Below are 110687 nucleotides of genomic sequence, written 5' to 3' on the forward strand. Positions count from 1 at the left end.
GCCCGCCCTGTTCCCCCTCTCCCCCGGGCTGCCCGACGTCGCGGTGAAGCGGCTGCTGGAGGCGGCGAGACCGCATCACGCGACGGCGGTCCCCTCGAGCTCGACCATCAGGCCGGGGATCGCCAGCCGCGTCACCCCGAGCATCGTGGTGGACGGCGCCGCCCCGGCGGCGCCCAACCGCGACGCCAGCACACCGTAGTGCTCGAAGAGCCGGTCGACGTCGGTGGTGTAGACGTTGAGCCGGACGAGGTTCGCGAGGGACATGCCGGCCTCGCCGAGCACGGCCTCCAGGTTGTCGAGGCTCAGCGCCAACTGCGCCGCCATGTCGTCGGCGTGCCGGGGCTCGCCGTCACCGCCCATCGCGGTCTGCCCGGAGCAGTACAGGGTCCGGGTGTGCCCGGAGACGAGCTCGCCCTGGTTGTATCCCATCTGCACCGACCACGCCCACGGGTTGACCGCCGTTCGCTCCATCGCCATATCGGCTCCATTCGATTCGCGGAAATCAGATACGTCGACCGGCCCGGCAGCCGCCGTCTTTCCGGTCGCGTCGATGAGCCTTCCAACAAATCACGACATCCTGTGTCGTGTATTTCGTTAGAGTTCTCGTATGCGTGCCGACCGGCTGGTCTCGCTGGTGCTGCTGCTGCGTCGGCACGGCCGGCTGTCCGCGACCGCGCTGGCCCGCGAACTCGAGGTGTCCACCCGTACCGTGCTGCGCGACATCGAGGCGCTGTCCGCGGCCGGCGTCCCGGTCTACGCCGAACGCGGCCGGCACGGCGGTTTCGCGTTGCTGCCCGGGTTCCGGACCGAGCTCACCGGGCTGAACCACGATGAGGCGCTCGCCCTGCTGGTCGCCGGATCACGGCGCGGCGCGCAGGCGTTCGGCCTCGGCTCGGCGCTCGCCTCGGCCATGCTCAAGGTGGTCGACGCGCTGCCCGAGAGCCATCGGGACACCGCGGCCGACGTGGCCGAGCGACTGCTCATCGACCCGGAGACCGACCTGCTCTCACGCCGGCTGGTCACCGAGGAGGTGCCCGACGCCGTAGTGGCCGAGGTCCGGCGCGCGGTGTTCGCCGGACGCAGGCTGCGCATCCGCTACGCGGCCGTGGACCAGAGCCCGAAGTGGCGCACGGTGGACCCGATCGGCCTGGTCACCGTACGCGACCAGGGCTACCTGCTGGCCACGAGGTCCGGCGCGGACCGCACCTACCGGCTGTCCCGGATCCTGGCCGCCGAGGAACTCGACGAACCCGCACAACGACCGGACCGGGTCGACCTGGACCGGGCCTGGCAGGAACGCAGCACGCGGTTCCGGACCGGCGGCGACCAGGTCACCGTGCTGGTACGGATGGACCCGGCGCGGAGGGAGGACCTCGCGGGCACCGCGCTGGCCGTCCTGGCCGAAGAAACCGACGCGGACGGCCGGCTGCGGCTGGAGGTGACCTTCCAAGACCCGAGACACGCCGAATGGGCCCTGTGGCAGCTCTCCACCAGCGCGGAAGCCCTGTCCCCGCAGTGGCTGCGCGCCGCCCTGCACGACCGCGCCGCCGCGATCGCCGCCTCCTACGGGCGCCGACCCGAGAGCTGACGGGCGATCCGCCTGCCAGCCCCTCACGAGGCCCGCGGTCGCGCGGTCGCCGACGGCCACGAACGCCCCCTTGGCCTTAGAAGTGCTGGGAAATCCATTCGAGGGAGAGATCGGTGGTCGCGCGGTCGGTGCGGATCTCCAGGGCGTCGCCGACGATGGTCGCCTGGTCGAGGACGGCCACGAGGCCGTCGGCGTCGTAGGTGACGCGTTCGCTGAAGAAGACGGGTCCGCCGGGAGAACGCTCGAGCAGTTCGGCGACCGAGCCGGTGAGCAGGGAGGGGCGGATCCGCTCCGAGGCGCGGTGGACCCTCACCCCCGCCTGTGCCAGGGCCGTGTAGAGGGGGACCTCGCCGAAGTCGACGCCCTTGATCGCCGAGGCGATCGGCTCGGGGATCCAGGACACCTGATGGATGACGGGCTGCCGGGACAGGTGGCGGACACGCGTCAGACGCAGGCCCTTGTGCCCGGCCGGCAGGCCCATGGGCTTGCTCAGGCTCGCCGGAATCGGCCGCAGGGTCGTGGAGACCACTTCGGTGCGGACGGGATAACCCTGCTTGCGCAGTTCGTCGCCGAGGCTCTTCAGCGTGTCGAGGCGGTACTCCGCGTGCGGCGGCGCCACGAAGGTGCCGCGCCCCGGCTGCTGGACGATGAGGCCGTCGTCGTTCAGCACCTGGAGCGCCTGCCGCAACGTCATCAAGGTCACCCCGTAGGACGTGCTGAGTTCGCGTTGCGGCGGCAGCGCGTCGCCCGCGCGGTACCGCCCGGAACGGATCTTCTGGGCCAGGTCCTCGGCGATGGCGCGGTAGCGGGGCACACGCCCACTGTTCATCAGGCTCCCCGGTCGAGTGCGTCGCGGATGCTCGCCACATACTCTCCCAGTTCGGCCGGGGCGGCGCCGTCGAGGAGACGGCGCATGAGCGCCGAGGCGACCACCACCCCGTCCGCGTGCCGGGCGAGCGCCGCGGCCTGGCCGGGGGTCGATATCCCGAAACCCAGCACCACCGGACGGTCGGTGAGGCCCTTCAGTTCCTCGGCCAGCCGTTGCGCGGTCTCGGGAATCGGCTCGTTTTCGCCGGTCGTGCCCATGCGCGTCACCGCGTAGACGAACCCCCTGCTGCGCCGGCCTATCTCGCGCAGCCGGGCGGCGGAGGAGGAGGGAGCCGCGAGGAGGACGAGGTCCAGGCCCTCGCCGGCGGCGGCCTCTTCGAGGTCTCCGACTTCTTCCAGGGGCGAGTCGGGCACGATGAGCCCGCGCAGTCCGCTGTCGCGCAGCGCGGCGCAGAACCGCCGGGGTCCCCGCTGCTCGATCAGGTTCGTGTACGTCATCGCGACGAGCGGCACCTCGGTGCCGAGCCGGGCGAGTTCGGCGAGGACGCCGCGCGGCGTGGCGCCCGCGGACAGCGCCCGGTCGGAGGCCTCCTGGATGGTCGTCCCGTCCAGCATGGGGTCGGAGAAGGGGAAGCCGATCTCAATCGCGTCGGCTCCGGCGTCGGCATAGGCGCGGACGACATCCGGCCAGTCGCGGGTGACGCCCGCGGTGACGTAGGGGAGGAGCAGCGGCCTGCCGCGGTCGCGCCGTCGGCGCAGGTGCGCTTCCAGGGTGGGGGTCATCGTGCCTCCTTGAGGGTGGGGAGGTCCTTGTCCCCGCGTCCGGACAGGGTCATCATCACGGTGGATCCGGGCTTGATCTCGCCGGACCGGGCGGCTCGCAGCACCCACGCCAGGGCGTGCGCGGATTCGAGCGCCGCCAGGATCCCCTCCGTCCGGGCGAGGCGGTGCAGCGCCTCGACGACCTCCTCGTCGTCAACCACCACGTAGCGGGCTCGTGCGGTGTCCCGCAGGTGGGCGTGCTCGGGTCCGATCCCCGGGTAGTCGAGCCCGGCCGCGATCGAGTGGGCCTCGGTGACCTGGCCGTCGTCGTCCTGGAGCACCATCGAACGGAAGCCGTGCAGGACGCCGGCCCGGCCGAACGTCGCCGCCGCTCCGCCCTCGGCCTCGACCCCGACCAGCCGGGCCGTCGTGTCGACGAATCCGGCGAACGTCCCGGCGGCGTTGGAGCCCCCGCCTATGCAGGCGACCACGTAGTCGGGGACCCCGCCCGGCAGTTCGGCCGCGCACTGGCCGCGGGCCTCCTCGCCGATGACGCGCTGGAACTCGCGCACCATCCACGGGTAGGGGTGGGGTCCCATGACCGATCCGATGCAGTAGTAGGAGTCCGCGACCGACGACACCCAGTGCCGCATCGCCTCGTTGCAGGCGTCCTTGAGGGTGCGGCTTCCCGAGGTCACGGGCACGACCCGCGCGCCGAGCACCTCCATGCGCAGAACGTTGAGCGACTGCCGCTCGATGTCCTGCGCGCCCATGAAGACCGTCGCCTCCAGGCCGAGGAGCGCGGCGGCGGTGGCGGTGGCGACGCCGTGCTGTCCCGCCCCGGTCTCGGCCAGCAGCCGCCGCTTGCCCATCCGGCGGGCGAGCAGTGCCTGCCCGATCACATTGTTGATCTTGTGGGATCCGGTGTGGGTCAGGTCCTCGCGCTTGAGCAGCAGCGTGATGCCGAGCTCCTCGGACAGCCGCCAGGCGGGGGTCAGCGGGGTCGGTCGGCCCGCGTACACGGTCAGGAGCGTCTTCAGGCGCCCGCGGAATTCGGGGTCGGCCCACGCGTCGCGGAAGGCGGCTTCGACCTCGGCGCACGCCGGGACGAGCGATTCGGGCACGTACCGGCCGCCGTACTCCCCGAACCGGCCGGTCGCTCCGGGGTCGCCCATCCCGTGTCGGCGAGCCGGACGGGCCTGCCCGTCCGGCAAAGTCATCTCGCCCATGGCACCTGCTCCTACTGTTCTAGAACTATCCTCCACTGTTATAGAACAGTAGCCGAAAATCGATCGTCGCGGGCGAACGGACCGAGAGCACCGGCCGTCCCTCTCCACCCGTCACTCGGCCATCAGGTCGTCCGGAGCGGATCCGGCGAGCTCGGCGAGAGCGCCCAGCGCCCGGGAGAGAATTTCGGTCGGCGGGGAGGCGAGCCCGAGCCGGACGGCGTTCGGGGCGCGGTACCGGCCCACGGCGAAGGCCGCCGCCGGGGTCACGGCGATGCCGCGGCGTGCGGCGGCGGCCACGAACGTGTCGGCCCGCCAAGGGCTCGGAAGCTCCCACCAGCAGTAGTAGGAGTGCGGGGCGCCGCGGATCGAGAACCCTCCCAGAAGCCGGGCGGCGAGCTCCTGCCGGACGGCCGCGTCCCGCTGCTTGGCGCGGCCCACCGACTGCACGGAGCCGTCGCCCAGCCAGCGGGCGGCGGCGTCCAGCGCGAAGCGCATCGGCGCCCATCCGCCCGAGCGCAGGGCCGTCGCCATGCTCGAGGAGATCGCTCGCGGGACGACGGCGCACCCGACCGTCAGCCCGGGGGCGAGCCGCTTCGACAGGCTGTCGACCAGGACGGTCCGTTCGGGCGCCAGGGCGGCGAGCGGCGGGAGGCCGTCGTTCAGGAACGACCAGACGGAGTCCTCGATCGCGTGCAGGCCGAGCCGTTCCAGGACGTCCGCGATCTCGGCTCGGCGGCCCAAGGGCATGGTGATCGACAGCGGATTGTGCAGGGTGGGCTGGAGGTAGACGGCGGTGAGCGCGGCCTTGCGGGCGGCGGCCTCGATCGCCTCGGGCACGAGTCCGGCCTCGTCGACGCTCAACGGCACGAGGGTGATCCCGAGCCGGTTCGCGATCGCCTTCAAGACCGGATAGGTGAGTTCCTCCACGCCCAGCCGGGACCCCGGAGGCGCCAGCGTGGCCATGGCCGCGGCGATCGCCTGCCGCCCGTTGCCGGCGAACAGCACCTGCTCCGGGTCCGGCCGCCAGCCCGCGTGCGCGAGCAGATCGGCGAACAGCTCCCGCGCCGGAGGCGTGCCGGCCACGCCGACCGGCCGCATGGACGACTCCAGGACGTCGGGGCGGAGCAGAGGGCCGATGCCGTGGGCGAGCAGCCCCGCCTGTTCGGGCACGACCGGGTGGTTGAGCTCCAGATCGACCCTGGCGCCGGCGGGTTCGGCGAGCGCGGGCCCCGGCACCTGGCCGGCGGCTCGGACGAACGTGCCGCGGCCGACCTCCCCGACCGTCAGGCCGCGGCGGGCCAGCTCCTTGTAGACCCGGGCGGCGGTGGAATCGGCGATGGAGCGCCGCCGGGCGAACTCCCTTTGCGGCGGCAGCCGGTCTCCCGGCCTCAACCGCCCGGCCGTGATCTCCGCGGCCAGTTCGTCGGCGACCCGCAGGTAGTCGTCCATGGCCTTCCCCTTCTCGGTGAGGTCAGAAAATTGCTCCGAGAGCATTTTGTTCTATTGCATTGAAATGGACTGCGAGGATACCGTCAATACAGACCGGTTAATCGGTGCGAATGAGCTCCCCGGTGCGGATGCCTCGGCGTGACCGTGCGCATTGCCGCCAGTTCCGGCAATGGCGGCGTTCGTGAACCGCCGGCCCGCCGGCCCGCACGGCTTGAATGGAGAAGGGGGCTGCGGTCATGGTCGAGAAGACCGCGCTGCTGGGCGTCGTATCCGTCGCGCTGGGAATGGTCCTGTCCCCGGGCCCGAACATGATGTACCTGGTCTCCAGGAGCATCGGCCAGGGACGACGGGCCGGAATCATCTCCCTCGGCGGGGTCGCGGCGGGGTTCCTGGTCTACCTGCTCGGCGCGAACCTCGGCCTGGCCTTGCTGTTCGCGGCCGTTCCCCAGATGCTCACCGCCATCAGGATCGCCGGCGCCCTTTACCTGTTCTGGCTCGCCTGGAAGACCGTCAAACCCGGCGGCATATCGGTCTTCGCCGTTCAGGACGTGCCGCACGATTCGCCACGCCGCCTTTTCGGCATGGGTTTGATGACGAACCTGCTCAATCCGAAGATAGCCATTCTCTACGTGTCGATCATTCCGCAGTTCATCGACCTCGAAAAAGGAGACGTACTGCTGCAGGGCATCATCCTCGGCGGTTTCCAGATCCTGGTGGCCGTGTCGGTGAACCTGTCGATCGTCCTTGCCGCCGGAACCGTCGCCGGCTTCCTCGAACGGCGCCCCTCCTGGCTGCGGATCCAACGGATCACCATGGGAAGCCTGCTGGGAGTGCTGGCCGTCATGCTGGCCTTCGGCGGCTCGGGAAGCCCGGCCCAGCTCTGACGCCGGACCCGCGGACCGCGCTCACCGCCCTGCCGTCTACCCGGCCCGCTTGAGATGATCAGTAGAAATGAACAGCTTCCCACCCCCCACCGCTGAGGAAAACCCGCACGTGACCGACAGCACCCCTCAGGCGACCCGTCCGCGTAATCCCTTCGTCAGGCTGGCCAGGGCCATGGCGCTCTGGTTCGTCCTGTGGATCCCCGCCGGCGTTGCGAGCCGAGCCATCACCGCACAGGCCGAACGCCTCTTCCCCGGCGACCACCTCGTCAGCGACTCCGTCTCCTTGCTTCCCTACCTGGTGCCCTTCACCGCACTGGCCTTCTTGCTGCGCCTGGTCGCCTACCGGCGCCGCGACATCCTGATCGCGTTGATCCCGTTCTGGGGCATCGGCTTCACGAGTGTCGTGTGCTGGAGACTCGCAGGCCTTCCGCACGTCGACTGGTCCACCGGCGCCCACCGCGAACCGCGATCGTGAACCGGTCCCGTGCGCCCCGGGCACCGGTCTCACCGACACCCCGGTGATCGGGGTGGTCGAGTCCGGGCGGCATCAGATGGTCCCGGCCGGCTCATCGCGCGTCCGGGCGCCGACCCGCAGGATCCGGGCGACCGTGAGCAGCCCCAGCCCGGTCAGCAGATCCGTGAACGGAAGGGTGAACACCCCCTCGGCCACGACGAAACCGCTACCGTGATGCAGCATCCCGTCCGGCACGGCGAAGGTGTTCTCCAGCGCGATCCGGGCGGCGTTCTGGATCGCGTGGACGAGGTAGCCGCCGACGATCAGCGTCCAGCCGATGGTCCGCAGCCGACCGGCGACCAGCGGGCTGAAGGGCCCGTCGGACTCGGCCGCGCGCAGGAGGCGGAAGAACAGGAAGAACACCGCGAAGTACAGCAGGAACTCCGGTGCCTGCGTCAACGAGTCCAGTACGCGCTGGGCCGTGGCCGGCGTGTGGTCGCACACCCGAAGACTCGCGACCGTCACAGTGGCGTCCGGTGCGACCACCTCCCGGTTGAGTATCTCCCGGTACAGCGCCAGGGCCTTGTCGTACTCGCTCCCGCCGAACGTCACCTGGGGTTCCGCGCACACCCACCCCGTACCCGATCCCAGGAAGCTGCTGTGATCGTCGAAGACCGTGGCCGCGGTCCCCGCGACGGTCAAGCCGACCAGCAGCGCGAACACGAGCCGCACGGCGAAAGAGAAGGGCTGCAAGGGGTTGCGCGGCGCGCGGCTCATGCAAGGTCCTGACATATTGAGATTTGATGGGGATCGACATTCGACTCAATGAACCTCGATACGTCAAGCGGTCCTCGGCGGTTGCTCAGGCGGCGAGGCCGAGAGGGCGAGCCATGAGGATGGGCGCGGCCCGTACGTTGAGCGGCGTCCTGGGAGCAGGGGCAGCGTCTGTGGTCGGGCGGGTCATCGAGAACTCCTTGGAGAACGCGGACTCGGGAACCCAGGGGTTATCGCTTAAAAAGCCTCGAAGAAACCGGCTGACGGTCGGCGACGCCGATGTGGACTTCGTTCGGAGTTCTCAGAGACGGATCCTGCTCAAGGCCGGCGTCGGCTCCGCATGACGTCCGGTGGCCTGGATCCGACACCGCAAACCGCCTCGACCTCAGCCGAGGCGGTTCTCCGCGACTGCCGCGCGCTCTCGCTGGGCGGCGGCCTCGGTGCGCGCCTCGTCTCGCTCGCGCTCCAGAGCGGTGACGCGTTCCCGGGCCGCACGCAGTTCGGCTCGCAATCCCGGCAGCGCCTCGGCTTCCCGTGCCGCCCGCTCGAGACCGTCCCGTTCGTCCGCCATGCGGGAGAGCTCCTCTTCCAACCGGTGTGACTGCAGCTGTGCGTGTTCCTTCTCCTGCTCGGCGACGGACGCGCGGGTGAGCGCCGCCTCAGCCTCGCCTCGAGCGCGGTCGGCCTCCGCGATCGCCAGCGTCTTGGCCTTCTCCGCCTCCCGGGCCAGGGACTCGGCACGTTCCCGCGCCTCGTCCGCGGCCTGGCGCATGGCCTCGGCCTTCACCGCCTCCAGAGCGGCGTCTTCCGCCTTCCGGCGTGCCAGGTCTCTGTCCTGGACGGCCTCCTGCGCCTTCTGTCCCGCCCGATCGGTTTCCTTGCGGGCTTTCTTCACCGCCCGAGCCGCCTCATCTCGAGCCTCCCGTGCCTGGGAGACGGCCTCCTTCGCCCGGACTTCGGCCTGCTCAGCCCGTTCCCGTTCCCGCTCGGCCTCTTCCGAGGCCTCCTGCACCAGACGCCGCGCCTCCCGTTCGCGTTCTTCGGCCTCCCGGCGCGCCGCGTCAACGGCCTGCTCGGCCTCAGCCTGCGCGGCCAGCACCCGCAGCCCGGCGTCTTCTTCCGCCAGGCGCGCCCGCTCCAGGGCCGCATCCCGTTCCCGGGTCGCCGTCCGCGCCGACTCCTGCGCCTCGAGCTCCCGCTCACGCGTCTTGCGCGCGTCCTCCTCCATGCGGGCGGCCCGTTCCTCGGCTTCGGCCCGTCCGGCCATCGCCGCGGCGACGGCCGTCTGAGCCTCGGCCCGCTCCGCGCTGATCCGCGCTTCCACCCCCCGGGGGGACAACTCGGATTCCAGCGCCTGGGCCAGGGGAGCGACCGCGGCGGCCAGCCCCTGCTCGATCCGCTCGTACAGGTCCTCGGCCCGGGCCAGCGCGCCCTCGAGCCCCGGCGTGCCCCGCCTCAACTCCCTCTCCCGCTTGGCCCTCGTCTGGCAGTCCGTCCCCTCGCAGTAGGCCCGCGGCCGCCCCCGCCCGCTCCTCTGCTCCACCGGCTTCCCGCAGTAGCCGCACGCCCGCGCCTGCACGCTCTCGTCGTTCACCCTTGGATCCTATCATTTTCTGATTTTCTGTTTCCGGAAAATAATTAATCCAAAAAACCGCGATCCCTGACTTACGGGAATGTCGATTCCCGACACTGAAGAGAGCGAAGGGCGCCCTCGATGACCGAAGACACCTGGAAGGTCCGTGCATGCGTCCAGGATTCTCTGTCCGGGCACGAGAGCCCGCCGCGCGCTCGGCGATCGGACCCGGACGTGGCTCAGGCGTTCTCCAGAACGGCACGTCCCAGGAGCGGAAGACAGGCGACCGTGGACACCGGCTCTCAGGATCCCGGTCTGAGCACGACCGCAGCCGGACCTTCCGCCGACCGGTATGGACTGGAGCGACGCGGGTATGCGTGAAGCAGCCGACCAGCGAAGGGCACCCGCCATGCAGCCAGACGACCTGCCTGCCCCGGTAACCGGGGTGCTCCTCACCCACTTCCTGACCGTGCGGGACGTGCCCCGGTCGCGCGCGTTCTACGCGGACGTCCTGGGCGGCAGCGTGGTGTTGGAAGAAAACCCATGCATCATCAAGCTCGCCAATGGCTGGATCATCATGAATCCCGGCGGCGGTCCGACTCCCGACAAACCCGATGTGACGCTGCAGCCGCCCGATGACCCCCACACCACATCGGCCTTCCTCAACATCCGTGTGGCCGACATCGAGGCGTGCTACAGGGACTGGAGCGACAAGGGGGCGGAATTCCTCACCCCGCCCCTCGACCGGAAAGCCGAGTTGCGCTGCTATCTCCGCGACCCCGACGGATACCTCATTGAGGTCGGCCAAGCCACCGGAATGCTGGAAGGGGTATTCGCCGACCCGCCCGCCGGAACGGAGTAACCGGGCAGGAGCCGACCCGCACTCCGTCCTTCCCCCTCAGGACAGGCCGGGCCGCTCCAGCTTGTCGGCCTGCACGCACGGCTACCGGTCGCCCTGCGGGCTCTGGTGTTCGTGGCGGATCCGGTGGCGGTCCTCGGCGAAGTGGATGGTCTCGAATGCCACCAGGGCGGCCATTGCGGCGGTGAGTACGGCGAGGGTGGCCAGCGCGGGGATGTGCGGCCCGATTCCCAGCAGTGACAACAGCGCAAGGGCCAGCACCGCGTCCCGCATGTTGACGGTGTCCAGGACACGCCAGGTAAACGCGACGTGCCCCAGCAGGTACAGCGTGACGCCGCAGACCAGCGCGGTGAGCCCGACACCCTTCAGCGGGTCGGCGAGGTCGTGGTGCCGGGGATCGCCCACGTACTCCAGGACCTTCTTCAGCCCCAACGCGAGCAGCACCACGCCGGCGACCAGCGGCAGGTGCAGATAGCTGTAGGCGTCGCGCGCCAGCCGGGGCCTGTCAGCGTCCGGCGTGGCGGCGAACGCTCGCTCGGCCGCGAGCGCGGTGACGTCGAAGTAGGACCACCACAGCGCCGCCGACAAGACCAGCCCCAGTACCGCGGCGGCCACGATCGGCATCGAGATCGGCAGCTCGGCCATCCCGGCACCGACGGCCACGATCGACTCGCCCAGCGCGATGATCAGGATCAGGCCATGCCGTTCGGCAAAGTGCCCGGCCGAGCGGAGCCGCCACCCCCGCGCACCGCCCAGGTAGTTGCCCAGGTAGTCCGCCGCCAGCGCCGCCGCCCACAGCGCCGTCTGCGTCGGCCCATCGGTCCCGGCCGCGATCAGCAGCAGAGCGGTCGCCACGAGCATCGACGGCGCGAAACGCAGCAACTGTCCGCGCAGGCCCGGGTCACCGGCGGAAATGATCCAGAACAGCACCAGGTGCAGGGCACGGAACAGGAAGTAGCAGACCGCGACGACGACCGGGCCATACAGCCCGCCGGGGAGGTCGTCGAAGGACTCCGGGATGCTCAGCGCGAGGACGAACATCACGGCCATTGCGGCGAACAAGCCCAGTCGGCTGACGCCCTCGTCCGCGCGTGCCACGTTGCCCACCCACGAGTAGCACACCCAGCTCCACCACAGCAGCCCGAAGATCAGCACCCCGCGCAGCATCCCGTGCCACGTAAAGTCCGCGGCCATGAACGCCGTGACCCCGGTGAGCGCGAACACGAACACCAGGTCGAAGAACAGCTCCAACGGCGTCACCGCGCCGCTTTCGCCCTGCATTTCGGTCCCCAACAGACCCCGGAGCCTATTCATGACGACAGGTTGGCACAACCAGATCCGGTACGCCCGCGTGGCGAATACGCCCCCGCCAACATTGGACGGCACGTCATCCACATCGGCGGCGAACACCCCTCCTACCTGCAACTGCCCGTCCAAACGCGATAGCACCACCCACCACGGGCCCCAAAGCCCGCTTCACCCGCAGCGCGGCTCTGCCTCTCCGTGGCAGCTCGACTTCTTTCCCCATCACTTATGAAACGCCTCGCCACCCCGCACGAGCCTCATGATCACCCCCGTCTGGGGCTCATGACACGTTTCTTACCCAAAAGTCCATAAGGGACCACACCCTGCCTGTTGACATGTGACTAAATAGTCACATATTTTGGCGGGGTGAGCGACGATGACCTTGTTTTCAAGGCGCTCGCCGATCCGACCCGCCGCTTCCTGCTCGACCTGCTGTTCGCCCGCGACGGGCGGACGCTGGGCGCGATGGAAGCCGAGGTGGAGATGACCAGGTTCGGCGTCGCCAAGCATCTGCGGATTCTGGAGGACGCCGGACTGGTGATCACACGCCGATCGGGCCGAGAGAAGCTGCACTTCCTCAACCCCGTGCCGATCCGGTTGATCCACGACCGGTGGATCGACAAGTACACCGAGCGCTCGGCGGCCGCCCTCGCCGACCTTAAGAAGGAACTGGAGCAACAAGCCATGTCATCCGTGACCGACACCGCCGACAGCACGGTCATCCAGGTCTACCAGGTCTATATCAAGGCAACCCCCCAGGCCATCTGGGACGCCATCACCAAGCCCGAGTGGACGGCGAAGTTCGGCTACCAGTCGCCCGTCGACTACGACCTGCGTCCCGGCGGCGCCTTCCGCGCCAGGGCCAGCGAGGCCATGAAGCAGCACGGCGCTCCCGACGTCGTGATCGACGGCGAGGTCATCGAGGCCGACCCGCCTCGCAAGCTGGTGCAGACCTGGCGGGCGCTGTTCACGGGAGAGGACTTCACCCGCCTCACATACGAGATCGAGCAGGACGGCACGGGCGTGTGCAAGCTGACCGTCACCCATGACGTCACCGGCGCGCCGCAGACCGCGGCCCAGGGCGCAGGCCAGATCCCCGAGGCCGGCGGCGGCTGGAACCAGATCCTCAGCGACCTGAAGACCCTGCTGGAAACCGGCCAGCCTCTCTATCACTGACCCACCCCCGGGTCTGCGGCCGTACGGCGCGGGCCCGGCCGTTCACAGGAGCTCACCCCCCATGTCTTCCGACGCCTCCGTCTCCCGGCGCGTGGCCGGGACGGCCGCCCCGGCCCGTGCCCTTCTCGCCTGCGGCGTGCTCGCCGGCCCGCTATTCGTCCTGCTGATCGTGAGCCAGGCGATGACCCGCGATGGATTCGACGCCCGCCGTCATCCCCTCAGCATGCTCAGCCTGGGCGAACACGGCTGGATCCAGACCGCCAACTTCCTGGTCTGCGGGCTGCTGATCCTGGCCTCCGTCATCGGCCTGCGCCGCGTGCTCGAACCCAGGACCTTGGGCCGCGCCTGGGGCGCCGGGCTGCTGGCCGTGTACGGCACCAGCCTGATCTGGGCTGGCCTCTTCCCCACCGATCCGGCCTACGCCTTCCCGCCGGGAACCCCTAACGGTGCCCCCGTCCAGGCGAGCTGGCATGGCATGCTGCACAACCTCGCCCCCGTCGGGATGGGGCTCGCGCTGAGCGTGGCCTGCCTGGTGTTCGCCCGCCGATTCGCGCGCGAGGGCCGACGCGGCTGGACGGTCTACAGCGTCCTGGCCCCCGCCGCGTACCTCGTCCTGGGGTTCGCCGCCTTTCCCGCCGAGGACTACCGGCTGATGCTCGCCGGCGGCGCCGTCATCTGGACCTGGGCCTCCGCCCTGTGCCTCAGCTCGATGACCGCACGCCCCGTTGCCGAAAGGAGAAGCTCATGAGCGAGCCGGCCATCGACGAGTACGTCGTGACCCGGGTCGCGCCCGTCCACCGGCCCACCGTCGCCGCCCTGCGCGAGCTGATGAGACAGCACGCGCCCGAGGCCCGGGAGGTGATCGCGTACGGCTCGCCCGCCTGGCGGGGCAAGAAGATCCTGGCCATCATCAGCGCCAGCAAGACCCACATCACGTTCGCCTTCGACCGCGGCGCCGAGTTCGCCGACGCCCACGGGCTGCTCGAAGGCGTCGGGAAGACAACCCGGCACATCAAGATCAAAAAGCCGGAGGACATCGACTGCGACGCCTTGGGTGACTACATCCGCCAGGCCGCCGAGCTCGACCGGCAATAGGGGGTCCCGGTAGCAATCGCGGAAAATCCAACGGATATACCGCTGGCCTGCGGAAACTCCGGATCGTCGGCGAGTGCTCATGAAGTCGTCACAGGTCAGCGCGCTGCGCTTCAACGGAGTGGTCCGTGGTCGAGCCCCAGGTGCCCGCATCCGATGCGGAGATCCCGCATCGGACGCGAACTCAGGGGTCGGCGGGGTGAAGGTTCTTCAGCAAGGCTGAACCCGAGGATCAGGAGCCAGACCCGACAGAGGTTCAAATTCTGCTCGGTGTCCCCAGGGCTCCAGCCGCAGCTCAGCGCGTTGCGCTGGCGCGGACGCCCTCTCGCCGACGACGACCCGCGGCCGAAACCCCGCTTCGTGCTCGGGCAGCGATCAGCAGTCCAGCCCCTAGTTACCGGCTGGTACCGCCAACCGCTGTTCCGATGTTCCCCGACCCCGAGGTCGTTCAGGACGATGAGCCCTTCCGGGGTGCCACCGGAATACGGCAGAAACAGGCCGCGCTGCCGCGGTCCCGGCCACGTGGCCGAGCACTGTCGGCTCCCTGACCAGCCTCCAGCCGACCCGGGGTGGCCCAGATCCAGAAGCGGCTGGCCTCGGACATGGTCGTGCTGCAGCAACAGACCGACGACCCGGCGATAAACGGCGGCGGGAGCCTTTGCGGCGTCAGATGCGGCCGGTCTCGTGGGCCCACATGGCGACCTCGACGCGGTTTCGGGCGCCGAGCTTTCGCATGAGGCTGGCGAGGTGGGCTTTGACGGTGCTTGGGGTGATGTAGAGCTCGCTGGCGATCTCATTGTTGGTGCGGCCTTGGGCTACAGGCACGAGGACTTCCTCCTCGCGGGCGGTGAGCGGTTCTATCGGCTGCCTCGGTGGTGAGGTCTCTGCGTGGGCGAACGCTGCGAGCAGTCGGACGGTTACGCTGGGTGCGATCAGTGCGTTTCCGTCGGCGGCGGCGTGGATGGCCTGGGTCAACAGGGCGGGTCCGGCGTCCTTGAGCAGGAACCCGCGGGCGCCGGCTTTGAGCGCCCCGTGGACATACTCGTCGAGGTCGAAGGTGGTGATGACCACGATCGGCAGGGGGTCGGTGACGTCGGGGCCGGCGAGGTGTCGGGTGGTTTCAATGCCGTCCATCAGCGGCATCCGGATGTCGAACAGGCCGACGTCGGGGCGCAGCTGGAGCGCCAGGCGGATTGCCTCGCGCCCGTCGGCGGCCGCGCCGACCACTTCGATGTCGGGTTGGGCGTCGAGCAGCATGGTCAGCCCGGTGCGCACGATGGGCTGGTCGTCGGCGATGAGGACCCTGATGCTCATCGTGGTGTCCCGGTTCGGGGCAGGACCGCCTCTACCCGCCAGCCCCGCTCGGCGGCGGGGCCTGCGTGGAAGGTGCCGCCGAGCAGTGAGGCGCGTTCCCGCATGCCCACCAGGCCGTAGCCTGCTGGGGCGCGGCCGCCAGCGGCGGAGCCGTCGTCGTCGATGGTCAGCCGTACCTGGTCGGCGTCGCCTGTGACGGCGACGGTGACCTGGGTCGCGTGGCGGGCGTGCCGTCGAGCGTTGGTGATGGACTCCTGGGCCAGGCGGTAGATCGCGGCCCCGACCGCCGGGCTGAGGTCGTCGAGCTCGCCGAACAGCGTCACCTCGACGCAGGGACGCGTCCGGCCATCGGTGGCGAGCTGCTCGACCTCGGCCACGCCGGGCTGCGGCGCGAACTCGGTGTCCTGTGTGGAGCGGAGCACGCCGACGATGGCGCGCAGCTCGGTGAGGGTGCGGGTCGCGGCGTCCTCGATGATGGCCAGGGCCTCGATGGCACGTTCGGGGTGGGAGGCTGCGATGGCACGTCCTGCTTGGGCCTGGATGGCGATGCCCGAGACGTGGTGGGCGACGGTGTCGTGGAGTTCACGAGCGAGCAGTTCGCGTTCGCGGGCCTTGGCTTGGTCGATGTCGCGGATGCGGATCTTCGTGCGATAGCGGATCGCGGCGCCGAGCGCGGCGGCGAACAGGAAGAACGCGTATCCGGCGACCGTCTCCGCCACGCTGCCCGGTTCGGCGACGTAGGTGATGGCCAGCCAGAGCAGGATGACGCCGAGGCCGCTAGCGGCTTCCCGACCGGAGCCCCACCGGAACAGGGCGTAGGCAATGACCAGGGTGGCCGAGACACTCGAGGGCAGAGTGCCTTGCGATCCGGTGAGGACTCGGACGATGTCGACCACCGTCACCGTGCCGAAAGCCACCGCGGCCGCGACGAGCGGGTGCGTACGTCGCCACGGAAGGGGGGCGACGACCGCGAGCGCAGCGATGAGCAGCAGCGGGAGCGGCGCCATGTCCTCGCGGAGCACCGCTTCCAGCACGGACCAGCAGATCAGTACCGCGACCAGGGCCCAGTCCCGCAGCCTCCGGTCCGGGGGATTCGTGGGTCGAGGTTCGGCCCACAGCGAGCGGAGTGCGTTGGTGGCCATCTTGATCAGCCTAGGCAGCCCGCGTGTTCAGTGCATCCGCCGAAAGTACAAGAGGCGTGTTCGGTGTATCCGCCGAAAGTACAAGAGGTCGGCTGTGCCAACGACCAGGTCGGATCAGGCTCCGGGGCTGATGTGCCCGCCGCCGGCATCCGTGAAGGTGGAAGCACCCACCTGATCAAGCCAAGGAGCATGGTGATGAGAACGCCTCAATCCCACACCGCACCAGAGAATCCGCCGTCCCAGAGCACGCTGGAAGATCTGCGCCTGCCCGTGCAAGCCAAGCTCGCTGCAGCATGGACCAGCTTCATGTTCCTCTACATCTACGTCGACTACCTCGCCCTGTACAAGCCCGGCTTCGTGGACGACCTCCTGGCCGGCATCGTCCACGAGTTCGACCTAGGCCCGACCTTCGTCGCCATTGCGCTCACGCTCATGGCCATCCCGATCCTCATGATCCTGCTCTCCGCGACACTGCCCGCCCGTATCAACCGCACCATCAATCTCGTCGTGGCAACGCTCTACATCCCCGTCTCGGTGTTCAACGCGGCAGGGGAGCCGTGGTCCTACTCCTATTTCTACGGCCTCTCCATCGGACTCGAGGTGCTTCTCCTGGCCTTCATCCTGCGCTCCGCCTGGAACTGGCCACGCCGCGCCGCATCACCGGCGACCCTGGCAGCCGGCCTCGACAGCGAGCCACTCCGCCCGCCGCAGCAGGCGTGACCGCCCGCCCCGCGCCCGACCATCCTTCGCTCGCGCCACCCGAGGGCACGGTCACCGGCCCGTGAGGAGGATCGGACTTTGGCGGTAGCAGGCTGGTCTCGGCGTCGGTTCGGCGACGGCGAGGGCGCGGTAGACGGAGGCGATCGAGGGGTTCTGGCCTGTGTTCTTGCCGGTCTTGATGGTGAGCTTGGCGGCGATGTCGGGAACGGGGACGCCTTTGTTCCGGAGGGCGAGGGCGAAGGTGAGCATGTCGTCGTCGATCACTTTGGGGTGTCCGCCGTGGTGGCCGCGGGCGGCGGCGGTCTGCTGTCCTTCGAGGGTCTTGTCGCGGATGTAGTCGCGGTCGAGTTGGGCGGCGACGGCCAGGACGGCGAAGAGCATGGCGCCGAGCCCGGCGGGGTCGTAGATCCCGGTGAGCGGGCCGGTCAGCAGCTCCAGTTGTATCCCGGCGGCTTGCAGGCCCGCGGCGAGCGTCATGAGCTCGGCGGCGTTGCGGGCGGGCCGCTTGAGCTCGTGCACGGTGAACACGACGGCCTGGCCGGGGGCGGCGGACTTGATGTCGCGGCAGAGCGCGAGCGCGGCCTCGTACTCGGGCCGCACCTTCACCCGGGTGGAGATCTTCTCGGCGAAGATGCGCGTGCAGCCGGCGGCGCGGAGCGCAACGAGCTGGCTTTCCAGCTCCTGGTCCTTGGTGGAACAGCGCGCGTACCCGATCCGGATCGGCGGCGCAGACGGCGCGACCTCGGCCGGCGCGACGGGCGGCAGAGCCTGCCAGGGCGCGCCGGGCCTGCGCCCGCCCGGGACGGGGACGTCGAGGAGGTCGCGGAGCGCGGGCACGAGGACGAACCGGGCCGTGTGGTACTTCGAGGCGACCTTCCCGCCTCTGGTGCGGCACGGCGAGGGCGCCATCGCTTCGCAGTTGGGGCAGTCGTAGCGCTCGACCGCCGCGGCGGCCTCCTCCGGCGTCATCTCCACGTGCCCGAGTCTCGCAGAACCCCCTCGCAGAACCGGGTGGTTCTGCGAGGAGTTCTGCGAATCGCGACCTGCGGGAATGTGCGCGTCAGGCGGGGGTTGCGGGGGCTCGCAGAACTGTCCATTTCTGCGAGACGCACACAGTCACCCCCATCACCCAGAGCCACCTGGCTGGGGCCATGTTCGGGAGTGGAGGCCGAGCGGGGTCGGGCATCGAGGCGCGTGAGGTAGGCGCGAGCGAGACGGCCGGAGGACTCACGGACCTCGGGCAAGGAGCGGCCTCCCACGCTGACCGTGACGATGACGTCCTCGACGAGAACGAGGAGCCGTCCCATGACCACCTCGCCATTCCCGTCGGCAGCTGGCGAAACCGTGCCTGCAACAGCAGGAGGGATCGGGACCCGGAAGTGCGAGAAATACGCCTCCTCGCCGAGGCCGGGGAAGGGACCTCCACGGTGCTTGAGCCCCAGACGGCGGGCGCGCTCGGCCCCTGTCTCCTTCTTCGTCGCCTTGTACCGCTCGGCGGAGAGGTTGACCGACAGGCCCACCGGAGTACTCAAGTACTGGCACTGGGTGACGCGCTCGGATATGTCGTCGTTGCTGCGCGTGGACGGCCCGATCACCTCGGCCGCGAACTCCGCGGTCAGCACCCCGCAAGCACGCGCCAGGACTATGCCCCTGTCGCTCCGACGCAGCCCCGCCATAACACCCAGGCCGACCAGGGCCACGCAGACTCCGCCGATCAGCAAGATCCGTCTCATGGCACCTCATTCAGCCAGAACACACCCCGCCGAGGAAGATCTTCCTCTTTCTGCACTCAGACTCCTCTCTGGGTCAGGGTTCGAGCGTGATGTCCTTGTCGACCGATCCGTTCGTTGATCGGCAGGGCATGTCGTGCAGCTCGACCTGCTGGCCGGGCAGCCGCACGGTCATGGTCAGGCAGAGCCTGAGCCAGGCCTGCGCGTGCTGGCCCAAAAGGTCCTGCTCGGCGTGCACGGTTTCGACGCCGAGTACGCCTTGGTGGTCCGGTTCATGATGCGTACGGGCGCGGGCCTGGCCGACGCCGAGGACGCGATGCAGCACGTGGCCGAGCAGGGCTGGCGCAAGGTGACGAGCGGCCAGTGGGACCAAGTCCACCTTCCGCGAGCATGGGCCCGCACGGTGGCGCTCAACCATCACCGCGCCCAATGCCGCAAACACAACGCGGCCGTTCGGTGCGGTAGTCGGATGTTCTTGCAGGTCAGGGCGTTGCGGTTCTGCTAGGACCGGCCGCCTGCGCGCCAGTCGGCGTCCATGCGGACGAGCGCGCTCTCGATCGCGGCGAGGCCCTCCGGATCCAGGAGCGGGACCGCGTCGGCCAGCCGCGGGCCGCGCGTCTCCCAGAGGTCGCCGAGGGAGTGCAGGCCCGCCCGCTTGAGCAGGTTGTAGGGGCGCACGGGCAGGTTGAGCTCCTCGATGGGGAGCGCCGCGAGTTCGTAGAGCGTTGGAGGACCACCCGCGGTGCAGTGATGCTCCCCGATCAGGTCGTCGTCGCCGGCCATCGCGGCGAGGAGATCGAGGACCGCCTTCACCGCCTGCGCGGCCTGCGGGGTGAGGAGCGGCGCCTGAAGCATCAGGCCGGCGGCGCCGTACCCGTCGGCCGCGGCGGCGCGGCCCAGCCCGGCCCGCTCGAGGGCGTCCTGGACGCGCGCGGGCAGTGGCAGCTCCCGGACCGAGACCTCCCCGGGCGGCGCCCAGGGCGGCTCCGCGTGCTCGGCGAACTCATCCTGCTCCTGCGTCACGGCACCCGCCTTCCGCGCCTCACGAGGCGTCTGTCGGACCTGGCGGCGGGGGAGGAGCCCCAGGCTACCTTGCGGTTGCGGCTCGCCGTCGCTTCAGGATCTCCAGGCCATCCAGGCAGGTCAGAGGTAGATCCGTTGGATTTTCCGCGATTGCTACCGGGACCCCCGGTGAGGATGCGGCGCTGCCGCAGCAGCGACTGCGTCGCGGTGGACGCCCGGGAGTAGACGATCCGCACCGAAGGCTCCTCGAGGAAGGGGGAGAGCCCTTCTACCTGTCGGGAAACCTTCCAATGACGACACCCCTCACGAAAATTCAAGATCAGTCTCAGCGATAACCGCTGTCCGTAGGTTCCTCAACCCCGGACCCACAACCGCAACGCCTCGCGGCGGCTCCCCAGATCCTCGGCGATCTGCGCGATCGGTCGGCCCGACTTCCCGCACCAGGCTCACAGCCCGGTCCCGGAGCTCTTGGGGGTACTTCCGCGGTGCTGCTATCAGCGGTCTGTCCTCCTGCCAGCCACTCACGTGGCTGACTTGAAGGACTTCGCCGAACTCGCGGCAGCTCACTACAGGAGGCTCTCAACGAGGGTTTCGTCAGCAGTCGTTGTGGGTCGTGTGGCATTGCCGTCGGGGTTGGTGCTGACCGTCCGGTCGACGGCCGATGCGTTCCTGAACTCGCCGGGTGACCCGAACACACGGTGCGGGACCGTGCGGTCGGGATCGACAGGACCGTGGAGCAGCTCGGTGAGTCCCGGCCGCTCGGATCGGTGGCCGATAACGAGGTCGGCGAGGCCTTGAAGGTGCTGCGGGGAGCGCGTGCGGTCAACACGTGGAACGCCGGCCGGGCGGCGGTGGGCTCGTGGCCGACCTGGCGCCGCGACCGTGGTCATGATGTCTGGGCGGGTGCCGGTGCGGGCCAGGTGGAGTCCGGGGGTTCCCGGTCAGAGGCGATCTCGTTGTTCTTGTGATCGTTGCTCAGCCGTCGTCACAGACCGGGGATCTGTACTGCGGTGGTCATGATCCGGCCGGTGGGCTTCACGCGGGGGGCGTGCAGATTGGAATCCGTGACGACGCAGATGAAGAGGGTGCGGTTTTCCTCGCCGCCCAGCGCCACGGCGAGCGGCTGGTCGTCACCGAAGTCGATCTGGTCGGTGAGCGCGCCGGCGGAGTCGAGGCGGACGACGCGGTGGCCGGTGGGGTCGGCGGCCCAGATCCCGCCGGCGGAGTCGAGGCAGATCCCGTCGGGGGTGGACACCGGCAGGGGGCTGCCGGCGGCGGGGGCCAGTTCGGCGAAGACCTTTCCGGCGTCCGCGGGATCCGCGGCGGTGCTCAGGGCCTGGATCTTGCCGCCGCCCGACTCGCTGACGTAGAGGGTCCGCTCGTCAGGGGACAGGACGATCCCGTTGGGGGAGGCCATCGGCGGGCCGATCTCCTCGGCCGTCCCGTCGGGCCGCACGCGGATGACTCTGGAGAGCTGGAACTGCCCGCCGCCCCACATGTCGAAGCCGAGCTGGGTCACGTACGCCGTCCCGTCGCTCGCGACGGCGAGGTCGTTGCACAGGACGGGGTTCAGCGGCGTGAGGTCGGCGACCTGGTGGATGCCGTCCTCGGCCACGGTGAGCAGGCGGCAGTCGGGCATCGAGACGGCGAACAGGCGGCCCGCCGCGTCGAAGCCGATGCCGCTCTGGTCCGCGGCGAAGGCCGCGACGGGCACGCGGCGGCCGTCCGGGTCGTAGCGGAAGACCGTCCGGTGCTGGATGTCGGAGACCCACAGGGCGCCGTCGTGCCACCGGGGGGACTCGGGGAAGAAGAGGCGGTCGTCGAAGACCTCGACCGAAGAGGTCGAAATCGAAGAAGTACTCATATGGGGCTCTCCGGGGGGTGGGGCGGGACGTCAGGAGTCGGTGTAGTTCGGGGGTCGGCGTTCCAGGAAGGAGGTGACCTGCTCGGTCATGTCGCGGGAGTAGGAGGTGAGGAGCTGGGTGCGGTTCTCCAGGTCGATGCCGGCCTGGAGGCTGGAGACCTCCAGCTGGCTCCAGGCGACCTCCTTGGTCATCCACACGCCCATGGGACTGTTGGCGCAGATGAGGGCGGCGCTCTCCAGGGCGGCCTCGACGGCCTCGCCCTCGACGACGCGGCTGACCAGGCCGATGCGCAGGGCCTCTTCGGCCTCCACGAAACGGCCGGTGAGCAGCAGTTCGTGGGACAGGCCCGCGCCGATGAGGCGGGGGAGCAACCAGCTGACGCCGATATCGCAGCCGGACAGGCCGATCCGGACAAAGGCGGCGTTGAACTTCGCGGTGGCCGAGGCGACGCGGACGTCGCTGGCCAGCGCGAGGGCGAACCCGCCGCCGGAGGCAGGGCCGTTGACCGCGGAGATGACCGGCTGGCGCAGGTTGCGCAGCTTGGGGACCAGGGAGGCGATGGCCTGCTGGACGTGCATGCCCGCCTGCGGGCTGCGCCGCCAGGCCGCCTCCTCCTCGGAGGCCGGCTCGGAGACGTGGCGGTTGGGCGGGTCGTGCAGGTCCAGGCCCGCACAGAACGCCCGTCCCTCGCCGGTCAGGACGACGACGCGGCAGGAGTCGTCCAGGGCGATGGCGTCGAGCGCGTTGTGCAGGTCCTTGATGAGTTCGCCGGACATCGCGTTGAGCCGCTCGGGCCGGTTGAGGGTGAGCAGCCGCACGCCCGGCACGGGCTCCTCGACCCGTACGGTCCGCCCCGAGGCGGGGGTGTCACGCAGGTAGGCGTCGCCGTTGGTCAGCATGGGGGTTCCTTTCAGCTGGCGAGGGGGTCGCGCGGCAGGCCGAGGATGCGTTCGGCGATCTGGTTGCGGCTGATCTCCGAGGTGCCTCCGGCGATGGTGAGCGCCCGGGTGCCGAGCAGGAACCTGGCGGCGTCGCCGCCGAGCCCCTCACCGAAGGCCAGGTCCTCGCCGGCGAGCTCGGCGAACAGGGCGGCGGTGCGCTGTCCGTGTTCGGCGCCCGCGAGTTTGGTGATGTTGCCTTCGGGGCCGGGTCCGCCGCCGTCCACGGCGCGGGCCGCGCGGCGCAGGTTCAGCAGCCCCAGGACGGTCTCCTCGGCGGCGTGCCCGCCCAGGCGGACCTCCGCCGCGGGGATCCGGTCGGGGAAGTGCCGGTAGACCTCGAAGAGCTGCGCGGCGTCCACTCCTCCGACGCCTCCGCCCAGGCTGACCCGCTCGTTGCCCAGGGTGGCGCGCGCGACCTTCCAGCCCTGGCCGGGCTCGCCCACGACGTCGGCGTCGGGGACGAACAGGTCGGTGAAGAACACCTCGCTGAAGTAGAGCTCCCCGGTGATGTGGCGCAGCGGGCGCACTTCGACGCCCGGGGCCTGCATGTCGATGACCATGGTGGTGATCCCGGCGTGCTTGCCGGCCGAGGAGTCGGTGCGCACGGTGGCCAGGCCGTAGCGGGACTTGTGCGCGTTGCTGGTCCAGATCTTCTGGCCGTTGACCTTCCAGCCGCCCTCGACGCGCTGCCCGCGGGTGCGCACCGCCGCGGCGTCCGAGCCGGCGTCGGGCTCGCTGAACAGCTGGCACCAGATGTGCTCGCCGTGCAGGGCGGGGCGGACCCAGCGGGAGACCTGCTCGTCGGTGCCGTTCTGGATGAGGGTCAGCACCACCCATCCGGTGATCATGAGGTTGGGAACGGTGACGCCGGCGTCGCGGAACTCCTGCTCGATCACCAGCTGGAGCCCGGCGTCGGCGCCGATGCCCCACGGGGCGGGCCAGTGCGGCTGGAGGTAGCCGGTGTCGACGAGCCTCCCGCGCTGCTCCTCGGCCGGAAGGGCCGCCAGCTCCCGGGCGAGCGCGCGGATCTCGGGGCGCGCCTGCTCGGCCTCGGGCGGCAGGTCGAGGGTGGCGGCGCGGGTGACGCCGGCGGTGCGCAGCCGGGTGACGTCGGCGGCGGAGGACGAGGGAGAGAGGACCGCCTTCAGGGTCGCGGCGCGGCGCGACAGCAGGTGGGCGTCGTGTTCCCAGGTGTAGCCGATCCCGCCGTGGACCTGGATGCCGAGGTCGGCGTTGTCGGTGAAGGCGGGCATCGCGATGGTCGCGGCGACCGCGGCGGCCAGCGCGAACTCCTCTTCGGGTCCTTCGGCGGCGCGTGCCGCGTCCCACACCGCCGCGGTGGCGGTCTCGGCGGACACCAGCATGTTCGCCAGGTGGTGCTTGACCGCCTGGAACGTCCCGATGGTGCGGCCGAACTGCTCGCGGACCTTGGCGTAGCCGGTCGCGACCTCCAGGCACTCCTGCGCGCCGCCGGTCGCCTCGGCCGCCGCCAGCGTCCGGAGCACCGCCTCGGCGTAGGGGCGGGCGCCGGTCAGCACCGCGTCGTCGGCCACGGTGACGCCGTCGAAGCGGAACCGGGCCGAGCGGCGCGACCAGTCCAGCGGCGCCGGGACCTCGACACTCACCCCGGCCGCATCCACCGGGACCACCACCATGTCGTCGCCGACCGGGACGAGGACGTGCCGGGCCGCGGCGCCGCCCAGCACGATCCCGGACCGGCCGGTGAGGGTCAGGGCGCCTGCCGTGTCCCGTTCGAGCGCCAGGTCCGCGCCGCTGAGGCCGACGGCTCCGACGGTCGTTCCCTCGGCCAGCTGCGGCAGCAGCCGGGCGTGGAGCTCCCGGCCGCCCTTGGCGGCGATCACCGCGGAGGCCGCGGCGGTCGGGAGCACCGGGCCGGGGGCGACCGCACGGCCGATCTCTTCGAGTACCACCACCAGTTCCGGCAGCCCGAAACCTCCGCCGCCGAACTCCTCGGGCAGGTGCACGCCGAGCAGTCCGAGTTCCGCGAACGCCTTCCAGAAGCCCGGAAGCGTCTCCTCCTCGGCCTCCAGCAGCGCCCGGCATGCCTCGCGTGCGCCCTGCGCGTTCAGGAAGGCGCGCGTGGTGGCGGCCAGTTCCCGGTGTTCTTCACTGAGGGCGATACCCATCGCTTGCTTCACATCGCTTTCTGTGTCCGCACCGGCGGTTCGGCCGGCGGTGGTGTCGTCGCTGGTGCCCGCGGTCAGCGGGCGACGAGGCCGCCGTCGGCGATCAGTGCCTGTCCGGTGACGAAGCTGGAGGCATCGGAGGCCAGGAAGAGGGCCGGGCCGACCATCTCGTCCGGGTGCGCCATGCGCTTCTGCAGGCTGGCCGCTGCCATGTGCTCCTGCGCCTCGGGCGAGTTGTTGCGGACCATGTCGGTGTCCACGGTGCCCGGCGCCAGCGCGTTGACGCGGATGCCCAGGTGGGCGAACTCGGCGGCCATCGAACGCGTGTAGGACATCATCGCCGCCTTGGCCGAGGCGTACATCGACAGGTACGGGGAGAAGATGAACGCGCCTGCGGAGATGACGTTGATGACCGAGGCGTGCTGGCTGGCGGTGAGGTCCTCCAGTGCGCGCTGCACGAGGAAGACGGGGCCGCGGACGTTGACGTCCTGGGACTTGGCGAACGCCTCGGGGGTGAACGACCCGATCGGCAGCGCCAGGGGGTTGGCGGCGTTGTTGACGAGGATGTCGAGCCCGCCGAAGGTCTCGGTGGTGCGCGTCACGAGGGCGTCGAGGGAGTCGAGGTCGCCCAGGTGGGTGGGGACTCCCAGGGCGGAGCCGCCCATCGCCTTCAGGTGGGCCTCGGTCTCGGCGCAGGCCTCGGGCTTGCGGCTGGCGACGACGACGCTCGCCCCGGCCGCGGCGAAGCCTTCGGCGATCGCCCGTCCGATGCCGCGGGTCCCGCCGGTGACGAGCGCGACCCGTCCCGTCAGGTCGAAAAGCGACTTCAAGCGTTCAGCGTCCATTGCTGTCTCCTCGGCAGGTGTAGCTGGCTGATCGGAGCGTCGCTCCCTTGTCGGGCGCGCCGGCGATCAGGGCAGCGGACGCCGTTCCCTGCGGCCTCCGTGGCCGCCCAGGTGGTGCGTCCCGCGTGTGCTTCCCGATCGCGCCCAGGAGAGACTTTGCACCAATTGCGACATAGTGTCAATATATGCATTGTGGGTGAGGCGGTGGGCTCCATGCGGGAGCGCAAGAAACAGGCCATGTACACGGCGGCGGCGCAGGCCGCGGTGAGGCTCGTCGCCGAGCACGGCATGCAGGCCGTGCGGGTGGAGGCGCGCATCCGGGCGGAGGCCCCGGCCGTGCGGATCCACGCCAACGCCGCGCAGGTCTCCTGGGAGAGCACCCTCGCCGCCGCCCTCGAGCAGCGCTGCGCCGCCGCCGGCGAGAGCGCCCTCGCCCCGCGCGTCGTGGCGGGGATCGTCCTGTGCGCCGTCCGCCTGGCCACCGAACGCCGGCTGGCGGAGGGCGCCACCCGGTCCCCGGCGGAGAAGTACGCCGAGTCCTTCAACGCGGTCCTCGCCGTGACCGACGGACACCCCGCCATGAGCCCTCCGGACGATCTCTCCGCCTGACGGCGGAGGCGCGGCCCCTACCGGTCGATCGGCTCCGCGCTCATCTCGCCACCAGGTCTATGTAGGCGTGGAGGTGCCGGAGAAAACGCTCCCTGCTCTGCGGGTCGTCCGCCCTGTGAACCTCTCCGTCCTCCTCGACGACGCCGCCGTGCAGAAAACTCTCGACCGACCAGATCACCATCCAGAAGGCGAGCACCGGGTCCACTCCCGGCTTGAAGGAGGTGGCCACCAGGCGATTGACCTCGACGACGATCGGAGTCCTGAAGAGGCGTTCCATCTCGACCAGATCGGCGGCGTCCGACATCCACCGCTGTATCCAGAGCATCGAGTACTCGGGATGATCGATGACGTACTGGAGATAGCGGTCGGCGATCCGCTTGATCCCCGCCGCGTCCGGGGTATGGGTCCGAGCCAGGTCCTCCAGAGCCTCGAACTGCCTCTTCTGGTTGCCCTCCGCGACCCGGACGTACAGTTCCCTCTTGCCGCCCACCATCTTCTGGATTCTCTCCGGGGACATTCCCGCGGCGTCCGCGATCATCTGGATGCTCGTCCCGTCATAACCGAGATCGGAGAAGAGCCGGGACGCGATCACGATGATCCGCTCTGCGGTGTCCTCGTGTGACCTGTCCATACGGCCCCCTCACGAGCTGCGCAAAAACCCCGGGTCAGGCATATTGCCCTCGCATTGAGGCATGTCCCCGCAGCTCACCCGCCTGAGCGGCTCCCACCCCCATCTTGATCGAATATTGGACGATTCCTGAAGTGTTCTCGGCGAAGCAGCGAACACCCCGGTCAGGCGAGGGAGGCCAGCAGCGGCCAGGGGGCGGCCCGCTCGACCTGCGCGGCCAGCGACAGGAGCACGTCCTCGCGGCCCAGCGGTGCCGCGACCTGGAATCCGATGGGCAGGCCGCGGGAGTCCGTGCCGTGGGGAACCGCCATGGCCGGCATGCCGGAGAGGTTGAACACGGTCGTGAACGCCGAGGACAGCACGCCCCTCTCGTACATGGTCTCGGGCCGCTGGGTGTCCCAGAAACCGGTCTCGGGGGTCGGCACGCACATCACCGGCGAGAGCAGCACGTCGACGCCGTCGAAGACGGAGCCGACCTCCCAGGCGATCAGCTGGACCGCCTCGAGAGCCTCGTGCAGTCGGGGCCCGGTGGTCGCGCGGTAGTGGTCGAGCAGCACCCGGGTGAACGGCTCGAGATCGTCCTCGCGCAGATCCCGCCCGAGCCGGGCGAGCCGGTCGTCGACCGCGCCGACGAGCGAGACGCCCATCAGCAGGCCGGACGTGGCCGCGACGTGCGCGCTGTCCTACGGCGCCGCCATCGGCGTCACCTCGTGGCCGAGCGACTCCAGCAGACCGGCGGCGCCGCGCACGGCGGCGACGCACTCGGGGTCGACGTCAGGGCCGTTGCGGAGGCTCTCGATCAGCCCGATCCGCAGCCGCCCCGGCTCACGCCGTACGGCCTCGCTGAACGGCCCGCCCGCACCCGGACCGGTGCGCGGCGCGTCGTCGCCGGCCAGCGAACCCGCGGTCACGTCGAGGAGCAGGGCGCTGTCGCGGACCGTGCGCGTGAGGGCGTGGTGAACGCCGTTGGGGGCGGCGAAGGACGAGGGATAGGGCGCGGGCGAGACCCGGCCGCGGGACGGTTTGAGGCCGAAGAGCCCGTTGACGACCGCGGGGATCCTGATGGAACCGCCGCCGTCGTTGGCGTGGGCGACCGGCACCATGCCGGCCGCCACCGCCACCGCCGCCGCCGACCCGCCGCTGGAGCCGCCGACGGTGTGTGGCGAGATCGAGTCCCATGAGCAGCTGACTTTCTCTGGGGATGGGGCCGGTCGGGGTCAGGAGGACGCCTTCTCGGCGAGGTCGGGGAAGAACGGCGCCATCAGCTGGTCGCGCATCTCCGGCTGGAGGTAGTTGAAGTAGGTGCGGTGCTTGCTCGTGGTGAGCCCCAGCGACCTGTGGAGGTCGCCCATCATCTCGGCCTGCTTGATGCCGACGGCGACGCTCTCCAGCACCGGCACCTCGGTGCCGGAGACCTTGTTGTAGCCCGCGAGGGTGAAGGCGGAGTAGAGGGCGCAGGAGGTCACGATCACCTCGGCGCCGTCCGCGATCGCGCCCCTGGCGCACTCCTCGAACGCCGGCACGACCTTGTCGAAGACGTAGTCGGTGTCAGTGAACCAGCGCGGCGTACGCCTTGTTGTCGAAGGCGAGCTGGATAGCCTGGCGGACCCGCTTGTCGGTGCCCGGCCGGTCCTTGCGCATGTTGACGGTGATCTGGCTGCCCGCGCCGACCACGAACATCATGCCGCCGGAGCCGTCCTTGATCGCCTGCTCGGTGGTCTGGGCGCTGCGGATGTAGGCCGCGTCGACCCCGCCGGACTTCAGCGACTCGAGCTTGGCGTCGTCGGCGCCCAGCCACACGAAGCGCAGCTTCTCCAGGTGGGGCTTGCCGTCCCAGTAGTCCGCCCGGCTCTTGAGCACGAGCTCCTCGCCGTGCTTGTAGGCCTCGAGCTCGAAGGGGCCGTCGCCGACGGGCTTGAACGCCTTGGGGTCCTTGTACGACGAGGGCGCCATGATCATGCCGGGGCCACCGGCGAGCATCGCCGGGAAGGTCGCCCACGGGCCGGCGTTGGTGAACTCGACGGTGCGGTCGTCGATCTTCTTCATCTTCGTCTGGTTGGCCAGCATCGTGGTCGACTGGTAGCCGTACTTCTTCATGTAGTGGTTCAGGCTGCCGATCACGGCGTCGGCGTCGTAGGGCGTACCGTCGGCGAACTTCACGCCCTCGCGCAGCTTGAGCGTCCAGGTGACGTTGTCGTCGCTGGTGAGGGACTCCGCGAGCTTGGGCTTCCAGCTGCGGTCCTTGAAGTCGTAGCGCATGAGGGCGTCGTAGACGGCCGCGAGGCGCTGCCGCCGACGGAGCCGTTGGCGTAGCCCTGGGACGGGTCGAGAGTCCGCGCCTCGCTGTACTCGGCCACGGTGAGGACGCCGCCCTGGACGGGCGTGCCGGAGGAGGCCGGTCAGCCGGGTCCAGTGCGTGAGGTGCTTCATGCGTTCCTGCTCCATCTCGGAGGGGGTGAACGGACGATCACGGGCGGGGTGGTCACCACGGTGGCCGGAGCTGCCAGTGACGCCCGTCTCATTGGGCTGGGACTTTGCACCAATTGGAACTTAGTGTCAATGCTTACAATCTCAAGCGTGGACACGACCAGAGGCTCACTGCGCGAGCGGAAGAAACAGCACATGTACCTGGCGGCGGCCCAGGCGGCCGTGAAACTCGTCGCCGAGCAAGGCATGCGCGCAGTACGCGTGGAGGACATCTGCGAGCACGCCGACATCAGCCGCTCGACGTTCTTCCGCTACTTCGACTCCAAGGAGGCCTGCTTCATCGCCGGCCTGCACCACGGATGGATCGATGCCGTGCTGGCCTCGCTGGAGGCACGCCCCGCGGAGGAGGATCCGTTCACCGCGCTGTGCAACGCGTTCGTCGACATCACCACCGACTGGCGCCGCTACCGCGAGGTCACCCAGCTCGAGGCGCGCATCCGGGCCGAGGCCCCGGCCGTGCAGATCCACGCCAACGCCGAACAGCTCACCTGGGAGCGGGCGCTGGCCACCGCCCTCGAAGGCCGCTGCTTCGGAGCCGACGACAGGATCCTCACAGCGAGGCTCACCGCCGGAACCGTGCTGTGCGCGACGAGGCTGGCCACCGAGCGCTGGCTGGAGGAGGGCGCCGTCCGGTCGCCGGCGGAGCACTACACCGAGGCGTTCAACGCGCTCAGCACCCTGTTCGAGCGCGGGTGACCGGCGCCGCAGCACGGATCCGCGAAAAGAAGCAGGCGACCCGGCCGCTTCGTCCCGCAGTCCGCCGTGCCCGAAGGTCAGGGGCGGGTCGCGGTGAGGATCAGGACGAGCATGCCGGCGACGGCGTGCTCACTGAGAATGACCGTCTTCCTTCCTCCTCAGAGCTTGACGCGCTGTTCGAAACCGACCCACCCGGGAAGCGTCAGCCGAGGAAGTCGGGTTCCTCCTCGAGGACGATCTGGTACAGCGCCTCGAACGACCGGCGCGCCAAGGCCTCGCCGCCGACCTGGCCGGCGGTCAGCCTGGCCGTGTCGTGGTCGATGTGCTTCAGCTTGCCGGCGGCGGCCGCGATGAGCTGGGTCTTCGCCGCGCGCTCGGCCGCGATGTACCAGTACGCGGCCGACTCGACCGACCTCCCGACCGACAGCAGCCCGTGGTTGGCCAGCAGGGCCAGCTTGCACCGGCCGAGCGCGGCGGCGATCCGGTCGCCCTCGTCGGTGCTCAGCACGACGCCGGCGTAGTCATCGAAGATCACGTGGTCCTCGTAGAAGGCGCACGCGTCCTGGTTGACGGGGTGCAGGGGCTCGCCGACGGCCGACAGCGCCTTGCCGTAGACCGAGTGGCTGTGCGCCGCGGCGACGACGTCCGGGCGCGCCTGGTGGATGCGGGAGTGGATGGCGAACGCCGCCGTGTTCAGCGGGCCCCGGCCCTCGACGATCTCGCCGTCCGCGTCCACCAGCAGCAGGTTCGAAACGGTGATCCGGCTGAAGTCGACGCCGAACCGGTTGACCCAGAAATGGCCGGGCCGCTCGGGATCGCGAGCCGTGATGTGACCGGCCAGCCCCTCGTGCAGGCCGAGCCGGGCGAAGATCCGGTATGCGCCCGCCAGCCGCTGCCTGCGGTGCAGGCGCTCCTGCTCGACGGTCCTGTCGGTTCCGGTGCGTGTCATGCGCCCGTGCCGCCGTCCACCGCGATCGCCTGGCCGGTGAGGTAACCGGGGGCCTCATCGCACAGCCACAACGCGACGTCCGCGATCTCGCTCGCCTCGGCCAGGCGCCCCACCGGATTGCCCGACACGAGGCGTTCGATGACCTCGGGCGGCATCGACCGCCGGAACATCGGCGTGTCCACGGTCCCGGGGCAGATGACGTTCACCCGCACGCCGGAGCCGGCGTACTCGCGCGCCGCGACCCTGGTCAGGCCGACCACGCCGTGCTTGGCGGCGGTGTAGGCCGGCACCGTGGGCGCGGCCCGGAGCCCTGCCACCGACGCGCAGTTCACGATGGAGCCGCCGCCCGCCTTGACGATCTCGGGCAGCTCGTAGCGCATGCAGGACCAGGTGCCGGTCAGGTCGACGGCGATCACCCGGTTCCAGTTCTCCATGGTGCACTCGGCGGTGGGCCTGCCGTGCTCGCCGTCGATACCGGCGGCGTTGAACGCGGCGTCGAGGCGGCCGTAGGTCGCGACGGTCCGGGACACCGCCTCACGGACGGTGTCGTCGTCGGTCACGTCGCAGCGGAAGAAGCTGCATTCGCCCAGCCGGCCCAGTTCGGCCTCCACTCCGAGTCCTGCCTCCTCGTTCATGTCGGCGAGCACCGTCGCGTAGCCGCGGCGGACGAAGGACTCCGCCGCGGCGCGACCGATGCCCGAAGCGGCACCCGTCACGAAGACGACCCTGCGTTGTTCGGTTCTTCCCATTGCTCCTCAGCTCCAGGTCGTCCGGCTCGCCGGTCCCGGTGACCGGACGTCGAGGTCAGGCCACGGCATGGTTCTTGCGCGAAGCGAGTCGGTCGATCACGAAGGCGCCGTCCCGGATGACCGCCTTGAGCGCCTCGTCGGGCCGGGAGAGCAGCGACAGGTCGGCGAGCGGGTCGCCGTCGACGACGATGAGGTCGGCCATGGCGTCCGGCTCGATCACGCCGACCCTCGTCGGCGGGTCCACCAGCAGCTGGCCGGCGTTAGCGGTGCCCCAGCTGAGGATCTCGGCCGGCGACAGCCCGTCGACCTGGCCGTAGAAGGCGAACTCACGGCCGTAGTTGCCGACCTGGTGGTCGAGCGGGTCGTCCTTCAGCATGGTGCGGAACACGCCGCTGTAGTCGTCCCCGATCAGGATCCGGACGCCCGCCTTCTGGGCGACCGGAAGCATCGCCCGCACGTGGTCGTACTGCGCCCGCGTCACGCCGAACTGCTCGGCGTAGCCGACCTCGAACAGACTCCAGAGGTAGACGAGGCTGGGAACCCAGAAGGTCCCGGCCTCCACCATGGCCTGGACGCACTCCTCGTCGACCTCGTCGCCGTGGTCGACGATGTCGACTCCGAGCTCGACGCACTCGAGGATCATCTGCTTGTCGGCGACGTGGGCGCGCACCTTGGCGCCGCGTTCGTGGGCGGTGTTCACGACCGAGGCGATCTCGTCGCGTGACATGTTGCGCGTCGTGCGGTTGGGGATGCCGTGTCCGGAGCCGGCGAAGATCTTGATCGTCTCGACGCCGCGGCTGATCTCTTCTCGGACCAGTTTCCGCAGGGCGTCGGGACCGTCGGCGAGGAGGTCGAGGCCGGGAGTCTCGTAGCGCTTCCACCACCGCGACTTGTTGTTCATGTCGCCGGTGGTGCCGAGGTGGTGGCCGCAGGCGCGGATGCGGGGGCCGGGGATGATGTCCTGGTCGATGGCCATCTTGAGCTGGGCGTCGATGTCGTGCGCGCAGGCCGCGCCGGCGTAGCCGGTGAAGCCGCTCTCCAGCAGGACCCGGCAGGTGCGGACGCCGATCGCCATCATGACGCCGGGCGGGAGCTCCTTGCCGGGCTTCTCGCCGGAGAAGACGTCGAACTTGTAGAAGTCCGGGTGCAGGTGGCAGGTGATGAGGCCGGGCATCAGCGTCATGCCGCCCACGTCGACGACCTCGCCGGACGCCGTGCCGGGCGCGTCGATCGCCTTGATCCGGTCTCCGTCGAGGACCACGTCGTGCTTGCCGGGGAGCATCTCCTTGCCGTCGAAGACTCTCGCGTTCGTCAGGACCGGCATCCTCATCCCTCCTCGGGGTTTCGGTCGGGCTGCTCGGCGGCCCGGCCCCGCTGGCTGAGGCGCCAGTCGGGGGGAAAACGCTCGTCGTTGTCCCGGACGGAGTTCGTCAGGCCGCGGTCGAGCATCTCTCGGTCGAGCTCCAGCGACGTGCCGTCGGGCCGGAGCAGCCGTCCGGTCGACTCGAGCAGGCCGGCGAGGATGCTGCCCATGTACTCGCCCTGGTGCTGCTTGTAGATCTCGAAGAACGTCTTCTGGACGAAGACCGTGTCCGTCGGCCGGGAGCGGGAGCAGGCGAGCGCGTACTTCTCCGTCATCGCTTCGAGTTCGTCGAAGGGGACGACCGCGTTGACGAAGTCGCAGTCGTACATCTCCTTGGCGGTGAACGGACGGCCGGTGAACACCATCTCCATGAACTTGCGGAGGCCCATCATCGTGCACCACTGCCATTGGCGCGCCGCGTAGCCGGCGTAGCGGAACGCGGCATGCCCGAACAGAGCGTCGTCGGAGGAGATGACGATGTCGGCGTCGGCCGCCTGGTAGAAGTGCCAGCCGTAGCAGTAGCCCCGCACCTCGAGGATGCTGATCTTCTTGAAGTCCTGCAGGCTCCGCATCCCGGCGCTCGGGTCGGTGTAGGACTGGACGTTCGACGCTCCGTAGCGATAGGAGCCCTTCGGGGGGTACACGACGTCCGCGTCGTCGGGGACCCTGACGATGTGCTTCATGGAGACGTCGCCCCGGCCGGCCATGATGTCCAGCAGCTCGGGGAGGTCGGCGCCGCTGCCGAGGTGCGGGCCGTTCGCCCGGATCACCAGCACCTTGACGTCGTCGTCGATGCCGGCCAGCCGGACGAGGTCGGCGTAGCGGTGCTGGGCGTCGATCGTCATGGCGTTGAGGTCGTCGGCGCGGTCCAGCGTGATCGTCGCGATCCTGGTCTCGGGGTCCTTCTCGTACAGGACGATCTCCTCCGCCGTGGGGCGGCTGTCCTTCTCCGTCATACGTGCTCTCCTGCCGGTGTCGGTGTGCCGGATGCGATCAGTTCGGCCAGGTCGAAGAGCCTCACCTTTCCCGTCGCCGTTCTCGGGACGTCGTCATGCGAGACGAACACGATGCGGCGGGGGATCTTGAAGCTCGACAGGCGGTCGCGGAGAGCCGCCCTCAGACCGTCCTCTGTCGGGGCGGCGTCCGGCGCCGGGACCACCGCCGCCGCGACGATCTCCCCGGACTCCGGATGGGGCAGCGCGGTGACGAGCGACAGCGCCACCTCCGGCAGCGAGTTCAAGGCGGCCTCGACCTCCAGCCGGGACACGTTGGCGGAGCTGGTCTTGATCATGTCGCCCGTCCGGCCGACGAAGAAGGCATAGCCGTCGGCGTCGATGCGCACCAGATCGTTCGTGGGGTAGAAGCCGTCCGGCGTGAACACCCTGCGCCGGTCGACCTTGTAGAGGCCGGTCATCAGCGCGCCGCCGCGGAGCTGGAGCTCGCCGATCTCGCCGGCCGGCACCTCCGCGCCGGTCTCCGGGTCCACCGCGCGCCGTTCGATGCCGTTCACGGCCCGGCCCGAGGCGCCCGCCTTGTCCTCCGGCATGCGCCGGTCGACCGGCTCGGCGCTGTGTGCGGAGAAGCTCTCCGACATTCCGAGCAGGTTGGCCCGGAGCGGTGGCGGGACGGTCTCGCCCCGTTCGTCGCGCGACGGACCGCCCATGCCGCGGATGCCGTCGACGTCGATGCCCCGCGCGATCGCCGCTGCCCGGAGCTTCGCCAGGACATGCCAGACGACCACGTAGGTGACGTCGTGCCGCTCGATCATGTCGAGTGCGTCCTGGAGGTCCGGGGAGGGCGGGTACACCAGGGTCCCGCCCGTGCTCAGCACCTGCAGAGCGGCGGCGATGCCGCCCATCCAGAACGCGGGCAGCAACGGCATGGTGCGGTCGCCGCCGGTCAGGAGGAAGTACGCGGCGAGCGCCGGCGGCTGGCGGGCGACCGCCCACTGCCCGTGCACCACCGCTTTCGGGGTCGCGGTGCTCCCCGAGGTGTAGACGACGAACGCGTCGTCGCCCGGTGACACCTCCCGCTCCACGGCGGCGAGCAGTACGGCGTCGGGCGCGTCGGCGGCATCGGCCAGGGCCAGGAGGTCGTCGACCGGCCGCGCCCACGACAGGCCGTCGGCGTCGTCGAGCCAGACGGACCGCAGATGGGGGGCGGCGGGGAGCCGGAGCGCCTCCGACCTGCCCTCGCCCAGGCCGGGCAGGGCCGCGGCGAGCTTCTCGGCGTAGTCGTGGCGGAGGAAGCGGCGCGCCCCGATGAGGATCTGGACGTCGCTCGTGCGGATGATGTGCGCCAGCTCGGGGGGCGTCGCCAGTGTGCTGATGGGCGTGATGAGGGCGCCGATCCGCAGGGCCGCGTAGAAGGTCGTCAGCCAGAGCGCCCCGTCAGGCGCCAGCAGCCCGATCCGCGTCCCCTTGCCCGCGCCGCCGGCCAGCAGCGCCCGGGCCATCCTGGCGGATCTGCGGTCGAGTTCCCGGTAGGTGAGCGTCTCGTGCGCGAGGATGAGCGCGTCATGGTCGCCGCGTGCCGCGACGACCTGTGCGAACAGCGCCGGAAACGTCGACGCCGGCTCGGTCTCTTCCATCGGGCTCCTTTCAGCCTGGGCCGTCGTTCAGGAGAGGCCGACGATCGGGTCGGCGCCGTCCCAGGTGTCGGCGGCCCTGCGCATGGCGGCGAAGCCCGCGTCTCGCTTCGCGCTCGGCTCGAGCAGCTCGATCATGAATCCGAGCGTGGGCGACGTGTCGAGCCAGCAGGTGCGGCTGGCTCCGATGCGGCCCTCGAACGCGAGCGTCGCGCCCGCTTCGATGTAGGTGTCGCGCTCGGTCTCGTAGTCGCGGCAGATCAGCGCGGCGTGGTGGAGCCCGGACCGCCCGCGGGGGACGAGCTCGGAGAAGATCGACGGTTCGTCGTCGTCCTGGCAGACGAGCTCGATCTGCAGATCGCCCGCGTAGGCGATGGCGGCGGTGATCGCCGGGAACTCGGCGGGCCGCCCGCGGTAGTGCCCGTCGGTGCAGGGGACGCCGTCGAACCAGAAGAACGGCCCGACGCCCGCGGCCCGAACCCAGGAGTCGACGGCGACCCGAAGATCGGGCACCACCCAGCACATCTGCATGAAATTCCGGTTCGGAAAGGGCGGGGGGACCATCATTGTCGTGTCCTTCGCGCTAGGGGGGTGCGGTCAGGCGAGCACTCGTCTCCGTCAGCTGATCACCGGGAAGCGCTCGTCGCCGAACGGCTCCCAGGGCTTCATGGCGGTCGAGTCGAAGTTCGGGCACGGCGAGCCGTTCCAGCGGACGTCGGCCGGCTGCGTCACCAGGAGGTAGGCCCAGCGGGGCCGGTCCATCGTGTTCGAGCCGGCGCCGTGGATGGTGAGGTGGGTGTGGACCGTGACGTCGCCGAGCTCGTACGTCATGGGATCGGACATCGGCAGCTCGCGAAGCTCGGGGAAGGCGTCGAGGGCGTCGCCGTCCCCGTAGGTCGTGTAGTCGCCGAGCACCCCGGCGCGGTGCGACCCGTTCACGAACGACATCGTCCCGGCCTCCGGGCCGTAGGGCTCCAGGGGGATCCAGAAGGTCATGCCCCCGGAGCGGTCGACGCTGAAGGTGATGAAGTCCTGGTGGAAGGCGGTGGGGCCGTTCCCTCCGTGCCGGGACTCCTTCGCGGCGGGCAGCTTCGGTACGAAGAAGTCCGAGTAGTACCTGACGTCGAGGTCCGCGCCGTCGGCGGTGGTACGCCGCTGCAGCCGCTTCGCACTCCTGCCCGCATCGTGGATCAGGGGCCGTATCACGGGATGGGAGAGGCCCGAGCCGCGCTGGGCGTTGAAGTAGGACAGCCCCGTCCGCCCCTCCGCCACCGCCGCGGCGAGACCCGGGGACAGCGGGTTGCTGTCGGCGTCGTCGCCCATCTTCTCGCGTGCGTCGTCGAGCATGGCGCGCAGGACGCCGGGATCGACGAACCCTTTGAGCTTCACCCAGCCGAACTCGTGGAAATGGTCGACTTCCTCGGCGGTCACCGACCTGCACGTGCCCGTCTGCGGCGCGCTGTCTTCTCTCATGATGGTCACCGTCTCCTCAGATGAAGATTCCCGGTCCGGTGCGGAACGCATAAAGGCCGACCACTTCGTCTTCGGGCGGCGAGTAGGGGGTCGAGAGCTCCGACGCCGTCGGGCCGATCCTCGCGGCGATCTTCTCCAGCTCGGTCCGGTCGAACCCGTACACGTCGATCGCCGTGCCGCCGATGAGCTGCCGGATGTGCGTCGGCTCGATGTCGTGGAAGGTGGACCGCATCGCCTGCCGCGTGTGCGGCCAGGTTCCCTCGGCGTGGGGGTAGTCGTCGCCCCACATGATGTTGAACGCGAGGTCGTGCTCGATCCCGAACTTCGCCTCCCAGTTCGCCATGAAGCTCGCACCGATGTAGCAGTTGCGCATGAAGTACTCCGAGGGCGGTTCGGGCAGGGCGGCCCGGACCGCGGAGCTCGCCGGGCTCTTGTAGAGCCCGTCCATGTCGTCGATCACGCCGGGCGCCCAGTCCAGCCACTGCTCGGTGAGCACCAGCTTCAGGCGCGGGTGGCGGGCGAAGACCCCGCCGAGGATCATCACCCAGAGGCCGCGGCGGGTCCGCCACGCCGTCTCCATCATGTACATCGTCAGCGCGCCCTGGCCCTGGTACGGGTAGTGCTCCCCACCGCCGCCATGGGTGTTGAGCGACAGGCCGGTGTCCTCGCACGCCGCCCACAGCGGCTCCCACACGGGGTCGTTGAGCATCGGGAAGTCGCCGCGCGGCGCGGGCAGGTTGATGCCCTTCAAGCCGGCGGCGGCCGCCCACTCGACCTCGCGGACGCACGCCTCGGGATCGGAGATCGGGATGTGGGCGATGCCGGCGTGGCGCTGCGGGGCCGAGGACACGAAGTCCGCCAGCCAGCGGTTGTAGATGCGGACTCCGGCGGGTTCGAGGGGGTTGTACGTCGAGTCGCCCCACGCGATGAGACCTGTGGTCGAGAACGGGATCGACTGGCCGTTCAGCCCGCCGTGGAAGATGACGTCCGCGGCGACGCCCGACTTGTCCATGTCGGCGATGCGGGCCGAGTGGTCCTGGAGCCCCGGCATCAGGCTGTGCTCGTAGCTCCGCTGCAGGAAGCGGAGGCCGACCTGGTCGGCGTTGCGGATTCCCGCGCTCTTCCCGAACCGCTCGGCCTGGGAACGCCCGAGCGACCAGCTCTCGTCCGCGCCGGGCTTGGCGGCTTCGGAGGATCGGTAGGACAGCAGGCCGTGCCCTTCCATCTCCTCCACGAAGCGATCGAAGTCCGCGAGGTGCTTGGAGTCGCAGTACTCCCTCAGCTGCTCCTTGACCGATGGCCCGACATGGCTGTCGGTCGAGACCACGGTGTAGCGCTCGTCGTCGGCGGGCTGACCGCCCGGGGTCTCGTCACTCGTCTGTGACATGGCATTCCTTTCAGGCGGGTCGAGTGAAATAGGCGTCGAGCGTCGCGTGGAAATGGCGGATCCGGCTCTCCTGGTAGCGCGCCAGCGTGCCGCTCGTCCGCACCGAGGCGCGCAGGCCTCGTTGGACGCGCGCGAACCGGGCGCCGTCCTGGTTGAACACCCGGCCGAAAACACCGAGCTCGGGGGCGTCGGTCCAGCTCTCGGCCGGGCCGAGGTAGCGGGTCTTGGCGGCGGGCGGGCGGGGGCCGGCCTCCGGAACCGGCTCGAGCACCATGATGTCGATCACGCACGAGCCGGGATCGTCGCCGTCAGGACGGAAACGGTAGGCGAACGAGGTCAGATACCCTCCCCACGGCATGAAGTTCGGAAAGAGGAAGTACTCGATGCCGTCGAGCGCCTCGGCATCGGTGATGTGCGCGTGGTCGCGTCCCGTACGCCGGTGCAGCGAGGTGCGCACCCGGTCCGCCAGCACCTTGCGGGCCGTCGATCCGGGTTCGAGGACGATCTCCTCCTCAGACGGGCCGAGCATGGCCTTGATGATCTCGGCGTCGTCGAGCGGACGGTCGAGGTGCTCGCTGCTGATGCCGACCGCGGTGAGCATGCGGCTGACATGCGCGCCGTAGACGTCGTACTGGGTCAGCGTGTCCGCCGCCGTGCGCAGCAGCTGAGGGTGCACCGTCATCGTGTGGTAGGCCTCGATGAACGCCTCGAGCGCCACCTTCCAGTTGCACGGCATCGTGCGCACGATGTGAGCGGTGAGGCGCCGTTCCTCCAGCGGCCACGCGGCGAAGTGCGACGGCAGGTCTTCCAGGTGCTCCTCCAGCGGTCCGGCGTTCGGGTCGGGGTTCACGAACACGAACCCGCCCCACGTTCCGACATGTGCTTCGGGGAGCCGGAACGTGGCCGGATCGACCTGCGGGAAGTCCCACGCGCAGGGGATCTCGTGGAGGCTTCCGTCGAGGTTCCAGGTGAACCCGTGGTAAGGGCAGCGGAACCGCGTGACGTGGCCGGCCCGGGTCCTCAGCTGCGTGCCCCGGTGGAGGCACGAGTTGTGGAAGGCGCGGATCTCGTCCGGTGCGGTACGCACGACGATGAGCGAGGTGTCGGCGATGTCGTAGACGACGGAGTCGCCGACCTCGGGGATCTGCTCCTCGCGGCATGCCATCTGCCAGACCCGGTTCCACACCCGTTCGACCTCGAGCCGGTGGATCTCGGGGTCGAAGTAGCGGGAGGGGGCGATGCCCGCGCCCTCCGGCGGGCCGGCCGACGTCGCGCGCAGGCTCGCGGGAACCGGCCGGGTGTCCTCGTCGAGCAGCCGCTGGTAGAAGCGTTCGCCGCGCGGGACGTCGTCGACCTCCCCGGGACGCGGTCCCATGTCGGCAGTGGTCATGTCGAACCTCCGGTCTCGGATACGAGCGCGTGGCGGTGGCACATCACTTCACGGGCAGGAGCAGCGGCCGGAAGGCCAGAGCGACGATCTCGACGAAGAGCCCGTCGCCGGTCCGGTGGTAGGCGCAGAACGGCGGCGCGTCGTCGGTGGCGGCGATGCTCGCGATCCTGTGTGAACCGAGCCGTTCCAGCGCCTCGGAGGCCGCCGCCACGTCATCGACCCAGTAGCCGAGGTGGTGGGCGCCGCCCTGCGCGGTCGCGGTCCACAACGTCCCCTCGACCGACTGGCACAGCTCGACGTGGTGCGGGCCCTCTCGCGAGAGCGCGTAGGCCGTCCGCACGGTTCGCGCGCCGTCGTCGGTGATCAGCCGCACGTCGGCGCCGCCGGCGTGCCACGTGACGCCGAGACGGCCGCCGAGGTCCTCCTTGGCGGAGGCGAGGTCGTCGACGACGACTCCGGTGTGGAAGAGGGCGGAGTGCCGCAGCGGGCCCCGTTCGTCTCCGTTCACCGGCTGAGCCGTTCCCGTGCCAGGGCCACTAGCGCCTCGTCCTTCACCTTCATGCCGCTGGGGTTCATCGGGACCTCGCCTTCGGGGAAGAAGAGCACTCGTTTGGGCACCTTGTAGGCGGCCAGTCGTTCGCGCAGGAAGGATCTGATGTCGTCTTCGGTCGCGGTGGCGCCGGCCTTCAGCTCGACGCACAGCACGACGATCTCCGAACGCCGGTCGTCCGGGACGCCGACGGCGCGTGCCAGTTTGACCGGCTCGTACGCCTGCAGCCGGACCTCGATCTCGGCCGGCGACACGTTGGCTCCGGCGGTCTTGATCACTTCCGTGCGGCGTCCGCTGAAGTACACGTACCCGTCCTCGTCGTAGGAGCCGAGGTCGCCGGTGCGGTAGAAGCCGTCGGCGTCGAAGCACTCGGCGCGCGTCCGCTTGACGTAGTGGTCCATGAGGGTCGGCCCGCGCACGGCGAGCTCGCCCTCCTCGCCCGGGCCGAGCACCCGGCCGGTCTCGGGATCGACGACCCGGAGCTCGTTTCCGGCGAGAAGCCGCCCGTAGCCTCGCTGCCTCAACAGCTCGCGCGGCGTATCGGACGGGTGGGCGGTGAAGAACGAGCACGTCTCCGATGAGCCGTAGCCGACCGGCATGTTCCAGCCCGTGTCCCCGGTGACGCTCGGGTGGCGGGTGAACACCGACTTGCCGAACACCCTCGTGCACGACGAGAGGTCGGTCGAGGACCAGTCCGGGTGCTCCTCAAGGGCGCGGGCCTGGTGGGGGAGCGTGTGCGGTTCGGTCACGCGCTCCCGCTCCATGAGCCGCAGCGCGTGGCCGGGCTCGAACACCTCCTGCATCACCCAGGTGCCGCCGGCCGCGAGCGTGGCCCCCATCGCCGCGTTCAGGCCGGCGGTCCAGAAGAGCGGAAGAGCGCACCACAGCCGCGTCGACTCGTCGCGGCCGAACAGGCCGGCCTGCGTCCAGCACTGCAACGCGACCGCCTGGTGATGGTGCAGCACGCCCTTCGGCCGGTCGGTCGTGCCCGAGCTGTAGATGACGACCGCGGGGTCGGAAGCGTGGACCTGGGCGGTGGCGGCGTCCAGCAGGGCGTCGTCGATCGTGTCGCCGCGTCGCAGGAACCGCTCCCACGGTTGGATCCCGCACGCGTACTCCACCGGACCGAGGGCCGCGACATGGCGCAGGTGGGGGTATGCGGCGTCGCCGATGAATCCGGGGCCCGCGGCGGCCGGGCACAGCTCGGTGACGTCGGCGGCGAACCGGTGGGCGCCCATCGTCGTCTGGAGCAGGAGCACGCTCAGGTCGGCGTGCGTGAGCAGATGGGACAGCTCGGGCTTCGGGGAGAAGGTCGACAGCGGCACCACGACCGCACCGGCGAGCGCTCCGCCGAAGAGGGACGCGACCGCCTCGGGCCGGTTCCCCATGAGCACGCCGACCCGGGCTCCCTTGCCGATGCCCGACGCCAGGAGCGCCTTCGCGATACGCCGGGCCTGCCGTTCGAGGTCGCCGTAGGTCCACCGTACGGTCGCGCCGCACAGGAACGGATCGTCGAAGACGAGCGCCTCGCGGTCGGGGATTCGTGCGCGGAGCTCGGTCAGGATCGCGCCGAGGGTGAGGCCGCCGGTGTCGGTCGCCTCGTGCGGCGGGGGGCCCACGAGCGTCTCACATTCGCTCATGGCCGGGACGCTACCCGAGTGAGGCACTCAGTGCCATAGTTGGTCAGGCACTGAGTGCCAGATAATTTCGGGCGAGTCGGACCGAAGGAGCACCCATGGACATCCGCTACTCCGTCGAGCAGCGCGACCTGCGCGACGCGGCCGCGCAGGTCACGGACCGGCTGGGCGTACGCACCGTCGGACAGCTCGAGGACGCCGGACGGACGGCCAGGCTCGACGCGGCGGTGGCCGATTCCGGCTGGCGTGAGCTGCGTACGGCCGACGGCACCGGTGCGCCTTGGGCGTCGGGGGTCGAAGTGGCGATCATCGCCGAGGCGCTGGCGCGGCGGTTGGCCGACGTCGCCTTCCTGGGGCCGACGCTCGCGGCGGAGCTGCGGCGGCTGGCGGGGGCGCCCGAGGCCGGTACGCGGGAGACAGTGGCACTGCGTGCCAACCTTTCCGGCCTGGCCGCACCGGGAGAGAACGCGGTGGCCGTCGACGTGGCCCGGGCCGAGTCCGCGCTCGTGCTCGGCCCCGACGGAGCCCTCTCGTCGGTCGTCCTCGCGGGGACGCCGACGGGCGTCGACCTGACCCGGCCGACGATGCCGGTCTCGACATCGTCGGCGACGCCGGTCGGCGGTCCGCTCACCGGGGAGGCCGTCCAGCGGTGGACGGCGCTGGCACTGGCCATGACGGCGGCGGATCTGGTGGGGACGATGCAGGGCGCCGTCGATCTGTCGGTCGGCTACGCGAAGGTGCGCGAACAGTACGGCAGGCCGATCGGCTCGTTCCAGGCGGTGCAGCACCTGCTGGCCGACGCGGTGGTGCATCTGGAGGGGTCGCGCACCGCCTCCCTGCACGCGGCATGGGCGGTGGACGCGTTGGAGCCGGCCGAGGCGGTGGCCGCGACGGCGTCGGCGAAGGCCTATGCGACGCGTGCGGCGATGGCGGTGCATGAGATCGCGATCCAGGTGCACGGCGGGATCGGCAACACATGGGAATGCTCGGCCCACCTGTTCCTGCGCCGGGCTCTGCTGGCCTCCGACATCGTCGGCGGCGTAGGTCCGAATCTGTCACGCGTGCTGGAGCACGCCGGACTGGGAGGTGCTCTGTAATGGACTTCCGCGATTCACCGGAAGAGGCGCGGTTCCGCGCCAGGCTGCGACGCTGGCTCGTGGAGAACGACCCCCACCTGCCGCCGTCCTCGACGTCGGACGAGTACTGGGAGAAGCAGCCCGACTGGCATCGGGCGCTGTACGAAGGCGGATTCTTCGGCCTCACCTGGCCGGGGGAATACGGCGGTCACGACCTGCCGAGCGTCTACGACGTCATCGTCGACGAGGAACTGGCCGCGGCGGGAGCCCCGCCGCGGCCGAGCCTCGGCTACCTCGTGCAGGCCGTCCTCCACCATGCCGGCGACGAGGTGAAGAAGCGCTTCCTGCCCGGGCTCATCAGCGGCCGGGACCGGTGGTGCCAGGGGTTCAGCGAGCCCGACGCCGGATCCGACCTCGCGGCGCTGCGCACGGTCGCCGTGCTCGACGGCGACGAGTACACGATCACGGGGCAGAAGGTCTGGACCAGCTACTCCGACCTGGCCGACCTGTGCTTCCTGCTGGCCCGCACCGATCCGGACGCGGCCCGGCACAAAGGGTTGTCAGTCTTCGCCGTCCGGATGGACCAGCCCGGCGTCATGCGGCGGCCGCTGAAGATGATCAACGGCATCACGCGCGAGTTCGGCGAGGTGTTCTTCGACGGCGCCCGGGTTCCGGCCGAGAACATGATCGGCGGACCGGGCGAGGGCTGGCGGGTCGCCATGACCGTGCTCGGCCATGAGCGCGAGCCGCAGGAGCTGGGCAACGCCGGCCGGTATGGCAAGACGGTGCAGCGGCTCGTCGAACTCGCCCGCGCGAAGGGGGCCCTCGACGACGAGCAGCGCCGCGACCTGGCGTGGGCCGTCGTCGAGTCGGACATGCTGCGGCACCTGGTGAGCCGGCGGCTGTCCGACCGCCTCGACGGGCTCCGGCACGGACCCGAAGGCTCGATCGACAAGCTGCTGATGACCTGGGTCGAGCAGGCCGTGGGCCACGCGGCGATCGCCGTCGCCGGGGCGGCCCACGACGGGGGAGACGCGACCATGCTCAACACCTACCTGTACAGCCGGGCGCAGAGCGTGATGGGCGGCACCGCCCAGATCCAGAAGAACCTGATCGCCACGCGGGTCCTCGGACTGCCCGGGGCGTGACCCGCTCGCTCTCGGGAGGGCCGTCAGCCGGGCCGCCCGGCTGACGGCTTCGGACGGCGAGGGTCGTGCGGTCTTCCGGAGTCGGCCCCGCCGCTGCGGCGGAGGAACGTCATCCTGCGGGTCCTGAGGCGCCAGCCGTTCTCCGTGCGCCGGTAGGTGTCGCTGTACCACCCCATGCGCATGTGGTGGTTCGTCTGGTCGACGAAGAGCAGCGGCACCTCTCCCGAGCCCGTGTCGCCGTCGAGCTCGAGGACGGGCCTGCCGGTGAGGAACAGGCCCTTCGGCGCGGCCTCCACCAGGCTCGGCCAGTCCTCCAGGTTGTACGTCTCGCCGAAGGCGCTGTAGGTGCCGTCGTCCGTGCAGACATGCTCGATGATGTAGCCGATGTCTCCCTGGGTCATCTTCAGCGCGTAGGTGGCGCAGAGCTGCTCCAGTTCGATCACGTCCTCGACCGGCGGGTTCATCGTGTCGACTCTCCTTCGGATCGGGCGGGCCGAGCGGATCCCCGGCCCGCTGCCCCTGGTCGCCGGCTGTGCTCGGCCGCGCTCGGAGCCGGGCGTACTCGAGGGCCTCAGACCACCGGTCTGGCCCGCCGCTCGAACTCGGCGTGGTCGGCGCGGCGCAGTTCGGTGAGCGCCTCCACGACGCAGAACTCCATGCCCGCCGGGTCCCGCATGATGATCCAGCGGCCGGGATGGTCGGCCCAGGTGCGGTCGACCACGGTCGCGCCGCATGCCGTGAGCCGCTCGACCTCCGCGTCGAGGTCGTCGGTGTGGATGTCGAAGTGCACGCCGGCAGAGCCCGATCCGACGTCCTGGACGACGATCCGGTTGCCGGGGGAGGCGTCCTGGAGGATGTGGTAGTTCGGCATGCGCGTGGCCGCGGGCGTCGCGCCGAGCGCCGTCGACCAGAAGGCGAGGACCTGGTCCCGGACCTCGGAAGGAACGTCGATGACGATGGTGCTCAAGAGGTTGCGATGCATGTCGATCCCCTCTGCCGTGATCGGCTCGGTCGCCTGAGGCTACTCCAGACGAGGCACTGAGTGCCATAGGCTGTCGGGTACACGGGCGGTCTCCTTGGAGCGATGGGCGAGTACGGTCGGTCGGCGGTGTCCGGACGCTCACCGCCCCGAACTCGCGTTGCGGAACGGTGCCGCCTTGCCGCAAAGGAGAGGCGTATGAAGAAGTCGCAGCAGCAGGTACCGATCGAAGCCGTCGAGAAGGTGGCGCTCGAACTGTTCGAGGAGCGGGGGTTCCGTGAGACGTCCGTGGACGACATCGCCGCCGCGGCCGGTATAGCGCGACGTACCTTCTTCCGTTACTTCGAGTCGAAGAACAACATCCTTTTCGGAGATTTCGAGACCCTTCTCCACAACCTCGAGGAATGGTTCACGTCCGTGCCGGACGACCGGCCGATGTTCGAGGTGATCGCGGACGGGGTGTTGTGGTTCAACCGCGTGCACAGCGACGGCCCCGTCGCACACCGCGCGCGGATGAAGCTCATCTTGCAGACACCCGCGCTGCGGGCCAACGCCGCGCTCCGGCACGCCGAGTGGCAGGCGGTCGTGGCGCGGTTCGCGGCGCGCCGCATGGACGCGCCGCCCGAGGAACTCGGTCCGCAGCTCGCCGCGCACATCGCCCTCGGCGCCGCGAACGCCGCGTACGACCAATGGCTGCGCGACGAGTCGAGCAATCTCGTCGAGCTCGTCTACCGCGCGTTCAGCATGGCCCAGGTGCTCCCCGATCTGGAGGAGTCGGTGAGGCGGAGCCGCCTTATGCGACCTGCCGATACCCGTTCGTGAGGCCGCCGCACCCCTCGATCCCCGCCGAGACCGGCATCGGTGAGGGTCTTGACCCCTGGCACTGAGTGTCATAGCTTCCGAGGCACCGAGTGTCAGCTGTGCGACCGCTCAGCATCGCTGGGCGGAGGTCAGGAACGATCGCCGTTCCTAGAGAGGGGCCGTGATGCCGGTTACCAACGCGAGCGACGTCTACTACGACCCTTATGACGTCGGCATCAACGCCGACCCCTACCCGGTGTACCGCCGGTTGCGTGAGGAGGCGCCGCTCTACTACAACGACCGGCACGACTTCTACGCCGTCAGCCGCTTCGAGGACGTCGACCGCGCGCTGACCGATCCGGCGACGTACATCTCGGGACGCGGCAACATCCTCGAGCTGATCAAGATCGACATGGAGATCCCGCCGGGCGTGGTCATCTTCGAGGATCCGCCCATGCACGCCACCCACCGCAGGCTGATGTCGGGGGTCTTCACGCCCAAGAAGGTGGCCGCCCTGGAGCCCAAGATCCGCGCCTTCTGCGCGCGCAGCCTGGACCCCCTGGTCGGCGCCGGAGGATTCGACTTCGTCTCCGACCTCGGCGCGCAGGTGCCGATGCTCACGATCGGCATGCTGCTGGGCATCCCCGAGAACGACCAGGAATGGATCCGCGACCGCGTCGACGAGGGCCTGCGCCCCGAGGCCGGGCAGCCCATGGACACCTCGAAGTTCTTCGCCGACAGCGACATGTTCGCCCAGTACATCGACTGGCGTGCCGAGCACCCCTCCGACGACATCATGACCGACCTGCTGCGGGCCGAGTTCGAGGACGAGACCGGCACCCGCCGGAGGCTGACCCGCGAGGAGATCCTGCTCTACGTCAACGTCATCACGGGCGCCGGCAACGAGACCACCAACCGGCTGATCGGCTGGATCGGGAAGATCCTGGCCGAGCACCCCGACCAACGCCGCGAACTGGTCGAGAACCCCGCTCTCATCCCGGGCGCGATCGAGGAACTGCTGCGCTACGAGTCGCCCTCCCACCAGATCGCCAGGTACGTGGCCAAGGACGCGCGGCTCCACGGCCAGGTGGTGCCCGAGGGCAGCGCCGTGATCTTCCTCAACGGCTCCGCCAACCGCGACGACCGGCGCTACCCCGACGGCGACCGCTTCGACATCCACCGCAAGGCAGGCGGGCAGCTCCTCACCTTCGGCCGCGGAATCCACTTCTGCCTGGGCGCGGCCCTGGCCCGCATGGAAGGCCGCATCGCCCTGGAGGAAATCCTCAAACGCTTTCCCGAATGGGAGGTCGACCAGGACAACGCCGAGTTCAACCCGATGGCCGCGGTCCGCGGCTGGGACTCGCTTCCGGTGCGCACTCCGTAGCCGTCATCCAGCCACCGAACCGGCATCCTCCGCCCGCCGCCCGGACGACGCGCGGCCGGCAGGGCTCGACCTTTCCGAACACGGCGGGCGTGCTGCGGGTTTGCCCTGTGGTGGCAGAGATGCGGGTAGGCAACGCGGTGTGGACTGGCAGACGATCTTCGCTCCAAGCGCCCCGCTGCTGGAAGGGTTCGTTCGAGGCACGGTGACCTTTCTCGTGCTGCTCGTCCTCCTGAGGGTCGTCGGGCAGTGCGAAGCGGGCGGCTTGGGGATCACGGACGTGTTGCTGGTCGTCCTGGTCGCCGAAGCCGCAGCGGTCGGTCTGCACGGTGAGGCCGAGTCGCTCACCGACGGCCTGGTGCTGGTCTCCACGATCCTGTTCTGGAGTGTGGCGGTCGACGCCGTCGCCTACCGGTTCCCCCGGGTGGCGGTGCTGCTGAAGGCCCGGCCCAGGCCGCTCATCGAGAACGGCAGGCTGAACCGCAAGGTGATGCTCCGGGAGTTCATGACCTGCGAGGAGGTCCGCTCGCAGTTGCGGTTGCACGGCATCGAGGACATCGCCCTGGTAGTGGGAGGGCATCCTGCGGGTCGTCGCCTCGATCTACACCGGCACGGTGCGGGCCTACGACGTCGTCGCCATGCTCCAGCGCGACGGCCACCCCACCGCCCTCGGCGGGGCCATCGCCTCCTACGGCCGAATTCTCAAGACCCTCCACATCCTGGCGTTCATCGACGTCGACGAGACCTACCGGCGCGACACCAAGGACATCCGCAACCTCCAGGAGAACCGTCACTCCCTCGCCCGCAAGATCTGCCACGGCAAGAAGGGCGAGCTCTACCACCGCTACGAGCGCGGCCTGGAAAACCAGCTCAGCGCCCTCGGCCTGGTTCTGAACCGCGTCACCCTGTGGACGACCGTCTACCTCGACGCCGCCGTCCGACGACGATGAGATCTGAGCGTCCTGGGGGCACCTGACCGTGTGGGTCGGTCCTCTTCGGCGGGCGTGGTCTCAGGGGGCGAAGGAGACGCCGGTCAGTTTCTCTGAGACCTCCCACAAGCGGCGGGCGGTGTCGGGGTCGGTCGCCGAGGGGGCCGGATTGACGGGCTTGGGGTGGCCACGGTTCTCGCCCCAGCCGTCGGGGCCGTAGAACTCGCCGCCTTGGACGGCGGGGGCGGTGGCGGCGTAGAGCTGGTCGAGGGCTCCCTTGGTGACGTGCTGGGCCAGCAGGAGGTTTCCGATCCGGCCGCTCAGGTTGAGCAGGCCGGTCGGGCCGGAGGTCTGCAGGTTGGTGGCGGTGTAGCCGGGGTGGGCCAGCACGCTGATCGCGGGGCTGCCGACCGCGCGCAGCCGCCGGTCCAGCTCCAGGCCGAACAGCACGTTGGCGAACTTGGACTGGGAGTAGGCGCGGGTCGGGGAGTAGGAGTGCGCGGCTTGCAGGTCGTCGAAGTCGATCCGCCCCTGCCGGTGCAGGGTGGAGCTGACGGTGACGATCCGGGGTGCCGACCCGGCGCGCAGCACGGGGTACAGCAGAGCGGTCAGCGCGAAGTGCCCCAGGTGGTTGGTGCCGAGCTGGAGCTCGAACCCCTGCGCGGTGGTCCGCTTCGGCGTCATCATCACGCCCGCGTTGTTGACGAGCACGTCGGCGTGCTCGACTCCGGCGGCGAACCGGGAGACCGACTCCAGGTCCGCCAGGTCCAGAGTGCGGACCTCCACCGATCCGGGCAGGCCCGCGGCGGCCGCACGGCCCTTCTCCGGGTCACGCGCCGTCATGATCACATGCGCGCCGTGCTCGGCCAGCCGGCGCGCGGTCTCCAGGCCCAGGCCGCTGTTCGCGCCGGTGACCACGAAAGTGCGGCCAGTCTGATCGGGGATGTCGGCTGCTGTCCATTTGCTCATGCTGTTCCTCTTGGAGGGCCGGTGCGGCGCCTGTCGGTGCTGGGGTGCGGGAGGGAACTCGTGCGCTGGTCAGTGCCAGGTGGGCATCATGATGTCGGGGTAGCGGGAGCCGGCTGCTCCGTGCGGCAGGATCTCCTGGATGCGGCTGAGGTCCTGGGGGGTGAGGATGATCTGCGCGGCGGCGACGTTCTGCTCCAGGCGTCGCGGGCTGCGGGTGCCGGGGATGGGCACGATGTCCTCGCCCTGGGCGAGCAGCCAGGCCAGGGCCAGCTGGGTGACGGTGATGCCCTTGCCCTCTGCCAGGGCGGTCAGCTCGCGGACGGCGGCCAGGTTCTTCTCGTAGTTCCCGGGCTGCCAGCGGTCGTCTTGGCCGCGCATGTCGTCGGCGGGGTATTCGGCGGCCGGTTTGACGGCGTCGGTGAGGAAGCCGCGGCCCAGCGGCGAGTAGGGCACGAAGCCGATGCCCAGTTCCCGGACCACCGGCAGGACATCGGCCTCCACGGACCGCTCGAACACCGAGTACTCGGTCTGCAGCACCGAGACGGGGTGAACCGCGTGGGCGCGCCGGATGGTGTCGGGGCCGGCTTCGCTCAGCCCGAAGTAGCGCACCTTGCCTGCGGCGATCAGCTCTGCGACCGTGCCGGCCACATCCTCGATGGGGACGTTCGGGTCCACGCGGTGCTGGTAGAGCACATCGATGTGATCGGTGCCGAGATGGCGGAGGCTGTCGTCGGTGACCTTGCGGATGTTGGCGGGGCGGCTGTCGAGAGCGATGGAGATCTTGGACGGGTCGCTGAAGTCGTAGCCGAACTTGGTGGCGAGCAGGATGTCGTCGCGGAAGCCCTTCACGGCGCGGCCGAGGAGCTGCTCGTTGATGCCGATGCCCAGGCCGTACAGCTCGGCGGTGTCGAAGAGGGTGACGCCGAGTTCGTAGGCGCGGCGGATCGTGGCGATGCTGCTCTGCTCGTCCGGCGCCCCGTAGCCGATGGTCATGCCCATGGTGCCCAGGCCGATCGCCCCGGCCTGCAGGCCCTGACCGCCCAGAGTACGGCGAGGAAGGTTCGTGGTGTGTTGTTCCATGCTCTCAACGTTAAGCAGGAGGGACCTGGGAGTCATGGGGCAACGGCCGCATAGGATTGCCTGATCCTCTCAGGGAAGAAGTACGCCATGCTTGATCGTCTCGCCGCGGCCATCGACCGGCACTGTGTGGGACCGGGCTCGGACACCGCCATCCCCCGGCTGTCCCTGATCGCGGTCGACGAACCCGTCGAGTCCACCGGCCATCTGTACGAGCCGATGATCTGCTTCGTCGCCGGCGGCGCGAAACGCACCACCGCGGGAGACCTCAGCGAGGTCGCCCACGCCGGCGAGATGCTCCTCACCACGATCGACCTGCCCGTAGCCGTCGACCTGGAGGAGCTGCCCTACCGGTCGGCCGTGATGTACCTCGACGGCCAGGCGCTCGCCGACCTGCTCGTCGAACTGGACGAGACCGGCCCGGCCGCCCCGTCGCCCGCGGCAGGGCAGGTCAAAGCCCCGATGACACCGGAACTCCTCGACGCGGCCGCCCGCTGGGTCGAACTCCTCGACACCCCTGAGGACATCGGTCCCCTCGCACCCCGGATCGAGAGCGAGATCCTCTACCGGCTGCTGCGCGGCCCTTTCGGCGCGGTCCTGCGTCAGGGGACGCTGGCCGACTCGACCACGAGCCGGGTGCGGCAGGTCACGCGATGGATCTGCGAGCACTACAACGAGCCGCTCAGCATCGACGCGATCGCCACCGTTGCGCAGATGAGCCCCGCCAGCCTGCACCGGCACTTCAAAGCGACAACGGGCATGAGCCCGCTCAAATACCAGAAACACCTACGGCTCCAGGAGGCCCGACGCCGCCTGGCCGTCGGCGACGCCACCGTCACCCAGATCGCCCGAGCAGTCGGATACACCAGCCCCACCCAGTTCAACCGCGAATACCGCAGCACCTACGGCCTCCCACCCGGACAGGACGCAACCCGCCTGCGCACCCGACCCACCCGCGCCACCACCCGATGAAGGCGACCTTTTGTGCGTCCAGGAGGTCGATCGGCTCGGCCGCAACCTCCTGGAAGGACTCATCGTCCTCAACGACCTGTTCCAGCGCGGTGTCGGTGTCAAGGTACTGGAGGGCATCGCGGCCGGAGAGCACACCGAGCGCTCCTTCCTTCTCGACCTGGCCCTCGCGCTGGCCGAGGACCGCCGCCGCGACATCGTCCGCAAGACCAAGAACGGCCTGGAGACCGCCCGCAAGCAAGGCAAGGTCGGCGGCCGCCGCTCCGTCGTCGTCGACGACGACAACAAGCGCGCCGCGATCCTCGACCGCCGCCGCCGCGGGGAATCCATCCGCACCATCGCCGAAGCCCAAGCCGAGAACAAACCCGCAGACCACCGCCCATAACCGCGGCCAGTCACGCTAAGAGCCGCCCACCAGGCTCCTTAACGTGACTGGCCGTTCCGTTGCTGCTCAAGCCCCGGTTCCTTATCGTGACTGACCGGGGGTGGTTGCTGATCGTTCCCGAAGATCCTCGCATCCGCCAGGGACGTGTAGAACACGCACGGCGGCCCCACCTACATCAGAACGGCCAGTGGCGATAACCCGAGCCCGACGACTTGCTGACGCCACTGACGGTTCGGTTGCTGCTCAAGCCCCGAGTCGACCACATCGATGTGCTCTACCAGCACCGCGTCGACCCCGACGTGCCGATCGAGGAAGTCGCCGGGACCGTCAAGGAACTCGCCCAGGACGAGGACATCGTCCCCATCCCCGGCACCCGCAGTCCCCAGCGCATGCAGGAGAACGCCGCCGCGACCGACTTCGCGCTCACCTCTGCCGACCTGGACGCCATCGACCAGATCCTGCCCGACGGGGCTTCGGCGCCCGCTACGCCCAGGTGCCCGCCTGGGTCTGACCCCGCCCCATACCGCGCAGCCCGCACTGCGGGCGACGGCGGAGACGGTGATTCGCGGAGGGCCCGCAGCAGGAGGTCCCGCCGAGCACTCCTGGGGGTGCTCGGCGGGACTTCCTGGTTGAGGCGGGTGGAGGTCAGTTTCCGGCGAGTGCCTTTCCGGCGTCGCGGGCGGCGGCCAGGGAGTGGGAGCGCTGCTGGTCGGCGAGGTCCCTCAGGTCCGCCATCGCCGGGTTGGTGGCGGCGAGGGTGAGCTCGCGCTTGACGAGGGTGAGGTCGGCCTGCCAGTTGTCGGCGATGATGCGCCGCAGGTAGGGGGTGGAGTGGTCCCAGCCTTCGCGCGGGGTGCCGGGGCCGTAACCGCCGCCCAGCGCGGTGGCCAGCAGGGTGGGGGTGCCCTTCAGCAGCGGGTCGGCGGGACCGGCGGCCGCGATCACCAGGTCGAGCCAGATCTTGAAGTGCTGGGACACGCCGTAGTTGTACAGGGGCACGGCCAGGATCACCGCGTCGGCGTCCCGCAGTTCGGCGGCCAGTTCGGCGGCCAGTTCGAGCGCCTGGCGCTGGGCGGGGGTGCGGTCGGCCTCGGGGGTCGGCCCGGCGGTGACGGCCAGCGTCCAGGCGTCGCTGGGCAGCGGGTCCGTGGCCAGGTGGCGGCGGGTCACGGCGCCGCCGGGGTGCACGGCGCTCCACTCGGCCTCGGCGGCGTCGGCGATCTCGGCGCTGGCGGAGGCGGCGGGGAAGATGCTGGCGTCCAGACGGAACAGGTTCATGGGCGTTTTCCTTCGAGAACGGGGGTGAGGGCGGCCCCCAGGGCACGGGTGCGCCGAGGGGGCCCGGACGGCGTCCGAGTGCCCCATCAGCATAAGCGGACTTTACCCCGTTTAATTCCCGGGGCGGTAGGTTGTCCCCGTGGAGCTGCCCGTAGTGCCCTTCGGAAAGCCGCGCCCGGAACGCGCGGACGCGGCGCGCAACCGCGAACGCCTGCTGGAGACGGCACGCGCGATGATCGCGGAACACGGAGCGGAGAAGGTGACCATGGACGCCCTGGCCGAGCAGGCCGGCCTGGGCAAGGGCACCGTCTTTCGCCGCTTCGGCACCCGCGCCGGCATCTTCCGGGCCCTGCTCGACGACGACGAACGCCGCTTCCAGGAACAGGTGCTGACCGGCCCGCCGCCGCTGGGCCCCGGCGCCGACCCGGCCCAGCGCCTGATCGCCTACGGCCACGCCCGCACCGCCTTCCTCGCCGACCACTACCTCATCGTGCGGGCCTCTCTGGAGCGCAGGGAGCCGCGCTGGGTCAGCGGCATGACCCTGTCCCACATCCGCATGCTGCTCGGCCGGACCAGCCTGCCCCCCTCCGCCCTGGAAGGCCTCACCGTTCAGCTCACCACCGCCCTCGAAGGCCCGTTCCTGCTGCCGCACTTCCTGACGGACCAGACCCCCGAACCGCCCTCGGACACCCATCCCACCCTGCTGTCCGACGGCTGGCGGATCCTCATCGAACGCCTCGTCCGCGACTGACGGCCGACCGATGATCGAGCCCCTTCGGCGATGATCCCCGCCTCTGCGGATGGCCGGTCCAGCCGGAGTCAGACCGCGAAGCGGGCCAGTTCCCACGGGTCGTGGGCGCTGAAGACGCCGACCTGGTCACCGTGGTCGCGCACCAGCTCGCGCAGCCGGGCCTGGGTGCCCAGCCGCAGGTCGTGGTGGGTCTCCGAAGTGGTCTGGACGAAGTCGAGCACCGGGTGCGGGTGGGGGTCCTGCTGGAGTTCGCGGTGGTAGTAGTAGGCGTCGCCCGCGTGCAGCAGCCAGCCGTCGCCGTCTCGGACGGCCACCCCGGTGTGGCCGTGGGTGTGGCCGCCGAGCGGGACCAGCAGGATGTCCGAGAGCCCCTGCGCGGGGAGGGCGTCGAACCCGAACCACTGCTCGGCGGGCCGGGTGACGGTGTAGGTGACCCAGTCGGGACCGTGCGCCCAGTGCGCCGGACGGTAGCGGAAGCTGGGCGCCTGGGCCAGCGCCGCGTCGAGTTCGGCGGCCATGACGTGGACCCGCGCGTGAGGGAAGTCGGGCAGGCCGCCGCAGTGGTCCACGTCCAGGTGCGTGACGATGACGTGCCGCACGTCGGTGGGGGAGTAACCCAGTCGTTCGATCTGCCGGACGGCCGTCTCCCGCTCGTCCAGCGTGGGCTGCGCCATCTCGACCCAGGCGGCGCCGAGGGTGCCTGCGGGGTCGCGCACGTCGCCCAGGCCGAGACCGGTCTCGACGAGCACCAGGCCGTCGGCGGCGGTCTCGATCAGCAGGCAGTGGTTGACCGCGTGCGCGGGCCGGGGCCCGTCGTAGGTGGCCTCGATCTCGCGTACCGATCCGCAGTTGAGGTGGTGGATTCGCATGACGGCGCACTCCTTTAGATTACGAACGTTCGTCTGCTTTTGGCGAACGATCGGTAGGTTATGCTCGCGTCATGAGCCCGCGCAAGTCCGTCACCGAAACGGCGGCCACCCGCACCCGCATCCTCGAGTGCGCCCTGGCCTCGGCCTCCGCCGACGGCCTCGAAGGCGTCACGATCGGCCGCCTGGCCGCCGAGCTGGAAATGAGCAAGGCCGGAGTGATCGGCCATTTCGGCACCAAAGAGGCGCTTCAGCTGGCCGTGCTCGACACCGCCGTCGACCGGTTCGTCCAGCGGGTGCCCGCGCGGGCGGTGGGCGCGCGTCCGGGTACCGAGCGGCTGGCGCGCGCGTTCGGCGAATGGATCGACTACATGGCCGAGGACGGGAGAGGCTGCTTCCTCACCTCGGTCGGCACCGAGTTCGACGACCGTCCCGGCCCGGTCAGAGACGCCGTCATCGCCGCCCTGTCTCGATGGTCTGCTTATGTCCTGGACGAGATCCGCACCGCCGTCGACTCCGGCGAACTCCCGCAGGACACCGACCCCGACCAGCTCGCCTTCGAGCTCGACGGCGTCGTCCTCGCCACCGCGCAGGCCGTGCGACTGCACCACGACCCGCTGGCCACCACCCGCGCCCGCCGCACGCTGGCCCGCCTTCTGCCCTCATGAACGGGCCTTCCGCTGCGCCCGGGCGAGCAGCGTCTGGACGCCGTCGTGCGGCAGGCCGACCGCTTCAATGATCTGGAGATCTTCCGTCTCAGCGGGACGGCCGTAGTCTCCGCAGGTCGCAGGGCTAGCCTCGGCCGCGGATCATCGACAACAGCAATTCGTGGGTCTCGGCGTCCGCGGCCGCGACGAGCCCCCGGCCCGCCTGCCCGGCCGGAGCGCCCGTCGATTCCGGATCGGTGGCGAAGTCCCCGACGCCCTTGTCGATACGGGGGAGCCGCTGCCCGTACCCGGCGTGCACCGCCTCCGCACCTGCACGCGCCGCAGCTATCGCGACATCGGCATCGCTCGCATTCGGGTCGATCACGGCGTGCAGGGTATCGGGACGACACGTCCCCACTGCGCGCGGAGCCGGCCGGCAGCGCTCACGCCTTCGGCTGGGTGAAACGGATGTGGTTGCCGAAGGGGTCGCGGAAGGCGCAATCGATGCCGTACGGGCGGTCCGTGGGTTCTTCGGTGAACTCGACGCCTCGGGCGAGCAGCGTCTCGTACGTCTTACGGCAGTCGTCCGTGCTGAAGATGAGCGTGCCGCCCGTCGCGCCCTTGGTCACCAGTTCACGGACCTGCTGCGCCGTCTCCTCCGACATCATCGGGCCACCCGGCTTCTCCAGCAGGATCTGGCGCTCGGGGCAGCCGGGGACGTTGACGGTCAGCCAGCGCATGACGCCGAGGTCGATGTCGGAATTGACCTCGAGGCCGAGCTTGCCGACATAGAAGTCCAGGGCCTCGTCCTGGTCCAGGACGTATATCTGCGAGTGTGTGATGGCGTTGAACATGCGCATCACGCTACTGAACCGGCCGGACGGAAACTTATCCGAAACTGCTCAGTCGGCGGGCGGACGGTCAGGAGCTCGGCCGCGTCCACGCCATCGTGAAGCACGTCGGCACGCTCGTGGCCACCGCCGCCTTCCGGTACTCCCTCGGTGACCGGCCGACGATGGCGCGGAACGTGCGGCTGAACGTCCCCGGGCTGCCGAAGCCGACCTGGAAGCAGATGTCCGTCACGCTGCGGTCGGTCTCCCGCAGGAGGGACATCGCACGCTCGACACGGCGGCGTTGCAGGTAGCGGTGGGGAGTCTCACCGAACACGGCCCGGAAGGTGCGCGTGAAATGCGCCTCCGACACATGGGCGATCCGGGCCAGGGCCGGAACGTCCAGCGGTTGCGCGTAGGCGCGGTCCATGGCGTCCCGTGCCCGCAGCATGCGGCGGTTCGTCTCTTCAACGGCGCGGCTCACAGCACCATCACACCATGCTGCTCCGCCGCGTCCCCGCCGTTCGTCCATCCTGGAAGGCATGGATGAGCAGCCGCTGCTGACCTTCGGCCATGGCACCGCCGGGCGAGAGGAACTGGCCCGCCTTCTTCGCGGTGCCGGGGTGCGGTCCGTGGTGGACGTGCGCACCGCGCCCGGCAGCCGCCGCAACCCGGACGTGCACCGCGACGTCCTGCGGGAATGGCTGCCAGACGTGGGGATCGGCTACCGCTGGGAGAAGCGGCTCGGGGGGTTTCGCCGGGTCGCGCCGGACTCGCCCGACACCTTCTGGCGCAACGCTTCCTTCCGCGGCTACGCCGGACATACCCGTACCCCGGACTTCCTGGCCGCCATGGACGACCTGCTGCACGAGGCGGGACGGACCCGCACGGCCGTGATGTGCAGCGAATCGGTGTGGTGGCGCTGCCATCGCCGTCTCATCGCCGACTTCGCGGTGCTGGCCCGCGGCCGACCCGTCCTGCACCTGGCCCACGACGGCCGCCTCACCGAGCATCCGCCCACGTCCGGGGCGCGGCTCCAGGAGAACGGCCTGCTCGTCTACGACGGGGAGTGACGCGCGTGAACCCGGGCGGCGGGGAGCGGGTGCCCGCCGGTCTCTCACCCGACGGTGTGGCCGTGCCGGTTCCGGGATTTCAACCGGACGGTGGGCATGTCGGGGGCGGGCAGCGGGTCGCCGGCGCCGGTCACCTCGCCGAAGCGGCGCCCGGCCATCCAGTCGTCGCGTGCTCGCACGATCTCCTCGTGGGAGCGGCCGACGAAGTTCCACCACATCACGAGCGGCTCGTCGAACGGTTCGCCGCCGAGCAGGAACAGCCGTGCCGGTTCGTCGGCGTCGATGGAGATCTCCGTCCGGCCCGGCTCCAGGTACAGCAGAGATCCGGGTGACAGGTCCACTCCGGCCGCCCGGGCGGTGCCGGACATGACCAGGACGGCGTTCTCGAAACCGGGATCGAGGGCAAGCCGCTGATGCCCGCCCTCGGCCAGCAGCACCTCGGCGCCCAGCAGTGGGCTGTGCACCTGCGCGGGGGAACGTTCCGAGGCGAGTTCGCCCACCACGACGGTGACGGTCGCGTCCCCGCCGTCCAGTACCGGGAGGGCGGAGTGGTGCTCGAACCGCGGCTCCCCGTGGCGGGCGTGCTCCGGCAGCGCCACCCACAGCTGCAGCCCGTGCATCCCCGGCGGGTGGTCCGGCGGCGACTGCTCGGAGTGCGCGATGCCGTGTCCCGAGGTCATCAGGTTCAGCTGCCCCGGCGCGATCGCCTGGGCGCTTCCCAGGCTGTCCCGGTGCATGATCTCGCCTTCGGCGAGCCAGGTGACGGTCTGCAGCCCGGTGTGCGGATGCGGCGGCAGCTGCATGCCCGGCCGCCCGGCGACGTCCTCGGGCCCGAAGTGGTCGACGAAGCACCAGGCCCCGACCATCCGCCGCCGGCGCTGCGGCAGCAGCCGCCGCACCGTGGTGTAGCGGCCCAGCGGCACGTCATGGCCGGGCAGCAGCACGCTGCCGGGTTCGTCCGTCTCCGCGATCGAACATCCGTACACGGTCCCGCCCGACTCCTGCCCAGGATCACTCATAGGACGATCTTATGAAGTCCGCATCCGGATCATGGAGAGCGGGACTCCTGCCTGGGAGAAAACGGAACGTTCTCTCCCGTTACGGAGTCTGAGTCCGGCAGAACGTTCCGACATCGGCTGCGGGGGAGAACGACGTGCGCGCACGGGGCATCAACTACGACACCGGCTTCCTTCCGGGAGACGGCCTCTCCCGCAAGACCTTCACGCCCGAGACGGTCCGGCGCGACATGGAAGTGATCTCCGGCGTCCTGCACTGCGACGCCGTGCGCGTCTCCGGCCGTGACCCGGAGAGGTTGAGCACCGCCGCCCGGTACGCCGCCGACGCCGGACTCGAAGTCTGGTTCGCCCCTTTCCCCGTGGACCTTCCCGAATCCGACCTGCTCCCGTTCCTGACGGACTGCGCCCGGCGGGCCGAAGTCCTGCGGAGGGGAGGAGCCGAGGTGGTGTTCGTCGCCGGCTGCGAGATCAGCGCCTTCTGCGGCGGCTTCATCCCCGGAGACACCTACGGCGACCGCCTGCACGCCATGGCCACCGCCGACATGGAATGGTGGGCGTCTCTCGGCCCGGTGCAGGAACGCCTCAACGGCTTCCTCGCCCGAGCCGCCGAGGCGGTCCGCGCCCGCTTCGGCGGACGGATCACCTATGCCTCGGCCCCCTGGGAGTTCGTCGACTGGACCCCGTTCGACGTCGTCGGCGTCGACGCCTACCGGGCCGCCTACAACGCCGACGGCTTCCGCACGGAACTGCGCGGTCACCTCGCGCACGGCAAGCCCGTCGCGGTGACCGAGTACGGGACCTGCGCCTACCGGGGCGCGGGCGACCGGGGAGGCTCGGCCTGGCAGGTGCCGCCGGACGCGGTGCCCGACGAGGACGAGCAGGTGCGCTACTTCACCGAGCTCATGGACGTCTTCGAAGAGGAAGGCGTCGACACCGCCCTCTGGTTCACCTTCGCCGGCTACGGCAGGCCCGGTGATCAGGACCTCGGATCCTACGGCGTCGTCAGGATCCTCGACGAAGCCCGCTGGGAGCCGAAGAGGGTGTTCCACGCGATGGCGGCCAGGCACCGGCGCCGCTAGGACCCTGCCGCAAAGCGCGGGTCAAGAAGAGCGGGAGGATCGTTCCCGGGCTCCGAAACGGGCATAACGCCCTTGAACGCGAGGGAGGCCGAGGCGGGGAGGCCATGACGGGAGCCGAGGAGATTCGCGGGTCGGCGCTGCGGCTGGACGCGCCCGATGATCTCGATCCGCTGCTGGAAAGGGTGGGGGACGCCCGTTACGTTCTGATCGGCGAGGCCAGTCACGGGACGCACGACTTCTATGCCTGGCGGGCCGCGATCACTCGCCGTTTGATCATGGAGAAGGGGTTCCGGTTCGTCGGGGTCGAGGGGGACTGGCCCGACTGCGACCGGATCCACCGGGCCGTCACCGGGGACGGGTCCACCGACGAGGCCGTTTACGGCTTCGCCCGCTGGCCCACGTTCATGTGGGCGAACGAGGAGGTCGAGGAGTTCTGCCGGTGGCTGCGCGGCTGGAATGACGCGCTGCCGCCGGAGCGTCGCGTCGGCTTCCACGGGTTGGACGTCTACAGCCTGTGGGACTCCCTGCTGGCGGTGCGCCGCTACGCCCAGCAGCACCTGCCCGAGCAGACCGGGCCGGTGCTGCGCGCCCTGCACTGCTTCGAGGCCTACGGGCACGATCCTCAGCTGTACGGCCTGGCCACCCGCATGATCCCCGCCTCCTGCGAGGAGGAGGTCGTCGGCATGCTCACCGCGGTCCGGCGGACCGCCCCCGCCGACGAGGAGGGCTTCGACGCCCGGCAGAACGCCGAGGTGGTGGCCGGGGCCGAGGAGTACTACCGGGCCATGGTGCGCGGCGGCCCCGAGTCCTGGAACCTGCGCGACATCCACATGGCCGACACCCTGGACCGGCTGACGGGCTTCTACGGCGACGGCGAAGACAACGTCAAATGCGTCGTCTGGGCGCACAACACCCACATCGGCGACGCCAGGGCCACCGACATGGCCGAGGCCGGGATGACCAATCTCGGGCAGCTGGTCAGGGAGCGGCACGGCGAGGAGGCGGCGGTCCTGGTCGGCTTCGGCACCCACCGGGGCACGGTGATCGCGGGCCGGGAGTGGGACGCCCCGGCCGAGATCATGCGGGTGCCGCCCGCCCGTACCAACTCTCTGGAAGACCTCCTGCACACCGCCGGCCTGGACCGCGCCCTCTTCATCGTCCCTCCGCCGGGCCCCGACCGCCCCAGGTGGTACGACCGTCCGGTGGAGCACCGGGCCATCGGCGTGGTCTACCACCCGGCAGGCGACCACCGGCGCAACTACGTCACCACCACCCCCGGCCGCCGCTACGACGCGTTCCTGTGGCTGGACGAGACCAGCGCCCTGCACCCCCTGCACAGGGAACCGCCCGACGAGAGGGAACCCGAGACCTTCCCCAGCTCGCTGTGAGCCCCGATTCGGAACAGGCCTCAGCTCTGCGGGACGTCCTTGACGAACACGATCCCGTCGCTTCCGGCCAAGTGGGCCGGGTCCAGCGGGGCATAGCCGTACCAGGGGGACACGCGAGGGGCGGGCCGCTCGTGGCCGAAGGCGGTGGCCAACCGGCGAGGGTCGACGACGTAGTGATCCTCCGGAAGCGCGTACAGGAGCCCTTCGACGGTGTCCGGAGGCGGGGCGTCCACTCCCTGGTGCCGGATCGTGCCGAGGGCCGTGGCCAGGAAGGCGTACTCCTCGCCCAGGCGGGCGCTCATGATCGCGCCGGCGCTCCACCACTCCAGCGGCAGGCCCCCCATCCGCATCGTGCTCTTGTGGCGCTGGAGATGGCCGTTGTGGGCGTGGACCAGCGTCGGGCCCTGCTCGGTGACGGCGAAGAGGTTCGCGGCCATCATCGAAGCCCGCAGGTCCAGCAGCCTCGTCATGCGGCTCGGTGACGTGTCGGCCATCCAGAAGTGGTAGCGCAGCAGGCCGGTGGCGGTGCGCCCGTACAAGCGCGCCCGGTCCCAGTCGCCCCCTGAGGACTCCCTCATCAGGTCCGGCGTCTGCGCGTCGAGCAACGCCACCAGATCGTCGGCGAGCAGCCGCAGTCGCTCGGCCTCGGCCGACTGCCCCACGGACTGCGACGGGTCCCTCATCGCGGCGGTATTCGTCCACCGGTCGTCGGAGCCGAGCAGGTGGTCTAGCGTTTCCGCGGTGCAGGGGAGCAGGCGCGCGTCCACCCTGGCCGCGAGGTAGCCGTGGAGAGCGGTCAGGGACTGCCGGGGGCTCGCGGCGCCGGTGATCTCCAGCGGGCCGTCGAAACCGGCGAAGCGGAGCCGTTCGGAAGCGGGCCGGCCGTCGTTGTGGGCGCGCATCCAGCGCACGAGTTCGCGGTTGGCCGCGGACGCGCCCCACCCGTGGCTGAATCCGCGCTCCATGACCTCGTCGAGGGTGCCCGTGCCCGAGGCGACGTAGTCGTCCACGGCCAGGCCCATCAGGCAGTCGCTCTCGATCGCGATCCACCGGTAGCCCTCCTGTTCGACGAGCTGCCGGAAGAGCTCGTTGCGCAGGTCGAGCAGAGCGTCCTCGCCGTGGGTGGGTTCGCCCAGCGCGAGCAGCCGCGGCCGGCCTGGGAGCAGCCTCATGACGGAGGCGGCGTCGACGGAATGGGCGGCGTCCTTGATGTCGGTAACCATGCCTTCAACGCTATATTTGAACTCTCGGTTGAGACTTTTCCGCGATATCGACAGTCCTGTGGGACGGAACCTTCAAACCGGAGCCCCCGGCGAGACCCGCGGTCTTCCCAGCGCGTTGTGAGCTCTACCGGACGGCGTAGCCGGCGAGCGACGGCTCCAGCATGCCGAAGGAGACACGGGCGTGCTCGGCGGTGATCCGTGCGATCTCGTCGTTGCCGCGGCCTTCGACGGTGAGGCGCAGCGTCTCCTCGAACAGCAGGCGGTGGACGGCGGACAGCAGGGCCGAGGCCGCGCGGGGTTCGACGGCGTCCGGTCCGGCGCCGGTCTCCTCGGCCAGGGTGACGGCCAGCGCCTTCTCGCGGGCGTCGTGGAACTCCCGCAGGCGGGTCACCAGGGCGGGGCTTTGGACGATCATGCGGGCGAACTCCGGGCCGGAGAAGCCGATGACCGGGTCCTGCCCGGCCACCGCGGACAGGTAGGCGCGGCGCAGCGCGGCCAGCGCGGACTCGCCCGGCCCCCGCTCCAGGACGGTCCTGGCGGGCAGGTGCACGAAAACGTCCTGCAGGTCGAGGGCCAGATCCTCCTTGCGGGGGAAGTAGTTGGTGACCGTCATCTTGGCGACCTGCGCGGCGGCCGCCACCTCGGCGATCGTCACGTTGTCGAACCCGCGCTCCAGGAAGAGCCGGGTGGCCTGGTGCGAGATGTTCTCCCTGGTCCGCCGCTTCTTCAGCTCGCGCAGACCCATCGGCTGTGTGCTCATGCCCCGAGTCTATCTAGGTCCGACCAAAAATTACACTTGACGCATACTTATGCTCGACCTAAATTTAGGTCGGTAAGAGCCAGCCCCTCGAAAGGACCCCGCTTTTGACCGTCGCCACCCGCCCCGCAGGCCGCACCCCCTCCGTCGACCCGATCCGGGACTACCTCCAGCAGATCGCACGCACCCCGCTGCTGACCGCGGAGCAGGAGGTGGAGCTGGGAGAGCGCATCGAGACCGGCGTCCAGGCCCGGCTCCGTCTCGACGCCGGCGGGCTCACGTCCGCCGAACGGGATGAGCTGGAGCGGCTCGTGTCCGACGGCGAGCGCGCCAGGGACCACATGATCCGCGCGAACCTCAGGCTGGTCGTCTCCATCGCCAAGCGCTACGCCGCCGGAGGCGGGCTGCCCCTGCTGGACCTCGTCCAGGAGGGCACCCTCGGGATGATGCGCGCGGTGGAGAAGTTCGACCACCGGCGCGGCCTGAAGTTCTCCACCTATGCCACCTGGTGGATCAAGCAGGCGGTCGGCCGCGCCCTGGCCGACCAGAGCCGAACGATCCGGCTCCCCGTGCACCTCGTCGAGGTCCTCAACCGGGTGGCCCGCACGCGCCGCGCCATGCTGAGCGAGCTCGACCGGGAGCCGACCCCGGCCGAGATCGCGGCCGAACTCGACCTGCCCGTCGAGAAGGTCGAACAGGTGCTGCGCCACGACGAGACCCCGGCGTCGCTGCACACCCCGCTCACCGAGGACGGCGGCGCCGAACTGGGCGACATCGTCCCCGACGACGTGCCCGGCCCCGCCGACGAGGTCGCCGCGTCCCTGCTGCGCGGTTACCTGGACAAGGCGCTGGCCACCCTCACAGAACGGGAGGCGTCCGTGATCTCCCAGCGCTTCGGGCTCGACGACGACCGTCCCAGGACCCTCGACGAGATCGGCAGGAACTACGGCCTGACCCGCGAACGCATCCGCCAGATCGAACGCCAGGGCATGCGCAAGCTACGCCGCCCCGACCGCACCCGCGCCCTGGCCGACCTCCTCACCTGAACGGCCCCTCGGCACGGAGCCGGGTCAGGGGCCGGTGAGGATGACGAGTCGACGGGTCGCCCGGGTCATCGCGACGTAGCGGTCGACCGCTCCTTCGACGCCCTCGCCGAATCTCTCCGGGTCGACGAGGACGACCAGGTCGAACTCGAGGCCCTTCGACAGTTCCGGGGTCAGTGACCTGACGCGGGAGGTCGGCCGGAACGTGGGATCGCCGATGACGCAGGCGGTTCCTTCGGTGTTCGAGGCCAGCCAGGCGTCGAGGACCGAGTCGAGCTCCGAGACAGATCCGCGGACGACGGGGACGCCGCCGCTGCGGATGGAGGTCGGCACGTTGGCGTCCGGGAGCACCGCCCGGATGACCGGTTCGGCTTCCGCCATGACCTCTTCGGGGGTCCGGTAGTTGACGCTCAGGGAGGCCAGGGTGATCCGGTCGAGGCCGACCCGCTCGAGCCGTTCCCGCCATGACTCCGTGAACCCGTGCCTGGCCTGGGCGCGGTCGCCGACGATGGTGAAGCTCCGCGACGGGCAGCGCAGCAGCAGCATCTGCCATTCAGCGTCGGTCAGTTCCTGGGCCTCGTCCACGACGATGTGCGCGAACGGGCCGGCGAGCAGGTCCGGGGTGACGCTGAACAGCGCGGTCTCGTCGATCAGGGCGTTCTGCACGTCCTGCCCGCGCAGCATCGTCACCGCGCCCTCACCGTCGTCATCGGTCGCGATCAGGGTGTCGACGACCTTGTCCATGTGCTCGCGCTGAGCGGCGACGGCGGCGCTCTGCCGACGCCTGCGGCGTGCCGCCTCGGGGTCTCCGAGCCGCTGCCGTGCCGCGTCCAGGAGCGGCAGGTCGGACACCGTCCAGGCCCGGGCGTCCTCGCGCTGCAGCTTCCGGACCTCCTCGGGGCCGAGCCAGGGGGCGCACTTGCGCAGGTAGGCGGGCACCGACCACAGGTCCCCGACGAGGTCGGACGCCTCGAGCAGCGGCCACGCGCGGTTGAGCTCCATGAGCAGCTCCCTGTTGCGCAGCAGGGACCTGCGGAGCAGGCCGGTCGGGGCGTCGCCGTCGTGCTTGTCCGTCAGGATCGTGAGCAGCTCCTCCCAGATCCGCTCGCGCGCCTGGTTGTGCGGGGTGCCGGGGTCCGGCGCCTCGAACGCCTCGGCCCAGTCGTCGGCGCTCAGCCAGATGTCGGACCAGGGGGTCGTGACCGTCATCCCCGCGTCGGGCCGGTTCTCGTAGAACCTGACGGCCGTCTCGATCGCCTTCACCAGGCCCGCGGACGACTTCAGCCGCGCCACGTCCGGGTCGGTCTCGACCACCGCCGCGGCTCCCTCGGCGACGAGGTCCCGCAGGGTGCAGGTCCGCACGCCCTCCTCGCCGAGGCTGGGAAGGACGTCGGCGACGTAGGCCAGGTAGGGCTGGTGGGGGCCGACGAACAGCACGCCGCCCCTGCGGTGGCCGAGGCGCGGGTCGGAGTAGAGGAGGTAGGCGGAGCGGTGCAGGGCCACGACGGTCTTCCCCGTGCCCGGACCGCCGTCGACGACGAGGGCGCCGCGGGACCCGGCGCGGATGATCGCGTCCTGGTCGGCCTGGATGGTGCCGAGCACGTCCCGCATCCGGGACGACCGGTGGCCTCCCAGGCCGGCGATGAAGGCGGACTGGTCGTCGAGCGCGGCGTGCCCTTCGAACCCCTCCGAGGTGAACACCTCGTCCCAGTAGTCGCTGATCCGGCCGCGGGTCCAGCGGTACCTGCGGCGGCTCGCCAGGCCCATCGGGTCGGCGTGGGTCGCCCCGAAGAACGGCTCGGCGGCGGGGGAGCGCCAGTCGAGCAGCAGCCGGCGGCCCGTGCCGTCGGTGAGGCCGAGCCGCCCGATGTACACGGGCTCGGAGCCGTCCGCGCCGACGATGTGCCCCAGGCACAGGTCCAGACCGAAGCGGCGCAGGGTGCGCAGGTGAGCGGTCAGCCTGTGGATCTCGGTGTCCCGGTCCATGGCCGCCTGGCCCGTGCCGCCGGGAGCCAGGCGCCAGGCGTCGAGGCGGCCTGACAGGTCGGCGATCGACCGCTCGAGGCTCTCCGCGATGGCCGCGAAGTGCCGCTCGTCGCCGGCGATCAGCGCCGGGTCGGCCTTGGCGGCGAGGCGGTCGGGAAGGTCGAACGCGCTGGTGGTCAGCGGCTTCAAGGCATCAGCTCCGATTTCGTGTCCCTCACTTTAGGCCCGAATCCCGGTGCTCATGAGCGCGGCCGGACTCTGGTGGAAGGAGAGACGAACGGAACTCCGCCCGGCCTGATCACCGGGTCCCGCATGGATCACCGCGCCTCGACGGCGCCGCGGCTTCAGCCGTTGCCGCCGTTGTCGGAGGGCAGGGAGGGCGAGTCCTCGTGGTCGTGGCGCGGGTGCACTCCGGCGGCGGCCCTGTTGTCGGTGGTGAGCCGGTGGACGGTGCGTTCCAGGATGGGGAGGATCTCGGTTATGTCGATCTTGTGGGCGGCGAAGCTGCCGACGACGGCGTAACCCAGGTGGGTGAGGATGAGCGCGACGTCGCCGGCGTAGTCCGGGTCGCAGCGGGCGAGCATCGCCAGGGCGGTGGGCTCGATCGCGCGCATGGCCTGCCCGCGCAGCCGTTCCCCGCCCGGGCCCGCCTGCGCCCGGTGGTAGACCTCCAGCATGCGCGGGCTGCGCTCCCACGGTTCGAAGACGTGGCGGAGGATGCGCATGAGACCGTCGTACAGGCTCTCCCCGGGAACGGCAGGGGCCAGTTCGGCGCAGCCGTTGACCGCCATCCACCGCTCCACCGCGACCACGATCAGCTCGTCCCGTGTGGCGAACAGCTTGTAGATCGTGGCCAGGGAGACCTGGGCGCGCCGGGCCACCTCCCGCAGGTGCACGGCGTCGTAGCCGCCGTCCTCCAGGAGTTCGAGCACCGCGCGCACGATGGTGTCGGCCGGCTCCGGCTCGAGCGGCTTCCTCGTTTTCTGCATGTTCCGACCGGACCCCTACCCTCATGGCCGCTGGATAAGTAACCTCGTTACTCCAGTAACTATGTTACTCGCCTTCGACTGCAAGGGCCTGCCACCGGGCATCGGCACAGGCCGCGGACTCATGATCACCGGCGGATCCGTTGTCTTTCCCTGGAGGGCACATGCGAGAACAAGGACGTCTGTTCGTGGGGGGCGAGTGGGTCGCGCCCAGTACGGACCGGGTGATCGAGGTCGTCTCCCCGCACAGCGAGCAGGTCTTCGCACGGGTCGCGGCCCCGGACGTCGAGGACGTCGACCGGGCGGTGGCCGCCGCCCGGCAGGCCTTCGACAAGGGATCCTGGCCCCGCCTCGACCCCTCCGAGCGGGTGGCGTCCGTCCGCAGGCTGGCCGGGCTCTACGCGCCGCGCCGCGAGGAGCTGGCCCGAGTGGTCACGGCCGAGACGGGCACCCCCATCACCTTCTCCAGGTCGGTGCACGCCGAACTGCCGTTGGCCGTGATGCGCGCCTTCGCCGACATCGCCGAGGGCTACCCGTGGGAGGAGAACCGCCCCGGGTTCTACGGCAGGGACATCATCCTGCAGAAGATGCCGGTCGGGGTGATCGCGGCGATCGTCCCGTGGAACATGCCGGTGCTCCTGGCCGTCATGAAGCTGGTGCCCGCCCTGCTGGCGGGCTGTTCGGTCGTGCTCAAGCCGTCGTCCGAGACCCCGCTCGACGCCTACCTGCTGGCCGAGGTGCTGGAAGAGGCCGGACTGCCGCCCGGCCTGGTCAGCGTGCTTCCCGGCGACCGCGATCTCGGCAGGTACCTGGTGTCCCACCCCGAGGTGGACAAGGTGTCGTTCACCGGATCCACCGAAGCCGGCTGGCAGGTCGCCACGGCGTGCGGGACAGAGCTCAAGAGGGTGAGCCTCGACCTCGGCGGCAAGTCCGCCGCCGTGGTGCTCGAGGACGCCGACCCCGCCGCCGTGGCCGCCGGAGTGAAGGTCGCGGGCCTGATGAACGGCGGCCAGGCGTGCGCCGCCCAGACGAGGGTCCTCCTGCCGCGGAGCCGCTACGGGGAGTTCGCCGACGCTCTGGCCTCGATGGTCGAGTCGCTCGTCGTGGGAGATCCTGCCGACCCCGCCACAGAGGTGGGGCCGCTCGTCACCGAGCGGCAGCGGGACCGGGTCCTCGACCACATCGAGCGGGGGCTGAAGGAGGGAGCGCGCCTCGTCGTCGGCGGCACGGGCCTCCCCGACGGCGTCGACCGGGGGTGGTACGTCCGCCCCACCCTCTTCCGCGACGTCGACAGCGACATGCGCATCGCCCAGGAGGAGATCTTCGGCCCCGTCCTCACCCTGATCCCCTACCGGGACGAGGAGGAGGCGATCCGCATAGCCGACGACACCCAGTACGGGCTGTCGGGCTCGGTCTGGACCCCCGACGTCCAGCGGGGCCTGTCCGTCGCCCGCCGGGTCCGCAGCGGGACCTTCGGCGTCAACCAGGCCTACAGCATGGACCCGGCCGCGCCCTTCGGCGGCATGAAGGACAGCGGCATGGGACGGGAACTCGGCCCCGAAGGCATCGAGGAGTACCTGGACGTGAAGTCCATCTCAGTGGCCCCGCCGGACTGACACCGAAGGCGCCGACGGTGACGCTCCTCGATTCCCGAATCTGCTGGATTTGGTAGCCTACCTACCGGTAGGTAGGCTACCGGGATAGTCAACGACATCTCGGTCTGCATCGCGAGCCTCACAAAGCGTTACGGCGAGCGAACGGTCCTCGACAGTGTCTCCCTCGACGTCCGGCGGGGCGGCCGTACGGTCGTCCTGGGTCCCAACGGGGCTGGGAAGTCCACGTTGCTGGAGATCGTCTCGACGCTGCGCACCCCGACGTCGGGGACGGTCGTGGTGGAGGGGCACGATGTCGTGACCGACGTCCGGGCGGCGCGGCGGCTGATCGGGCTGGCTCCCCAGTCCAACGCGCTCGATCCGCTGGCGACCCCGGTGGAGGTGCTGGAATTTCAGGGTGCGGTCCTGGGCCTCGGCAGGCGGGCCGCACGTCGCCGGTCAGACGAGCTGGTGGAGCTGTTCGGGCTCGGGGAGCGCCAGGACACGCGGATCGCGAAACTGTCGGGCGGGACACGCCGGAAGGTCGATCTCGCGGTCGCCCTGGTCGGGGAGCCGTCGCTCATCGTGCTCGACGAGCCCACCACGGGCCTCGACCCGCTCGCCCGGATCGAGTTCTGGGCGGAACTCGAACGGCTGAGCGCCGAAGACGGGCCGCGCACGCTCCTGATCTCCACCCAGGACCTGCACGAGGCGGAGGTACTGGCCACCGACATCGTCGTCCTGCGGGAGGGAGGAGTCGTCGCGCACGACTCGCCCGAAGCGCTCAAGAACCGCGTCGGCGCACGCACCCTGACGCTGACCCTGGACACCTCCGAGGCGACACACGACCTGGTCGAGGCCACCCGTGCCGGATTCGTCCCGGAGCCCGGCCGGCCGGCCACGGTCCGCCTCGCGCTCCCCGGTGATCCCGCCGTACTCCGTGCGGCGCTGGACGACATCGGTGCCGTCGCGGCATCCGTCGAGGAACTGCGTCTGACCGACCCGTCACTCGATGACGTCTTCGCCGTCCTCACCGCACCGACGACCCGCCTCAAGAAGGAGCCGGCATGACCGCCGCCGTCCCCGCCACGAGTGCCCGCCGCACCGGAGCCCTCCCTGTGACCGTCGCGGCCACAGCGCGAGCCCTGCGGACCGTCTTCCGCTCACCGGCCCTTCTGATCAGCCCGCTCGCCCAGTCGCTGTTCTTCCTGCTGATCTACTCGGGACAGCTCAGCAATGTCGGCGCCGGCTATCTCGACGGCCAGGCCTTCATCGCATTCCTCCTGCCGCTGATCCTGCTCACCGGCGTCGCGACCGGCGCCGGCGCCGCGGGAACGCTGACCTCGAACGACCTCACCAGCGGCTACCTCGACCGGCTCCGGATGGCGCACGGCACGGTCACCCCGTTCCTCACCGGCACGGTTCTGGCCACCCTCGTCGCCGTCACCGTGCAGGCCCTCCTCACCATCGGCGGCGCGATGATCGCCGGATACCGGCCGAACGCATGGACGGGGACGCTCGGGATGCTCGCGGTCATGCTGATCCTCGGCATCTCGGTCGCCTTGTGCAGCGTCGCCGTCGCCGTTCGCACCGCCTCGTCGTCGACCGCCGGGCTCGTCACGCTGGGCTTCTTCGGGCTGTCGTTCTTCACCGGCGTGTTCGCCCCCGTCAACGAGCTCTCCGGCTGGATGCGGGCGGTCGCCACGGTGAACCCGCTCACGTACATCATCGAAGCCGCCCGGCAGATCGAGAGCGGAAGCGCCCTCACCGCCGGTCCCCTCGCCACGATCTTCCTGACCATGCTGGTCGCGGCGGGGTTCGTCGCCTGCGGCCTCGCGCTCCACCACGCCCGGAGGAACCGATGACCGCCACCGACACCCGCGCGCAGCTCATGGACGCGTTCAGTGATCAGCTCTCCACGGTCGGATATCCCGGCATCTCCCTCGTCGGAGTCGCACGCACCGCCGGAATCCAGAAGCCCTCGATCTACCACCACTTCCCCGGTGGCAAGGAGGAGCTCTACACCGCGGTGGCGAACCGGTTCATCGACGCCTCGCACGCTCGGATCACCGACGCGCTCGCCACCGGAACGACCTTCGAGGAGCGGCTGACGGCACTCGTCCGGGCCGCCGCGGAGCACACGGGTACAACGATCTCGTTCGAGCAGCGCATCTATGACGCCCTCGACCTCGTGAGCTCCTCCACCAAGGACCGCATCTCCCGGCGCTACGTCGAAGCCCTCCTCACCCCCGTCGTCGTCCTGTTCACCGAGGCGGTCCGGGAAGGCCGCGTCACCGGAGACCCGGAGTTCCTCATGAACGCCTTCCTCCACCTCGCCCGCGCCGTGGACCTCACCCCAGACGACAGCGCGACGCAAATCGTCGATCTCTTCCTCAACGGCGCCCGCCCCCGCCACGCGCACTCGGGGTCGCGGGAAGATCCGGCCGGGTAGGCCCACGACCCGTCTGAGCGGAGCCGCTCCCGCCGCGTCATCACTCTCGGGGTACTGCGGTGACGCTGCGGAAGGTCCGGTCGGCGTCCGGCGGGAGGGCGTTGAGGTCGTAGGCCCAGTGCAGGATGAATTTGCCGATCAGGTGCTGGAATCCAGGGTTGTCGAACCGGTGGAAATCCAGGAAGACCGGGTGAGTGCCTTGGAAGGGGGTGTCGGTCTCCACCGCGGTGGCCAGGGTGTTGAAGAGGTCGGTAAGGCTGGTGGCCCAGTGGGTGACATCGCTCGCGCCGGATCCCATGCCGAACTCGTAAACGTGGCCGTAGGTGGGTCCTGGGGCGTGGTCGACGAAGGCCATGCCGCCGTTGTTGGGCTCGGCGAAGACCACCCAGCGGTCCGCGTGGGCGACCACGGCTCCCTCGGGCCACCAGTCACCCCAGTTCTCGGGGAAGTCCTCGTGGAAGTCCAGGCATATCTCGTGCGCGCCGATGATCTGCTGGGCATCGCAGAGCCGGTGCCCGCCAGGCAGGAAGGTGCCGAAGCCGGGACTGGAGACGGCCCAGGGCGTACCGCCCTGCAGGCGCAGCAGTTCCTTCAGCTCCGGATGCAGCGCGAAGCCGTGGGCCTCCTCGATGCGGGCGATCTCTTCCTCGGTGGCCGGCGGCAGGAGCACGGCATGGTCGTCGGGCGAATGCTCGGCCAGCCAGCCCGAGAACCGGCCCCAGGCAATCCGCAGCCGGTGAATGTCCAATGGTCGCTCCTGGTCGAAGGGGCAGGGGCGGCGGGGTCGGCCCGGGTGCCCGTGGTGGTCGGGCGCGGCACGCGTTCGGGTCAGGGGAACTCTCGGTAGAAGCGGTCGCCGCTCGCATCGGTGACGTCGATGACGACTCTGGCGGGTTCGGGCACGGGCATGGTGACGATTCCGGTGGTGTAGACGGACGCGTCGAGGAGCTGTGGGGTGATTCGGACGCCGGTGAGTTCTTCGGCGAGGGCGAAGAGGCCGGGAGTTTCCAGCTCGACCGGTTCGTCGTAGGCGGTTTCAGGGTCGCTCAGGTCATAACCGACCCGCGCCATCGCGGAGAGCAGCTCATCAGGTGAGGATCCGTGGCGCTGCCAGGGTGACTCGAACCAGGTTCTCCGCTCGCCGTCCTGCCACCAAAGGAAGCAGGTGACGGCGTTGATGTTGCGGTAGTGCGTGAAGATACGGGTGCCGTGCGACGCGGACCGCATCAACTGCTCGTCGATGCCGACGAGACCGTTGATCTCCACGGCGAGAGTCCACGGACCACCCGATCCCTGGACCGAGGTCGCGCCCACCAGCATCTGTTCGCCGAAGTCCTCCTGCGTGTCCTGGAAGCGCATGTCCCGCTCGAGGTAGGCGTCCATGCCGACGCAATCCCCGTGGACGTCGGCGTCGAGCCGCGCCAGGTACTCGGCGGGGCTCGACGCCTCGACGAAGGTCAGACAGTAGCCGTCGGTGAGAAGGCCGCACCGGTACTCGCGATACCAGGCGTAATCGGCGGCGGAGGCGGTCATGGCCCGATACTCCCAGCAGGCACCGACAAAGCGATCAAGGGTTGCACAGCCGCGGACGGGTTTCCGTCACGGCCCTCCGCTCCCGAACCGTCCCAGCCGCCAGGGGAGGGTTCAGATCCGGCGGTAGGTGGCGGAGACGACCGAGGTTCCGGTCTCGTCGGCGTGCTTCGACTGGAACTTCAGGACCTTGGCGGTGCAGGCGTAGTTCCCGTAGGGCACGATGAAGGGGTCGAAATCGCCCTTGCGGTAGATCTTGACGAGGTACTCGGGGTCCGTGGGCGTGCCATTGAAGGTCGACCGGACGACGGCGTTGCCGGAGGCGGACTTCGCCCTGAGGGAGAACTTGCCCTTCTTGGCGCCCTTGAGGGTGGACTTGAAGGCCAGGCGCTTACGGTAGGTGCGGTTGACGGTGATGGGGGTGCCCTCGATGGCGGTCTTCAAGACGACCTTCTTGGAGCCGGTGAAATCGTAGGCGAACTTCTTCGGCGTGACGGTCAGCTTGGTTCCCGCGCCGCCCTTCACGGTGCTCGTGGTCTCGCCCTTGGCGATGAGGGAGTACTTGACGAGCCGCCACTTGCCGATGGCGCACTGCTTGGGTGCGGCCGAGGCGGGGGCGGGGAGCGCGAAGGCGGCTCCGGCCGCCAGGGCGGCGGCCAGAATGAGACGCACGGGGGACGCGGACAAAGTCGACCTCCAAGGGGGGAATGATCAACAAAAGGTACCGGTACCGGGACCAAAGGGTACGGCTGATGGCCGAACACGGGATCTGATCGGCGCCCTCGAAGATCTGCGTGACCTCGGCCTCGTGCATGAAGTGCTCCTCCCTCATTCCCGGGGGGCCACCAGCCCGGCCTCGTAGGCGAGGATGACCAGGTGGACGCGGTCGCGGGCGTCGAGCTTGGTGAGCAGGCGCGCCACGTGGGTCTTGGCGGTGGCCACGCTGATCGACAGGTCTGCGGCGATCTCGCCGTTGGACAGGCCGCGGCCCACGAGCGTCAGCACCTCCCGTTCCCGTTCGGTGATGCCGCCGGGGGCACGGCGCGCGGCGGGCGGAGCCGCGGGGGAGGGACGGGCGGCGAACTCCTCGATCAGGCGGCGGGTCACGCTCGGCGCGATCAGCCCGTCTCCGGCGGCGACCACGCGGATCGCGGCGAGGATGTCCTCCAGGGCCATGTCCTTGACCAGGAAGCCGCTCGCGCCCGCCCGCAACGAGGCGTACACGTACTCGTCGTCGTCGAACGTGGTGAGCATGAGCACGCGCGTCGTCCCGCCGTCCGCCGTGATGGCCCGGGCGGCCTCGATGCCGTCCATGCCGGGCATGCGGATGTCCATCACCACGACGTCGGGACGCGTCTCCCGCACCAAACCGACCGCCTCCGTCCCCGTTCCGGCCTCGCCGACGACGGCCAGGTCATCGGTGTCGGCGCACAGCACGCGCAGCCCGGCGCGGATGAGGGGCTGGTCGTCGGCGAACACGACGCGGATCGTCATCGTGCCGCCCCGGCCAGCGGCAGCCGCGCCTCGACCCGGAAACCGCCTTCGGAGCGCGGCTCCGCCGTGAGGCTCCCGTTCAGCAGGCCGGCCCGCTCACGCATCCCGACCAGCCCGTACCCGGTGCCCGCGACGGCGGGCTCCAGGCCGGCGCCGTCGTCGACGATCTCCACGACCAGTTCCTCGTCTCCGTAGTCGATCGACACCCGGCAGTGCCCGGTGCCCGCGTGGCGCACCACGTTGGTGACCGACTCCTGGACGATGCGGAACGCCGACAGGTCGATCTCGGCGGGCAGCGGGCGCCGCTCGCCCCGCCATCGCACGTCGACCCGGACCCCGGCGTCCCCGGTGGTCCGGACGAGCTGCTCGAGCCCGTCCAGCCCGGGAACGGGAACGCGCGGCGCCGGTGCGCTCTCGGAGTCGGTGCGCCGGAGGGCGCCGAGCATCCGGCGCAGTCCCGCCAGCGTCTCGCGGCTGGTGGCCTCGATGGCGCTCAGCGCGTTGCGGGCCTCCGCGGGCTGGGTGTCGATGACCCTGCTGCCCACCCCGGCCTGGATCGCGATGATGCCGATGCTGTGGGCGACCATGTCGTGCAGTTCCCGGGCGATCCGCAGCCGCTCGGCGGTGACGGCCTGGACCGCGGCCTTCTCGGCCAGCTGTGCGGCGTGCAGGCGGCTCTGGCGGATCGACCTGCCGGTCAGCCACGCGACCACGGCCGCCAGCGTCAGCAACCCGAAGGTGCTGGGCAAGGCCACGGGCGTGACCGCGATCGCGCAGCAGGCCAGCTGTGTGAAGAGCACCGTCGCCAGGGCCGTGAACGAGACCCGGGGCGAGCGGGTCCTCGCGATGTAGGCGACGGCCGCGTCGGTGAATCCGGCGTAGAGGATCCCCACCTCCGGTTTCGGCATCTCCAGCATCGCGGCCGACCAGGCGGCCGTCAGCAGCACCAGCGCCGGCAGCGGCCTGCGCCGCATCAGCGACGCCACCAGCAGGGTCAGCAGCGCGGCGGGGAGGATCTCCACGACGCCGAAGCCCGTCCTGCCCTCGGCCACCGACAGGAACAGGACCGGGGGATAGAGCAGGCCGCCGCCCCAGGCCAGAACCGTCGCCGTGACCGCGAGCACCCGGCGGGACGAGGGGAAGCCGATCATGCGCCGATCGTAGCGAGGGGCCCCTGCGGCGGCATCGGCCCACGGGCGTAAGCCCAGGGGATACAACCCGCCCCGCTGAATGTGACCCGTGGCCCGATGCCCGAAAGATGCCATTCGCGACACCGTTCTCGCCGTCAGGTTCTTCGATCGACGGAAAGCGGTGCCGTGAAACCCCGGACGACGCATGCCCTCTCCTGGCTCCTGGCCGCCGAGATCGCGGGAGTCGTGGCGTTCGCCGCCGCGTACCGCTCCCTGGACCACTACATCTACTGGCTGGGCGGCCAGGCGGTGACGGACGGGATCGGCCTCTACAGCGAGCGGCACTCCGGGCTCTGGTTCACCAACACGCCTTTCATGGCCCTGCTGTTCGCCCCCATGGCCGAGCTGCCGCTGACCGTCGCCCGGATGGCATGGCAGCTCGCCTCGGTCGCCGCGTTCGCCTGGGCGTGCGTGTCGGCGCTGAGACTCGCCGGACGCCGCCCGACCGGAAAGGCGGTCACCGCCGCAGTGGCGTCGGGGCTGCTGCTCGAACCGGTGTGGCATTCACTGTTCCTCGGCCAGGTCAACCTGTTCCTGCTGGCCCTGGTGCTGGCCGACGTCCAGCGCGTGTCAGAGGGACGCCGGGCGGGCATCGGGATCGGCATCGCGGCGGCGATCAAGATCACGCCTGCCGTCTTCATCGTCCTGCTCCTGGTCGCCGGGCGTTTCAAGGCGGCGATGACGGCCGCCGGAGCCTTCGTCCTGTGCACGGCTACCGCCCACCTCGTCAACCCGGACGCCTCACGGCTGTACTGGCTGGACACCTTCTACGACACCTCGCGGGTCGGCGTCCCCTACATCAGCAACCAGTCGCCCCACGGCGCCGCCGCCCGGATCCTCGGCGGGGTCGACCAGATCGGCTCCTGGTACCAGGCCGTCCCCTTCGTGATCGGTGCCCTCGGCCTCGTGACGGCGGCGCTCTGGGCACGCCGCGGTGACTGGCTCGCCGCGGCGGCGGTGACCGGCGTGACCGGCCTCCTGGTGTCCCCGGTCTCCTGGAGCCACCACTGGGTATGGGCGCTGCCCGCCCTGCTCGTGCTCGTCCGCACCGGAAACCGGGCCCTCGCCCTGGGTGGTTTCCTCCTGTTCCTCCTGGCCCCGCCGTGGTGGACCCCCCGCGACGGCGGCCCGGACGAGTACGGCTTCCACGGCGTGCTGACGGCCGTCGCCAACTCCTATCTGCTGGCGGGCCTGGCCTTCCTCCCCTTCATGGCCGCCCTCCTGCGCACCCGGTCCTCGCCGCCGGCCCTCACCATCACGCCGGCTTCCGTCACGGCGGGATCGTGAAATCACGGAGGAGGCCGGTATAGCGCTTGGGGCCCGGCGGGGCGTACTCGTCGCGTTTGCCGGTGCGCAGGCCCAGGGCGATCAGGGATTCCACGAGTTTCGTCGCGGCCGTCACGCCGTCCACGACCGGGACGCCGAGCCGGGCGGAGATGTCTCCGCACAGGTCGGCCATTCCGGCGCAGCCCAGGACGAGCACATCGCTGCGGTCGTTCTCCAGGGCCGTCGCGCACGCTTCGAGGACGTGGCGGCGCGGCTCCGGGGCCTCCAGGTCCAGTACCGGGATGTCGCTGGCATGCACGCCGGCGCACGCGTCGGTGAAGCCGTAGCGGTGGACGAGGTCGCGCGTGCGTCCGATCGTGCGGGACAGGGTGGTGACGATGCTGAAGGTGCGGCCCAGCAGGGACGCGGTGTGCATGGCGGCCTCGGCGATGCCGACGACGGGACCGCGGGCCAGCTCGCGGGCGGCGTCCAGGCCCGGATCGCCGAAGCAGGCGATGACGTAGCCGTCCACGCCGTCCGCCTCGCCTTGGGCGACCTCGATGAGGAGCCCGGGGACGGAGAGGGCGGCGTCGTAGTGGCTTTCGATCGACTCCGGGCCCATGGACGGCCCGGCCGCCCGGACCTCGGTGCCGGGGGCCGCCACCTCCCGGGCGCAGCGGCCGACGGTGCCGGTCATCGCCCGGGAGGTGTTGGGGTTGATCACCAGTATTCGGGTCATGGGGCCGACAGGGGGGAGCGGCGCTCGAGCAGGAGGAGGGCCAGGAAGCCCAGCCCGCAGCCGATGAACCAGGAGTAGTCGGAGATCCAGGTGACGTCGACCGTGGTGAGCTCCAGGTCGAGCAGCATCTTGGGCACCAGCACGGACAGGATCGCGGGGACGCCCGACAGCACGGTCGCCCAGATCGCGTTCGGGTTGTAGCCCCTCTTGAACCAGTACCTGCCCTCGGGGCTCATGCTGAACAGCGCGTCCACGTCGACCTGCTGCCGGGCGATCAGGTAGTAGCCGGCGATGAGGACGCCGAACAGCGGGCCGATCAGGGCGCCGAGCAGGCCGAGGGTGTAGTGGATCGCGTCGGGGTTGCCGTACCAGTTCCACGGGGTGAGCAGCACCGAGCCGACCGCGGCGATCATGCCGCCGGTGCGCCAGCTGATGCGCTGCGGGCTGACGTTGGAGAAGTCGAAGGCGGGGGAGATGAAGTTGGCGACGATGTTGATGCCGACCGTGGCGATGACGAAGGTGAGGCCGCCGAGCAGGATCGCGAAGGCGGTGTCGATCCGCTCGACGGTGTGGATCGGGTCGGTGATGAGCTCGCCGAACACCGGGACGGTCGCGGACGCGGTGATGACCGTCAGGATCGAGAAGAACAGGAAGTTGACCGGCAGGCCCAGCAGGTTGCCGCGTTTGACCGCCTCGAACGATTTACCGTAACGGGAGAAGTCGCCGAAGTTCAGCATCGGGCCGCTGAAGTACGACACGACCAGCGCGATCGCGCTGAGCATCGTGGACAGGGAGGCGGCGAAGCCGAGGCTCTTGCCCTCGGAGAGGTCGAAGCCGATGTTGCTCCACCCGGCCTTGCTCACCAGGTAGACCGCCAGGACGAGCATGACGACGTACACCGCCGGACCCGCCCAGTCGATGAACCGGCGGATGGACTCCATGCCCTTCCAGAACACCGCGGCCTGCGCCACCCACAGGATCGCGTAGGCGATGTAGCCGAGCGCGGAGAGCCCGAGGAACTTCGTGTCGTTGAGCCCGGCCGTGGCGGGCCAGAACTTCAGGAAGATGATGATGAGGGACTGGGACGCCAGGTACGTCTGCACCCCGTACCAGGCGATCGCTATGAGCCCGCGCACGATCGCGGGGACGTTCGCGCCGAGCACGCCGAACACGGCGCGGTTGATGACGGGGTAGGGGACTCCCGTCACCTGGCTGGGCTTGGCCACCAGGTTGGTGAACACCTGCACGATGACGATGCCGACGAGGAGCGCGATCAGCACCTGCCAGCTCGCCAGGCCGAGCGCGAACAGGCTGCCCGCGGTGACGTACCCGCCGACGCTGTGCACGTCGGACATCCAGAAGGCGAAGATGTTGTAGGAGGACCAGGACTGCTTCTCCAGCGGGGCGAGGTCCTCGTTGGTGAGCCTGGGGTCGTATCCGGGGCGGATCTCTCCGGAGCCGACGGGCATGCCCGCGGCCTCCACGAGATCTTGGGGATGGGCGGTGTGCTCGGGCATGACGGCTTCCCTGGGGGTATCGTGCCTGGGGGCACGGAGAGCTTGCCGTTAAGCGATCACTTAACAGTTTTCGTGAACGTATGGCTTAACAGTTGGCCCCGAATTTCCGGCACGTAACACCCGCGTGAATGAGGGCGATGACTCGCGAACCCCACCTCGAAGCCCTCACCACCGAGGCGCTGGGAGCCCGGCTGCGCGAACTGCGCGAGCAGTCCGGCCGCTCCCTGCGCTCCCTCTCCCGCGACCTGGGCATCTCACCCAGCGCCGTCTCCCAGATCGAGCGCGGCAGGCTCCGCCCGTCGGTGAGCCGGCTGATCGCCTACGTGTCGGCGCTCGGCGTCCCGCTGTCCTCGGTGTTCGAGACCGGGCTGGAGAAGGAGCCCGAACCGCACCGCTTCGCCATCCGCCGCTCCTGGGAGGTCGCGTCCCTCGAGCTGAGCGGCGGCGTCACCTTCCGCCGCCTGTCCCCGGTCCCCACCAAGGGCGTGGAGTTCTTCGAGTCGACCTACCCGCCGGGCACCGTCTCCAGCGCCCACGGCCGGTTCCTCAAGCACGAGGGCTACGAGGTCGGCACCGTCCGCGAAGGCGAGCTCACCATCGAGTTCGAGACCGACGTCGTCACCCTCGCGGAGAACGACTCGATCACCTTCCCCTGCGACCACCCCCACATCATCAGCAACCGCTCCAGGACGGTCACCGCGGTGGCCACCTGGCTGATCGTCCACCCCTGACGGAGGCCGCCGCCGCGCGGTGGACCGGGGTCCGGGCCGGTAGTGAGAACCTGGGGGCCTTGAGTTCTTCCCCGGGTGAGCCGGGGATCGGATGGTCGGGGGTGGCGCATGGCACGGGCCGGGCTTTCCGCGGCGCGGCTGACCGAGGCCGCCGCGGAGCTGGCGGACGAGGTCGGCATCGACAAGGTCACGGTGTCCGCGCTCGCGCGGCGTTTCGGGGTCAAGGACGCCAGCCTGTACTCGCATGTGCGGAACCTGCGTGATCTGCGGGTCCGGGTCGCGATGCTCGCGTCGGAGGAGATGACCGGCCGCATCGGCGCGGCGGTCGCGGGCAGGGCGGGCAAGGACGCGCTCGTGGCCTTCGCCGACGCCTACCGGGAGTACGCGCTCGAGCATCCCGGCCGTTACGCGGCGACCCAGCTCCGCCTCGAGCCGGAGGAGGTCGCGGACTGGGACGGCCTGCGCCGCAGCGTCGAACTGACCCACGGCATGCTGCGCGCCTACGGGCTGGCCGAACCCGACCTGACCGACGCGGGCCGCCTGCTGCGCAGCGCCTTCCACGGCTACGTCCACCTGGAGCTCAGCGGCGGCTTCCACCACACCCGTGAGGTCGGGGAGTCCTGGGCGCGTTCCCTCGACGCGCTCCATGTGCTCCTGGAGAACTGGCCGGCCCGACCGGAGGGGACCGGCCAGGAGGCCCCCGCCGCCCCTTGAGGCGGGGGTCCTGAACCGGCCGCCTATTCGGTGCGCAGGGCTGTGGCGGTCCGGGTCCCGGCGGCCCAGCCGGCGGGCGGAAGCGCGCCCAGGGCGGCGATGAGCAGGCCGCCGAGCACGAGCGGGAACAGTTCGGCCCCGCCGTAGACGTCGATGACGGAATCGGGCAGGCGGAGTCCCGCGCCGGCGCCCATCGCGGGCATGACCCGGCCGTGCAGGGCCACGCCGAGCGGCACCCCCAGGGCGCCGGCGACCAGTCCGGTCACGACGACCGAGGTGAGGACCATCGCGATGGTCTGGCGGGGCGTCATGCCGAGCGCCTTGTGCACGCCGATCTCCCGGACGCGTTCGCGGGTGTCGAGCAGCACCCCGTTGAGCACGCCGAGCGCGGCGACGGCGACGAGCATCAGCGTGAGGATCGCGGACAGCGCGTTGAGCGTGGTGACCATGTCGCTGTCGGAGTCGGACCCGCCGACCTGGGCGGCGACCCCCAGCGGCGTCAGGTCCTCGTTCAGCGCGTCGACGTAACCGGTGACGTCGATGCCCGGCTCGACCGTGATGTGATAGCTCCTTTCCGTCAGTTCCGGGCGGGCGGCCGCGAGGGTCGAGGCGTCGGTGAAGACCTGCATGCCGTCGTGGCGCGGGTCGAGGACCTCGCCGACGATCCGGACCGTGACCGGCTCGGCCATGCCGTTCAGGGTGACGGTGTCGCCGATCCGGGTTCCGGTGGCGGCCAGGAAGGGGGTCGGGACCACGGCCTCGCCGGGCTCGCCGATCCAGCGGCCCGAGACCATCGTGTAGCCGCCCCAGGAGGCGTCGCCGGTGAAGGCGATCACGTCGACGGCGCCGGCCGCGCCGGAGACGGTCGCCCGTGTCGTCGCGGCGTTGTAGTGCTTCAAGGTCCCGGTGCCGGCCTCGATGGCCGCGGTGACCACGGCGGGATCGGCCTCGGGCCGCTCCTCGGGGATCGGGCCCCCGGGTCCGAAGGCCGGAGGGGGCGCGGGCACGGTGACGTCGGCGGCATTGTGTGACTTGGCCTTCATCACCTCGCCGAGCGAGGCGCTCATCCCCACGGTGAACGTGACGGCGATGGCGCCGAACAGGACCGCCGCGCCCATGGCCAGCGCGCGGGCGGGCCGCGCGAAGGGCCGGGCCAGGCCCAGGGCGACCGGTCGCGGCAACGGCAACCGCCCGGCCAGGCGGGCCGCCCGCCGACCGTGTCCCGCCGAAGCGGTGCGCCCGACGGCGAGCGCGTCGACCGTGCGCAGCCGCCCGGCCCGCCAGGCGCTCGCCCACGCGGTCGCCGTCACCAGGCCGAGCACCCCCGCGATCACCGCCAGGTCGACCCAGGGCGTGATGGCCAGGGACGAGGTGCCGTAGACCTCCTGGGTCTCGGCCAGCACGGGGATGGCGAGGAGGTGGCCGGCGGGGACGCCGAGGGCCGTGCCGACGGCGGCCGGGATCAGTGCCTGGCCCACGTAGGCCCGCACGACCTGGGCCGGGGTGAAGCCGATGGACTTGAGGATGCCGATGCGGCGTGTTCCCGTGCCGACGGCCGACGCGACGACGTTGCCGACGATGAGCACCGACATGACCAGCCCCAGTGCGCCGAACGCGATGAGGAACGGGACGTAGAGGGCGACGTCGCGCTCGGCGGTCTTCTTGACGGTGAGCCAGGACCGTTCGCCGACGGCCGCTCCCGGCGGGAGGTCCGCCGTCACGGCCTTGCGGCCCGCGGCGACCTTCGCGGCGGTGCCGGCGTCGGTGAAGCGGTAGAGCATCTGGTAGCCGCCGCTGCCGGGCGCGGTGAGCGCCGTCATCTGGGACGGGACCACCCAGGCGTCTGAGGTCTGCGTGACGGAGCGCGCCACGCCGACCACCTTCAGCGCCGGGGCGCCGGGCAGATCGGGGAAGGCGAGCGTCATGCCCATGATCGGGAAGATCGAGGAGTCGGCGGACAGCACGATCTCGCCGGGGCGCGTGGGCCAGCGCCCGTCGAGCAGCGTCACGTCATCGACGTCTTGCCCGGAACCGTCCCGACCCACCACGGTCACCGGCCACCTCCCGGGAGGGGCGTTGTCGAGTTTCGGGGTGACCGTCGCCGTACGGAACGGCCCCGCTGCGACGCTCACCCCTTCGGCGTCCGCGGATTTCGACAGCTGGGCGGCGCTCACCTCGCCCGAGTCGAACTGCAGGGACAGATGGGCGCCGTGCTGCTTGGCGAAGGCGTCGTCGAAGGGCGCGCTGGAGATCACGAGCAGCGATCCGCCGAGCACGGAGGCGGCCACCGCCATCATCGCGGCGAGGCCGATCACCAGCGTCTGCACCCGGCGCCGTCCCATCCCCGAGCGCACCACCCTGCCGAGCGCGCTCATCGCACGGCCTCCGAGCCGGCGTCCTCGGTGACCCGGCCGTCGGCGATCCGGATCGTACGGTTCGTGCAGGACCGGGCCAGAGCCAGGTCATGGGTGACCACGACGATGGTCTGGCCGTCGGCGTGGAGGCCGGTGAGCAGCCGGCTGACGTCCTCTCCGGCGGCAGTGTCCAGGGCTCCGGTCGGCTCGTCGGCCAAGAGCAGCGGGGGCCGGTTCATCAGCGCCCGGGCCACCGCGACGCGCTGCCGCTCGCCGCCGGACAGCCGCCCCGGGTAGGCGCGGGCGTGCCGGTCGACGCCGAGGTTCTCCAGGAGTTCCGCGGCCCGGCGGTCCGCCTCGCCGCGCGCCGTGCCCGCGAGCCGCGCGGGCAGGGCGACGTTGTCGGCGACGGTCAGATCGTCGAGCAGGTTGAAGAACTGGAAGACCATCCCGATCTTCGACCGCCGGTACAGCGCCGATCCGGTCTCGCCCAGCCGGTCCACCCGCACCCCGTCCACGGTGACGCTCCCCGTGTCCGGCCGGTCCAGGCCCGCGATCAGATTGAGCAGCGTGGACTTGCCGCTGCCGGAAGGGCCCAGGATCGCGACGGCCTCACCGGGCTGGACGGTCAGAGACACCTCGTGCAGGGCGGGCGGGCCTTCGTCGTAGCGGCGGCTCACTCCGCGCAGTTCGATCACCGGCGTGGTCATGGAAGGGCTCCTCAGGTACGGGCGGCTGGCTCCATGGACGTTAGGAGCGCGCCCGTCCGGCACGCGTCGCCCGCCCGAACCCCTTGCCGTACCGCGCTGGGATGAGCCTCGGGAACGTCATCCCTGCGATGTAGGCGGCCGATGTATCCCGTCTGCCGGGAACGACCATCGAGGCGGATCCGGAGGGCCCCGCGCGGAGACGACAATGAACCGGTGACGCATGTACGCACGATGCTGGAGGGGTTGCGGGAAGCCGCCCGCGGCGCCGGGCGTCCGACGGGGCCGCCGCCGCGGCTCACCCGGCGCGGGCGGCGGTTCGACATGCTCCTGGCGCTGACGATCGGCATCGCCACCCTCCACTACGCCATCGACAACTCGAATCAGCAGATACCCGCGATCCCGGCCGAGGCGGTGCGCCATGTGCCGCCCTCCGGTCCTGGTGGCCTGGCCCTCATGGCGTCCCTCGCGGTCGTCGCCTCCGGCGCTCTCGTGCTGCGCCGCCGCTACCCGCTGGCCGTGCTGTGCGTGGTGACGATCGCGGTGCTGCTGACTCCGTACGACGTGTCCCGGCTGACCTTCTACGCGCTCGTCATCGCCGTCTACAGCGCCGCCGTCCACAGCCCCTACCCGGTGGCGGTCCTGGGGGTGCTGCCGGTGGGGATCCTGCTGGTCGGGACCTCGGGGGACTCGGAGAAGCCGATCGTCCCCAACCAGTACATCGCGCTGCTGATCCTGGTTCCGCTGGCGGTGGCCGCCTTCGGGCTGCGCGTCTGGAAACTCCGGACCGGCGAGGGCCAGGCCCGGCTCTCCACCCTGGAACGCGAACAGGCCGAGGCGCTGCGGCGGGCGGTCGAGCACGAACGCGCCAGGATCGCCCGCGAGCTGCACGACGTCGTCACGCACAACGTCAGCGTGATGATCATCCAGACGGGCGCCGCTCGCAAGATCATGAAGGTCTCGCCCGAGCAGGCCGGCGAGGCGCTGCTCGCCGTCGAGGCGAGCGGCCGGGCGGCCATGGTCGAGCTGCGTCACGTCATGGGGCTGCTCACCATGGGCGGCGAAGACGAAGGGGCGGACGGGGCCGTGAATACAGCTGACATGGAGGCGGAGCTGGCCCCGCAGCCCGGTCTGGATCAGCTGAAGGCCCTCGTCGAACGGGTCCGGGGCACCGGCCTGCCGGTCGATCTGAACGTGACCGGCCCGTCCCGACCCCTCCCGTCCGGCGTCGGGCTCGCCGCCTACCGCGTGGTCCAGGAGGCCCTGACCAACACGGTGAAGCACGCGTCCGGCGCCACCGCCGCCGTGACCGTCGAATACGGCCCGGACCTGCTCCGGGTGGAGGTCACCGACACCGGCGGACGCCCGGGGCCGGGCGCGGCCACCGGAAACGGCCGGGGCCTGATCGGACTGCGCGAGCGCCTCGCCCTCTACGACGCGACCCTGAACGCCGGCCGGCGCCTGTCCGGCGGCTACCGTGTGGAAGCGCTGATCCCCCTGGAGGCACCGTGACCGAGCCGCCGCGCGTGCTCCTCGCCGACGACCAGACACTGGTCCGCACCGGATTCCGCATGATCCTCGGCGCCGACGGCATCGACGTCGTCGCCGAGGCGACCAACGGGGCCGAAGCCGTCGAAGCGGTCCGCCGCACCCGGCCCGACGTGGTCCTGATGGACATCCGGATGCCCGAGATGGACGGCCTGGAAGCCACCCGCCGCATCCTCACCGGCGCCCCCGGCGAACCCCGCGTCATCATCCTGACCACCTTCGACCTCGACCGGTACGTCTACGCGGCGCTGTCCGCCGGAGCCAGCGGCTTCCTCCTCAAGGACGTCACCCCCGAGTACCTCGCCGCGGCCGTCCGCACCGTCCGCACGGGCGACGCCCTCCTGGCGCCGGCCATCACCCGCCGCCTCGTGCGGCGGTTCGCCCAGCGCGGCGGCGACACCGCCTCCCTCCACCGCGACCTCGCCTCGCTCACCCCGCGCGAACTGGAGGTCCTCGGCCTGCTGGCCCGAGGGCTGAGCAACGCCGAACTCGCCGCCCGCCTCCACCTGGCCGAGGCGACCGTCAAGACCCACGTCGCCCGCATCCTCGCCAAACTCGGGCTCCGCGACCGCGTCCAGGCCGTCATCGTCGCCTACGAGACGGGACTGGTCAGCGCCGGCGAACGCGAGACCGCCCAGCGGCCCGCCGGGCGGCCTCAGGCGCGTCCTTAGCGGAGGCGGGCCATCAGGTGGGCGTCGAGGAAGCCACGCTCGGAGGCCGGGTCGTGGAGGAGCCGGGCGAACGTGACGAGCCCGGCCCCGGCCAGCAGCTCGTCGAACCGGTCCGCCGGCCAGCTGTAGGCGGGCGTCACCTTGTGGTCGAAGCGGACCGGCTCGGGTCCGTCGGTGGCGAAGAACGAGACCAGGAGCAGGCCCCCCGGCGCCAGGACGCGCGCCTGCTCGGCCAGCAGCGCGGGGAGTTCCCCGGGCGGGGTGTGGATCATCGAGTAGTGGGCCAGCACGCCGCCGAGCGCGCGGTCCTCGACCGGCAGCGCTTCCATCGGCGCCTCGTCGAACCGCAGCGCGGGGTGTGCCCGCCGGGCGTGGTCGACCATGGCCGGGGAGAGGTCGAGCCCGAAGGCGTCCAGACCCAGGTCACACAGCATGGCCGTCAGATGTCCGGGCCCGCACCCGACGTCGGCCACCCGCGGGTTCCCCGTTTCCCGCACCAGCTCGACGAAGCTGCCGATCATGGCCCGCGTGAACGGCCACGCCTCCAGCCCGTTGGCGAACATCGACGCGTACAGCTCGACGACCCCGTCGTAGGCCGCCCTGGTCTCGTCCTGATGATTCACCATGGGCAGAGAAACTAACACCTGCGCACCGTCCTCGACCCCGCCGAGACCGGTGGGGCCTTCCCCGTCGCCCCTGACCCGGTCTCGGTCAGGCGTCCGCGGACGGGTGGGCGGGTGCGGCGTCGGCCTCGTCGGCCAGGGGCTTGACGAGGACGGCGAACTCCAGGTCGGGACGGCGGGGGACACCGAAGCGCTCGTCCGCGTAGGGGAAGGGGCGCCTCTCACCGGTGCGGAGGTAGCCGCGGCGCTCGTACCAGGCGATGAGCTCGGCGCGGATGGAAATGACGGTCATCTGCATTTCGCGGGAACCCCAGGCCGTGCGGGCCTCGTGTTCGGCCGCGGCCAGGACGCGGCGCCCGAGGCCGGAACCCTGCAGCGTGGGGCGGACGGCGAACATGCCGAAGTAGGCGGCGTCGCCCTGACGCTCCACCTGGCAGCAGGCCACCAGCTCTCCGTCCTGCTCCATCAGCAGCACCCGGCTGTCCGGATCTTCGATGATCTCCAGCACGGCCTCAGCGTCGGTCCTCCGCCCGTCGAGCAGGTCCGCCTCGGTCGTCCAGCCCGCCCTGCTGGAGTCTCCTCGGTAGGCCGACTGCACCAGCGCGGCCACCGAGGGGGCGTCCTCGGGCACCGCCTTCCGCAGACCGGTCTCCACTGACGTCAGCGTCTCTTCGCCGGACCTCACTCGCCACTTCCCTTCTCTCGACGACCGTCTACGGTACGCCCCGGGTGCCGGGGGCCTCGGGCGGGCACCGTGTTCCGGGGTTCGGAAGGCTCACCCGGACGGGGCCACCAGGCCCGCCTCGTAGGCGAGGATCACGAGGTGCACCCGGTCCCGGGCGTCGAGCTTGGTGAGCAGACGGGTCAGATAGGTCTTGGCGGTGGCGACGCTGATGCAGAGCTCGGCGGCGATCTCGGTGTTGGACAGGCCCCTGCCGACCAGGGTCAGCACCTCGCGTTCCCGGGCGGTCACACCGTCGACGGGCTTGGCCGGACGGACCGGGACGGACGGGGCGCGGCCGACGAACTCCTTGATGAGCCTGCGGGTGACGCTCGGGGCGATCAGCGCGTCGCCGGAGGCGACGATCCGCACCGCGGCGAGGATGTCGTCCAAGGCCATGTCCTTGACGAGGAACCCGGACGCGCCGGCGTGCAGAGCCCCGTAGACGTAGTCGTCGTCATCGAAGGTCGTCAGGACGATGACGTGCGCCGAACCGGTGCCGGCGGTGATCTGCCGGGTGGCCTCGATGCCGTCCATGCCGGGCATCCGGATGTCCATCACCACGACGTCGGGGGCGAGTTCCCCGGCCAGCCGGACGGCTTCGGCGCCGTCCGCGGCCTCGCCCACGACCTCCATGTCCTCGGCGTCCGTGATGACCATCTGCAGGGCGGCTCGGACCAGGGGCTGGTCGTCGACGAGCACGACACGGACGGTCATCTGGCACCCGTCTTCTCTTCGGTTTCGGCGCCCGTCGGCACCGGAAGCCGGGCCGTCACCGCGAAACCGCCTTCAGGGCGCGGCCCGGCGGTGAAGTCGCCGTGCAGCAGCGCGACCCGCTCGCGCATGCCGACCAGGCCGTACCCGGTGTCCATGCCGGCGCCGCCCTTCCCCCGGTCGCTGATCTCGATGACGAGTTCGTCCTCTCGGTAGTCGACGCACACCCGACAGGAATCGGAGCCCGCGTGCCGTACGGCGTTGGTCACCGACTCCTGGATGATCCGGAATGCCGCGAGGTCGACGTCCGCGGGCAGCGGGCGGCGTTCGCCCAGCCAGCGCACCTCCACGCGGACCCCGGCGGCCGTGGTCGTCGCGGAGAGCCGTTCCACGTCGGCCAGCCCGGCGGCCGGACGCAGCGGAGAGGACTCCTGCTTGTGGCCCCTCCCGGCCTGCTCCCGGTCGGCCTCGCGCAGCGCGCCGAGCATCCGCCGCAGCCCGGTCAGCGTCTCGCGTCCCGTCTTCTCCACGATGAGCATCGCCTCGCGCGCCCTGCCCGGCTGGGTCTCCACGACCCGGGCCGCGGCGCCGGCCTGCAGGGCGATGATGCCGATGCTGTGGGCGACCGTGTCGTGCATCTCGCGGGCGATGCGCAGCCGCTCGGCGACGACGGCCCGGGCGGCGGTCTGCGCGTGCAGCTCTTCGGTGTGGGCCCGGGCCTGGTGCACCGAGTTGCCGACGAGCCAGGCGATGACCACGGTCAGAGCCATGAACGGTTCGGCTGCGATGCCCGAACCGCCTCCCCGGAGCGACTGCAGGACGAAGTAGGCGGCGAGCACCCCGAGCGTCCCCGCCGCCGCGGCGAGAGAACCGCGCCGGGACCGGACGGCCGCGACGTAGCCGAGGGCGACGTCCACTCCCAGGAACTGCATGGGCGGGATCTCGTCCTGGCGCCAGGCCATCGTCGAGACGACCGTGCCGGCGACCACCAGCGCGTACGCCGTCAGGGTCCTGCGGCGCAGCAGTGCGCTCCCGGCCAGGACCAGCAAGAAGGCGAGGACCAGCAGCGCCTTGGCCCCGAGCGGGTCCAGGCCGTCCCGGGGATAGTCGAGTGAGTACTCCTGCCGCGGCGGCATCACGACGTACTCGACGATGGGCCACACCGCCATCGTGAACCACACCAGCGCCGTCCACAGGCCCGGCGGTATGCGCTTGAGAAGGGGCATAGGCGGCGAAGCGGACATCCCGTGATCGTAGGCCGTCCACCCGTGCCGGTCATCAGCCCCTGGCTGTACGACCAGGGATGACACCCGCGCCGGACGATTGCCGGCGACGGTCTGACGACGGGAAGGACCATCCACCGGCACCGTTGTCCCCATGATCGAAGTCAAAGGGCTCACGAAGCGCTACGGCGGCACGACGGCCGTCAAGGACCTGACCTTCACCGTGCGCCCCGGCCGGGTGACCGGGTTCCTCGGCCCCAACGGAGCGGGCAAGAGCACCACGCTGCGGATGATCCTCGGCCTGCACGAGCCGACCGGCGGCACCGTCACGGTCGACGGCCGTCCCTTCCGCGACCGCCCCCGCGGCCTGCTCCACGTCGGTTCGCTCCTCGACGCGCACGACGTGCACGGCGGGCGCACCGCGGCCGCGCACCTGTCCGCACTGGCCCGCGGCAACCGCATCCCGCGACACCGGGTGGAGGAGGTACTGGAGGAGGTGGGGCTCACCGAAGCGGCCCGACGCCGGATCGGCGGGTTCTCGCTCGGCATGAAGCAGCGGCTCGGCATCGCGTCCGCGCTGCTCGGAGACCCACCGGTGCTGATCTTCGACGAGCCGCTCAACGGCCTCGACCCCGAAGGCGTCAGATGGGTGCGCGAACTGTTCCGGCGGCTCGCCGCCGAGGGCCGTACGGTGTTCGTCTCCAGCCATCTGATGTCCGAGATGGAGCACACCGCCGACCAGCTGATCGTCATCGGCCGCGGCGAACTGATCGCGGCGGAGAGCCTCGCGGAGTTCTCGGCCAGGGGCGCCCGGCGGAGCGTCATGGTGGGCACGCCCGCCGCCCCCGCTCTGACCGGCCTGCTGGCGGCCGAAGGCGCGAAGGTGCACGCGGAAGGCGAGCTGCTCGCCGTGACCGGTCTGACCGCGGCCCGGATCGGCGAGATCGCCCTGGACCACAGCGTCCCGCTGCACCACCTCAGCACCAGATCCGCCTCCTTGGAAGAGGCGTTCATGGAACTCACCGCCGACAGCGTCCAGTACCTCGCAGGAGACCTCCGTTGAGCACGACTTACGTCCCCGCCGCCGAATCCCGCGCCCGCTTCGGCGACCTGGTCGCCGCGGAGTGGATCAAACTCCGGTCCCTGCGCTCGACCTGGATCGCCTACGGGGCCACCGCCCTGGCCGTCATCGCCCTCAACGCGGGCACCGCCTACGACACCTACAACTACTGGACGGCCCGGAGCGAGGCGGACCGGAACGGCTTCATCCGTGACGGGATTCCACTTCAGGAGGCCTTCACCGTGAACGCCGCCCTCATCATGATGCTCGCGCTCGGCGCCATCGGCGCCGTCACGATCATCGGTGAGTACAGCACGGGAACCATCCGCACGACGTTCGCCGCCGTCCCGGCCCGCCGTTCGGTGATGGCGGCCAAGGCGGCCGTCGTCGCGGCGGTCACCACCGTCTTCGGCGCGTTCGTCACGATCGCGTCGTTCGGCCTGACCCAGGCGATCCTCGACGCGCGGGGTGCGGGCGTCCCGATCAGCCACCCCGGAGCCCTGCGCGTCGTACTGGCGTCCGCGCTCCTCGCCCCGGTGTGCTCGCTCGCCGGCCTGGCCCTCGGCACCGTCATCCGAAAGACGGCCGCCACCATGGTCGCCTCGGTGGTGGTCCTCTTCGTCGCGCCCGTAGCCCTCACAGACGACCGCCACTGGTCGGCGGTCGCCGGACACGCCACGCCCTACCAGGCCTGGCTTCGCCTCGCCGGGGCGGGAGACGTCCCGACCGCCTTCCCGTGGACGACCGGCGGAGCCTGGACGGTCTACGCGGTGTGGGCGCTCACCGCTGCCGTTCTCACCATCGCCGCCGTGCGCCGCCGCGACCAGTGAGAAATGCCAGAGGGAGGCGAGAGGACATGACCGTGAACACCGCTGATTCAGTCGACGCGGACGTTGCCGAGTTGGCTGACCATGGCGGGATCGCGGTGGTCGAAGAACAGCGATGCGCCGGTGTCCAGGGAGGCGACGGCGTTCACCTGGTCGTCGGTGAGCTCGAAGTCGAACACGTCGAGGTTCTGGGCCATCCGCTGCTCGCTGACGGTCTTGGCGAGCGTGACGACGTCGCGCTGGACGAGCCAGCGCAGTACGACCTGGGCGATGGACTTGCCGTGCGCGTCGGCGATCCGGCCGAGCACCGGGTGGGAGAAGAGGTTGTTGCGGCCCTCGGCGAACGGCCCCCACGCCTCGGTCTGGATGCCGCGGTCGCGCATCAGGTCCTGTTCGTCGGCCCGCTGGTAGAACGGGTTGATCTCGATCTGGTTCACCGCGGGCGTGACCTCGTTGTGCTCGATGAGGTCCACCAGCCGGTCGGGCTGGAAGTTGGACACCCCGATCGCCCGGATCCGGCCTTCCCGGTGCAGATCCTGCATCGCGCGCCATTCGCCGTACACATCGCCGTACGGCTGGTGGATCAGGTAGAGGTCGAGGTAGTCCAGACCGAGCCTGCGCAGCGAGGCATCGAACGCCCGCTTGGTGTTGTCTTCTCCAGGGGCGTCCTGGACCCATAGTTTGGTGGTGATGAACAAGTCCTCGCGCGGGATGCCGCTGCCGGCGATCGCCCGGCCGAACGCCTCCTCGTTGCGGTAGGCGGCCGCGGTGTCGAGGAGGCGGTATCCGGTGGCGAGGGCCTCGGTGACGGCCTTCTCGGTCTCCTCGGACGGGATCTGGTAGACGCCGAAGCCGAGGATCGGCATCTGGACACCGTTGTTCAAGGTGATGGTCTGCATGAAATGCCCTTTCTTGCGGCAGGGCACGGGCGCTTCCGGCATTGGAGCCGTCGCCGCTACCCTGCGGTCGGTCAGCGGATACGGGGCGTGTCCGGTGAGGGCGGCCTCGCCCGGCACGAGCAGACCGTCGAGGGCGCGGATGGCCGATGAACCGGATGAGCCGGACCCCGGGCGAGGCCGCCGCCGGAGTCAGCTTTCGATGTCGAGGAACGTGACGCCCAGCTCCAGCGCCCGGTGGATGGTGCGAACGGACTCGGCGTCGTCGCCGCCCGCGCCGGTATAGCCGAAGGACATGCCCATTGTGCCGAGGCCGATACGGGAGACGTCGAGGTCTCCCAGGGTGGTGTGCTTCATGATCACCTTTCGGGGACGAGTTCGATCGTCGCGGCGACCTTGGAACCGACCTCCTCGACGGCAGCGGTGAGCTCGCGCCCATAGAAGTCCTCTCGGCCGTGGCCGATAGGGAATGCACGGATGCGCAGGCGCACGCTCCGCCCGCACCAGCGCGTCGGCGGGTTCTCGCAGGGCCGGTCGGGGACCGTCTCGATCCGCATGTCCTCCGCCCTGTACATGAACGCCGCTCACATATCTACCTTCGCGGACCTATCGCTGCTTGTAGGCCCATACCCTGACGATCAACGCTGGGAGCGGCTTCTGTCCGTCAAGGGGACCCATCTCCAGCAAATGTTCTTTTGCCGGATGGCGCGGTGTTCGTCGTTCCAGGCGGCGCCGGTGCGTGCCGGGGCCGCTGACGGGACTTTCCGCTCCGATGCTCGTCAGGCCCCTCTCCGTCGCCGCGACCAGTGAGAAATGTCAGTAAGGGGCGAGAGAATATGACCATGAACACCGCTCCTCTCACCGAGATCACCGACGCCCCCGGTTACGCCGCGGCGGTCGAGTTGGCCGTGGCGGCTTCGACCGCCTACTACGTGGACGGGTCATCGACGCTGGACGACGACGCCTTCGACCGGCTGGTGCGCGGGATCGCCGCGTGGGAGGAGGCGCACCCCGAGCAGGTGCTGCCCGGCTCGCCGACGGGGAAGGTCGCCGGAGGGGCCGTCGTCGGGGACGTTCCGCACACGCGGCCGATGTTGTCGCTGGACAACGTGTTCTCGTCCGAGCAGCTGGCCGCGTGGGCGGCCGGGGTGGAGCGGCGGCTCGGACGGCCGGTGGCGGGATGGGCGGTGGAGGCCAAGCTGGACGGGCTGGCGATCTCGGCGCGCTACCGGGAGGGCCGGCTGGTCCAGCTGGTGACCAGGGGCGACGGCGCCGCCGGTGAGGACGTCTCGCACGCGATCGGCTCGATCGTCGGCCTGCCCGCCGAGCTCGGGCGGCCGGTGACGGTCGAGGTCCGCGGCGAGGTCCTGCTGACCCGCGAGCAGTTCGAGGAGGCGAACCGGCTGCGCACCGAGCACGGCGGCGGCGCGTTCGCCAACCCCCGCTCCGGCGCCGCCGGGAGCCTGCGGGCCAAGGACCGCCCCTACCAGGTGGAATGGACGTTCTTCGGCTACGGAGCGCTGCCCCTGGAGGAGGGCTCCGAGCTGTCAGAACGGCTGGTGCGGGCGCCGCACACCGAGATCATGGAGCTGCTCGCCGAACTCGGCGTGCGCACCAGCGCCGCCGCAGTGCCGGGGCCGATCGGGTACGCGACCGTGGACGAGGTGCTGGCGCGCGTCGAGGAGATCGCGACCGCCCGTGCCGGGCTGCCGTTCGGGATCGACGGGATCGTCATCAAGGCCGACTCCGCCGCCGACCAGGAGGAGGCCGGGTTCTCCAGCCGGGCGCCGCGCTGGGCGATCGCCTACAAGCTGCCCGCCGACACCAGGATCACCACCCTGCGGGAGGTGGAGTGGGCCGTCGGGCGGACCGGGGTGATCGCGCCGCGCGCCGTGCTGGAGCCGGTCGAGATCGACGGCACGATCGTCACCTACGCGACCCTGCACAATCCCGCCGACATCACCCGCCGCGGTCTGATGCTGGGCGACCAGGTCACCGTCTACAAGGCCGGCGACGTCATCCCGCGCGTGGAGGCCCCGGTGGTGCAGGCCCGCACCGGGGCGGAGCAGCCGATCGCCTTCCCGAAGACCTGTCCGGACTGTGGCGGGGACATCGACCGCTCCCAGGAACGGTGGCGGTGCGCCCTGGGCCGGGCCTGCAACGCGGTCGCCTCCATCAGCTACGCCGTCGGCCGCGACCAGCTCGACATCGAAGGCCTTGGCCGCACCCGCGTCGTCCAGATGGTCGAGACGGGGCTGATCGCCGACTTCGCCGACCTGTTCACCCTCACCCGCGAGCAGATCCTCGGCCTGGAGAGGATGGGGGAGACCTCGACCGACAACCTCCTCGCCGCGATCGACACGGCCAGGGGCAAGCCGCTGTCGCGGGTGTTCGCCGCGCTCGGCGTCCGGGGCACCGGCCGCTCCATGTCGCGGCGCATCGCCCGTCACTTCGCCACGATGGACCGCGTGCGCGCCGCCGACGTCGAGCAGGTGCAGCGGGTCGACGGCATCGGCCCGGAGAAGGCCGTCGTGCTCGTCGCCGAACTCGCCGAGATCGCCCCGCTCGTCGACAAGCTGATCGCCGCGGGCGTCAACATGACCGAGCCCGGCGCCGTCCCTCCCGAGGAGCGAGCCGAGGCCGAGGCGTCCGAGAACTCGGGTCTTCCCCTGTCCGGCATGGCCGTCGTCGTCACCGGCGGCATGACCGGCCCCCTTCAGTCCCTGTCCCGCAACGAGATGAACGAGCTCATCGAACGCGCGGGCGGCAGGGCCTCCTCCAGCGTCTCCAAGTCCACCGCCCTGCTGGTCGCGGGCGCGAAGGCCGGCTCCAAGAAGACCAAGGCCGAGACCCTCGGCACCCGCGTCATCACCCCGGACGAGTTCGCCGTCCTGGTGGCCGACCACCTGTGAAGACCGGGCCCCGAAAGCACCGGCAACCGGGAATCACCTCGTCATTGCACGGTGCCTACGGGGTACACCGGTCCGCGCCTTCCTGAACGGCCCGGCGCCGCAGGCGGTGAACGGCCCACCCGTTTCGACGGGGTCCACCGATCGGTGGACCCCGCGTCCCACCGGTCGAGGCTGTCGGCGGAACAGGCGTGACGGCCAGCATCGTAGGCATGAACGATCTTCCTGTGCGGACGGCCCGGTGGAGTGCCGGGCACCCGTGGCGCGCCATCGTCGGCTGGTTCCTGTTCGTCGTCCTGTGCCTGGGGGCCGGGCTCACCATCGGGGGAAACGCCGCCACCACCGAGGACTTCCGCGTCGGCGAGGCGGGACGGGCCGAGGCCATGGCGGCCGAGGGCGGGCTGGGGCAGAAGCCCGTCGAACGCGTGCTGATCTCCGGCCGTGCCGGCGCCCTCGACCTCACCGCCGCCGACGTCGCCGCGCGCGACGTCACCGAGCGAATGCGTGCCCTGCCCGAGGTCGAGTCCGTCGCCGGGCCGGTCCGCTCGGCCGACGGCACCGCTCTGCGCGTCGACATCACCCTGAAAGGCCCCGAACTCGACGGCAAGAAGCACGTCGACCCGCTCCACGCCCAGACCGCCGAAGTTCAGAAGGCGCACCCCGGCCTGCTCGTGGAGGAGACCGGCAGCCCCTCGATCAGCAAAGGCGTCGGGGAGCTGCGCAGCAGCGACCTGGCCCGCACCGAGGCGATCGCGCTGCCCGTCACGCTGATCACCCTGCTGCTCGTCTTCGGCTCCATCGCGCTGGCCGTCGTGCCGCTGCTGCTGGCGCTGTCCTCGATCGCCGCCTCCATCGGCCTGTCGATGCTCGCCTCGCACGCCTTCCCCGACGCCGGAGTCGGCACCAATGTGATCCTGCTGATCGGGCTGGCCGTCGGCGTCGACTACACGCTCTTCTACCTCAAGCGCGAACGTGAGGAACGCGCCCGCTCCGGCGGCGGCCTCACCTCGCAGGCCGTGGTCGAACTGGCCGCCGCCACCTCCGGACGCGCCGTCGTGCTGTCCGGTATCGCCGTCGCCGTCTCCAGCGCGACCCTCTACCTGGCCGACGACGTCATCTTCTCCTCCATCGCCACCGGCGCGATCATCGTCTCGCTCGTCGCCGTGGCCAGCTCGCTGACCATCCTGCCCGCTCTGCTGGTCAAGCTCGGCGTCCGCGCCGAACGCCGGGCCGCACGCAAGGCCGCCCGGCACGGCGCCAAGGCGGCCCGCCGACCGCGGAACGGCGGTGGCCGGATCACCGCCGTTCTGCTGCGCCTGACCAGCACCCACCCCGCCGTCGCGCTCGGCGTCGCCGTGACCGGCCTGCTGCTCCTGACCGCTCCTCTTCTGAGCATGAATCTCACCGACATGGGCCGGGAGACCCACCCTCGCGACATCCCCGCCATGCGGACCTACGACCGGCTCAACGCCGCGTTCCCCGAGCTGAAGTCCATGCACCAGGTCGTCGTGCACGCCGAACCCGGCCGTACCGCCGAGGCCGCCGCCGCGCTGCACGACCTCGCCGACCGTGTCAAGGACGATCCCCGGCTCACCGGGACCGCGGACCTGCGCGCCTCCGCCGACGGCCGCGTCCAACTGCTGGAACTCCCTGTGCCCCACCATGTCAGCGAGCCCGAAGCCCGCACGTCCCTGCACGATCTGCGGGCCGAGCACATCCCCGCCGTTCTCGGCCCGCTGGACGGCGTCGAGACCGCCGTCACCGGCGACGTCGCCCGCTACGCCGACTATCCCGAGCACCAGAAGGACAAGCTCCCCCTCATCATCGGGGCCCTGCTCCTGGTGACGTTCGTCGTCACCGCACGGGCGTTCCGCTCCGTGGTCCTCGGCCTCGTCGGCGTCGTCCTGAACCTCCTGTCGGCCGGCGCCTCCCTCGGCCTGCTCGTCCTGGTCTTCCAGCACACCTGGGCCGAAGGCCTGCTCGACTTCACCTCCACCGGATCCATCGGCTCCCGCGTCCCGTTGTTCCTGTTCGTCATCCTCTTCGGTCTGTCCATGGACTACCAGGTGTTCGTCCTCAGCCGGATCAGGGAGGCCGTCCTGGACGGCGTGCCCACCCGCCGTGCCGTGCTCGACGGCATCGGACGGTCCGCGGGCGTCGTCACCAGTGCCGCGTTCGTCATGGTGACCGTGTTCGCCAGTTTTGTCGGCCTGCACATCATGGAGATGAAGCAGATGGGCTTCGCCCTGGCGGTCGCCGTCCTGTTGGACGCCGTCGTCATCCGGATTCTGGTCCTGCCCGCCCTCCTGCTGATGCTCGGCGACCGGACCTGGTGGCCCTCCCGTACCGCCCGCCGAACCCGGCCCGCCGCTGCGGCGAACCCGGCGAAAGTAGGCTGATCAACATGAATCCGCAGCCCCCCGACCGGCCCGGAACACTCCACCGGTGGTACGCCGTCGGCTGGACGTTCCTGGGACTGTGCCCTCCGGTGATCGCCGTGTGGGACCAGCCCGGTGCGGCCCGGTACTGGTCGGTGGGGCTGTCGGCCGCGGCCGCCGCCTGCTACGCGCTCGCCGACGCACGCCTGCTGCGCCCCTACGCGTTCCTGTGCGTGCTCGTCTTCTTCACCGGCGCGATGTCCTTCCTGCTCGGCGGCGGCGCGGCCCTCTACGTCGTGTCCCTCCCGTTGTTCTGGATCTACGCCCGCCGCCCTCGGGACGCCGTCGCCCTCAGCGGCGCCGCGGCCGCGACGACCGTCGTCGGCGGGGCTCTCCGGCACGGTTGGAACGTCGACTTCCTCACCGGCAACGCCGTCTCCACCCTCATCGGCTACGTCGCCGGAGCGCTCCTGGGAGCATGGATGCACCGCATATTGGAGCAGCGTGACGAGCGCGTCCGCCGCCTCAGCGCCGAACTCGACGTCGCCCAACGAGGGCTCGTCGAGGCCCACCAGCGCCAAGGCGCAGCCGACGAACGTGAACGGCTCGCCCGGGAGATCCACGACACCCTCGCCCAGGGCTTCGCCTCCATCATCGCCCTGGCCGAGGCCGCCCGCGAAGGCATCGCCGCCGACCCCGAACGCGCCTCCCGGCAGCTGCTGTCCATCGAGCGCACCGCCCGCGACAACCTCGCCGAGGCCCGTGCCCTCGTCGGATCCGCTCCGACCGTCACAGCCGGTTCCATCGCCCGGACCCTGCGCCGCACCCTGGACCGATTCGCCGAGGACACCGGCCTCACCGTCATCGCCGATCTCCCCGACCTCGACTGCGACCAGCCCGCCCGGATCACGTTGCTGCGCTGTACCCAGGAATCCCTCGCCAACGTGCGCAAACACTCCGCCGCCACCACCGTGAGCGTCGTTCTGGCCCGCCGCTCTGACACCATCGAACTGGAGATCACCGACGACGGACGCGGCTTCCGCACCGCTGACGCCCACGGCTTCGGCCTCGACGGCATGCGGCGACGCCTGGCCGATCTCGGCGGCGAGCTCACCGTCACCAGCTCCCTCGGCGAGGGCACCCGCGTCCTTGCCGCGATCCCCACCCAGGAGAGGCACCCGGCATGACCGAGCCCCTTCGCGTCATCGTGGTCGACGACCACCCCGCCATGCGCGCGGGCATCGTCGCCCTCCTGGCGTCCGAACCGACCCTCGCCATCGTCGGGGAGGCCGCCGACGGCCGCCAAGCCGTCGAACTCGCCGAACGGCTGGCCCCCGACGTGGCTCTCGTCGACCTGCGGATGCCCGTCATGGACGGCGTCGCCGCCACCGCCTCGATTCTGGCCCTCCCCGGCAGGACACGAGTACTGATCCTCACCACCTACGACACCGACACCGACATCGAGCGCGCCGTCGAAGCCGGCGCCATCGGCTACCTGCTCAAGGACGCCACCCGCGAACAGCTCGTCGCCGCCGTCCACTCCGCCGCCCGGGGCGAGACGGTCCTGGCGCCTCGGGTCGCCGAACGACTCGTCGCCCGCATGCGGCGACCCGCGGAGACGTCACTGACCCCTCGCGAGGTCGACGTCCTCGGCGCCGTCGCCGACGGCCTGTCCAACGCCGAGATCGGCGAACGCCTCTTCATCGGCGAAGCCACCGTCAAAACCCATCTCCTCCGGGTCTTCGCCAAACTCGACGTCAGCGACCGCACCCACGCCGTCGTCGTGGCACTCGACCGCGGCCTCCTGACCCGCCCCCCGAGGTCCCGCTGACCGCGTAGCCTCGGAACGCCGTCGGTGCCCGGCCACGTGTGCGCGGCCGTCCACCTGCTGGAGCGAGCGGAGGCCGCACCGGGCATCAGGAACTCACCTGACGAGGCGGAAGAAGGCCCGGATGTCCTCGACGAGCAGGTCGGGGGCCTCCATCGCGGGGAAGTGGCCGCCCCGGTCGAACTCCGACCAGTGCACGATGTGGTGTTCGCGTTCGGCTATGCGCCTGACGCCGGGGTCGCCTGGGAAGACGGCGACGCCGTGCGGCAGCGCCGAGTACTCGGTCGCCGACCCCCACGACTTCTGCTCTTCCTTGTAGAAGCGGGCGGCCGAGGCGGCGGTCCCGGTGAACCAGTAGATGCTCACGTCGGTGAGCATCTGGTCGATGTCCACCGCGTCCTCGGGCAGTTCGCGGGCCGGGTCGGTCCACTCCTTGAACTTCTCCACGATCCAGGCCAGCTGCGCCGCGGGGGAGTCGTGCAGCCCGAACGCGAGGGTCTGCGGCCGGGTCGCCTGGATGATCGCGTAGCCGGCCCGGTCCTGGTCCTGGTACTGGCCGAGGCGGGCGAGTTCCGCCGGGGTCAGCCCCTCGAACTCGGCCGGGTCGCCGGTCGGGAACCCGAGCCCGCCGTTGACGTGTACGCCGACGACGTTCCGGGGCGCGGCGAGGCCCAGCATCGGCGAGATGACAGCGCCGCTGTCGCCGCCCTGCGCGCCGTACCGCCGGTAGCCGAGTCGGTCCATCAGTTTCGCCCACGCTCCGGCGACCCGCCGCATGTTCCAGCCGGTCTCGGTGGTGGGGCCGGAGAAGCCGAACCCGGGGATCGACGGGGCGACGACGTGGAACGCGTCGGACGGGTCGCCGCCGTGCGCCGAAGGGTCGGTGAGCGGGCCGATGATCTTCATGAACTCGGCGACAGAGCCCGGCCAGCCGTGCGTCAGGATCAGCGGCAGCGCGTCGGGTTCGGGCGAGCGGACGTGCAGGAAGTGGATGTTCTGCCCGTCGATCTCGGTCGTGAACTGCGGGAAGGCGTTCAACTGCGCTTCGGCGGCACGCCAGTCGAAGCCGGTGCGCCAGTGCTCGGCGAGTTTCTTCGCGTAGCCGGCGGGGACCCCGTAGGACCAGCCCACGCCGGGCAGCTCGTCAGGCCACCGGGTCGCCGCCAGCCGGTCGTTCAGGTCGTTCAGGTCGGCCTGGGGGATCTCGATACGGAAGGGAAGGATCTCTGCGCTGCTGTTCATGCTGAAGAGGCTATGAAGCACTTAGGTCAGTTCATGTCCTAGGTCGACGGCATAGTGGAAGACATGTTGGAGACTTCGGCTCGCCTGCTCAGACTGCTGTCACTGCTGCAGAGCCCTCGTTCATGGTCGGGTACGGAACTGGCCGACAGGCTCGACGTGAGCCCGCGCACCGTCCGCCGCGACGTCGACCGGCTGCGCGAACTCGGTTACACCGTGCACGCCGTCGCGGGAGCGGCCGGGTACCGGCTCGGCGCCGGATCCGACCTGCCGCCGCTGCTGCTGGACGACGAGGAGGCGGTGGCGGTCGCCTTGGGGCTGCGCACCGCCGCGGGCCTGGCCGTGACCGGTATCGAGGACAGCTCGGTTCGGGCGCTGGCCAAACTGGAGCGGGTGCTGCCTTCCCGGCTGCGCCACCGCGTCCACGCGCTGCAGTCGATGACCGTTCCCCTGATGGCGGGCGGGTCCGCGGTGGATCCGGACACCCTGACAGCGGTCACGGCCGCCTGCCGCGACCACGAGACCCTCAGGTTCGACTACCTCACCCATGACGGCGGCCAGAGCAGGCGTTCGGCGGAGCCGCACCGCCTCGTGGCCACCGGCCGCCGGTGGTACCTGGTCGCCTATGACCTCGAGCGCGCGGACTGGCGCACCTTCCGCCTCGACCGGCTCGCCCTCCGCACCCCCAACGGCCCGCGCTTCGTCCCCCGCGATCCTCCCTCCACCGACCTCGCCGGGTACGCCTCCCACGCGATATCGAGTTCGCCCTACCGATACCAGGGCCGCTTCACCATGCACGCGCCCGCCGAGGAGGTGAGCCGGCATTTCGCCCCGACGACGGGCACCGTCGAGCCCGTCGACGCGCGGACCTGCACGCTGACCTGCGGCTCCAACTCGCTCGACGAGCTGGCCCTGTGGGTGGCGCTGGCAGGGGTGCCCTTCGCCGTCCACGAGCCGCCCGAGCTGATCGAGCACATCCGCGCGCTCACCGCCCGGCTCGCCGACGCCGTTCCGCCCCCGGACTCCGATTGAGCCCCGGTCGCGGCGGCCCGGTCAAGGCCTCGCGGGGACCGTCGACGTCGTGCCCGGCGGGCGGCCGTTCCGCTGCGCGGATGCGGCCGCCCGCCGGGGTCGGGTCAAGGGCTGGTGATGGTCATAGCCGGGCTGAGGACGTAGTTCGCGGTGTAGGAGACGGCGTCACCGCTGTTCAGGAGGCCGAAGCAGCCGGAGACGTTCCAGACGTGCAGGTTGCCGCCGCTGACCGACAGCGTGTGGGTGGCGTTGGTGTAGGTGCCGGTGACGCTGCCGGGAGTGGTGGAGGTGGTCCCCCCGACCGACGCGGAGCAGAGCGGCCCGCTCAGGGTGGCCGTGATGTTGTCCAGCGTCCCGCTGGTGACGCCGGCCGAGTAGGAGTTGGCGTTGAGCTGGTAGGACACGGCGTTGTTGGTCACGTTGAACCTGATGCCCAACGGGCCTTTACAGCTGTTGAAACTGGCGTTGGTGACGGTGGCGATCGCGGTGCCGGACAAGCCGCTTCCGCTCTGGACTGTCGCGTTCGTCGTCGAGGAGCTGCAGGTGAGCGTCGCTCCCGTGTTCACGTCCTTCAGCGTCGTCGTGCCGGCGGTGCCGGTGACGGCGCCGCCGGGCGTGACGGTCCAGGTGGCGGCGAAGGCCGGGGGACTGACGCAGACGACGGCGGTGGCCGCCGCGGCGGCCACCATGCATGCCGCTGAACTCTTTCGCATTTCCTTCTCCTCTTTCAGGGGGGTGGAGAGATGGAGCGGAATGACGGAGTGCGCACCCCTCGCAGCCTCACTGAATCTCTCTGTCGAGAGCAATGGATCTTTCCACTCGGACGGCCGTTCCGGATGTGAGGCCACTGCCGGGAAGATTACGTACGAATTGCGATCGACACAAGAACCTCATTGACGAATTTCCTTCCAGATTCGATCGATTAAATTGGCCAGGGCTATTGAGATCAAGGATTTGCCTGTTCAGGGGCGCTGGACCGCAGGGATGAGGTACCGGCGGCGCCAGGGGTCCGAAGCTTGAGCACATGACGAAAATCGATCATGGTGAATGAGTAAACCAGTTGTGTCAATAAGTGATTAATGCAGGTCAGGGCCGGATGGAACACCCGTTTCCGAAAATGCATGGTTCGAATACCGGCGAGTGCCGAGCGGTGCGCTCCGTGGCGATGAGGGCCGTCCACTGCGGACCGGACCCGGCTCTCGGTCGAGGTCGGCGGCTTCCCGGGGTGGCGGAAGTAGGGGAGTTTCGGGCTTCGGTGCTGGCCGGGCGGGGGCATCGGGTGGCGTGACCTTCTCGTTATCTAAGTTTCCCTACCGGCTTGCTAGGTTTTTGGCGTGACCAGCGCATACGACCTCAGCGACGGCCTGCGGCTGCGGGCCGACCGGGCCCGGCAGGTGGCGGACGTGCTCCGCTGCCAGATCCAGCGGAGGGCGTTCGAGAGCGGCGTGCTGCCCAAGGAGGAGCGGCTCGTCGCCGAGTTCGGCACGACCCGCAACGCCGTCCGCGACGCGCTCGACCTCCTGCGCGGGGAAGGGCTCATCGAGCGGCTGCCGGGGGTCGGAACGGTCGTCACGGCCGTCGGGAAGGTGCCGCACGGACTGCACCGGCTCCTCGGACTCGGCGAGACGCTCCACGAGCACGGCGAGATCGTCAACGAGGTGCGGGCCCGCGGGCTCATCACCCCGTCCCCCGAGATCACCGCGCGGCTCGCGCTGCCCGACGACACGCCCGTGGTCTACCTCGAGCGGCTGCGGCGGCTCAACGGGGTGCCGCTCAGCCTCGACCAGACCTACCTGGAACCGGAGCTGGGACGCGCCCTGCTCGAAGAGGACCTCGAGCACGAGGACGTCTTCGTGCTGATCGAACGCCTGAAGGGCCCGCTCGGCCGGGCCGACCTCACCGTCGAGGCCGTCAACGCCGACCCGCACTCCGCCGCCGTCCTGGAAGCACCGCGCGGAACTGCGCTGCTGCTGGTCGAACGGCTCACCCATCTCGCCGACGCCCGTCCGGTCGACCTGGAGTTCATCCGCTTCCGCGGCGACCGGCTCACCATGCGCGGCACCCTCCACAGGAGCCTGTAGATGCCTCTCGTCCCCAACCGGCAGGACGTGCCGGTCACCGTCGACCCCTCCCTCTGCATCGAGGGCTGCACCCTCTGCATCGACGTCTGCCCGCTGGACTCCCTGGCCCTGGACCCCGAGACGGGCAAGGCCCACATGTACGTGGACGAGTGCTGGTACTGCGGCCCGTGCGCCGACCGCTGCCCCACGGGCGCCGTCACCGTCAACATCCCCTACCTGCTGCGATAGAAGGCCCCTGCGATGAAGAGACTCGCGTTTTCCCTCCTCCTCGTCCCCGCCCTGGCCGCGTCGGCCTGCACAGTCGCCGGAGAGGCCGCCGAGGGCAGGACGAAGGTCGTCGTCGGCTACCAGTCCAAGACCATCAACACCGTGACCGCCGGGACGCTGCTGCGTTCGCTCGGCTACTTCGAGAAGAACCTCGGCGAGAAGTACCAAGTCGTCTGGCAGGACTACGAGTCCGGCGCGCCCATCACCGCCGAGATGCTCGCCGGGAAGATCGACATCGGCTCGATGGGCGACTACCCGCTGCTCATCAACGGCTCCCGCGCCCAGGCCCAGGGCGGCGACGCCCACACCGAACTGGTCGCCGTCACCGGATACAACCTGCGGGGCGCCCTCAACGGCGTCGTCGTCGCCCCGGACTCGCCGGCCCGCACCCTGCGCGACCTCAAGGGGAAGAACGTCTCGGCCAGCGTCGGCTCTGCCGGGCACGGCACCCTCGTGCAGGCGCTGGACAAGCTCGGGCTGGACGCCGCCGAGGACATCACGACCGAGAACCAGCAGCCCTCGGTCGGCGCCTCGGCGCTGCAGTCCGGGGGCGTCGCCGCGCTCGCCCAGTTCGTCGCCTGGCCGGGCCAGCTCGTCCAGGCCGGGCAGGCCCGCCTGCTGTACGACGGCGGCTCCCTGAACGTGCCGACCTTCCACGGCACGGTCGTCCGCCGGAAGTTCGGCCAGGACAGCGGCGACGTGCTCAAGGCGTTCCTCAAGGCGCAGATCCAGGCCACGACCTACCTGCACGAGCACCCGCTCGAGGCCGCCGAATCCGTCGCGAAGGAGACGGGCCTGGCCCCCGAGACCGTCTACCTCTACAACGGCCCCAACGGCATCTCCACCTTCGACGTGACGATCAAGCCGTCCCAGCGCAAGGCGTTCGAGCAGGACGTCCCGTTCCTGAAGTCGATCGGCGTCCTGGACAAGCCTCTGGACGTCCCGTCGTTCTTCAACGACACCTACATCCGCGACGCCTACGGCCCGTCCTACGAAGCAGACGTCGCCGAGACCGCCAACGGGGCCGCCCTGCCCGGTGACCCCGACAAGGCGGGGGAGCTGTGGCTGGACGGCGAGCAGAGCACCCGGCCCTCCGCCGACCCGAACGCACTGCTGAAGGCCGTCCGCGAAGCGCAGGGCTCCGGCAAGAAGATCCGCGCCGCATATGTGCCCGACGCGCTCACCGGCACCCGCTGGTTCGCCGACCACAGCGTCTGGCTCCGCGACGGTGACGCCTTCCTGCCGTTCGCCACACAGGAGAACGCCGACGCCTACGCCGCCTCCCACCCCGGGGCCACGCCCGTCTCCTACGAAGCGGCGGTGAAGGAGGCGTGAGGTTCCTGCTGCGCGTCGGCTCGCCGCTCGCGGCCCTCGGCCTGTGGTACCTGCTGACCGAGCACGACGTGGTGTTCCTGCTGCGCTTCGACCGCTTTCCCGGCCCCGGCGACGTGCTGGCGGAGTTCGGCCGTCAGCTCACCACCGGCGTCTACTACCAGGACCTGGCCCAGAGCCTGGTGCGCATCCTCACTGGGTTCGTGCTCGCCGCGGTCTTCGGCGGCCTGATCGGCACGCTCGTGGCCCGCTCCCGCCGGGCCGGGGACCTGCTGCTGCCCCTGTTCGAACTGGCCCGCCCCGTCCCGGCGATCGCGCTGGTGCCGATCGCGATCCTGCTGTTCCCGCAGAGCGAGCAGGGCATCGTGTTCATCACGTTCGCCGCCGCCTTCTTCCCGATCATGGTCTCGACCCGGCACGCGGTGCGCGCCCTCCCGCCCGTCTGGGAGGACGCGGTGCGCACCCTGGGCGGCGGCCGGATCCGGGTGCTGACCGGCGTGCTGCTGCCCGGGATCCTGCCGGGGGTCTTCGGCGGCCTGTCGGTCGGCATGGGAGTGGCCTGGATCTGCCTCATCTCCGCCGAGATGATCTCCGGTCAGTTCGGGGTCGGCTACCGCACCTGGGCGTCCTACACGATCGTCGACTACCCCGGAGTCCTCGTCGGGATCATCACGATCGGGCTGCTGGGCTTCCTCACCTCCGGGGCGGTGGAGCTGCTCGGCCGCCGCGCCACCCGCTGGCTCCCCGCGGAGGCGCACCGATGAGCGGACTCTCCTTCCAGATCAAGGACCTCTCCCTCTCCTACGCCGGCAGGCCCGGTTCGGGCGACCGGAGCGAAGCGAGGATCGGCCGAACCGGACTTCGGGGGGCTGGGGGTCGTCCCACAGGACAGCACGTTCTCACCGGACTGGACCTGGACGTCGCGGCGGGCGAGATCCTCGCCGTCGCGGGCTCGTCCGGCTGCGGCAAGTCCACCCTGCTGCGCGCCCTGGCCGGGCTGCTGCCCGTCGCCTCGGGCGAGCTGCTCGCCGGAGGCGAGCCGATACGCGGTACGTCCGCCGACCGGGCGCTGATGTTCCAGGAGGACGCGCTGCTGCCCTGGCGCAGCGCCCGCGCGAACATCGCCCTGCCGCTGGCGATCCAGCGGGTGCCGCGCGCCGAACGCGACGCCCGCGCCGCCGACTGGCTGGCCCGCGTCGGCCTGGCGGGCCTGGAGAGGCGGCTGCCGCGCGACCTGTCCGGCGGGCAGCGCCAGCGCGTCCAGCTCGCCCGCACCCTGGCCGGGCGGCCGCGCGCCGTCCTCATGGACGAGCCGTTCGGCGCGCTGGACGCCCAGACCCGCCACGAGATGCAGCGGCTGCTCACCGAGGTGTGGAACGCCGACACCACGATCGTGTTCGTCACGCACGACGTGGACGAGGCGCTCCTGCTCGGCGACCGCGTCGCCGTCCTGGGCGGCGGCGGGCTCGCCGACCTCGTCGAGGTCGCACACCCCCGCACGTCCGTCGACCCCGCGCTGCGCGCCCGCGTACTGGCCTCGCTCGGCGCCCAGACCCTGGAGACCACCTGATGCAGATCCCCGCACTGTCGGAGCGGACCGAACTGACCTGCGACGTCCTCGTCGTCGGCGGCGGGACCGCCGGAACGATGGCGGCCATCACCGCCGCCGAGCACGGCGCGCAGGTCCTGCTCCTGGAGAAGGCGCACGTGCGGCATTCCGGGGCGCTGGCCATGGGCATGGACGGCGTGAACAACGCCGTCATCCCCGGCATGGCCACCCCCGAGGACTACGTCGCGGAGATCACCCGCGCCAACGACGGCATCGTCGACCAGCGGACCGTCTGGCAGACCGCCACCCGCGGATACGCCATGGTCAAGCGGCTCGAGGGCTACGGCGTCAAGTTCGAGAAGGACGAGCACGGCGAGTACGCGGTGCGGCGCGTCCACCGGTCGGGCGCCTACGTGCTGCCCATGCCCGAGGGCAAGGACGTCAAGAAGGTCCTGTACCGGGTGCTGCGTCAGCGGCGCATCCGGGAGAAGGTCCGCATCGAGAACCGGGTGATGCCGGTGCGGGTGCTGACGTCCGGCGGGCGCGCGGTCGGCGCGGCGGGTTTCAACACCCGCACCGGGGAGTTCGTCGTGGTGCGCGCGGGGGCCGTCGTCCTGGCGACGGGCCCGTGCGGACGGCTCGGGCTGCCCGCCTCCGGCTACCTGTACGGCACGTACGAGAACCCCACGAACGCCGGCGACGGGTACGCGATGGCCTACCACGCGGGGGCCGAGCTCAGCGGGCTGGAATGCTTCCAGATCAACCCGCTCATCAAGGACTACAACGGTCCGGCCTGCGCGTACGTCGCCAACCCGTTCGGCGGCTACCAGGTCAACAGCCGGGGGGAGCGGTTCGTCGACTGCGACTACTGGTCGGGTCAGATGATGGCCGAGGTCAAGCGGGAGATCGACTCGGCGCGCGGCCCCATCTACCTGAAGACCACCCACCTGCCGGACGAGACGCTCTCCCGGCTCGAGGGCATCCTGCACACCACGGAGCGGCCCACCCGCGGCACCTTCCACGCCGGGCGGGGCCACGACTACCGCACCCATGACGTGGAGATGCACATCTCCGAGATCGGCCTGTGCGGCGGGCACTCGGCGTCAGGGGTGCGGGTCGACGACCACGCCCGCACCACCGTGCCCGGCCTGTACGCGGCGGGCGACCTGGCGTGCGTCCCGCACAACTACATGATCGGCGCGTTCGTGTTCGGGGAGCTCGCGGGAGAGGACGCCGCCGCGACGGTCCGGCACGGCGAGCCGGACGAGGCGCAGATCGCCGCGGCCCACGAATTGATCTACCGTCCGCTGCGCAACCCCGACGGGCCGCCGCAGCCGCAGGTGGAGTACAAGCTGCGCCGGTTCGTCAACGACTACGTCGCGCCGCCCAAGACCGGCGCGAAGCTGGAGCTGGCGCTCGAGGCGTTCGTGCGGATGTCGGACGAGATAGCCGCGATGGGCGCGCGGACCCCGCACGAGCTGATGCGCTGCGCCGAGGTCACCTTCATCCGCGACTGCGCCGAGCTCGCCGCCCGCGCCTCGCTGGTGCGCACCGAGAGCCGCTGGGGCCTGTACCACGACCGCGCCGACCTGCCCGTCCGCGACGACGCCTCCTGGTTCTCGCACCTGAACGTGCGGCGGCGCGAGGACGGGCACATGGAGTTCGTGAAGATCCCGGTGAACCCCTACCTGGTGGAGGTGGACGGGTTCACCGTGCCGGAAGGCCTCGAGCGGACGGTCGTCGAGACAGCCCCGCCGATGGAGTACACGTCCTCGTCCCGCTCTGCCGCAGCCGGAGGCGGCCCGTCGGCTGCGGCCCGCTCGCCCCGCATCCTGGAGCTGCTGCGGCTGGCCGAATCCGCGCCGGGCACCGCCGACATCATCCCCTACCTGGCCGATCCCGACCCGAAGGTGCGCCGCGCGGCCGTCGCCACCCTCACCGAGGTCGTGCCCGAAGGGTTCGCGACGGCACTGGCCGGTGCCCTCGATGACGTGCACGCCTCGGTACGGCACGCCGCCGCCACCGCGCTACGCGAACTCGTCGAGGTCATCCCGCCGAGCGGTGAACTCGCCGCCGCCCTGCGGTCCCCGCACTCCGACCCGACGGTGCGCGCCGCGTCCCTGGACGTCCTGCGGGCTCTGCGCCTGGCCGACGCGGCTCTGTTCGCCGCCGCTCTCCAGGACGACGACCACCGCGTCCGCCTCCAGGCCGTCCGAGGGTTGGTCTCGCTGGACGATGTAGCGGCCGTCTCGCGTGCGGCCTCCGACGCCTCCCGTGAGGTGCGAACGACTGTCGCCGCAGGTCTGGGCCACCTGGCCGGCCCCGAGGCCGCACCCGTCCTGCGCGCCCTCGCCGCCGACCCCGACCCGCTGGTACGCGCCGCCGCGTTCAAGGCGTTCGCGTTCCTGGACGGAGCCCCCGGCGTGGCCGTCCCCGCTTTGGCGGACCGGTCCTGGGAGGTCCGCGCAGGCGCCGCGACGGCCCTCTCCGCCGCCGGCCCCGAAGCGACGGCCCCCCTCATCACCGCCTTGGAGGATCCCCACTTGGATGTGCGCAAAGCGGCCGTTATCTCTTTGACCTCCCATGCTCCCACCCCCGAACGAGAGGAAGCCCTGACCAGAGCCCTGAAGGACTCCGACGCCGACGTCCGCGCCTACGCCCGCCGTGCCCTCGACCGGTGATCGGCCCGCCGCGCCGACGAGGCCCGGGGGCGCCATCGCGCTGAGAACCGCCACGGCGCGCAACCCGAAGCCGCCGCGTGGCCGGTGCTCAGAACCGGGTGCGGGCCCAGGCGTAATCGGGTTTGCCCACCGCGGTGAGCTGGAGCTCCGGGACCACCGCGAGAACGCGGGGGATCTTGTAACCGGCCAGGAGGGTGCGGCAGTGGGCCGTCAGGTCCTCTTCGGCGGCGGTCCCCGCGACGACGGCGGCCACCTTGGAGCCCAGGCGTTCGTCCGGCAGCGCGACGACGATGGCGTCCGTGACGCCCGGGCAGGTGCGCAGGGCCGCCTCGACCTCCTCGGTGAAGACCTTCTCGCCGCCGGTGTTGATGACGAGCGAACCGCGGCCGAGCAGCGTGACCGTGCCGTCCTCGTTGAGCCGGGCGTAGTCGCCCTGCAGCGCCCAGCGCCGCCCGTCGGGGCCGGTCCTGAACGTCGCGGCGGTCTTCTTCTCGTCCTTCCAGTAGCCGACCGGGATGTTGCCGGTGCGTGCGAGGGTTCCGGTCTCACCGGGCGCCACGGGAAGCAGATCGTCGGAGAGCACGGCCAGCTGGGGGTGGAGCTGGAAGCGCCCGCCGCCGAGGGACGGGCCCATCGCGCCGGTCTCCGAGCCGCCGAGGTTGTCGGACACGTAAGCGTTCGGGACGACCGTGAGCAGCTTGGCCCGCACCTCGTCCGACAGCGGGGCGCCGCCGGAACCGAAGGCGAAGACCTCCAGGTCGTACCGGCGGGCGGACAGCTCCTCGGCGACCGGATGCCCCATGCCGTTGCCGACGAGCATCAGGACCTGCGTGCGCTCCCTCGAGGCGAGTTCCAGCGCCTCGGCCGCGTCGAACCGGCGCCCGGTGTAGAGGATCACCGTGCCGCCGGTGGTCAGGGTGATCCAGGTGATCCACTGCCCGCCGCCGTGCATCAGCGGCGCGTGGACCTGGGCGCGCAGCCCTTCCCGTTCGGCCGCCACGGACAGCTCGGACGGGTCGGCGATCGGCGTCCCTCCGTGGTTCCCGCCGCCCATGGCGGAGAAGAAGATGTCCTCCGACCGCCACAGCACCCCCTTCGGCAGCCCCGTGGTGCCGCCGGTGTAGAGGAGGTACGGATCGTCGCCGCTGCGCTCGCCCGTCCGTTCCAGCACTTTCGCCCGTGAAGGCGACGCCGACGCCAGCGCGTCCTCGTATTCCTCCGCCTGCGGGGCCGGCCCGCCGACCGCCACCACATGCCGCAGAAGGGGTAGATCGGCCCGGTTGACGTTCTCGAGCAGGTCGGCCTCCGCGACCAGCACGACGCACTCGGAGTCGCCGAGCAGGTGGGAGAGCTCGTCCTTGATGTAGCGGTAGTTGACGTTGACCGGCGCCACCCGTGCCTTGAAGCACCCGATCATCGTCTCGAGCCACTCCGCCCGGTTATAACTGAGCACGCCCACGTGCTGTCCGGGCCTGACACCCGCGTCGAGCAGATGGTTCGCCACCCGTGTGGCCCGCTCGTCGAGCTGCCGATAGGTGAGCCGGACATCACCGGCGACCAGGGCCGTCCGGTCGGGACAGGCATCAGCCACGATCTCGAACAGATCCGCCAGATTGAAAGCCGTCACGGCGCCAGACTAGATCAGCGAAGCAAGCAAGCGATAGGTAGATCTCCCCATCAGATCCTTCGAACGGCCCAACTATGACCATATTTTCAATCTGGTCATACGGTCATATAGTGAGGGAATGCCTAGAGCGTTCACGGCCGCGGAGGCCGAAGGGATCCGGGAGCGGCTCATGTCCGCGGGAAGAGAGGCGTTCGCGCGGCGCGGCCTGCGCGGGACGTCCGTCGAGGAGCTCGCCCGCGCCGCGGCGATCTCCAAAGGGGCGTTCTACCGGTTTTTCGACAGCAAGGAAGCCCTGCTCCTGGCCTTGCTGTCCGAGTATGAGGAGCAGGTCCATGCGCGGTTGGAGACCGCGG

The 110687-nt window shown here is 70.5% G+C and carries 110 protein-coding genes and 3 pseudogenes (1 of these 113 running past the window's edge); 48 read left to right on the forward strand and 65 right to left on the reverse strand.

From position 1 onward, the window contains the following. Positions 1-75: 75 nt before the first annotated feature. A complete protein-coding gene (locus tag ABD327_RS29220; RefSeq protein WP_344455539.1) occupies positions 76-471 on the reverse strand; it encodes a RidA family protein in 396 nt (131 codons plus the stop codon). Positions 472-607: 136 nt separating this feature from the next. On the opposite strand from ABD327_RS29220, the gene ABD327_RS29225 reads away from it, so the two are divergent. Then, positions 608-1588, forward strand: coding sequence for a helix-turn-helix transcriptional regulator (locus ABD327_RS29225; RefSeq protein ID WP_344455038.1), 981 nt, complete (start codon positions 608-610; stop codon positions 1586-1588). A gap of 76 nt (positions 1589-1664) precedes the next feature. Here the strand turns inward: ABD327_RS29225 and ABD327_RS29230 are convergent, their stop codons facing one another. The 4 genes from ABD327_RS29230 to ABD327_RS29245 all read right to left on the reverse strand — a co-directional run bounded on the left by ABD327_RS29230 (position 1665) and on the right by ABD327_RS29245 (position 5856). Further along, positions 1665-2417, reverse strand: a complete 753-nt coding sequence (locus ABD327_RS29230) for a GntR family transcriptional regulator (RefSeq protein ID WP_344455040.1) — start codon at positions 2415-2417, stop codon at positions 1665-1667. Then, positions 2417-3199: a tryptophan synthase subunit alpha gene (gene trpA, locus ABD327_RS29235; protein WP_344455042.1), complete on the reverse strand. Its 783-nt coding sequence runs from the start codon at positions 3197-3199 to the stop codon at positions 2417-2419. Before trpA ends, ABD327_RS29230 begins: the two co-directional genes overlap by 1 nt. After that, positions 3196-4398, reverse strand: coding sequence for a tryptophan synthase subunit beta (gene trpB, locus ABD327_RS29240; RefSeq protein ID WP_425547255.1), 1203 nt, complete (start codon positions 4396-4398; stop codon positions 3196-3198). The genes trpA and trpB overlap by 4 nt, the downstream gene beginning before the upstream one ends. Positions 4399-4518: 120 nt before the next feature. Then, positions 4519-5856, reverse strand: coding sequence for an aminotransferase-like domain-containing protein (locus ABD327_RS29245; protein WP_344455044.1), 1338 nt, complete (start codon positions 5854-5856; stop codon positions 4519-4521). A 236-nt stretch (positions 5857-6092) separates the two neighbouring features. On the opposite strand from ABD327_RS29245, the gene ABD327_RS29250 reads away from it, so the two are divergent. Both ABD327_RS29250 and ABD327_RS29255 read left to right on the forward strand, forming a co-directional pair. Beyond that, positions 6093-6740: a LysE family translocator gene (locus ABD327_RS29250; RefSeq protein WP_344455046.1), complete on the forward strand. Its 648-nt coding sequence runs from the start codon at positions 6093-6095 to the stop codon at positions 6738-6740. A 109-nt stretch (positions 6741-6849) separates the two neighbouring features. Continuing rightward, positions 6850-7215, forward strand: a complete 366-nt coding sequence (locus ABD327_RS29255; RefSeq protein WP_344455048.1) for a hypothetical protein — start codon at positions 6850-6852, stop codon at positions 7213-7215. Between the two features lie 72 nt (positions 7216-7287). On the opposite strand, the gene ABD327_RS29260 is transcribed toward ABD327_RS29255, so the two are convergent. Further along, positions 7288-7971 (reverse strand): DUF2975 domain-containing protein, encoded by a 684-nt coding sequence (locus ABD327_RS29260; RefSeq protein WP_344455050.1) that lies wholly within the window; start codon positions 7969-7971, stop codon positions 7288-7290. A 382-nt stretch (positions 7972-8353) separates the two neighbouring features. Beyond that, on the reverse strand, positions 8354-9562 hold the full coding sequence (locus tag ABD327_RS29265; protein ID WP_344455052.1) for a hypothetical protein: 1209 nt from the start codon (positions 9560-9562) through the stop codon (positions 8354-8356). A 331-nt stretch (positions 9563-9893) separates the two neighbouring features. On the opposite strand from ABD327_RS29265, the gene ABD327_RS29270 reads away from it, so the two are divergent. Beyond that, positions 9894-10403 carry a VOC family protein gene (locus tag ABD327_RS29270; protein ID WP_344455054.1) on the forward strand — a complete coding sequence of 170 codons (510 nt, stop codon included), beginning with the start codon at positions 9894-9896 and terminating at the stop codon, positions 10401-10403. An 81-nt stretch (positions 10404-10484) separates the two neighbouring features. On the opposite strand, the gene ABD327_RS29275 is transcribed toward ABD327_RS29270, so the two are convergent. Beyond that, complete coding sequence (locus ABD327_RS29275; protein ID WP_344455056.1) at positions 10485-11660, reverse strand: low temperature requirement protein A; 1176 nt, start codon at positions 11658-11660, stop codon at positions 10485-10487. A gap of 411 nt (positions 11661-12071) precedes the next feature. Here ABD327_RS29275 and ABD327_RS29280 point away from each other — a divergent pair, with 411 nt between their 5' ends. From ABD327_RS29280 to ABD327_RS29290, 3 genes are all read left to right on the forward strand, one after another. Then, the gene (locus tag ABD327_RS29280) at positions 12072-12881 is read left to right on the forward strand and encodes an ArsR/SmtB family transcription factor (protein ID WP_344455058.1); all 810 of its coding nucleotides are present in this window, start codon (positions 12072-12074) and stop codon (positions 12879-12881) included. A 61-nt stretch (positions 12882-12942) separates the two neighbouring features. Beyond that, positions 12943-13629: a DUF998 domain-containing protein gene (locus ABD327_RS29285; protein ID WP_344455060.1), complete on the forward strand. Its 687-nt coding sequence runs from the start codon at positions 12943-12945 to the stop codon at positions 13627-13629. Beyond that, the gene (locus ABD327_RS29290; RefSeq protein ID WP_344455062.1) at positions 13626-13976 is read left to right on the forward strand and encodes a DUF1801 domain-containing protein; all 351 of its coding nucleotides are present in this window, start codon (positions 13626-13628) and stop codon (positions 13974-13976) included. Before ABD327_RS29285 ends, ABD327_RS29290 begins: the two co-directional genes overlap by 4 nt. Positions 13977-14639: 663 nt before the next feature. On the opposite strand, the gene ABD327_RS29295 is transcribed toward ABD327_RS29290, so the two are convergent. Both ABD327_RS29295 and ABD327_RS29300 read right to left on the reverse strand, forming a co-directional pair. After that, the gene (locus ABD327_RS29295) at positions 14640-15287 is read right to left on the reverse strand and encodes a response regulator (RefSeq protein ID WP_344455064.1); all 648 of its coding nucleotides are present in this window, start codon (positions 15285-15287) and stop codon (positions 14640-14642) included. Continuing rightward, the gene (locus tag ABD327_RS29300) at positions 15284-16429 is read right to left on the reverse strand and encodes a sensor histidine kinase (RefSeq protein ID WP_344455067.1); all 1146 of its coding nucleotides are present in this window, start codon (positions 16427-16429) and stop codon (positions 15284-15286) included. The genes ABD327_RS29295 and ABD327_RS29300 overlap by 4 nt, the downstream gene beginning before the upstream one ends. 63 nt (positions 16430-16492) lie before the next feature. On the opposite strand from ABD327_RS29300, the gene ABD327_RS29305 reads away from it, so the two are divergent. Further along, positions 16493-17149, forward strand: a complete 657-nt coding sequence (locus tag ABD327_RS29305; protein ID WP_344455070.1) for a DUF6326 family protein — start codon at positions 16493-16495, stop codon at positions 17147-17149. 51 nt (positions 17150-17200) lie between these two features. On the opposite strand, the gene ABD327_RS29310 is transcribed toward ABD327_RS29305, so the two are convergent. After that, positions 17201-18118, reverse strand: coding sequence for a recombinase family protein (locus ABD327_RS29310; RefSeq protein ID WP_344455543.1), 918 nt, complete (start codon positions 18116-18118; stop codon positions 17201-17203). After that, positions 18115-18882 carry a hypothetical protein gene (locus tag ABD327_RS29315; protein WP_344455072.1) on the reverse strand — a complete coding sequence of 256 codons (768 nt, stop codon included), beginning with the start codon at positions 18880-18882 and terminating at the stop codon, positions 18115-18117. The genes ABD327_RS29310 and ABD327_RS29315 overlap by 4 nt, the downstream gene beginning before the upstream one ends. Positions 18883-19084: 202 nt before the next feature. Here ABD327_RS29315 and ABD327_RS29320 point away from each other — a divergent pair, with 202 nt between their 5' ends. Further along, positions 19085-19384, forward strand: a complete 300-nt coding sequence (locus ABD327_RS29320; RefSeq protein ID WP_344455074.1) for a sigma factor — start codon at positions 19085-19087, stop codon at positions 19382-19384. Here ABD327_RS29320 and ABD327_RS37530 read toward each other — a convergent pair. The 5 genes from ABD327_RS37530 to ABD327_RS29345 all read right to left on the reverse strand — a co-directional run bounded on the left by ABD327_RS37530 (position 19381) and on the right by ABD327_RS29345 (position 25700). Then, positions 19381-19902 carry a DNA-directed RNA polymerase subunit alpha C-terminal domain-containing protein gene (locus ABD327_RS37530; protein ID WP_425547245.1) on the reverse strand — a complete coding sequence of 174 codons (522 nt, stop codon included), beginning with the start codon at positions 19900-19902 and terminating at the stop codon, positions 19381-19383. The two genes, ABD327_RS29320 and ABD327_RS37530, sit on opposite strands and share 4 nt — an antisense overlap. Before the next feature lie 985 nt (positions 19903-20887). Further along, positions 20888-21766 carry an SMP-30/gluconolactonase/LRE family protein gene (locus ABD327_RS29330; RefSeq protein ID WP_344455076.1) on the reverse strand — a complete coding sequence of 293 codons (879 nt, stop codon included), beginning with the start codon at positions 21764-21766 and terminating at the stop codon, positions 20888-20890. A 30-nt stretch (positions 21767-21796) separates the two neighbouring features. Then, positions 21797-22666, reverse strand: coding sequence for an enoyl-CoA hydratase/isomerase family protein (locus ABD327_RS29335; RefSeq protein WP_344455078.1), 870 nt, complete (start codon positions 22664-22666; stop codon positions 21797-21799). Positions 22667-22677: 11 nt separating this feature from the next. Further along, the gene (locus ABD327_RS29340; protein ID WP_344455080.1) at positions 22678-24855 is read right to left on the reverse strand and encodes an acyl-CoA dehydrogenase family protein; all 2178 of its coding nucleotides are present in this window, start codon (positions 24853-24855) and stop codon (positions 22678-22680) included. Positions 24856-24929: 74 nt separating this feature from the next. Next, a complete protein-coding gene (locus ABD327_RS29345; protein ID WP_344455082.1) occupies positions 24930-25700 on the reverse strand; it encodes an SDR family NAD(P)-dependent oxidoreductase in 771 nt (256 codons plus the stop codon). A gap of 192 nt (positions 25701-25892) precedes the next feature. Here ABD327_RS29345 and ABD327_RS29350 point away from each other — a divergent pair, with 192 nt between their 5' ends. Continuing rightward, entirely contained in the window at positions 25893-26309 is a 417-nt protein-coding gene (locus tag ABD327_RS29350) for a hypothetical protein (protein ID WP_344455084.1), read from the forward strand. A gap of 40 nt (positions 26310-26349) precedes the next feature. On the opposite strand, the gene ABD327_RS29355 is transcribed toward ABD327_RS29350, so the two are convergent. The 4 genes and pseudogenes from ABD327_RS29355 to ABD327_RS29370 form a co-directional block, all read right to left on the reverse strand. After that, the gene (locus ABD327_RS29355; protein WP_344455086.1) at positions 26350-26901 is read right to left on the reverse strand and encodes a TetR/AcrR family transcriptional regulator; all 552 of its coding nucleotides are present in this window, start codon (positions 26899-26901) and stop codon (positions 26350-26352) included. Between the two features lie 200 nt (positions 26902-27101). Next, positions 27102-28115: pseudogene (locus tag ABD327_RS29360) on the reverse strand (amidase); the annotation flags it as partial. A gap of 39 nt (positions 28116-28154) precedes the next feature. Continuing rightward, positions 28155-28460 carry a hypothetical protein gene (locus ABD327_RS29365; RefSeq protein WP_344455089.1) on the reverse strand — a complete coding sequence of 102 codons (306 nt, stop codon included), beginning with the start codon at positions 28458-28460 and terminating at the stop codon, positions 28155-28157. 25 nt (positions 28461-28485) lie between these two features. Further along, the gene (locus ABD327_RS29370) at positions 28486-29196 is read right to left on the reverse strand and encodes an ABC transporter substrate-binding protein (RefSeq protein WP_344455092.1); all 711 of its coding nucleotides are present in this window, start codon (positions 29194-29196) and stop codon (positions 28486-28488) included. A gap of 318 nt (positions 29197-29514) precedes the next feature. On the opposite strand from ABD327_RS29370, the gene ABD327_RS29375 reads away from it, so the two are divergent. Then, complete coding sequence (locus tag ABD327_RS29375) at positions 29515-30120, forward strand: TetR family transcriptional regulator (protein ID WP_344455095.1); 606 nt, start codon at positions 29515-29517, stop codon at positions 30118-30120. 202 nt (positions 30121-30322) lie between these two features. Here the strand turns inward: ABD327_RS29375 and ABD327_RS29380 are convergent, their stop codons facing one another. The 11 genes from ABD327_RS29380 to ABD327_RS29430 are packed head-to-tail and all read right to left on the reverse strand — an operon-like array spanning position 30323 to position 42208. After that, positions 30323-31069, reverse strand: a complete 747-nt coding sequence (locus ABD327_RS29380) for a class II aldolase/adducin family protein (RefSeq protein WP_344455097.1) — start codon at positions 31067-31069, stop codon at positions 30323-30325. Next, entirely contained in the window at positions 31066-31818 is a 753-nt protein-coding gene (locus tag ABD327_RS29385) for an SDR family oxidoreductase (RefSeq protein ID WP_344455099.1), read from the reverse strand. Before ABD327_RS29385 ends, ABD327_RS29380 begins: the two co-directional genes overlap by 4 nt. A gap of 55 nt (positions 31819-31873) precedes the next feature. Further along, on the reverse strand, positions 31874-33142 hold the full coding sequence (locus ABD327_RS29390) for an amidohydrolase family protein (RefSeq protein WP_344455101.1): 1269 nt from the start codon (positions 33140-33142) through the stop codon (positions 31874-31876). Between the two features lie 2 nt (positions 33143-33144). Further along, positions 33145-34137, reverse strand: a complete 993-nt coding sequence (locus tag ABD327_RS29395; protein WP_344455103.1) for an enoyl-CoA hydratase/isomerase family protein — start codon at positions 34135-34137, stop codon at positions 33145-33147. Continuing rightward, positions 34134-35771 (reverse strand): class I adenylate-forming enzyme family protein, encoded by a 1638-nt coding sequence (locus ABD327_RS29400; protein ID WP_344455105.1) that lies wholly within the window; start codon positions 35769-35771, stop codon positions 34134-34136. Before ABD327_RS29400 ends, ABD327_RS29395 begins: the two co-directional genes overlap by 4 nt. A 27-nt stretch (positions 35772-35798) precedes the next feature. After that, positions 35799-36335, reverse strand: coding sequence for a VOC family protein (locus ABD327_RS29405; RefSeq protein ID WP_344455107.1), 537 nt, complete (start codon positions 36333-36335; stop codon positions 35799-35801). 51 nt (positions 36336-36386) lie between these two features. After that, positions 36387-37241, reverse strand: a complete 855-nt coding sequence (locus ABD327_RS29410; RefSeq protein ID WP_344455109.1) for a phytanoyl-CoA dioxygenase family protein — start codon at positions 37239-37241, stop codon at positions 36387-36389. 16 nt (positions 37242-37257) lie between these two features. Then, the gene (locus ABD327_RS29415; protein ID WP_344455112.1) at positions 37258-38628 is read right to left on the reverse strand and encodes an amidohydrolase family protein; all 1371 of its coding nucleotides are present in this window, start codon (positions 38626-38628) and stop codon (positions 37258-37260) included. A gap of 10 nt (positions 38629-38638) precedes the next feature. Further along, positions 38639-40018, reverse strand: coding sequence for an aromatic ring-hydroxylating oxygenase subunit alpha (locus tag ABD327_RS29420; protein WP_344455114.1), 1380 nt, complete (start codon positions 40016-40018; stop codon positions 38639-38641). Positions 40019-40061: 43 nt separating this feature from the next. Beyond that, positions 40062-40526, reverse strand: a complete 465-nt coding sequence (locus ABD327_RS29425) for a VOC family protein (protein WP_344455116.1) — start codon at positions 40524-40526, stop codon at positions 40062-40064. Then, positions 40523-42208, reverse strand: a complete 1686-nt coding sequence (locus tag ABD327_RS29430; RefSeq protein ID WP_344455118.1) for a class I adenylate-forming enzyme family protein — start codon at positions 42206-42208, stop codon at positions 40523-40525. Before ABD327_RS29430 ends, ABD327_RS29425 begins: the two co-directional genes overlap by 4 nt. A 95-nt stretch (positions 42209-42303) precedes the next feature. On the opposite strand from ABD327_RS29430, the gene ABD327_RS29435 reads away from it, so the two are divergent. Both ABD327_RS29435 and ABD327_RS29440 read left to right on the forward strand, forming a co-directional pair. Further along, positions 42304-43302 (forward strand): acyl-CoA dehydrogenase family protein, encoded by a 999-nt coding sequence (locus tag ABD327_RS29435; protein ID WP_344455120.1) that lies wholly within the window; start codon positions 42304-42306, stop codon positions 43300-43302. Then, entirely contained in the window at positions 43302-44429 is a 1128-nt protein-coding gene (locus ABD327_RS29440) for an acyl-CoA dehydrogenase family protein (protein WP_344455122.1), read from the forward strand. The genes ABD327_RS29435 and ABD327_RS29440 overlap by 1 nt, the downstream gene beginning before the upstream one ends. Before the next feature lie 23 nt (positions 44430-44452). On the opposite strand, the gene ABD327_RS29445 is transcribed toward ABD327_RS29440, so the two are convergent. Both ABD327_RS29445 and ABD327_RS29450 read right to left on the reverse strand, forming a co-directional pair. After that, the gene (locus ABD327_RS29445) at positions 44453-44893 is read right to left on the reverse strand and encodes a nuclear transport factor 2 family protein (RefSeq protein WP_344455124.1); all 441 of its coding nucleotides are present in this window, start codon (positions 44891-44893) and stop codon (positions 44453-44455) included. A gap of 107 nt (positions 44894-45000) precedes the next feature. Next, positions 45001-45411, reverse strand: coding sequence for a VOC family protein (locus tag ABD327_RS29450; protein ID WP_344455126.1), 411 nt, complete (start codon positions 45409-45411; stop codon positions 45001-45003). Positions 45412-45606: 195 nt separating this feature from the next. Here ABD327_RS29450 and ABD327_RS29455 point away from each other — a divergent pair, with 195 nt between their 5' ends. The 4 genes and pseudogenes from ABD327_RS29455 to ABD327_RS29470 form a co-directional block, all read left to right on the forward strand. Further along, positions 45607-46230, forward strand: a complete 624-nt coding sequence (locus tag ABD327_RS29455; protein WP_344455128.1) for an acyl-CoA-like ligand-binding transcription factor — start codon at positions 45607-45609, stop codon at positions 46228-46230. A 163-nt stretch (positions 46231-46393) separates the two neighbouring features. Next, the gene (locus ABD327_RS29460; protein ID WP_344455130.1) at positions 46394-47593 is read left to right on the forward strand and encodes a cytochrome P450; all 1200 of its coding nucleotides are present in this window, start codon (positions 46394-46396) and stop codon (positions 47591-47593) included. 427 nt (positions 47594-48020) lie between these two features. Beyond that, a pseudogene (locus tag ABD327_RS29465) lies at positions 48021-48098 on the forward strand (DUF421 domain-containing protein); the annotation flags it as partial. Between the two features lie 61 nt (positions 48099-48159). After that, a pseudogene (locus ABD327_RS29470) lies at positions 48160-48528 on the forward strand (Tn3 family transposase); the annotation flags it as partial. A gap of 72 nt (positions 48529-48600) precedes the next feature. Here the strand turns inward: ABD327_RS29470 and ABD327_RS29475 are convergent. Together ABD327_RS29475 and ABD327_RS29480 are read right to left on the reverse strand one after the other, a co-directional pair. Next, the gene (locus ABD327_RS29475) at positions 48601-49488 is read right to left on the reverse strand and encodes an oxidoreductase (protein WP_344455132.1); all 888 of its coding nucleotides are present in this window, start codon (positions 49486-49488) and stop codon (positions 48601-48603) included. 69 nt (positions 49489-49557) lie between these two features. Then, positions 49558-50568, reverse strand: a complete 1011-nt coding sequence (locus ABD327_RS29480) for an aldo/keto reductase (protein WP_344455134.1) — start codon at positions 50566-50568, stop codon at positions 49558-49560. Between the two features lie 87 nt (positions 50569-50655). Here ABD327_RS29480 and ABD327_RS29485 point away from each other — a divergent pair, with 87 nt between their 5' ends. Both ABD327_RS29485 and ABD327_RS29490 read left to right on the forward strand, forming a co-directional pair. Beyond that, positions 50656-51537, forward strand: coding sequence for an AraC family transcriptional regulator (locus tag ABD327_RS29485; protein ID WP_344455137.1), 882 nt, complete (start codon positions 50656-50658; stop codon positions 51535-51537). Between the two features lie 10 nt (positions 51538-51547). Further along, entirely contained in the window at positions 51548-51919 is a 372-nt protein-coding gene (locus tag ABD327_RS29490) for a recombinase family protein (protein ID WP_344455139.1), read from the forward strand. Positions 51920-52564: 645 nt separating this feature from the next. Here ABD327_RS29490 and ABD327_RS29495 read toward each other — a convergent pair. Further along, positions 52565-53197: an NAD(P)H-dependent oxidoreductase gene (locus tag ABD327_RS29495; RefSeq protein ID WP_344455141.1), complete on the reverse strand. Its 633-nt coding sequence runs from the start codon at positions 53195-53197 to the stop codon at positions 52565-52567. Between the two features lie 139 nt (positions 53198-53336). Between ABD327_RS29495 and ABD327_RS29500 the strand changes: the two genes are divergently transcribed. Next, entirely contained in the window at positions 53337-53948 is a 612-nt protein-coding gene (locus tag ABD327_RS29500; protein WP_344455143.1) for a TetR/AcrR family transcriptional regulator, read from the forward strand. 68 nt (positions 53949-54016) lie between these two features. On the opposite strand, the gene ABD327_RS29505 is transcribed toward ABD327_RS29500, so the two are convergent. Continuing rightward, entirely contained in the window at positions 54017-54817 is an 801-nt protein-coding gene (locus tag ABD327_RS29505) for an MBL fold metallo-hydrolase (protein ID WP_344455146.1), read from the reverse strand. Positions 54818-54888: 71 nt separating this feature from the next. Here ABD327_RS29505 and ABD327_RS29510 point away from each other — a divergent pair, with 71 nt between their 5' ends. Continuing rightward, positions 54889-55482, forward strand: coding sequence for a TetR/AcrR family transcriptional regulator (locus tag ABD327_RS29510; RefSeq protein WP_344455148.1), 594 nt, complete (start codon positions 54889-54891; stop codon positions 55480-55482). A 124-nt stretch (positions 55483-55606) separates the two neighbouring features. Here ABD327_RS29510 and ABD327_RS29515 read toward each other — a convergent pair whose 3' ends face one another. From ABD327_RS29515 to ABD327_RS29525, 3 genes are all read right to left on the reverse strand, one after another. Next, on the reverse strand, positions 55607-55846 hold the full coding sequence (locus tag ABD327_RS29515) for a hypothetical protein (protein WP_344455150.1): 240 nt from the start codon (positions 55844-55846) through the stop codon (positions 55607-55609). Positions 55847-55904: 58 nt separating this feature from the next. After that, positions 55905-56315 carry a VOC family protein gene (locus ABD327_RS29520; RefSeq protein ID WP_344455152.1) on the reverse strand — a complete coding sequence of 137 codons (411 nt, stop codon included), beginning with the start codon at positions 56313-56315 and terminating at the stop codon, positions 55905-55907. Between the two features lie 67 nt (positions 56316-56382). Continuing rightward, positions 56383-56775, reverse strand: coding sequence for a helix-turn-helix domain-containing protein (locus ABD327_RS29525; protein ID WP_344455154.1), 393 nt, complete (start codon positions 56773-56775; stop codon positions 56383-56385). A 58-nt stretch (positions 56776-56833) separates the two neighbouring features. Between ABD327_RS29525 and ABD327_RS29530 the strand changes: the two genes are divergently transcribed. Continuing rightward, positions 56834-57364 (forward strand): DUF488 domain-containing protein, encoded by a 531-nt coding sequence (locus tag ABD327_RS29530; RefSeq protein WP_344455156.1) that lies wholly within the window; start codon positions 56834-56836, stop codon positions 57362-57364. 44 nt (positions 57365-57408) lie between these two features. Here the strand turns inward: ABD327_RS29530 and ABD327_RS29535 are convergent, their stop codons facing one another. Continuing rightward, complete coding sequence (locus tag ABD327_RS29535; RefSeq protein ID WP_344455159.1) at positions 57409-58383, reverse strand: pirin family protein; 975 nt, start codon at positions 58381-58383, stop codon at positions 57409-57411. 134 nt (positions 58384-58517) lie between these two features. On the opposite strand from ABD327_RS29535, the gene ABD327_RS29540 reads away from it, so the two are divergent. Together ABD327_RS29540 and ABD327_RS29545 are read left to right on the forward strand one after the other, a co-directional pair. Next, positions 58518-59459, forward strand: a complete 942-nt coding sequence (locus ABD327_RS29540) for a glycoside hydrolase family 113 protein (RefSeq protein ID WP_344455161.1) — start codon at positions 58518-58520, stop codon at positions 59457-59459. A 104-nt stretch (positions 59460-59563) separates the two neighbouring features. Further along, positions 59564-60847, forward strand: a complete 1284-nt coding sequence (locus ABD327_RS29545) for an erythromycin esterase family protein (protein ID WP_344455162.1) — start codon at positions 59564-59566, stop codon at positions 60845-60847. A 20-nt stretch (positions 60848-60867) separates the two neighbouring features. On the opposite strand, the gene ABD327_RS29550 is transcribed toward ABD327_RS29545, so the two are convergent. After that, a complete protein-coding gene (locus tag ABD327_RS29550; protein WP_344455164.1) occupies positions 60868-62070 on the reverse strand; it encodes an erythromycin esterase family protein in 1203 nt (400 codons plus the stop codon). A 124-nt stretch (positions 62071-62194) separates the two neighbouring features. Next, complete coding sequence (locus ABD327_RS29555) at positions 62195-62830, reverse strand: TetR/AcrR family transcriptional regulator (RefSeq protein WP_344455166.1); 636 nt, start codon at positions 62828-62830, stop codon at positions 62195-62197. A 104-nt stretch (positions 62831-62934) separates the two neighbouring features. Between ABD327_RS29555 and ABD327_RS29560 the strand changes: the two genes are divergently transcribed. Further along, positions 62935-63873 carry a sigma-70 family RNA polymerase sigma factor gene (locus ABD327_RS29560; RefSeq protein ID WP_344455168.1) on the forward strand — a complete coding sequence of 313 codons (939 nt, stop codon included), beginning with the start codon at positions 62935-62937 and terminating at the stop codon, positions 63871-63873. A 24-nt stretch (positions 63874-63897) separates the two neighbouring features. On the opposite strand, the gene helR is transcribed toward ABD327_RS29560, so the two are convergent. Both helR and ABD327_RS29570 read right to left on the reverse strand, forming a co-directional pair. Continuing rightward, positions 63898-66045 (reverse strand): RNA polymerase recycling motor ATPase HelR, encoded by a 2148-nt coding sequence (gene helR, locus ABD327_RS29565; RefSeq protein WP_344455170.1) that lies wholly within the window; start codon positions 66043-66045, stop codon positions 63898-63900. A gap of 155 nt (positions 66046-66200) precedes the next feature. Beyond that, positions 66201-66845, reverse strand: coding sequence for a TetR/AcrR family transcriptional regulator (locus tag ABD327_RS29570; protein ID WP_344455172.1), 645 nt, complete (start codon positions 66843-66845; stop codon positions 66201-66203). Positions 66846-67006: 161 nt separating this feature from the next. Between ABD327_RS29570 and ABD327_RS29575 the strand changes: the two genes are divergently transcribed. The 4 genes from ABD327_RS29575 (at position 67007) to ABD327_RS29590 (ending at position 70886) form a co-directional block, all read left to right on the forward strand. Next, positions 67007-68458 carry an aldehyde dehydrogenase gene (locus tag ABD327_RS29575; RefSeq protein WP_344455175.1) on the forward strand — a complete coding sequence of 484 codons (1452 nt, stop codon included), beginning with the start codon at positions 67007-67009 and terminating at the stop codon, positions 68456-68458. 108 nt (positions 68459-68566) lie between these two features. Continuing rightward, positions 68567-69505, forward strand: a complete 939-nt coding sequence (locus ABD327_RS29580; RefSeq protein WP_344455545.1) for an ABC transporter ATP-binding protein — start codon at positions 68567-68569, stop codon at positions 69503-69505. Then, entirely contained in the window at positions 69502-70299 is a 798-nt protein-coding gene (locus tag ABD327_RS29585) for an ABC transporter permease (RefSeq protein ID WP_344455178.1), read from the forward strand. Before ABD327_RS29580 ends, ABD327_RS29585 begins: the two co-directional genes overlap by 4 nt. After that, entirely contained in the window at positions 70296-70886 is a 591-nt protein-coding gene (locus tag ABD327_RS29590) for a TetR/AcrR family transcriptional regulator (protein WP_344455180.1), read from the forward strand. The genes ABD327_RS29585 and ABD327_RS29590 overlap by 4 nt, the downstream gene beginning before the upstream one ends. A gap of 40 nt (positions 70887-70926) precedes the next feature. Here the strand turns inward: ABD327_RS29590 and ABD327_RS29595 are convergent, their stop codons facing one another. The 5 genes from ABD327_RS29595 to ABD327_RS29615 all read right to left on the reverse strand — a co-directional run bounded on the left by ABD327_RS29595 (position 70927) and on the right by ABD327_RS29615 (position 75061). Continuing rightward, positions 70927-71634: an SMI1/KNR4 family protein gene (locus ABD327_RS29595; protein ID WP_344455182.1), complete on the reverse strand. Its 708-nt coding sequence runs from the start codon at positions 71632-71634 to the stop codon at positions 70927-70929. Positions 71635-71714: 80 nt separating this feature from the next. Next, positions 71715-72419: a DUF6461 domain-containing protein gene (locus tag ABD327_RS29600; RefSeq protein ID WP_344455184.1), complete on the reverse strand. Its 705-nt coding sequence runs from the start codon at positions 72417-72419 to the stop codon at positions 71715-71717. A 111-nt stretch (positions 72420-72530) separates the two neighbouring features. After that, positions 72531-73088 (reverse strand): hypothetical protein, encoded by a 558-nt coding sequence (locus ABD327_RS29605; protein WP_344455186.1) that lies wholly within the window; start codon positions 73086-73088, stop codon positions 72531-72533. A gap of 156 nt (positions 73089-73244) precedes the next feature. Next, positions 73245-73910, reverse strand: a complete 666-nt coding sequence (locus tag ABD327_RS29610; protein ID WP_344455188.1) for a response regulator — start codon at positions 73908-73910, stop codon at positions 73245-73247. Continuing rightward, on the reverse strand, positions 73907-75061 hold the full coding sequence (locus tag ABD327_RS29615; RefSeq protein WP_344455191.1) for a sensor histidine kinase: 1155 nt from the start codon (positions 75059-75061) through the stop codon (positions 73907-73909). The genes ABD327_RS29610 and ABD327_RS29615 overlap by 4 nt, the downstream gene beginning before the upstream one ends. A gap of 165 nt (positions 75062-75226) precedes the next feature. On the opposite strand from ABD327_RS29615, the gene ABD327_RS29620 reads away from it, so the two are divergent. Next, on the forward strand, positions 75227-76387 hold the full coding sequence (locus ABD327_RS29620) for a glycosyltransferase 87 family protein (protein ID WP_344455193.1): 1161 nt from the start codon (positions 75227-75229) through the stop codon (positions 76385-76387). On the opposite strand, the gene ABD327_RS29625 is transcribed toward ABD327_RS29620, so the two are convergent. Together ABD327_RS29625 and ABD327_RS29630 are read right to left on the reverse strand one after the other, a co-directional pair. Beyond that, entirely contained in the window at positions 76371-77105 is a 735-nt protein-coding gene (locus tag ABD327_RS29625) for an aspartate/glutamate racemase family protein (RefSeq protein WP_344455195.1), read from the reverse strand. The two genes, ABD327_RS29620 and ABD327_RS29625, sit on opposite strands and share 17 nt — an antisense overlap. Then, positions 77102-78622, reverse strand: coding sequence for an NCS1 family nucleobase:cation symporter-1 (locus ABD327_RS29630; protein ID WP_344455197.1), 1521 nt, complete (start codon positions 78620-78622; stop codon positions 77102-77104). Before ABD327_RS29630 ends, ABD327_RS29625 begins: the two co-directional genes overlap by 4 nt. Before the next feature lie 137 nt (positions 78623-78759). On the opposite strand from ABD327_RS29630, the gene ABD327_RS29635 reads away from it, so the two are divergent. Further along, the gene (locus ABD327_RS29635) at positions 78760-79353 is read left to right on the forward strand and encodes a helix-turn-helix domain-containing protein (protein WP_344455200.1); all 594 of its coding nucleotides are present in this window, start codon (positions 78760-78762) and stop codon (positions 79351-79353) included. Positions 79354-79461: 108 nt separating this feature from the next. Further along, positions 79462-80067 carry a TetR/AcrR family transcriptional regulator gene (locus ABD327_RS29640; protein WP_344455202.1) on the forward strand — a complete coding sequence of 202 codons (606 nt, stop codon included), beginning with the start codon at positions 79462-79464 and terminating at the stop codon, positions 80065-80067. Between the two features lie 23 nt (positions 80068-80090). On the opposite strand, the gene ABD327_RS29645 is transcribed toward ABD327_RS29640, so the two are convergent. After that, complete coding sequence (locus ABD327_RS29645) at positions 80091-82442, reverse strand: ABC transporter permease (protein WP_344455204.1); 2352 nt, start codon at positions 82440-82442, stop codon at positions 80091-80093. After that, on the reverse strand, positions 82439-83131 hold the full coding sequence (locus tag ABD327_RS29650; protein WP_344455206.1) for an ABC transporter ATP-binding protein: 693 nt from the start codon (positions 83129-83131) through the stop codon (positions 82439-82441). Before ABD327_RS29650 ends, ABD327_RS29645 begins: the two co-directional genes overlap by 4 nt. A 213-nt stretch (positions 83132-83344) precedes the next feature. Here ABD327_RS29650 and ABD327_RS29655 point away from each other — a divergent pair, with 213 nt between their 5' ends. Beyond that, positions 83345-84640 (forward strand): sensor histidine kinase, encoded by a 1296-nt coding sequence (locus ABD327_RS29655; protein WP_344455208.1) that lies wholly within the window; start codon positions 83345-83347, stop codon positions 84638-84640. After that, positions 84637-85347 carry a response regulator gene (locus ABD327_RS29660; protein WP_344455210.1) on the forward strand — a complete coding sequence of 237 codons (711 nt, stop codon included), beginning with the start codon at positions 84637-84639 and terminating at the stop codon, positions 85345-85347. Before ABD327_RS29655 ends, ABD327_RS29660 begins: the two co-directional genes overlap by 4 nt. Here the strand turns inward: ABD327_RS29660 and ABD327_RS29665 are convergent. From ABD327_RS29665 to ABD327_RS29680, 4 genes are all read right to left on the reverse strand, one after another. Further along, the gene (locus ABD327_RS29665; protein WP_344455212.1) at positions 85344-85973 is read right to left on the reverse strand and encodes a class I SAM-dependent methyltransferase; all 630 of its coding nucleotides are present in this window, start codon (positions 85971-85973) and stop codon (positions 85344-85346) included. The genes ABD327_RS29660 and ABD327_RS29665 overlap by 4 nt on opposite strands. Before the next feature lie 85 nt (positions 85974-86058). Then, entirely contained in the window at positions 86059-86655 is a 597-nt protein-coding gene (locus ABD327_RS29670) for a GNAT family N-acetyltransferase (protein WP_344455214.1), read from the reverse strand. 90 nt (positions 86656-86745) lie between these two features. Continuing rightward, positions 86746-87408: a response regulator gene (locus ABD327_RS29675; protein ID WP_344455216.1), complete on the reverse strand. Its 663-nt coding sequence runs from the start codon at positions 87406-87408 to the stop codon at positions 86746-86748. Then, the gene (locus ABD327_RS29680) at positions 87405-88649 is read right to left on the reverse strand and encodes a sensor histidine kinase (protein WP_344455218.1); all 1245 of its coding nucleotides are present in this window, start codon (positions 88647-88649) and stop codon (positions 87405-87407) included. The genes ABD327_RS29675 and ABD327_RS29680 overlap by 4 nt, the downstream gene beginning before the upstream one ends. Positions 88650-88782: 133 nt before the next feature. Between ABD327_RS29680 and ABD327_RS29685 the strand changes: the two genes are divergently transcribed. Next, the gene (locus tag ABD327_RS29685) at positions 88783-89691 is read left to right on the forward strand and encodes an ABC transporter ATP-binding protein (RefSeq protein ID WP_344455220.1); all 909 of its coding nucleotides are present in this window, start codon (positions 88783-88785) and stop codon (positions 89689-89691) included. Then, a complete protein-coding gene (locus tag ABD327_RS29690) occupies positions 89688-90518 on the forward strand; it encodes an ABC transporter permease (RefSeq protein ID WP_344455222.1) in 831 nt (276 codons plus the stop codon). The genes ABD327_RS29685 and ABD327_RS29690 overlap by 4 nt, the downstream gene beginning before the upstream one ends. A gap of 47 nt (positions 90519-90565) precedes the next feature. Here the strand turns inward: ABD327_RS29690 and ABD327_RS29695 are convergent, their stop codons facing one another. From ABD327_RS29695 to ABD327_RS29705, 3 genes are all read right to left on the reverse strand, one after another. Then, a complete protein-coding gene (locus tag ABD327_RS29695; protein WP_344455224.1) occupies positions 90566-91414 on the reverse strand; it encodes an aldo/keto reductase in 849 nt (282 codons plus the stop codon). Between the two features lie 189 nt (positions 91415-91603). After that, positions 91604-91768, reverse strand: coding sequence for a hypothetical protein (locus ABD327_RS29700; RefSeq protein ID WP_344455226.1), 165 nt, complete (start codon positions 91766-91768; stop codon positions 91604-91606). A 2-nt stretch (positions 91769-91770) separates the two neighbouring features. Further along, a complete protein-coding gene (locus ABD327_RS29705; protein ID WP_344455228.1) occupies positions 91771-91968 on the reverse strand; it encodes a hypothetical protein in 198 nt (65 codons plus the stop codon). 285 nt (positions 91969-92253) lie between these two features. Here ABD327_RS29705 and ligA point away from each other — a divergent pair, with 285 nt between their 5' ends. The 4 genes from ligA to ABD327_RS29725 all read left to right on the forward strand — a co-directional run bounded on the left by ligA (position 92254) and on the right by ABD327_RS29725 (position 98529). Next, positions 92254-94323: an NAD-dependent DNA ligase LigA gene (gene ligA, locus ABD327_RS29710; protein ID WP_344455230.1), complete on the forward strand. Its 2070-nt coding sequence runs from the start codon at positions 92254-92256 to the stop codon at positions 94321-94323. Between the two features lie 209 nt (positions 94324-94532). Then, positions 94533-96719: an MMPL family transporter gene (locus ABD327_RS29715; RefSeq protein ID WP_344455232.1), complete on the forward strand. Its 2187-nt coding sequence runs from the start codon at positions 94533-94535 to the stop codon at positions 96717-96719. 5 nt (positions 96720-96724) lie between these two features. Then, complete coding sequence (locus ABD327_RS29720) at positions 96725-97885, forward strand: sensor histidine kinase (protein WP_344455234.1); 1161 nt, start codon at positions 96725-96727, stop codon at positions 97883-97885. Further along, positions 97882-98529 carry a response regulator gene (locus tag ABD327_RS29725; RefSeq protein WP_344455236.1) on the forward strand — a complete coding sequence of 216 codons (648 nt, stop codon included), beginning with the start codon at positions 97882-97884 and terminating at the stop codon, positions 98527-98529. The genes ABD327_RS29720 and ABD327_RS29725 overlap by 4 nt, the downstream gene beginning before the upstream one ends. Positions 98530-98622: 93 nt before the next feature. Here ABD327_RS29725 and ABD327_RS29730 read toward each other — a convergent pair whose 3' ends face one another. After that, a complete protein-coding gene (locus ABD327_RS29730) occupies positions 98623-99768 on the reverse strand; it encodes an epoxide hydrolase family protein (protein WP_344455239.1) in 1146 nt (381 codons plus the stop codon). A 63-nt stretch (positions 99769-99831) separates the two neighbouring features. Here ABD327_RS29730 and ABD327_RS29735 point away from each other — a divergent pair, with 63 nt between their 5' ends. Beyond that, on the forward strand, positions 99832-100797 hold the full coding sequence (locus tag ABD327_RS29735; protein ID WP_344455241.1) for a helix-turn-helix transcriptional regulator: 966 nt from the start codon (positions 99832-99834) through the stop codon (positions 100795-100797). Positions 100798-100901: 104 nt separating this feature from the next. Here the strand turns inward: ABD327_RS29735 and ABD327_RS29740 are convergent, their stop codons facing one another. Beyond that, positions 100902-101510 carry a hypothetical protein gene (locus tag ABD327_RS29740; RefSeq protein ID WP_344455243.1) on the reverse strand — a complete coding sequence of 203 codons (609 nt, stop codon included), beginning with the start codon at positions 101508-101510 and terminating at the stop codon, positions 100902-100904. A gap of 621 nt (positions 101511-102131) precedes the next feature. Here ABD327_RS29740 and ABD327_RS29745 point away from each other — a divergent pair. The 6 genes from ABD327_RS29745 to ABD327_RS29770 are packed head-to-tail and all read left to right on the forward strand — an operon-like array spanning position 102132 to position 108707. Beyond that, positions 102132-102878, forward strand: coding sequence for a GntR family transcriptional regulator (locus ABD327_RS29745; protein ID WP_344455245.1), 747 nt, complete (start codon positions 102132-102134; stop codon positions 102876-102878). Next, positions 102879-103106 (forward strand): 4Fe-4S dicluster domain-containing protein, encoded by a 228-nt coding sequence (locus ABD327_RS29750; RefSeq protein WP_344455247.1) that lies wholly within the window; start codon positions 102879-102881, stop codon positions 103104-103106. A 12-nt stretch (positions 103107-103118) separates the two neighbouring features. Next, positions 103119-104480, forward strand: a complete 1362-nt coding sequence (locus tag ABD327_RS29755) for an ABC transporter substrate-binding protein (RefSeq protein WP_344455249.1) — start codon at positions 103119-103121, stop codon at positions 104478-104480. Continuing rightward, positions 104477-105241 carry an ABC transporter permease gene (locus ABD327_RS29760; RefSeq protein WP_344455251.1) on the forward strand — a complete coding sequence of 255 codons (765 nt, stop codon included), beginning with the start codon at positions 104477-104479 and terminating at the stop codon, positions 105239-105241. The genes ABD327_RS29755 and ABD327_RS29760 overlap by 4 nt, the downstream gene beginning before the upstream one ends. Continuing rightward, the gene (locus tag ABD327_RS29765) at positions 105238-106047 is read left to right on the forward strand and encodes an ABC transporter ATP-binding protein (RefSeq protein WP_344455253.1); all 810 of its coding nucleotides are present in this window, start codon (positions 105238-105240) and stop codon (positions 106045-106047) included. The genes ABD327_RS29760 and ABD327_RS29765 overlap by 4 nt, the downstream gene beginning before the upstream one ends. Then, positions 106047-108707 carry a fumarate reductase/succinate dehydrogenase flavoprotein subunit gene (locus ABD327_RS29770; RefSeq protein WP_344455256.1) on the forward strand — a complete coding sequence of 887 codons (2661 nt, stop codon included), beginning with the start codon at positions 106047-106049 and terminating at the stop codon, positions 108705-108707. The genes ABD327_RS29765 and ABD327_RS29770 overlap by 1 nt, the downstream gene beginning before the upstream one ends. A gap of 88 nt (positions 108708-108795) precedes the next feature. Here the strand turns inward: ABD327_RS29770 and ABD327_RS29775 are convergent, their stop codons facing one another. After that, a complete protein-coding gene (locus tag ABD327_RS29775) occupies positions 108796-110334 on the reverse strand; it encodes an AMP-binding protein (protein ID WP_344455258.1) in 1539 nt (512 codons plus the stop codon). Between the two features lie 118 nt (positions 110335-110452). On the opposite strand from ABD327_RS29775, the gene ABD327_RS29780 reads away from it, so the two are divergent. After that, positions 110453-110687, forward strand: partial view of a TetR/AcrR family transcriptional regulator gene (locus tag ABD327_RS29780; RefSeq protein WP_344455261.1) — the start only. 350 nt of this gene lie beyond the right edge of the window; 235 of the gene's 585 nt are visible here — the first part of the coding sequence; it begins with the start codon at positions 110453-110455; its stop codon lies off the right edge, out of view.

The sequence above is a fragment of the Actinocorallia aurantiaca genome (assembly GCF_039533685.1).
GTDB lineage: Bacteria > Actinomycetota > Actinomycetes > Streptosporangiales > Streptosporangiaceae > Actinocorallia > Actinocorallia aurantiaca.

What these genes read in the sequence shown, in the direction of transcription:
- ABD327_RS29770 (WP_344455256.1), top strand. Translation starts at nt 106,047, where the DNA reads ATGCAGATCCCCGCACTGTCGGAGCGGACCGAACTGACCTGCGACGTC.
- ABD327_RS29665 (WP_344455212.1), bottom strand. Translation starts at nt 85,973, where the DNA reads ATGGTGAATCATCAGGACGAGACCAGGGCGGCCTACGACGGGGTCGTC.
- ABD327_RS29335 (WP_344455078.1), bottom strand. Translation starts at nt 22,666, where the DNA reads ATGCTGACCAACGGCGACGCCTACCTGCGTGACACCCCCGCCTCGGGG.
- ABD327_RS29495 (WP_344455141.1), bottom strand. Translation starts at nt 53,197, where the DNA reads ATGAACCTGTTCCGTCTGGACGCCAGCATCTTCCCCGCCGCCTCCGCC.
- ABD327_RS29400 (WP_344455105.1), bottom strand. Translation starts at nt 35,771, where the DNA reads ATGGAAGAGACCGAGCCGGCGTCGACGTTTCCGGCGCTGTTCGCACAG.
- ABD327_RS29685 (WP_344455220.1), top strand. Translation starts at nt 88,783, where the DNA reads ATGATCGAAGTCAAAGGGCTCACGAAGCGCTACGGCGGCACGACGGCC.
- ABD327_RS29260 (WP_344455050.1), bottom strand. Translation starts at nt 7,971, where the DNA reads ATGAGCCGCGCGCCGCGCAACCCCTTGCAGCCCTTCTCTTTCGCCGTG.
- ABD327_RS29730 (WP_344455239.1), bottom strand. Translation starts at nt 99,768, where the DNA reads ATGAACAGCAGCGCAGAGATCCTTCCCTTCCGTATCGAGATCCCCCAG.
- ABD327_RS29455 (WP_344455128.1), top strand. Translation starts at nt 45,607, where the DNA reads ATGAAGAAGTCGCAGCAGCAGGTACCGATCGAAGCCGTCGAGAAGGTG.
- ABD327_RS29290 (WP_344455062.1), top strand. Translation starts at nt 13,626, where the DNA reads ATGAGCGAGCCGGCCATCGACGAGTACGTCGTGACCCGGGTCGCGCCC.
- ABD327_RS29310 (WP_344455543.1), bottom strand. Translation starts at nt 18,118, where the DNA reads ATGACGCCGGAGGAGGCCGCCGCGGCGGTCGAGCGCTACGACTGCCCC.
- ABD327_RS29740 (WP_344455243.1), bottom strand. Translation starts at nt 101,510, where the DNA reads ATGCGAAAGAGTTCAGCGGCATGCATGGTGGCCGCCGCGGCGGCCACC.
- ABD327_RS29575 (WP_344455175.1), top strand. Translation starts at nt 67,007, where the DNA reads ATGCGAGAACAAGGACGTCTGTTCGTGGGGGGCGAGTGGGTCGCGCCC.
- ABD327_RS29395 (WP_344455103.1), bottom strand. Translation starts at nt 34,137, where the DNA reads ATGACGGAGAAGGACAGCCGCCCCACGGCGGAGGAGATCGTCCTGTAC.
- ABD327_RS29405 (WP_344455107.1), bottom strand. Translation starts at nt 36,335, where the DNA reads ATGATGGTCCCCCCGCCCTTTCCGAACCGGAATTTCATGCAGATGTGC.
- ABD327_RS29245 (WP_344455044.1), bottom strand. Translation starts at nt 5,856, where the DNA reads ATGGACGACTACCTGCGGGTCGCCGACGAACTGGCCGCGGAGATCACG.
- ABD327_RS29545 (WP_344455162.1), top strand. Translation starts at nt 59,564, where the DNA reads ATGACGGGAGCCGAGGAGATTCGCGGGTCGGCGCTGCGGCTGGACGCG.
- ABD327_RS29650 (WP_344455206.1), bottom strand. Translation starts at nt 83,131, where the DNA reads ATGACCACGCCGGTGATCGAACTGCGCGGAGTGAGCCGCCGCTACGAC.
- ligA (WP_344455230.1), top strand. Translation starts at nt 92,254, where the DNA reads ATGAACACCGCTCCTCTCACCGAGATCACCGACGCCCCCGGTTACGCC.
- ABD327_RS29450 (WP_344455126.1), bottom strand. Translation starts at nt 45,411, where the DNA reads ATGCATCGCAACCTCTTGAGCACCATCGTCATCGACGTTCCTTCCGAG.
- ABD327_RS29480 (WP_344455134.1), bottom strand. Translation starts at nt 50,568, where the DNA reads ATGGAACAACACACCACGAACCTTCCTCGCCGTACTCTGGGCGGTCAG.
- ABD327_RS29530 (WP_344455156.1), top strand. Translation starts at nt 56,834, where the DNA reads ATGGATGAGCAGCCGCTGCTGACCTTCGGCCATGGCACCGCCGGGCGA.
- ABD327_RS29250 (WP_344455046.1), top strand. Translation starts at nt 6,093, where the DNA reads ATGGTCGAGAAGACCGCGCTGCTGGGCGTCGTATCCGTCGCGCTGGGA.
- ABD327_RS29520 (WP_344455152.1), bottom strand. Translation starts at nt 56,315, where the DNA reads ATGTTCAACGCCATCACACACTCGCAGATATACGTCCTGGACCAGGAC.
- ABD327_RS29635 (WP_344455200.1), top strand. Translation starts at nt 78,760, where the DNA reads ATGACTCGCGAACCCCACCTCGAAGCCCTCACCACCGAGGCGCTGGGA.
- trpB (WP_425547255.1), bottom strand. Translation starts at nt 4,398, where the DNA reads ATGACTTTGCCGGACGGGCAGGCCCGTCCGGCTCGCCGACACGGGATG.
- ABD327_RS29615 (WP_344455191.1), bottom strand. Translation starts at nt 75,061, where the DNA reads ATGATCGGCTTCCCCTCGTCCCGCCGGGTGCTCGCGGTCACGGCGACG.
- ABD327_RS29645 (WP_344455204.1), bottom strand. Translation starts at nt 82,442, where the DNA reads ATGAGCGCGCTCGGCAGGGTGGTGCGCTCGGGGATGGGACGGCGCCGG.
- ABD327_RS29230 (WP_344455040.1), bottom strand. Translation starts at nt 2,417, where the DNA reads ATGAACAGTGGGCGTGTGCCCCGCTACCGCGCCATCGCCGAGGACCTG.
- ABD327_RS29410 (WP_344455109.1), bottom strand. Translation starts at nt 37,241, where the DNA reads ATGAGAGAAGACAGCGCGCCGCAGACGGGCACGTGCAGGTCGGTGACC.
- ABD327_RS29460 (WP_344455130.1), top strand. Translation starts at nt 46,394, where the DNA reads ATGCCGGTTACCAACGCGAGCGACGTCTACTACGACCCTTATGACGTC.
- ABD327_RS29295 (WP_344455064.1), bottom strand. Translation starts at nt 15,287, where the DNA reads ATGAGCATCAGGGTCCTCATCGCCGACGACCAGCCCATCGTGCGCACC.
- trpA (WP_344455042.1), bottom strand. Translation starts at nt 3,199, where the DNA reads ATGACCCCCACCCTGGAAGCGCACCTGCGCCGACGGCGCGACCGCGGC.
- ABD327_RS29570 (WP_344455172.1), bottom strand. Translation starts at nt 66,845, where the DNA reads ATGCAGAAAACGAGGAAGCCGCTCGAGCCGGAGCCGGCCGACACCATC.
- ABD327_RS29445 (WP_344455124.1), bottom strand. Translation starts at nt 44,893, where the DNA reads ATGAACCCGCCGGTCGAGGACGTGATCGAACTGGAGCAGCTCTGCGCC.
- ABD327_RS29590 (WP_344455180.1), top strand. Translation starts at nt 70,296, where the DNA reads ATGACCGCCACCGACACCCGCGCGCAGCTCATGGACGCGTTCAGTGAT.
- ABD327_RS29625 (WP_344455195.1), bottom strand. Translation starts at nt 77,105, where the DNA reads ATGACCCGAATACTGGTGATCAACCCCAACACCTCCCGGGCGATGACC.
- ABD327_RS29330 (WP_344455076.1), bottom strand. Translation starts at nt 21,766, where the DNA reads ATGAGTACTTCTTCGATTTCGACCTCTTCGGTCGAGGTCTTCGACGAC.
- ABD327_RS29750 (WP_344455247.1), top strand. Translation starts at nt 102,879, where the DNA reads ATGCCTCTCGTCCCCAACCGGCAGGACGTGCCGGTCACCGTCGACCCC.
- ABD327_RS29640 (WP_344455202.1), top strand. Translation starts at nt 79,462, where the DNA reads ATGGCACGGGCCGGGCTTTCCGCGGCGCGGCTGACCGAGGCCGCCGCG.
- ABD327_RS29705 (WP_344455228.1), bottom strand. Translation starts at nt 91,968, where the DNA reads ATGCGGATCGAGACGGTCCCCGACCGGCCCTGCGAGAACCCGCCGACG.
- ABD327_RS29475 (WP_344455132.1), bottom strand. Translation starts at nt 49,488, where the DNA reads ATGAGCAAATGGACAGCAGCCGACATCCCCGATCAGACTGGCCGCACT.
- ABD327_RS29695 (WP_344455224.1), bottom strand. Translation starts at nt 91,414, where the DNA reads ATGCAGACCATCACCTTGAACAACGGTGTCCAGATGCCGATCCTCGGC.
- ABD327_RS29510 (WP_344455148.1), top strand. Translation starts at nt 54,889, where the DNA reads ATGAGCCCGCGCAAGTCCGTCACCGAAACGGCGGCCACCCGCACCCGC.
- ABD327_RS29755 (WP_344455249.1), top strand. Translation starts at nt 103,119, where the DNA reads ATGAAGAGACTCGCGTTTTCCCTCCTCCTCGTCCCCGCCCTGGCCGCG.
- ABD327_RS29610 (WP_344455188.1), bottom strand. Translation starts at nt 73,910, where the DNA reads ATGACGATCCGCGTCGTGTTCGCCGACGACCAGCCCCTCATCCGCGCC.
- ABD327_RS29550 (WP_344455164.1), bottom strand. Translation starts at nt 62,070, where the DNA reads ATGGTTACCGACATCAAGGACGCCGCCCATTCCGTCGACGCCGCCTCC.
- ABD327_RS29285 (WP_344455060.1), top strand. Translation starts at nt 12,943, where the DNA reads ATGTCTTCCGACGCCTCCGTCTCCCGGCGCGTGGCCGGGACGGCCGCC.
- ABD327_RS29765 (WP_344455253.1), top strand. Translation starts at nt 105,238, where the DNA reads ATGAGCGGACTCTCCTTCCAGATCAAGGACCTCTCCCTCTCCTACGCC.
- ABD327_RS29345 (WP_344455082.1), bottom strand. Translation starts at nt 25,700, where the DNA reads ATGGACGCTGAACGCTTGAAGTCGCTTTTCGACCTGACGGGACGGGTC.
- ABD327_RS29505 (WP_344455146.1), bottom strand. Translation starts at nt 54,817, where the DNA reads ATGCGAATCCACCACCTCAACTGCGGATCGGTACGCGAGATCGAGGCC.
- ABD327_RS29485 (WP_344455137.1), top strand. Translation starts at nt 50,656, where the DNA reads ATGCTTGATCGTCTCGCCGCGGCCATCGACCGGCACTGTGTGGGACCG.
- ABD327_RS29720 (WP_344455234.1), top strand. Translation starts at nt 96,725, where the DNA reads ATGAATCCGCAGCCCCCCGACCGGCCCGGAACACTCCACCGGTGGTAC.
- ABD327_RS29315 (WP_344455072.1), bottom strand. Translation starts at nt 18,882, where the DNA reads ATGAGACGGATCTTGCTGATCGGCGGAGTCTGCGTGGCCCTGGTCGGC.
- ABD327_RS29600 (WP_344455184.1), bottom strand. Translation starts at nt 72,419, where the DNA reads ATGACCGCCTCCGCCGCCGATTACGCCTGGTATCGCGAGTACCGGTGC.
- ABD327_RS29555 (WP_344455166.1), bottom strand. Translation starts at nt 62,830, where the DNA reads ATGAGCACACAGCCGATGGGTCTGCGCGAGCTGAAGAAGCGGCGGACC.
- ABD327_RS29680 (WP_344455218.1), bottom strand. Translation starts at nt 88,649, where the DNA reads ATGTCCGCTTCGCCGCCTATGCCCCTTCTCAAGCGCATACCGCCGGGC.
- ABD327_RS29370 (WP_344455092.1), bottom strand. Translation starts at nt 29,196, where the DNA reads ATGCGCTACGACTTCAAGGACCGCAGCTGGAAGCCCAAGCTCGCGGAG.
- ABD327_RS29340 (WP_344455080.1), bottom strand. Translation starts at nt 24,855, where the DNA reads ATGGGTATCGCCCTCAGTGAAGAACACCGGGAACTGGCCGCCACCACG.
- ABD327_RS29435 (WP_344455120.1), top strand. Translation starts at nt 42,304, where the DNA reads ATGGACATCCGCTACTCCGTCGAGCAGCGCGACCTGCGCGACGCGGCC.
- ABD327_RS29225 (WP_344455038.1), top strand. Translation starts at nt 608, where the DNA reads ATGCGTGCCGACCGGCTGGTCTCGCTGGTGCTGCTGCTGCGTCGGCAC.
- ABD327_RS29390 (WP_344455101.1), bottom strand. Translation starts at nt 33,142, where the DNA reads ATGCCGGTCCTGACGAACGCGAGAGTCTTCGACGGCAAGGAGATGCTC.
- ABD327_RS29535 (WP_344455159.1), bottom strand. Translation starts at nt 58,383, where the DNA reads ATGAGTGATCCTGGGCAGGAGTCGGGCGGGACCGTGTACGGATGTTCG.
- ABD327_RS29725 (WP_344455236.1), top strand. Translation starts at nt 97,882, where the DNA reads ATGACCGAGCCCCTTCGCGTCATCGTGGTCGACGACCACCCCGCCATG.
- ABD327_RS29630 (WP_344455197.1), bottom strand. Translation starts at nt 78,622, where the DNA reads ATGCCCGAGCACACCGCCCATCCCCAAGATCTCGTGGAGGCCGCGGGC.
- ABD327_RS29270 (WP_344455054.1), top strand. Translation starts at nt 9,894, where the DNA reads ATGGACTGGAGCGACGCGGGTATGCGTGAAGCAGCCGACCAGCGAAGG.
- ABD327_RS29415 (WP_344455112.1), bottom strand. Translation starts at nt 38,628, where the DNA reads ATGTCACAGACGAGTGACGAGACCCCGGGCGGTCAGCCCGCCGACGAC.
- ABD327_RS29385 (WP_344455099.1), bottom strand. Translation starts at nt 31,818, where the DNA reads ATGGGAAGAACCGAACAACGCAGGGTCGTCTTCGTGACGGGTGCCGCT.
- ABD327_RS29430 (WP_344455118.1), bottom strand. Translation starts at nt 42,208, where the DNA reads ATGAGCGAATGTGAGACGCTCGTGGGCCCCCCGCCGCACGAGGCGACC.
- ABD327_RS29440 (WP_344455122.1), top strand. Translation starts at nt 43,302, where the DNA reads ATGGACTTCCGCGATTCACCGGAAGAGGCGCGGTTCCGCGCCAGGCTG.
- ABD327_RS29715 (WP_344455232.1), top strand. Translation starts at nt 94,533, where the DNA reads ATGAACGATCTTCCTGTGCGGACGGCCCGGTGGAGTGCCGGGCACCCG.
- ABD327_RS29420 (WP_344455114.1), bottom strand. Translation starts at nt 40,018, where the DNA reads ATGACCACTGCCGACATGGGACCGCGTCCCGGGGAGGTCGACGACGTC.
- ABD327_RS29700 (WP_344455226.1), bottom strand. Translation starts at nt 91,768, where the DNA reads ATGAAGCACACCACCCTGGGAGACCTCGACGTCTCCCGTATCGGCCTC.
- ABD327_RS29380 (WP_344455097.1), bottom strand. Translation starts at nt 31,069, where the DNA reads ATGACACGCACCGGAACCGACAGGACCGTCGAGCAGGAGCGCCTGCAC.
- ABD327_RS29735 (WP_344455241.1), top strand. Translation starts at nt 99,832, where the DNA reads ATGTTGGAGACTTCGGCTCGCCTGCTCAGACTGCTGTCACTGCTGCAG.
- ABD327_RS29585 (WP_344455178.1), top strand. Translation starts at nt 69,502, where the DNA reads ATGACCGCCGCCGTCCCCGCCACGAGTGCCCGCCGCACCGGAGCCCTC.
- ABD327_RS29300 (WP_344455067.1), bottom strand. Translation starts at nt 16,429, where the DNA reads ATGGCCACCAACGCACTCCGCTCGCTGTGGGCCGAACCTCGACCCACG.
- ABD327_RS29675 (WP_344455216.1), bottom strand. Translation starts at nt 87,408, where the DNA reads ATGACCGTCCGTGTCGTGCTCGTCGACGACCAGCCCCTGGTCCGAGCC.
- ABD327_RS29220 (WP_344455539.1), bottom strand. Translation starts at nt 471, where the DNA reads ATGGAGCGAACGGCGGTCAACCCGTGGGCGTGGTCGGTGCAGATGGGA.